The 110024-nt window shown below is 65.4% G+C and carries 116 protein-coding genes and 5 tRNA genes (2 of these 121 running past the window's edge); 56 read left to right on the top strand and 65 right to left on the bottom strand.

From position 1 onward, the window contains the following. The 5 genes from ACZ5BT_RS08615 to ACZ5BT_RS08595 form a co-directional block, all read right to left on the bottom strand. A protein-coding gene (locus tag ACZ5BT_RS08615; RefSeq protein WP_464884186.1) for an SHOCT-like domain-containing protein crosses the window boundary here: on the bottom strand, positions 1 to 113 show its 5' portion. It extends 241 nt beyond the left edge of the window; only the first 113 of its 354 coding nucleotides appear in the window; it begins with the start codon at positions 111 to 113; its stop codon lies beyond the left edge, outside the window. After that, positions 106 to 795, bottom strand: coding sequence for an SHOCT-like domain-containing protein (locus tag ACZ5BT_RS08610; protein WP_464884185.1), 690 nt, complete (start codon positions 793 to 795; stop codon positions 106 to 108). The genes ACZ5BT_RS08615 and ACZ5BT_RS08610 overlap by 8 nt, the downstream gene beginning before the upstream one ends. A 97-nt stretch (positions 796 to 892) precedes the next feature. After that, the gene (gene ccsA, locus ACZ5BT_RS08605) at positions 893 to 1633 is read right to left on the bottom strand and encodes a cytochrome c biogenesis protein CcsA (protein ID WP_464884184.1); all 741 of its coding nucleotides are present in this window, start codon (positions 1631 to 1633) and stop codon (positions 893 to 895) included. Then, positions 1630 to 2826, bottom strand: a complete 1197-nt coding sequence (gene hemA / locus ACZ5BT_RS08600; protein ID WP_464885807.1) for a glutamyl-tRNA reductase — start codon at positions 2824 to 2826, stop codon at positions 1630 to 1632. Before hemA ends, ccsA begins: the two co-directional genes overlap by 4 nt. 30 nt (positions 2827 to 2856) lie before the next feature. Continuing rightward, entirely contained in the window at positions 2857 to 3561 is a 705-nt protein-coding gene (locus ACZ5BT_RS08595; RefSeq protein ID WP_464884183.1) for a uroporphyrinogen-III synthase, read from the bottom strand. A gap of 18 nt (positions 3562 to 3579) precedes the next feature. Between ACZ5BT_RS08595 and hemW the strand changes: the two genes are divergently transcribed. Next, positions 3580 to 4692, top strand: a complete 1113-nt coding sequence (gene hemW, locus ACZ5BT_RS08590; protein WP_464884182.1) for a radical SAM family heme chaperone HemW — start codon at positions 3580 to 3582, stop codon at positions 4690 to 4692. 56 nt (positions 4693 to 4748) lie between these two features. On the opposite strand, the gene ACZ5BT_RS08585 is transcribed toward hemW, so the two are convergent. The 3 genes from ACZ5BT_RS08585 to ACZ5BT_RS08575 all read right to left on the bottom strand — a co-directional run bounded on the left by ACZ5BT_RS08585 (position 4749) and on the right by ACZ5BT_RS08575 (position 7483). Beyond that, complete coding sequence (locus tag ACZ5BT_RS08585) at positions 4749 to 5648, bottom strand: 5-(carboxyamino)imidazole ribonucleotide synthase (protein ID WP_464884181.1); 900 nt, start codon at positions 5646 to 5648, stop codon at positions 4749 to 4751. After that, on the bottom strand, positions 5645 to 6199 hold the full coding sequence (locus ACZ5BT_RS08580) for a class I SAM-dependent methyltransferase (protein WP_464884180.1): 555 nt from the start codon (positions 6197 to 6199) through the stop codon (positions 5645 to 5647). The genes ACZ5BT_RS08585 and ACZ5BT_RS08580 overlap by 4 nt, the downstream gene beginning before the upstream one ends. A gap of 102 nt (positions 6200 to 6301) precedes the next feature. Continuing rightward, entirely contained in the window at positions 6302 to 7483 is a 1182-nt protein-coding gene (locus tag ACZ5BT_RS08575; RefSeq protein WP_464884179.1) for a S1C family serine protease, read from the bottom strand. A 71-nt stretch (positions 7484 to 7554) separates the two neighbouring features. Here ACZ5BT_RS08575 and ACZ5BT_RS08570 point away from each other — a divergent pair, with 71 nt between their 5' ends. The 5 genes from ACZ5BT_RS08570 (at position 7555) to ACZ5BT_RS08550 (ending at position 12558) form a co-directional block, all read left to right on the top strand. Further along, positions 7555 to 8595 carry a butyrate kinase gene (locus ACZ5BT_RS08570; RefSeq protein ID WP_464884178.1) on the top strand — a complete coding sequence of 347 codons (1041 nt, stop codon included), beginning with the start codon at positions 7555 to 7557 and terminating at the stop codon, positions 8593 to 8595. Continuing rightward, on the top strand, positions 8579 to 9535 hold the full coding sequence (locus ACZ5BT_RS08565) for a bifunctional enoyl-CoA hydratase/phosphate acetyltransferase (protein ID WP_464884177.1): 957 nt from the start codon (positions 8579 to 8581) through the stop codon (positions 9533 to 9535). Before ACZ5BT_RS08570 ends, ACZ5BT_RS08565 begins: the two co-directional genes overlap by 17 nt. Before the next feature lie 164 nt (positions 9536 to 9699). Continuing rightward, positions 9700 to 10956 carry a sulfite oxidase gene (locus tag ACZ5BT_RS08560; protein WP_464884176.1) on the top strand — a complete coding sequence of 419 codons (1257 nt, stop codon included), beginning with the start codon at positions 9700 to 9702 and terminating at the stop codon, positions 10954 to 10956. Between the two features lie 66 nt (positions 10957 to 11022). Further along, entirely contained in the window at positions 11023 to 11733 is a 711-nt protein-coding gene (locus tag ACZ5BT_RS08555) for a c-type cytochrome (protein ID WP_464884175.1), read from the top strand. Positions 11734 to 11799: 66 nt separating this feature from the next. Then, positions 11800 to 12558 (top strand): LamB/YcsF family protein, encoded by a 759-nt coding sequence (locus ACZ5BT_RS08550; RefSeq protein WP_464884174.1) that lies wholly within the window; start codon positions 11800 to 11802, stop codon positions 12556 to 12558. A 53-nt stretch (positions 12559 to 12611) separates the two neighbouring features. Here ACZ5BT_RS08550 and ACZ5BT_RS08545 read toward each other — a convergent pair whose 3' ends face one another. Genes ACZ5BT_RS08545 through ACZ5BT_RS08520 form a run of 6 tightly spaced genes read right to left on the bottom strand, consistent with a single transcriptional unit; the run spans position 12612 to position 18929 of the window. Further along, entirely contained in the window at positions 12612 to 14399 is a 1788-nt protein-coding gene (locus ACZ5BT_RS08545; protein ID WP_464884173.1) for an ABC transporter ATP-binding protein, read from the bottom strand. Next, a complete protein-coding gene (locus ACZ5BT_RS08540) occupies positions 14396 to 16135 on the bottom strand; it encodes an ABC transporter ATP-binding protein (protein ID WP_464884172.1) in 1740 nt (579 codons plus the stop codon). The genes ACZ5BT_RS08545 and ACZ5BT_RS08540 overlap by 4 nt, the downstream gene beginning before the upstream one ends. A gap of 2 nt (positions 16136 to 16137) precedes the next feature. Then, positions 16138 to 16995, bottom strand: a complete 858-nt coding sequence (locus ACZ5BT_RS08535) for a hypothetical protein (RefSeq protein WP_464884171.1) — start codon at positions 16993 to 16995, stop codon at positions 16138 to 16140. Next, positions 16992 to 17279 (bottom strand): hypothetical protein, encoded by a 288-nt coding sequence (locus tag ACZ5BT_RS08530; RefSeq protein ID WP_464884170.1) that lies wholly within the window; start codon positions 17277 to 17279, stop codon positions 16992 to 16994. The genes ACZ5BT_RS08535 and ACZ5BT_RS08530 overlap by 4 nt, the downstream gene beginning before the upstream one ends. A gap of 4 nt (positions 17280 to 17283) precedes the next feature. Continuing rightward, a complete protein-coding gene (locus ACZ5BT_RS08525) occupies positions 17284 to 18279 on the bottom strand; it encodes a M20/M25/M40 family metallo-hydrolase (protein ID WP_464884169.1) in 996 nt (331 codons plus the stop codon). Further along, complete coding sequence (locus ACZ5BT_RS08520) at positions 18279 to 18929, bottom strand: response regulator transcription factor (RefSeq protein ID WP_464884168.1); 651 nt, start codon at positions 18927 to 18929, stop codon at positions 18279 to 18281. The genes ACZ5BT_RS08525 and ACZ5BT_RS08520 overlap by 1 nt, the downstream gene beginning before the upstream one ends. Before the next feature lie 91 nt (positions 18930 to 19020). Between ACZ5BT_RS08520 and ACZ5BT_RS08515 the strand changes: the two genes are divergently transcribed. The 4 genes from ACZ5BT_RS08515 to ACZ5BT_RS08500 are packed head-to-tail and all read left to right on the top strand — an operon-like array spanning position 19021 to position 22075. Further along, entirely contained in the window at positions 19021 to 19494 is a 474-nt protein-coding gene (locus tag ACZ5BT_RS08515) for a putative dsRNA-binding protein (protein ID WP_464884167.1), read from the top strand. Then, positions 19491 to 20819: a tRNA (N6-isopentenyl adenosine(37)-C2)-methylthiotransferase MiaB gene (miaB, locus tag ACZ5BT_RS08510; RefSeq protein WP_464884166.1), complete on the top strand. Its 1329-nt coding sequence runs from the start codon at positions 19491 to 19493 to the stop codon at positions 20817 to 20819. Before ACZ5BT_RS08515 ends, miaB begins: the two co-directional genes overlap by 4 nt. 28 nt (positions 20820 to 20847) lie before the next feature. Further along, entirely contained in the window at positions 20848 to 21219 is a 372-nt protein-coding gene (locus ACZ5BT_RS08505; protein WP_464884165.1) for a hypothetical protein, read from the top strand. Continuing rightward, a complete protein-coding gene (locus tag ACZ5BT_RS08500) occupies positions 21161 to 22075 on the top strand; it encodes an FAD-dependent oxidoreductase (RefSeq protein ID WP_464884164.1) in 915 nt (304 codons plus the stop codon). Before ACZ5BT_RS08505 ends, ACZ5BT_RS08500 begins: the two co-directional genes overlap by 59 nt. Here ACZ5BT_RS08500 and lon read toward each other — a convergent pair whose 3' ends face one another. The 6 genes from lon to ACZ5BT_RS08470 all read right to left on the bottom strand — a co-directional run bounded on the left by lon (position 22076) and on the right by ACZ5BT_RS08470 (position 27778). Further along, the gene (gene lon / locus ACZ5BT_RS08495) at positions 22076 to 24454 is read right to left on the bottom strand and encodes an endopeptidase La (protein ID WP_464884163.1); all 2379 of its coding nucleotides are present in this window, start codon (positions 24452 to 24454) and stop codon (positions 22076 to 22078) included. It lies immediately after the preceding gene. A 7-nt stretch (positions 24455 to 24461) separates the two neighbouring features. Beyond that, positions 24462 to 25670, bottom strand: a complete 1209-nt coding sequence (gene clpX / locus ACZ5BT_RS08490; RefSeq protein ID WP_464884162.1) for an ATP-dependent Clp protease ATP-binding subunit ClpX — start codon at positions 25668 to 25670, stop codon at positions 24462 to 24464. Continuing rightward, a complete protein-coding gene (locus tag ACZ5BT_RS08485; protein WP_464884161.1) occupies positions 25654 to 26241 on the bottom strand; it encodes an ATP-dependent Clp protease proteolytic subunit in 588 nt (195 codons plus the stop codon). The genes clpX and ACZ5BT_RS08485 overlap by 17 nt, the downstream gene beginning before the upstream one ends. Before the next feature lie 56 nt (positions 26242 to 26297). Next, positions 26298 to 27518, bottom strand: coding sequence for a trigger factor (gene tig / locus ACZ5BT_RS08480; RefSeq protein WP_464884160.1), 1221 nt, complete (start codon positions 27516 to 27518; stop codon positions 26298 to 26300). A 37-nt stretch (positions 27519 to 27555) separates the two neighbouring features. After that, positions 27556 to 27642 (bottom strand) — tRNA-Leu (locus ACZ5BT_RS08475). A gap of 59 nt (positions 27643 to 27701) precedes the next feature. Continuing rightward, a tRNA-His gene (locus ACZ5BT_RS08470) sits at positions 27702 to 27778 on the bottom strand. Between the two features lie 98 nt (positions 27779 to 27876). Here ACZ5BT_RS08470 and ACZ5BT_RS08465 point away from each other — a divergent pair. The 4 genes from ACZ5BT_RS08465 to ACZ5BT_RS08450 all read left to right on the top strand — a co-directional run bounded on the left by ACZ5BT_RS08465 (position 27877) and on the right by ACZ5BT_RS08450 (position 32641). Beyond that, on the top strand, positions 27877 to 28755 hold the full coding sequence (locus tag ACZ5BT_RS08465) for a metalloenzyme (RefSeq protein ID WP_464884159.1): 879 nt from the start codon (positions 27877 to 27879) through the stop codon (positions 28753 to 28755). Positions 28756 to 28866: 111 nt separating this feature from the next. After that, a complete protein-coding gene (locus tag ACZ5BT_RS08460; RefSeq protein WP_464884158.1) occupies positions 28867 to 29922 on the top strand; it encodes an iron ABC transporter substrate-binding protein in 1056 nt (351 codons plus the stop codon). Between the two features lie 89 nt (positions 29923 to 30011). After that, a complete protein-coding gene (locus ACZ5BT_RS08455) occupies positions 30012 to 31553 on the top strand; it encodes an ABC transporter permease (RefSeq protein WP_464885806.1) in 1542 nt (513 codons plus the stop codon). Next, on the top strand, positions 31550 to 32641 hold the full coding sequence (locus ACZ5BT_RS08450) for an ABC transporter ATP-binding protein (protein ID WP_464884157.1): 1092 nt from the start codon (positions 31550 to 31552) through the stop codon (positions 32639 to 32641). The genes ACZ5BT_RS08455 and ACZ5BT_RS08450 overlap by 4 nt, the downstream gene beginning before the upstream one ends. On the opposite strand, the gene truA is transcribed toward ACZ5BT_RS08450, so the two are convergent. Further along, positions 32626 to 33375 carry a tRNA pseudouridine(38-40) synthase TruA gene (gene truA / locus ACZ5BT_RS08445; RefSeq protein ID WP_464884156.1) on the bottom strand — a complete coding sequence of 250 codons (750 nt, stop codon included), beginning with the start codon at positions 33373 to 33375 and terminating at the stop codon, positions 32626 to 32628. The two genes, ACZ5BT_RS08450 and truA, sit on opposite strands and share 16 nt — an antisense overlap. Before the next feature lie 100 nt (positions 33376 to 33475). Between truA and ACZ5BT_RS08440 the strand changes: the two genes are divergently transcribed. The 10 genes from ACZ5BT_RS08440 (at position 33476) to ACZ5BT_RS08395 (ending at position 44121) form a co-directional block, all read left to right on the top strand. Continuing rightward, positions 33476 to 33563 (top strand) — tRNA-Leu (locus ACZ5BT_RS08440). Positions 33564 to 33637: 74 nt separating this feature from the next. Beyond that, complete coding sequence (locus ACZ5BT_RS08435) at positions 33638 to 35806, top strand: RelA/SpoT family protein (protein WP_464884155.1); 2169 nt, start codon at positions 33638 to 33640, stop codon at positions 35804 to 35806. A gap of 17 nt (positions 35807 to 35823) precedes the next feature. Beyond that, the gene (locus ACZ5BT_RS08430) at positions 35824 to 36594 is read left to right on the top strand and encodes an enoyl-CoA hydratase/isomerase family protein (RefSeq protein WP_464884154.1); all 771 of its coding nucleotides are present in this window, start codon (positions 35824 to 35826) and stop codon (positions 36592 to 36594) included. Positions 36595 to 36607: 13 nt separating this feature from the next. After that, positions 36608 to 37351, top strand: a complete 744-nt coding sequence (gene pgeF / locus ACZ5BT_RS08425; RefSeq protein ID WP_464884153.1) for a peptidoglycan editing factor PgeF — start codon at positions 36608 to 36610, stop codon at positions 37349 to 37351. Then, on the top strand, positions 37348 to 37860 hold the full coding sequence (locus ACZ5BT_RS08420) for a YqeG family HAD IIIA-type phosphatase (RefSeq protein ID WP_464884152.1): 513 nt from the start codon (positions 37348 to 37350) through the stop codon (positions 37858 to 37860). The genes pgeF and ACZ5BT_RS08420 overlap by 4 nt, the downstream gene beginning before the upstream one ends. 48 nt (positions 37861 to 37908) lie before the next feature. Beyond that, on the top strand, positions 37909 to 40563 hold the full coding sequence (locus ACZ5BT_RS08415; protein ID WP_464885805.1) for a GspE/PulE family protein: 2655 nt from the start codon (positions 37909 to 37911) through the stop codon (positions 40561 to 40563). 9 nt (positions 40564 to 40572) lie between these two features. Continuing rightward, positions 40573 to 41670 carry a type IV pilus twitching motility protein PilT gene (locus ACZ5BT_RS08410; protein WP_464884151.1) on the top strand — a complete coding sequence of 366 codons (1098 nt, stop codon included), beginning with the start codon at positions 40573 to 40575 and terminating at the stop codon, positions 41668 to 41670. Between the two features lie 45 nt (positions 41671 to 41715). Next, positions 41716 to 42918 carry an adenylosuccinate synthase gene (locus tag ACZ5BT_RS08405; RefSeq protein WP_464884150.1) on the top strand — a complete coding sequence of 401 codons (1203 nt, stop codon included), beginning with the start codon at positions 41716 to 41718 and terminating at the stop codon, positions 42916 to 42918. A gap of 45 nt (positions 42919 to 42963) precedes the next feature. Further along, positions 42964 to 43260 (top strand): metal-sensitive transcriptional regulator, encoded by a 297-nt coding sequence (locus ACZ5BT_RS08400; protein ID WP_464884149.1) that lies wholly within the window; start codon positions 42964 to 42966, stop codon positions 43258 to 43260. Between the two features lie 9 nt (positions 43261 to 43269). Then, complete coding sequence (locus ACZ5BT_RS08395; protein WP_464884148.1) at positions 43270 to 44121, top strand: metal ABC transporter substrate-binding protein; 852 nt, start codon at positions 43270 to 43272, stop codon at positions 44119 to 44121. Here the strand turns inward: ACZ5BT_RS08395 and ACZ5BT_RS08390 are convergent. Next, entirely contained in the window at positions 44090 to 44638 is a 549-nt protein-coding gene (locus ACZ5BT_RS08390) for a GNAT family N-acetyltransferase (RefSeq protein ID WP_464884147.1), read from the bottom strand. The two genes, ACZ5BT_RS08395 and ACZ5BT_RS08390, sit on opposite strands and share 32 nt — an antisense overlap. Positions 44639 to 44678: 40 nt before the next feature. Here ACZ5BT_RS08390 and ACZ5BT_RS08385 point away from each other — a divergent pair, with 40 nt between their 5' ends. The 3 genes from ACZ5BT_RS08385 to ACZ5BT_RS08375 are packed head-to-tail and all read left to right on the top strand — an operon-like array spanning position 44679 to position 47428. Next, on the top strand, positions 44679 to 46037 hold the full coding sequence (locus tag ACZ5BT_RS08385; protein ID WP_464884146.1) for a sigma 54-interacting transcriptional regulator: 1359 nt from the start codon (positions 44679 to 44681) through the stop codon (positions 46035 to 46037). Next, positions 46013 to 47173: a vWA domain-containing protein gene (locus tag ACZ5BT_RS08380; protein ID WP_464884145.1), complete on the top strand. Its 1161-nt coding sequence runs from the start codon at positions 46013 to 46015 to the stop codon at positions 47171 to 47173. The genes ACZ5BT_RS08385 and ACZ5BT_RS08380 overlap by 25 nt, the downstream gene beginning before the upstream one ends. Before the next feature lie 18 nt (positions 47174 to 47191). Continuing rightward, positions 47192 to 47428, top strand: coding sequence for a hypothetical protein (locus ACZ5BT_RS08375; RefSeq protein ID WP_464884144.1), 237 nt, complete (start codon positions 47192 to 47194; stop codon positions 47426 to 47428). 75 nt (positions 47429 to 47503) lie between these two features. Here the strand turns inward: ACZ5BT_RS08375 and ispF are convergent, their stop codons facing one another. Beyond that, positions 47504 to 47959, bottom strand: a complete 456-nt coding sequence (gene ispF, locus ACZ5BT_RS08370) for a 2-C-methyl-D-erythritol 2,4-cyclodiphosphate synthase (RefSeq protein ID WP_464884143.1) — start codon at positions 47957 to 47959, stop codon at positions 47504 to 47506. A gap of 57 nt (positions 47960 to 48016) precedes the next feature. Between ispF and ACZ5BT_RS08365 the strand changes: the two genes are divergently transcribed. Beyond that, positions 48017 to 48589, top strand: a complete 573-nt coding sequence (locus tag ACZ5BT_RS08365; protein WP_464884142.1) for an HD domain-containing protein — start codon at positions 48017 to 48019, stop codon at positions 48587 to 48589. A gap of 69 nt (positions 48590 to 48658) precedes the next feature. Here the strand turns inward: ACZ5BT_RS08365 and ACZ5BT_RS08360 are convergent, their stop codons facing one another. Then, a complete protein-coding gene (locus ACZ5BT_RS08360) occupies positions 48659 to 49756 on the bottom strand; it encodes a tetratricopeptide repeat protein (protein WP_464884141.1) in 1098 nt (365 codons plus the stop codon). 158 nt (positions 49757 to 49914) lie between these two features. Here ACZ5BT_RS08360 and pheS point away from each other — a divergent pair, with 158 nt between their 5' ends. The 3 genes from pheS to ACZ5BT_RS08345 are packed head-to-tail and all read left to right on the top strand — an operon-like array spanning position 49915 to position 53844. Then, complete coding sequence (gene pheS, locus ACZ5BT_RS08355) at positions 49915 to 50961, top strand: phenylalanine--tRNA ligase subunit alpha (protein WP_464884140.1); 1047 nt, start codon at positions 49915 to 49917, stop codon at positions 50959 to 50961. A gap of 1 nt (position 50962) precedes the next feature. After that, positions 50963 to 53299: a phenylalanine--tRNA ligase subunit beta gene (gene pheT, locus ACZ5BT_RS08350; RefSeq protein ID WP_464884139.1), complete on the top strand. Its 2337-nt coding sequence runs from the start codon at positions 50963 to 50965 to the stop codon at positions 53297 to 53299. 44 nt (positions 53300 to 53343) lie between these two features. Further along, complete coding sequence (locus tag ACZ5BT_RS08345) at positions 53344 to 53844, top strand: hypothetical protein (protein WP_464884138.1); 501 nt, start codon at positions 53344 to 53346, stop codon at positions 53842 to 53844. On the opposite strand, the gene pfkA is transcribed toward ACZ5BT_RS08345, so the two are convergent. From pfkA to ACZ5BT_RS08325, 4 genes are read right to left on the bottom strand one after another with little or no spacing between them, the layout of a single operon-like run. Then, positions 53814 to 54782 (bottom strand): 6-phosphofructokinase, encoded by a 969-nt coding sequence (pfkA, locus tag ACZ5BT_RS08340; protein ID WP_464884137.1) that lies wholly within the window; start codon positions 54780 to 54782, stop codon positions 53814 to 53816. The genes ACZ5BT_RS08345 and pfkA overlap by 31 nt on opposite strands. Positions 54783 to 54793: 11 nt before the next feature. Then, a complete protein-coding gene (gene rsmI, locus ACZ5BT_RS08335; RefSeq protein ID WP_464884136.1) occupies positions 54794 to 55594 on the bottom strand; it encodes a 16S rRNA (cytidine(1402)-2'-O)-methyltransferase in 801 nt (266 codons plus the stop codon). 10 nt (positions 55595 to 55604) lie between these two features. Continuing rightward, complete coding sequence (locus ACZ5BT_RS08330) at positions 55605 to 56444, bottom strand: DMT family transporter (RefSeq protein ID WP_464884135.1); 840 nt, start codon at positions 56442 to 56444, stop codon at positions 55605 to 55607. Between the two features lie 28 nt (positions 56445 to 56472). Beyond that, a complete protein-coding gene (locus tag ACZ5BT_RS08325; RefSeq protein ID WP_464884134.1) occupies positions 56473 to 56712 on the bottom strand; it encodes a DUF2905 domain-containing protein in 240 nt (79 codons plus the stop codon). 54 nt (positions 56713 to 56766) lie between these two features. Here ACZ5BT_RS08325 and ACZ5BT_RS08320 point away from each other — a divergent pair, with 54 nt between their 5' ends. Further along, positions 56767 to 57573 (top strand): GNAT family N-acetyltransferase, encoded by an 807-nt coding sequence (locus tag ACZ5BT_RS08320; protein WP_464884133.1) that lies wholly within the window; start codon positions 56767 to 56769, stop codon positions 57571 to 57573. A 174-nt stretch (positions 57574 to 57747) separates the two neighbouring features. Here ACZ5BT_RS08320 and sufD read toward each other — a convergent pair whose 3' ends face one another. The 4 genes from sufD to ACZ5BT_RS08300 form a co-directional block, all read right to left on the bottom strand. After that, positions 57748 to 59076, bottom strand: coding sequence for a Fe-S cluster assembly protein SufD (gene sufD / locus ACZ5BT_RS08315; protein ID WP_464884132.1), 1329 nt, complete (start codon positions 59074 to 59076; stop codon positions 57748 to 57750). Continuing rightward, positions 59073 to 60479 (bottom strand): Fe-S cluster assembly protein SufB, encoded by a 1407-nt coding sequence (gene sufB, locus ACZ5BT_RS08310; protein ID WP_464884131.1) that lies wholly within the window; start codon positions 60477 to 60479, stop codon positions 59073 to 59075. Before sufB ends, sufD begins: the two co-directional genes overlap by 4 nt. Further along, complete coding sequence (gene sufC, locus ACZ5BT_RS08305) at positions 60463 to 61224, bottom strand: Fe-S cluster assembly ATPase SufC (protein ID WP_464884130.1); 762 nt, start codon at positions 61222 to 61224, stop codon at positions 60463 to 60465. Before sufC ends, sufB begins: the two co-directional genes overlap by 17 nt. 81 nt (positions 61225 to 61305) lie before the next feature. After that, entirely contained in the window at positions 61306 to 62436 is a 1131-nt protein-coding gene (locus ACZ5BT_RS08300; protein WP_464884129.1) for a trans-sulfuration enzyme family protein, read from the bottom strand. A 71-nt stretch (positions 62437 to 62507) separates the two neighbouring features. Here ACZ5BT_RS08300 and crcB point away from each other — a divergent pair, with 71 nt between their 5' ends. The 3 genes from crcB to ACZ5BT_RS08285 all read left to right on the top strand — a co-directional run bounded on the left by crcB (position 62508) and on the right by ACZ5BT_RS08285 (position 64159). Next, complete coding sequence (gene crcB / locus ACZ5BT_RS08295) at positions 62508 to 62876, top strand: fluoride efflux transporter CrcB (RefSeq protein WP_464884128.1); 369 nt, start codon at positions 62508 to 62510, stop codon at positions 62874 to 62876. 11 nt (positions 62877 to 62887) lie between these two features. Next, positions 62888 to 63223, top strand: coding sequence for a DUF190 domain-containing protein (locus ACZ5BT_RS08290; protein WP_464884127.1), 336 nt, complete (start codon positions 62888 to 62890; stop codon positions 63221 to 63223). 69 nt (positions 63224 to 63292) lie between these two features. Beyond that, positions 63293 to 64159 carry a complex I NDUFA9 subunit family protein gene (locus ACZ5BT_RS08285; protein ID WP_464884126.1) on the top strand — a complete coding sequence of 289 codons (867 nt, stop codon included), beginning with the start codon at positions 63293 to 63295 and terminating at the stop codon, positions 64157 to 64159. Here ACZ5BT_RS08285 and ACZ5BT_RS08280 read toward each other — a convergent pair. Both ACZ5BT_RS08280 and alr read right to left on the bottom strand, forming a co-directional pair. Continuing rightward, complete coding sequence (locus ACZ5BT_RS08280) at positions 64156 to 64632, bottom strand: hypothetical protein (protein ID WP_464884125.1); 477 nt, start codon at positions 64630 to 64632, stop codon at positions 64156 to 64158. The genes ACZ5BT_RS08285 and ACZ5BT_RS08280 overlap by 4 nt on opposite strands. A 267-nt stretch (positions 64633 to 64899) precedes the next feature. Next, on the bottom strand, positions 64900 to 65970 hold the full coding sequence (gene alr / locus ACZ5BT_RS08275; protein ID WP_464884124.1) for an alanine racemase: 1071 nt from the start codon (positions 65968 to 65970) through the stop codon (positions 64900 to 64902). Positions 65971 to 66136: 166 nt separating this feature from the next. Here alr and ACZ5BT_RS08270 point away from each other — a divergent pair, with 166 nt between their 5' ends. From ACZ5BT_RS08270 to plsY, 6 genes are all read left to right on the top strand, one after another. After that, a complete protein-coding gene (locus ACZ5BT_RS08270) occupies positions 66137 to 66700 on the top strand; it encodes a cob(I)yrinic acid a,c-diamide adenosyltransferase (RefSeq protein ID WP_464884123.1) in 564 nt (187 codons plus the stop codon). Next, complete coding sequence (locus ACZ5BT_RS08265; protein WP_464884122.1) at positions 66697 to 67002, top strand: hypothetical protein; 306 nt, start codon at positions 66697 to 66699, stop codon at positions 67000 to 67002. The genes ACZ5BT_RS08270 and ACZ5BT_RS08265 overlap by 4 nt, the downstream gene beginning before the upstream one ends. A 72-nt stretch (positions 67003 to 67074) precedes the next feature. Beyond that, on the top strand, positions 67075 to 68058 hold the full coding sequence (locus tag ACZ5BT_RS08260; protein ID WP_464884121.1) for an ABC transporter ATP-binding protein: 984 nt from the start codon (positions 67075 to 67077) through the stop codon (positions 68056 to 68058). Beyond that, positions 68055 to 68843 carry an ABC transporter permease gene (locus ACZ5BT_RS08255; RefSeq protein WP_464884120.1) on the top strand — a complete coding sequence of 263 codons (789 nt, stop codon included), beginning with the start codon at positions 68055 to 68057 and terminating at the stop codon, positions 68841 to 68843. Before ACZ5BT_RS08260 ends, ACZ5BT_RS08255 begins: the two co-directional genes overlap by 4 nt. 1 nt (position 68844) lies before the next feature. Beyond that, on the top strand, positions 68845 to 69624 hold the full coding sequence (locus tag ACZ5BT_RS08250; RefSeq protein WP_464884119.1) for an ABC transporter permease: 780 nt from the start codon (positions 68845 to 68847) through the stop codon (positions 69622 to 69624). Between the two features lie 20 nt (positions 69625 to 69644). Further along, positions 69645 to 70277 carry a glycerol-3-phosphate 1-O-acyltransferase PlsY gene (gene plsY, locus ACZ5BT_RS08245; RefSeq protein ID WP_464884118.1) on the top strand — a complete coding sequence of 211 codons (633 nt, stop codon included), beginning with the start codon at positions 69645 to 69647 and terminating at the stop codon, positions 70275 to 70277. A gap of 24 nt (positions 70278 to 70301) precedes the next feature. Here plsY and ACZ5BT_RS08240 read toward each other — a convergent pair whose 3' ends face one another. The 5 genes from ACZ5BT_RS08240 to ACZ5BT_RS08220 are packed head-to-tail and all read right to left on the bottom strand — an operon-like array spanning position 70302 to position 75215. After that, a complete protein-coding gene (locus tag ACZ5BT_RS08240; RefSeq protein WP_464884117.1) occupies positions 70302 to 71270 on the bottom strand; it encodes an NAD(P)H-dependent glycerol-3-phosphate dehydrogenase in 969 nt (322 codons plus the stop codon). After that, complete coding sequence (locus ACZ5BT_RS08235; RefSeq protein WP_464884116.1) at positions 71267 to 72280, bottom strand: hypothetical protein; 1014 nt, start codon at positions 72278 to 72280, stop codon at positions 71267 to 71269. The genes ACZ5BT_RS08240 and ACZ5BT_RS08235 overlap by 4 nt, the downstream gene beginning before the upstream one ends. Positions 72281 to 72303: 23 nt before the next feature. Further along, positions 72304 to 73797 carry a tripartite tricarboxylate transporter permease gene (locus tag ACZ5BT_RS08230; RefSeq protein ID WP_464884115.1) on the bottom strand — a complete coding sequence of 498 codons (1494 nt, stop codon included), beginning with the start codon at positions 73795 to 73797 and terminating at the stop codon, positions 72304 to 72306. 9 nt (positions 73798 to 73806) lie between these two features. Then, the gene (locus tag ACZ5BT_RS08225) at positions 73807 to 74241 is read right to left on the bottom strand and encodes a tripartite tricarboxylate transporter TctB family protein (protein ID WP_464884114.1); all 435 of its coding nucleotides are present in this window, start codon (positions 74239 to 74241) and stop codon (positions 73807 to 73809) included. Positions 74242 to 74243: 2 nt separating this feature from the next. Beyond that, complete coding sequence (locus tag ACZ5BT_RS08220) at positions 74244 to 75215, bottom strand: Bug family tripartite tricarboxylate transporter substrate binding protein (protein WP_464884113.1); 972 nt, start codon at positions 75213 to 75215, stop codon at positions 74244 to 74246. Positions 75216 to 75346: 131 nt separating this feature from the next. Between ACZ5BT_RS08220 and ACZ5BT_RS08215 the strand changes: the two genes are divergently transcribed. After that, a tRNA-Val gene (locus tag ACZ5BT_RS08215) sits at positions 75347 to 75423 on the top strand. A gap of 141 nt (positions 75424 to 75564) precedes the next feature. Next, complete coding sequence (locus ACZ5BT_RS08210) at positions 75565 to 75879, top strand: FUN14 domain-containing protein (RefSeq protein ID WP_464884112.1); 315 nt, start codon at positions 75565 to 75567, stop codon at positions 75877 to 75879. A gap of 76 nt (positions 75880 to 75955) precedes the next feature. Here ACZ5BT_RS08210 and leuS read toward each other — a convergent pair whose 3' ends face one another. Continuing rightward, positions 75956 to 78586, bottom strand: a complete 2631-nt coding sequence (gene leuS / locus ACZ5BT_RS08205; protein ID WP_464884111.1) for a leucine--tRNA ligase — start codon at positions 78584 to 78586, stop codon at positions 75956 to 75958. Between the two features lie 152 nt (positions 78587 to 78738). Between leuS and ACZ5BT_RS08200 the strand changes: the two genes are divergently transcribed. From ACZ5BT_RS08200 to ACZ5BT_RS08175, 6 genes are read left to right on the top strand one after another with little or no spacing between them, the layout of a single operon-like run. Then, positions 78739 to 79152 carry a heavy metal-responsive transcriptional regulator gene (locus ACZ5BT_RS08200; protein ID WP_464884110.1) on the top strand — a complete coding sequence of 138 codons (414 nt, stop codon included), beginning with the start codon at positions 78739 to 78741 and terminating at the stop codon, positions 79150 to 79152. A gap of 41 nt (positions 79153 to 79193) precedes the next feature. Then, on the top strand, positions 79194 to 80198 hold the full coding sequence (locus tag ACZ5BT_RS08195) for a hypothetical protein (protein WP_464884109.1): 1005 nt from the start codon (positions 79194 to 79196) through the stop codon (positions 80196 to 80198). Positions 80199 to 80219: 21 nt separating this feature from the next. Then, complete coding sequence (locus ACZ5BT_RS08190; RefSeq protein ID WP_464884108.1) at positions 80220 to 80423, top strand: heavy-metal-associated domain-containing protein; 204 nt, start codon at positions 80220 to 80222, stop codon at positions 80421 to 80423. Beyond that, entirely contained in the window at positions 80420 to 81796 is a 1377-nt protein-coding gene (gene merA, locus ACZ5BT_RS08185) for a mercury(II) reductase (protein WP_464884107.1), read from the top strand. The genes ACZ5BT_RS08190 and merA overlap by 4 nt, the downstream gene beginning before the upstream one ends. 28 nt (positions 81797 to 81824) lie before the next feature. Continuing rightward, positions 81825 to 82352 carry a TlpA family protein disulfide reductase gene (locus ACZ5BT_RS08180; protein ID WP_464884106.1) on the top strand — a complete coding sequence of 176 codons (528 nt, stop codon included), beginning with the start codon at positions 81825 to 81827 and terminating at the stop codon, positions 82350 to 82352. After that, complete coding sequence (locus ACZ5BT_RS08175; RefSeq protein WP_464884105.1) at positions 82349 to 83089, top strand: cytochrome c biogenesis CcdA family protein; 741 nt, start codon at positions 82349 to 82351, stop codon at positions 83087 to 83089. Before ACZ5BT_RS08180 ends, ACZ5BT_RS08175 begins: the two co-directional genes overlap by 4 nt. 52 nt (positions 83090 to 83141) lie before the next feature. Here the strand turns inward: ACZ5BT_RS08175 and ACZ5BT_RS08170 are convergent, their stop codons facing one another. From ACZ5BT_RS08170 to ACZ5BT_RS08120, 11 genes are all read right to left on the bottom strand, one after another. Beyond that, complete coding sequence (locus ACZ5BT_RS08170; RefSeq protein WP_464884104.1) at positions 83142 to 83360, bottom strand: hypothetical protein; 219 nt, start codon at positions 83358 to 83360, stop codon at positions 83142 to 83144. Positions 83361 to 83410: 50 nt separating this feature from the next. Continuing rightward, positions 83411 to 84760: an FAD-binding oxidoreductase gene (locus ACZ5BT_RS08165; RefSeq protein WP_464884103.1), complete on the bottom strand. Its 1350-nt coding sequence runs from the start codon at positions 84758 to 84760 to the stop codon at positions 83411 to 83413. 66 nt (positions 84761 to 84826) lie between these two features. Then, positions 84827 to 87652 (bottom strand): efflux RND transporter permease subunit, encoded by a 2826-nt coding sequence (locus tag ACZ5BT_RS08160; RefSeq protein ID WP_464884102.1) that lies wholly within the window; start codon positions 87650 to 87652, stop codon positions 84827 to 84829. 137 nt (positions 87653 to 87789) lie between these two features. Next, positions 87790 to 88647 (bottom strand): cytochrome c biogenesis CcdA family protein, encoded by an 858-nt coding sequence (locus ACZ5BT_RS08155; RefSeq protein ID WP_464884101.1) that lies wholly within the window; start codon positions 88645 to 88647, stop codon positions 87790 to 87792. Between the two features lie 37 nt (positions 88648 to 88684). Continuing rightward, positions 88685 to 89131 (bottom strand): cupredoxin domain-containing protein, encoded by a 447-nt coding sequence (locus tag ACZ5BT_RS08150; protein WP_464884100.1) that lies wholly within the window; start codon positions 89129 to 89131, stop codon positions 88685 to 88687. A gap of 112 nt (positions 89132 to 89243) precedes the next feature. Further along, positions 89244 to 90395 carry an NAD(P)/FAD-dependent oxidoreductase gene (locus ACZ5BT_RS08145; protein ID WP_464884099.1) on the bottom strand — a complete coding sequence of 384 codons (1152 nt, stop codon included), beginning with the start codon at positions 90393 to 90395 and terminating at the stop codon, positions 89244 to 89246. Beyond that, entirely contained in the window at positions 90392 to 91426 is a 1035-nt protein-coding gene (locus ACZ5BT_RS08140; protein WP_464884098.1) for an NAD(P)/FAD-dependent oxidoreductase, read from the bottom strand. Before ACZ5BT_RS08140 ends, ACZ5BT_RS08145 begins: the two co-directional genes overlap by 4 nt. Before the next feature lie 27 nt (positions 91427 to 91453). Continuing rightward, complete coding sequence (locus ACZ5BT_RS08135; protein WP_464884097.1) at positions 91454 to 91666, bottom strand: hypothetical protein; 213 nt, start codon at positions 91664 to 91666, stop codon at positions 91454 to 91456. 2 nt (positions 91667 to 91668) lie between these two features. Continuing rightward, positions 91669 to 92733 carry a cytochrome b gene (locus ACZ5BT_RS08130; RefSeq protein ID WP_464884096.1) on the bottom strand — a complete coding sequence of 355 codons (1065 nt, stop codon included), beginning with the start codon at positions 92731 to 92733 and terminating at the stop codon, positions 91669 to 91671. A gap of 3 nt (positions 92734 to 92736) precedes the next feature. Further along, positions 92737 to 93162: a hypothetical protein gene (locus ACZ5BT_RS08125; protein WP_464884095.1), complete on the bottom strand. Its 426-nt coding sequence runs from the start codon at positions 93160 to 93162 to the stop codon at positions 92737 to 92739. Between the two features lie 88 nt (positions 93163 to 93250). After that, on the bottom strand, positions 93251 to 93607 hold the full coding sequence (locus ACZ5BT_RS08120; RefSeq protein WP_464884094.1) for a heavy-metal-associated domain-containing protein: 357 nt from the start codon (positions 93605 to 93607) through the stop codon (positions 93251 to 93253). A gap of 305 nt (positions 93608 to 93912) precedes the next feature. On the opposite strand from ACZ5BT_RS08120, the gene ACZ5BT_RS08115 reads away from it, so the two are divergent. The 3 genes from ACZ5BT_RS08115 (at position 93913) to ACZ5BT_RS08105 (ending at position 95780) form a co-directional block, all read left to right on the top strand. After that, entirely contained in the window at positions 93913 to 94254 is a 342-nt protein-coding gene (locus tag ACZ5BT_RS08115; protein ID WP_464884093.1) for a LexA family protein, read from the top strand. A 64-nt stretch (positions 94255 to 94318) separates the two neighbouring features. Beyond that, the gene (locus ACZ5BT_RS08110; RefSeq protein ID WP_464884092.1) at positions 94319 to 95086 is read left to right on the top strand and encodes a type I restriction enzyme HsdR N-terminal domain-containing protein; all 768 of its coding nucleotides are present in this window, start codon (positions 94319 to 94321) and stop codon (positions 95084 to 95086) included. 43 nt (positions 95087 to 95129) lie between these two features. Beyond that, a complete protein-coding gene (locus ACZ5BT_RS08105) occupies positions 95130 to 95780 on the top strand; it encodes a hypothetical protein (RefSeq protein ID WP_464884091.1) in 651 nt (216 codons plus the stop codon). Between the two features lie 543 nt (positions 95781 to 96323). On the opposite strand, the gene ACZ5BT_RS08100 is transcribed toward ACZ5BT_RS08105, so the two are convergent. The 7 genes from ACZ5BT_RS08100 to argF form a co-directional block, all read right to left on the bottom strand. Beyond that, positions 96324 to 96400, bottom strand: a tRNA-Ile gene (locus ACZ5BT_RS08100). 39 nt (positions 96401 to 96439) lie between these two features. Beyond that, the gene (locus ACZ5BT_RS08095; protein ID WP_464884090.1) at positions 96440 to 97027 is read right to left on the bottom strand and encodes a hypothetical protein; all 588 of its coding nucleotides are present in this window, start codon (positions 97025 to 97027) and stop codon (positions 96440 to 96442) included. Positions 97028 to 97077: 50 nt separating this feature from the next. Continuing rightward, a complete protein-coding gene (locus tag ACZ5BT_RS08090) occupies positions 97078 to 97584 on the bottom strand; it encodes a hypothetical protein (protein ID WP_464884089.1) in 507 nt (168 codons plus the stop codon). 109 nt (positions 97585 to 97693) lie between these two features. Continuing rightward, positions 97694 to 98155, bottom strand: coding sequence for a hypothetical protein (locus ACZ5BT_RS08085; RefSeq protein ID WP_464884088.1), 462 nt, complete (start codon positions 98153 to 98155; stop codon positions 97694 to 97696). Positions 98156 to 98210: 55 nt separating this feature from the next. Then, positions 98211 to 99353 carry a bifunctional glutamate N-acetyltransferase/amino-acid acetyltransferase ArgJ gene (gene argJ / locus ACZ5BT_RS08080; RefSeq protein WP_464884087.1) on the bottom strand — a complete coding sequence of 381 codons (1143 nt, stop codon included), beginning with the start codon at positions 99351 to 99353 and terminating at the stop codon, positions 98211 to 98213. Between the two features lie 20 nt (positions 99354 to 99373). Continuing rightward, positions 99374 to 100417, bottom strand: coding sequence for an N-acetyl-gamma-glutamyl-phosphate reductase (argC, locus tag ACZ5BT_RS08075; RefSeq protein WP_464884086.1), 1044 nt, complete (start codon positions 100415 to 100417; stop codon positions 99374 to 99376). Continuing rightward, on the bottom strand, positions 100414 to 101289 hold the full coding sequence (gene argF / locus ACZ5BT_RS08070; RefSeq protein ID WP_464884085.1) for an ornithine carbamoyltransferase: 876 nt from the start codon (positions 101287 to 101289) through the stop codon (positions 100414 to 100416). Before argF ends, argC begins: the two co-directional genes overlap by 4 nt. Positions 101290 to 101375: 86 nt before the next feature. Here argF and ACZ5BT_RS08065 point away from each other — a divergent pair, with 86 nt between their 5' ends. After that, the gene (locus tag ACZ5BT_RS08065; RefSeq protein WP_464884084.1) at positions 101376 to 101786 is read left to right on the top strand and encodes a MarR family winged helix-turn-helix transcriptional regulator; all 411 of its coding nucleotides are present in this window, start codon (positions 101376 to 101378) and stop codon (positions 101784 to 101786) included. After that, positions 101783 to 103480, top strand: coding sequence for an MDR family MFS transporter (locus ACZ5BT_RS08060; protein ID WP_464884083.1), 1698 nt, complete (start codon positions 101783 to 101785; stop codon positions 103478 to 103480). The genes ACZ5BT_RS08065 and ACZ5BT_RS08060 overlap by 4 nt, the downstream gene beginning before the upstream one ends. A 19-nt stretch (positions 103481 to 103499) precedes the next feature. Here ACZ5BT_RS08060 and ACZ5BT_RS08055 read toward each other — a convergent pair whose 3' ends face one another. The 5 genes from ACZ5BT_RS08055 to ACZ5BT_RS08035 are packed head-to-tail and all read right to left on the bottom strand — an operon-like array spanning position 103500 to position 106385. Then, a complete protein-coding gene (locus ACZ5BT_RS08055) occupies positions 103500 to 103757 on the bottom strand; it encodes a hypothetical protein (protein ID WP_464884082.1) in 258 nt (85 codons plus the stop codon). Further along, positions 103750 to 104493 carry an alpha/beta fold hydrolase gene (locus ACZ5BT_RS08050; protein WP_464884081.1) on the bottom strand — a complete coding sequence of 248 codons (744 nt, stop codon included), beginning with the start codon at positions 104491 to 104493 and terminating at the stop codon, positions 103750 to 103752. Before ACZ5BT_RS08050 ends, ACZ5BT_RS08055 begins: the two co-directional genes overlap by 8 nt. Further along, positions 104493 to 104696 (bottom strand): hypothetical protein, encoded by a 204-nt coding sequence (locus ACZ5BT_RS08045; protein WP_464884080.1) that lies wholly within the window; start codon positions 104694 to 104696, stop codon positions 104493 to 104495. Before ACZ5BT_RS08045 ends, ACZ5BT_RS08050 begins: the two co-directional genes overlap by 1 nt. Continuing rightward, entirely contained in the window at positions 104693 to 105118 is a 426-nt protein-coding gene (gene sufU, locus ACZ5BT_RS08040; protein WP_464884079.1) for a Fe-S cluster assembly sulfur transfer protein SufU, read from the bottom strand. The genes ACZ5BT_RS08045 and sufU overlap by 4 nt, the downstream gene beginning before the upstream one ends. A 49-nt stretch (positions 105119 to 105167) precedes the next feature. Then, positions 105168 to 106385, bottom strand: a complete 1218-nt coding sequence (locus ACZ5BT_RS08035) for a cysteine desulfurase (protein ID WP_464884078.1) — start codon at positions 106383 to 106385, stop codon at positions 105168 to 105170. A 56-nt stretch (positions 106386 to 106441) separates the two neighbouring features. Between ACZ5BT_RS08035 and lexA the strand changes: the two genes are divergently transcribed. Beyond that, positions 106442 to 107074 (top strand): transcriptional repressor LexA, encoded by a 633-nt coding sequence (gene lexA, locus ACZ5BT_RS08030; protein ID WP_464884077.1) that lies wholly within the window; start codon positions 106442 to 106444, stop codon positions 107072 to 107074. On the opposite strand, the gene ACZ5BT_RS08025 is transcribed toward lexA, so the two are convergent. After that, complete coding sequence (locus ACZ5BT_RS08025) at positions 107064 to 108260, bottom strand: DNA polymerase Y family protein (RefSeq protein WP_464884076.1); 1197 nt, start codon at positions 108258 to 108260, stop codon at positions 107064 to 107066. The genes lexA and ACZ5BT_RS08025 overlap by 11 nt on opposite strands. A gap of 149 nt (positions 108261 to 108409) precedes the next feature. On the opposite strand from ACZ5BT_RS08025, the gene ACZ5BT_RS08020 reads away from it, so the two are divergent. Continuing rightward, complete coding sequence (locus ACZ5BT_RS08020) at positions 108410 to 109570, top strand: MFS transporter (RefSeq protein ID WP_464884075.1); 1161 nt, start codon at positions 108410 to 108412, stop codon at positions 109568 to 109570. 19 nt (positions 109571 to 109589) lie between these two features. On the opposite strand, the gene ACZ5BT_RS08015 is transcribed toward ACZ5BT_RS08020, so the two are convergent. Beyond that, a protein-coding gene (locus ACZ5BT_RS08015) for an ATP-binding protein (RefSeq protein ID WP_464884074.1) crosses the window boundary here: on the bottom strand, positions 109590 to 110024 show its 3' end. The gene runs 2400 nt beyond the window's last position; 435 of the gene's 2835 nt are visible here — the last part of the coding sequence; its start codon lies beyond the right edge, outside the window; the stop codon is at positions 109590 to 109592.

Below are 110024 nucleotides of genomic sequence, written 5' to 3'. Positions count from 1 at the left end.
CCCCGCCGTGGCTTTTGACGCTCGCCCTCGAGGGCGCTCACGAGCTCGAGCGCCTCATCCACGCTGATCTGCCCCGCCGCCAGCATCTCCAAAATGCGCCGCAGTTCATCCATGGCTGACCTCCACGCTCCCCATACCCACCTCGACCTTGAGTTCGGCATCGCCTGCCCCAAAAACCATCGTTTCGCCCAAACCCATCGCCGGCTTGCTGTTTGCTTGCCCGAGGCCGATGCGCCGAATCAGGCGCAGGTTCGCGCCCGGCAAAACCCTCAGTCTGGCGCGGCCCATGCCGATCTCAAGCCGATGGCGGCCACCCCTCACCAGCAAATCGGCTTTGAAATCTCCCTGCCCCAGGTGGAAATCGAGCCCAGAAAGCCGCCCCAGCCGCACGCTGCCCATGCCCAGGCTCCCTTGAAGAGCGACCAGCGCCGGGGCCTCGAGCTGCCCCATCCCCAGATCGAGGGCAACCCCGGCACCGGCGGGAACCCGCACCTCAAGCCGCATCCGGGGCGTCTTGAGGCCCCAAAGGCCACGGCGCGGCTGCTCGGCGATCACCCGGTTTCCATCGAGAAAAACCTGGCCCGGACCGAAGGCCACCGCGTTCAATTCGGCCCCCTCGGTAATCCGGACATCGGCGTGCCGGGCCTTGATCTCGATCCAGGTTTCGACGCTTTCTGGCGCGGCCTCGGCCGCTGGCTGGCCTTTACCCTCGCTGAGGGCCTCGAGCAAAAGCTCGGCTTCTTCCCGGGTGATCTTGCCCTCCTCCAGCAGTTTGAGAATACGGGCCTCCTCCACGGTTCCCCTCCTCACCCGATGCGCGCGGTTCACCTCGGGCCTTCACCATAGATTGTAAATATTGCTTTTCCAATTTGTCAAGTTAAGGCTAACATTCTCACACCGGGTGGCGGCCCCCGAAAAGCGGCACCACCAGGAAGACCAAAACGATCACCACGAAGGCCAGCGTCCAGACCGCGATCTTGATTCCAGGGAGTGTCTTAGCCGGCAGCAGCACCCGCAGGGTGAGCAGCGACCAGGCAAAAAGCGTGGTCACCTCCTTGGGATCCCAGGAAAGCGGCTGTCCCCACAGCCGAAAAGCCCAGGCCATGCCGGTAAAAAGGCCAAAGGTGTAGGCCAGGTAGCCAAAGCGCAGATACGGCCCTTCAAGCCCCATCAACACCAAAAGCGGCGGCCAGCTGAGGGCCCGCCAGGGCCGCCGTTTTAAGGCCAGGTGCTGAACGTAACCGAGCAGTGCCGCGATGTAGGCGATTGTCAAGGCCACGTAGGCCAGCAGGAAGCTCCCGGCGTGCACCGCGAGCAGCCCCGGCGAGAGGCCCTCGGCGAAGCGGTTCAAGTAGTGCAGGCTAAAAAGCGCGGTGAAGGCCGCGGCCGCCTGGGCGGCGCGAACGAGGGGCACGAGTCGCGGTCGCCAGGCATAACGGTGCCCCACGCCGAGCAGCCCCAGGGAAATCAACATGCCGGTCTGGAAGGGGCTGGCCAGGGGCTCACCGGAGCGCAGGATGTGCAGAATCAGGGCAAGGACGAATGCCCCCGCCGCGGGGAGAGGCCAGTAACGGCCAAAGACCAGACCCAAAACGAGAACGAAGACGCCAAGACCTACGAAGAAGACGATCATCGCCGGGGAAGCGCGTACTCGATCTTTTCTCCTACCCTGCCATCCTTGGCCAGCAGGATCAGGGGGTGGCTGGCCTTGGCGAGGATCCGCCGCACCAACCGCTCAACCTCCCCGGCCTCTTCCGGCGATAGCCCTTTCAGCTTGCCCCGGAGTGCCGCCTCGAGTTCGGCCTCGGCCAGCCCGAAGATGCGGGCCTTCAAGCGTCCAATGCGATCGCGGGCCAGGTGCCCGGCGTACCACTCGAGGAAGTCGGCGACACCCTCGGCGACGATGGCCTCGACTTTGGGGAGTTCGCCCCGGCGGGCCTCGAGGTTTTTCGCCACCACCGACTCTAGGGCGTCGAGGTCATAGAGGTAGGCCCCGGCCAGGCGGGCGATCTCGGGGTCGATGTTCCTGGGCACCCCGATATCGATCAGGAAAAGGGGCTTTTCACGCTTAGCGAGCACCTCTTTGACCCGCTGAACGCGGACCACGTGATGGGGCGCCGCCGCGGAGGCGATGACGATGTCGGCGGCCTCGAGCCCTCGAGGCAAATCCTCCATACCGCAGGCCTCGCCGCCAAAACGCTCGGCCAGGGCCTGGGCCCGAGCCCGGGTCCGGTTCAAAACGAAGATCTTGCGGACCCCGAGCTCCTTGAGGTGGGTGAGCACCAGCTCGGCCATCTCGCCGGCCCCGAGCACCAAGACCACCTGATCCGCCAGATCGCCAAAGACCGAACGCGCCAGATCCACGGCCGCATACGCGACGCTCACCGCGCCGGCCCCGATCGCGGTCTCGGAGCGGGCCCGCTTACCGACCCAGAGAGCCCGCTGCACCGCCTGCTCGAGCACGGGCCCGACACTCCGGGCCTCGCGGGCGGCAAAAAGCGCCTGCCGCACCTGGCCGAGGATCTGAGCCTCACCCACCACCAGGCTCTCAAGCCCGGCGGCGACGCGGAAAAGGTGTCTGAGGGCCGCTTCCCCCTCCAGGTGCACGAGATACTCGCGGAAAGCCCCCAGGTGGGCCTCGTAAATTGCAATCGGCGAACGCTTCGGGGCTACCAGGTAGAGTTCGGAACGGTTACAGGTCGAAACCAGGACCGCTTCCTCAGCCTCTTGGCTGAGCGCGGCCAGGAGCTCATTCATCCGCGCCTTGGGGACGGCGACACACTCCCTAACCCCCAGTGGGGCGCTCTTGTGGGATAACCCCACCATGTGCACAGGCAGCCCCATCGTCATCGCCTTTCAGTCTATCACCCGTCCCGCAAGGCGGGCCAGGACAAACATCCACCCTTCAAGGCCCGGTGCCTCCGGATACCTGACCTCGGGAAAACCCGCTTCCCGGGCCACCCGGGCCGTCACCGCACCGACGCAGCCCGCGGGGAGCCGGGGCAGTCCAGCCGCCAGCCAGGCGCGGACCGCCGAAGGTGAGCCGAACGCCACCGCGACTGCGCCCCTTAATGCCGCGCGTTCCCGCGCATCGGGAACGCGCGGCCGGAGGGTGTAGATGTTCACCCGGCGGACCGAAAACCCCCTCCGGCGAAGCCCATCGCTGAGATCGTTCCCGGCCCGGGCCGAAGCCGGCCAGAGCACGCGGCCGGAACCGGGCATCGTCTCGGCCAGATCCTTGGCCGTGGCCCGCTGCGGAAGAAACCGCGCCGAAATCCCCAGGCGTAAGAGCGCCTGCCGCGTGCTCTCCCCGACCGCGGCCACGGGGAGAGGCGGGCGTCCGCGCCTTTCCCACACCCGTCCAAAGTGCTCGGCGGCCTCCGGGCTCGTCACCACCACCCAGTCCCAGGGTTCGGTCAACAACGCCTCGAGCGAGGCGACCCCTTCAGGCAGCGCCTCGTAGGCCACCACCGGGAGCGAACGCGCCTCGACACCGAGCCGCTCGAGGCCAGCCTTGAGCTCGGCGTCCTTCTCCGGAGGCCGGGTCAGCACCACGTGCACACCAGTAGTCTAAAGGCGGTGCGCTCGCTTTACGTCCACGTCCCTTTTTGCCCCACCATCTGCCCCTACTGTGATTTCCACGTGGTCCGGCGGCACGGCGACGTCGTCGATCGTTACCTCGACCGGCTGGCCCAGGAAGCCGAGAGGCTCCACCAGCGATTTCCCGAACCGCTGGAAACCCTCTATTTCGGCGGCGGCACCCCGAGCTTTTTACGCGAGGCGGAGCTGATCCGGCTGTTCACCCTGCCCTGGCAAGTCGCCCCTGGAGGCGAAGTCACGCTCGAGGCCAACCCCGGAACCCTCAACCCCGAGCGGTTGCGGCTCCTCAAAACACTCGGCGTGACGCGGCTTTCGATCGGGGTTCAGAGCTTTGACGACCGGGTCCTGAAAGCCCTGGGGCGGGCCCACCGTGCCCGGGGCGCCTACCGCGCGATCGAGGAAGCGCAGCAGGCCGGTTTTCGGGTCTCCATCGACCTGATCCTCGGTCTTCCCGGCCAGGACGTCCGCCGCGACCTCCTCGAGGCAACGGCGCTCGGCGTCGGTCACGTCTCCGCCTACACCCTGATTGTGGAACCCGGGACCCGCTATGCCCTCGAGGGTCTCCACCCCGATCCGGAAGCGGAGGGACGCGCCCTTGAGCTCGCGGAAGAGATCCTGGGCGAAGCGGGACTCGTGCGCTACGAGGTGTCGAACTTCGCCCGGCCCGGCGAGGCAGCCAGGCACAACCTGGTCTACTGGCGCATGGGCTTTTGGGGCGGGCTGGGACCCGCCGCCACTGGACACCTCCCGCCAACGACCGAAGACCCCGGCCTCTACGCCCAGCGCTGGCGGAATCCGCCCCTCCCCCGCTGGCTGGCCGGTGAAAGCGCAGACCTGGAACCGGTCACCCCAAGCGAGCACGTGCGCGAGGCGATCATGATGGGTCTGCGGACCCGGGAAGGCGTGGACCTTCGGGCGCTTGGGGCGAGAACCGGCCACGCGCTCTGCGAGCAGCTCGCGGGCGCGATCGCGGCCCTCGAGCAACGGGGCCTCGTCATCTATGATCCGCCGAGGCTCCGCCCGACCTCGAGGGGACTGAATCTGGCGCACGCGGTCGTGCTCGAGCTCTGGGAGGCCCTGGAGGATGGTTAAATACCCCGCCGTGGCCTTAAAACGCGGACGACCGCCGACTCGCGCCGGGGCTCGCCCTAACGGGGCATGAGAAGTTGGAGACGCTGGCGCAGCGTGCTTTCGTCGTCGGCCCAAAACACGGCGTAAGGACGATCGAGGACGAAGGGTTTCAGCCAGGGGTGCGCCAGCGCCGTATTCAGGCTCTTGAGGGGCACCACCGCCGCCGGACCGGGGAACTCCGGCTCGACCACCGGCCAGCCGAGGGCGACGCGGAGGTGCGCCTCGGCGTGAGAGAGGCTCCGCAGGGTAAAGAGGCCGCGCGCGGTGGGGTAAGGGGTGAAGTCCAAAAACGCGACCCGGCCTTCATCCATGCGGGCGCGAACCTCGATCACCCCCTCGTGGTCGAGCGCCTGTACCAGGCGCCAAAGCCCCTCGGCGATCTCCAAAAGGAGCGATTCGCCCAGCCCCCAGGGGACGACCCAGCCCTCCCCCACCCGGCCGGCCGGGGGATAGAGCCAAAACCCATCGCCACTTCGAACCGCGATCAGGAGGAGCTCGGTACCACCCGGCAGGGCGCGTTCAAACACCCACTGCCCTTCGGGCACGGCAAACTCCCGGCTCGAAACCCAGAGCGCCCGCGAACCGTCCCTGGCCCGGAGCCAGCCTTCCAGACCGTGCACCATCTGCATGGCCTCGAGCTCGGCCGAACTCGTGACCCGGCCAAACCCGGGGGTAAGAAGCCCCAGCGCTCGGAAGAGTCGCTTTTGCACGAGCAGATCCTCCGCCGCCTCGAGCGCCCGCCGCCCCGGGAACGCTTCCCCGGCATCCTCGAACTCGCTGGCGGCGAAACGGATCAGGCGATCGTAGCCACGAGACGGGCTGTCCGGGGGCACGAGGTCAACCTCGACCCCCAAGGGCCACGCCGCCCAGGCCACGAGCCTGGCCCAGGGCTGGGTAAAGGACACGCCGATCTTCACGGGCCGAGTTTACGCCACACCGCGAAGGTCCGGTGGGCAAACCCCCATCGGCCTTGGCCGAACGCGTGGAGGGAAAGGCCTTCAGGCGGTTGCAAAAGCTCCCAGGGCTCCCAGTACCGGGGGCTTTCGCCCCGTCCCCGACGGATCGCCTCATACCGATCGAAGCCCTCGATAAGCGCCAGCCCTCCGGGAAGGAGCAGCCGGGAAAAACGAGCGAGCAACGGGCGGTGGACAAAATAGCTCATCACCACAGCGGCGAACGGCCCTGGAGGCAAAACCAGGTCCGGGTCCTCGAGGTCCGCACGGATGGGATGCACCGGCAGCCCCCGGCGAGCCACCTCGTCGCGCACCATGGCGAGGGCGACCTCGCTCTGCTCCAAAAGCAGCACCCGGTGACCGAGTGCGGCCAGGAAAAACGCGTTCCGCCCCGCGCCCCCCGCGAGGTCAAGCACCACCCCCTCGGGGAGCAGGCTGCCGTAGGTGCGCACCACGAAGGCGGGATCGCTCGGCGGCGCGCAGGTTTGATAGTGTTCATCCCAGTTCCGGGCCATGGCCAAGCCCAGTTATATCAGACCGCGCGCCGCATCGAGGGAACGGGCCAAAAGCATACGGCCCCTGCCGCGGCGAGTGCCGCGGCAGGGGCCACGAAGGCCCTACTTCACCACCGAAATGAAGACCTCGACCGTCCGCGTCTTCCCCTCACGGACCACTTTCAAGGTCACGGCGTCGCCGGCCTTCTTTTTGAAGAGAACCGCACGCAGGTCGTTGATCGAGGCGATGGGCTCTCCATCGGCCTCGACGATCACATCGCCGCCGACACCGAGATCCACCACGTCACCATTTGGCGCATAGAGGTAGATGTGATCCGTCGCCCCCTGCAGACCCGCCTTCTCGGCCGGGCTTCCCTTTTGCACCTCCTGGATCACCAGGCCCTGGTCCGGCAGCTTAAAGCGCTGGCGGATCTTTTCCGGATAGGCGCTCACCGGCAACACGGTCACGCCAAGACGGGGCCGCGACTTGATGATCTCATCCGCGCTCAGGATCCTGCCCGCTTTCATCTGGGGCAGGTAGTCCTTGGCCAGGTTGATGGGAATGGCAAACCCGATGCCGGCGAACTGCGGCGCTCCCATCTGGCCGCTCGGGGTCAGGATCGCGGCGTTGATGCCGATGACCTCGCCCCTCGAGTTGAGGAGCGGCCCGCCAGAGTTGCCGGGATTGATCGCGGCATCGGTCTGGATCAGGTAAGGCACCAAACTGGTTTCGACGCCGGGGTTCCGGCGGATGGCGGAGACGATCCCCTCGGTCACGGTGAACTCCAGTCCGAAGGGGTTACCGATGGCGATGGCCTTTTGCCCTACCTTTACCTGGTCAGAGTCACCGAGAACGAGGGGCGAGAGCTTGTCTTTGGGGGCCTTGACCTTGAGCAGGGCGATGTCCATGGGGGGAACGGCCCCAACCAGCTTCGCCGAGTAGGCCTTGGGATCCCCCTGGAAGCGAATCTCAATCTGGTCGGCGTCCTTGACCACGTGGTAGTTGGTGAGCACGTAGCCCTCGCGGTCGATGACGAAACCCGAGCCCGTGCCCTGGCGGGGCGGAACCACGTAGGGCTCAAAAAACGGTGCGAAGTCTTCAAAACCCGGCGGCAGCTGAGGGCGGACCACCCGCGCGGCGCTCCTCACCGCGACGTAGACCACCCCCGGGGCATCCCGCTGGACGATTTCTATGGTATTTTTTTCGTTTTCTAAAAGCGCCCGGGAAGCGTCGAAGCCCTGGGCCACGGCAACCGCGCCGACCAGGGCAAGCGCACCGAGGAACAGCCCTAACTTTGACCTCATAATCACCTCCGCACATAAGTTTAGCGTCGCATTCTAAACTCTTGGTGAGGGGCGGTGTGTATGCTGGAATCGTGCGCGTTTTCGTGATTAACCCTGGCTCGACCTCGACCAAACTGGCCCTCGCCGATGTCCGCGAAGGCCGGGTCGAGGTGCTGGAGCGCGTCGAGAAGCCATCGCGCCCAGGCGAAACGCCGCTTGAAGACTTCGAATCGCGCCGGCCCCTGGTGCTGGCCCAGGCCCGGACCTGGGCACCGTTTTCCGCCATCGCCGCCCGGGGCGGGCTGATCGGACCGGTTTCCGCCGGGGTCTACCTCGTGGACGAGGTCCTGGCCAAAACCTCGCTCAAAAGCCCCTACGGCTATCACCCGGCCAACCTCGGTGCGCCGCTGGCCCTCGAGGCCGCCAAGGCGCATCAGGTCCCGGCTTACGTGGTGGACCCCCCGACGGTGTCGGAAATGCTCCCCGAAGCCCGCGTCTCGGGGGTGCCGGGCCTTGAGCGTCAAAGCCGGGTCCACGCGCTCAACCTCCGCTACGTGGCCCGCAAGGTGGCCAAGGAGCTCGGGAAACCGCTGGAATCGAGCGTGCTCATCGGCGCCCACCTCGGCGGGGGCAGCAGCGTGGCGCTCTTTTTGCACGGACGCATGGCCGACGCCACCGATGCCCTGCTCGGTGAAGGTCCTTTTAGCGCCAATCGCGCCGGCACGGTACCGCTCCACGGGGTTCTCTCGCTGGTCCAGGCCCGCGGCATCGAGGCCGCCCGCCATCTCCTCGCCTACCGCTCGGGGTTCTTAGGGCTTTTAGGCACCGACAACCTCAAGACCGTCGAGGAGAACCTCACCGACCCAAAGACCCGGCGCGTGGTGGAGGCCTACGCCCTGCAGATCGCCAAGAACCTCGCCGCTTTCGCGGTGCATGCCCGGCCCGATGCCTTTTTCCTCACCGGCAGCGCCGCGCGCTTTGAGTACGTCGTGACCCGCGTTCGCGAGCGCATCGAATGGATGGCACCGCTGGTGGTCATGCCCGGAGAGTTTGAGGCCGAGGCCCTGGCCTCGGGCGCGGCGCGGGTCCTCACGGGCCTCGAGGAGGTGCGAAGGTATGCATCTGGAGTTTAAGGAAATCGAACCCATTCGCAGCATGAACGCCCTGCTCGACCTGGCACGGTTGATCGCCCAGATCAAGGGGCCAAAAAAGGTGGCGGTTGCCGCCGCCAGCGAGGCCCACGTCATCGAAGCCGTCAACGAAGCCCGGATCGAGGGCCTCATCCAACCCATACTCTTTGGCAACCCCGAGCGCATCCGCAAAATCGCCACCGAACTCGGCATACAAGCGGACAACCTCGAGGTCCATCCGGCACGCGACCCGGTCGAGGCCACGGTCCTGGCCACCAAAGCCGTGGCCTCCGGCGCGGCCGACATCCTCATGAAAGGGCTGGTCCACTCTTCCGACTTTTTGCGGGCAGCGCTCAATAAGGAATGGGGGCTGCGCACGGGGAAGTTGCTTTCGCACGTTCTGGTCTTTGAGAGCAAGGGGTACGACCGGCTCTTTTTGATGTCCGACGGGGCGATGAACATCAACCCCGATCTCAAGGCCAAGATTCAGATCGTCGAAAACGCGGTGACGCTCGCCCACGCCCTCGGCATCCCGAAGCCCAAAGTCGCCCTCCTCGCCGCGGTCGAAGTGGTCAACCCCGAGATGGAGACCGCGGTCGAGGACGCGATCATCGCCAAGATGGCCGACCGGGGTCAGATCAAAGGGGCAACCATCGACGGCCCCCTCGCGCTCGACAACGCGGTGAGCCTCGAGGCGGCGCGCATCAAAGGCATCCAAAGCCCGGTGGCCGGCAAGGCGGACATCCTGATCGTCGACAACATCGACGTGGGCAACGTCTTCTACAAAAGCCTCATCTACTTCGCGCGGGTCCGGGGTGCGGGCATCATCATGGGCGCGAAGGCGCCTTTGGTCCTCACCAGCCGCGCCGACCCCGAGGAGGTCAAGTTCCTCTCCCTCGCTCTCGCGGTCATCCTGGCCGAACGCCTCCCCCACGTCGCTTAAAGCGAGCGATACGGGCGTGCGCTGGTCCGATGACCAGCGCATTTTTACTTGGGCGGGATAAGTCGCAAGCGGTCCAACGGACACACTGTGATGTGGGACACTTGTCCCGGTACAACCTCGAAGGTATAAAAGGTGAATCAACACAGATTTCGGAGGTGTGCACTATGAAACAGGAAAATGAACGTCATGGTATAGACCGCCGGCAGTTCCTCATGCGGACAGGTGCCGCTGCCGCCATGCTCGGGTTTTTTCCCAGCGTCCTCAGGGCCCAAGCCCAGGCTGCTCCAAAAGCCAGCGAGGTGATCATCGGCAAGGATCCAAGGCTCCTGGTCCACAACACCCGCACAGGCGTCCTCGAAACGCCCCTCCCTCTGCTACGGGAACATAAAATCACCCCCAAAGAGCTCTTCTTCGTTCGAAACAACCAGGTTCTAGCTGGAGGGAAGACGCTCGAGGCGCTTCCCCTTGCCGGTTGGATCATCGAGATTGTCGGGCTCGTACGCCGACCCGCACGCTTTGAGGCTACGGAGCTCAGGAAACTTCCCCAGCAGGAAGTCACCATGGTCTTGCAGTGCTCCGGGAACGGGCGGAGCTTTTACGCCAAATACGCCAAGAAAACCTCGGGAACCCAGTGGAAACACGGGGGCATGGGGCAAACCGTCTGGAAAGGCCCCAAACTCAAGGATGTCCTCGAGTATTTCAAGGTCGAGGTGTACGAACAAGGCGCGAAGTACCTTACCGCAAACGGTCGTGACTTGCCGTCAGGCACCAAACCCGACTTCGAGCACAGCCTCCCCTGGACAGACCCCTACGTCCGAGACAACGCGATCTTGGCCATCGAGATGAACGGTGAGCCCATCCCAGCGGTCCACGGCGGCCCCGTCCGTCTGGTCGTGCCCGGATATTACGGCACGATGAATGTGAAGTGGATCGGCACGCTGCGCTTTGAGGCCCACGAAACCTATAACTACAACCACACGGTTCGCTATCGCGTGCCGCTCTATCCGGTCGAGCCAGGAAAATTCTCCAAATCGGATTACAACTTCGTGAACTCCCGGCCGAGCTGGCACCAGAAGATCAAAAGCGTTATCTTCTCTCCTCTAGACGGTGAAACCGTCAAGGCCGGGACCGTTAAGGTCAGCGGCGTCGCCTGGAACGACGGGGTCGTCCCCATTGACCAAGTCGAAGTCTCCATTGACCGGGGAAAGACGTGGCAAACGGCCAAGCCCCAGGCGCCAGACTCGCCATTCGGATGGACTCACTGGGAAACTTACGTCGCCCTCAGTGCAGGCGAACGGGAGATCTGGGTCCGCGCAATCGACAAACTGGGGCGCACCCAACCCCTCAACGGTGGAATCGACTGGAACCCCTCGGGTTATGAGTGGAACGGTGCCGACCGCATCACGGTCAAGGTTTCCTAAGCACGCCAGGTCCCGGGCAAGGCCCGGGACCTCCCTCCTCCGCCACAGCTGTGATGGGAGTGTCCCGTGAAACGCACTTTCTTGATGACTTTTTTGTTGTTAACCCTCGGCATTGGGTACGCCCAGCTGACAACCTTACCCGACGGCCCCGGGAAAGATCTGGTGTATGCCCGCTGTCAGGCCTGTCATGACCTCGGCTACGTGCTCGATTCTGCGGGCATCGATCGAAGTGCTTGGATCGATACCATTCGGTCGATGGAAGAGGCCGGCATGGAGATCACCCCAGAGGAGTTCGACATTCTCCTTAACTACTTCGTGACCTACATGGGCCCGAATCCGCCACCGCCGCCGGATCAAGAGCAACGGGCACAAACCCCAACGGCACCCACCAATCAGCTTGATGGCAGCAAGGTTTACGCGCAAAACTGCGCCGCCTGTCACCAGGCAGCCGGACAAGGCGTCCCCGGGGCTTTTCCCCCGCTGGCCAAGAACCCGAAGCTGCTCGCCGACCCAGATTACGCGACGCTCGTCGTCCTCTTCGGCCTGCAAGGCCCCATTCAGGTCGGCGGCCAGACCTACAACGGCGCCATGCCGCCCTTTGGCCACCTCTCCGACGCCCAGATCGCGGCGGTGATCAATTTCGTGCGCAGCAGCTGGGGCAACGACGCGCTGGCGCAAAAAGGGGCCAAGCCTCTTGCGCCCGAGGACGTCGCCCGGCTCCGGGAAAAGGGGCTCAGCCCCCAGCAGGTCTTGGAATACCGCAAACGCATGGAATGACCCCGACCTCACGCGGCCGATCGCCTCTCATCGAACCGGGCTTCGCGCCCGGTTTAACATGGTGGTATGGGAAAGTGGATTGACCTCAATGCCGATGCCGGGGAATCCTTCGGTCGCTGGAAGCTGGGGCAGGATGAACAGCTGTTTCCGCTCCTGACCTCGGTCAACCTGGCCACCGGTTTCCACGCCGGTGACCCCCTGACCATCCAGCAAGCGGTGAGGCTCGCCAAGTCGCACGGCGTGGCCGTCGGCGCCCATCCGGGCTTCCCGGACCTGGTGGGCTTCGGGCGCAGGGACATGGCCATTACCCCTGATCAGGCCTACGCCGACGTGCTCTACCAGATCGGGGCCCTCAGCGCCTTCCTCCGCCTTTCAGGTCTCCCCCTCCACCACGTCAAACCCCACGGGGCGCTGTACCTACGGATGCTCAAAGACAAACCGCTGGCCAAGGCCGTGGCCCAGGCCATCAAGGACTACGACCCCGAAGTCCCGCTCGTGCTCCTGGGCGGCACCCTGATGGAAGAAGCCGCGCGAGAAGTGGGAGTCCGCTACGTGAGGGAAGCCTTCCCCGACCGCGCCTACCTCTCGGATGGCCGCCTCGCGCCTCGCAGCATGGCCGGCGCCCTGATCCGCGACCCCAAAGCAGCGGCCGAGCGGGCGGTGGCCATGGTCTTGGACCAGGAAATCGATGCCCTCGATGGCGGGAAGGTGCGCATCGAGGCCGAGACGCTCTGCATTCACGGCGACAACCCCGAATCGGTCGAGATCGCCCGCGCGGTCCGCGAAGCCCTCACCGACGCCGGTGTGGAGCTGAAGACCTACTGAGCGAGCGCCGGCGAATCCGTAGCGTCCCGCGTTTTCCCTGAGCGCCCGACTGCTCATCCCAAACTGGCCCCGCCCGCCAGAGCATACAGCTTGGCGTAGTATCCCCCCTGGCGGAGCAGGTGGTCGTGATCGCCCTCTTCGATCAGCTCGCCGCGGCGGAAGACCAGGATCCGGTCGACGTCTTTCACCGTCGAGAGGCGGTGCGCAATAAGGATGACCGTTCGCCCCTCGCTGACCCGCTCGAGGGCGGCCTGCATTTTAGCCTCGGTTTCGCTGTCAACGTTGGCCGTGGCCTCGTCGAGGATCAGCAGAATATCGGGGTTGTGGAGCATGGCCCGGGCCAGGGCCAGAAGCTGCCGCTCGCCGGTTGAGAGCCCGGCGCCGCGCTCACCGAGCCGGGTGTGGTAGCCCTGGGGCCTTTTCATGATCATCTCATCGACCCCGACCATGCGGCAGACCTCGCGAATCCGCTCGAGCGAGATCCCCTCGTCGCCCAGGCGCAGGTTGTCCAAAATGGACGCCGCGAAGAGGAAGGGTTCCTGCATGACGATCCCCACCGCCCGGCGCAGGTCGGCCTGGCGGTAGTCACGCACGTCCACCCAATCGACCAAAACCCGGCCCCGCTGGACGTCGTAAAAACGAGAGATCAAACTGATGACGCTGGTCTTCCCGGCCCCGGTCGCCCCCACCAACGCCACCTTTTCCCCGGGGCGAACGACGAAGCTCACGCCCTTGAGGACCCACTCTTCGTTCTGGTAGGCAAACCACACGTCCTCGAACCGGATTTCCCCGCGGAGCCGGCTGACGGGTTTGGCCCCCGGGCGGTCGGTCACATACTCGGGCTCGTCGAGGAGGCCGAAGATCCGCTCGGCCGCGGCCATGGCCGACTGGAAGATGTTGAACTTATCGGAGAGGTCCCTGAGCGGTTCGAAGAAGTTGCGGGTGTAATCGATGAAGGCCACGAGCAACCCCAGCGTCACCGCGCCCCTGAGCACCTCTCCCCCGCCCTGGTAGAGCACGCTGGCCACCGCCAGCTCGCCCAAAAACCCCACCACCGGGAAAAAGGGTGCGAACCAGCGAATCACCTCGATGTAAGCCGCAAGGAGCTCGCGGTTTTTCTCCTGAAATTTTTCCTCCTGACGCCGCTCGCGAACGAAGAGCTGGATGGTGAGCACGCCCGCCAGGTTCTCGGCCAAGAAGGCGTTCATCCGGGAGAGCCGGGCCCGCATCTCGCGATAGGCTGCCCGCATGCGGATTCGCAACCAGGTGGTGACCAAAAGGAGCAAGGGCATGACCGCGAAGGCAACCAGCGCTAGCTTCCAGTCGAGCACCAACATGAAAGCCATGATTCCGACCAGCATGAAGAGGTCGGCGGCAAACCCCACCAGCCCCCCGGTGATGAACTGCTGGATGGCGTCGACGTCCGAGGTCAGGCGGGTGAGCAGCCGGCCGGCCGGCGTGCGGTCGAAAAATCCCACGTGAAGACGGAGGAGCTTGTCGAAGATGGCAGCCCGCAAGTCATAGAGCACGTGCTGGCCGATCCAGGCCAAGGTGTAGGTCTGGGCATAGCGGGTAACGAAGTCCAAAACCCTGAGCCCGACGAAAACCATCGCCGCAACCGCCAGGGTCTGGTAGCGCTCCGCCAGGGGGAGTGGCGTTTTCGGGGCCAGAGCCCCGTCGATCGCGAATTTAAAGACCAGGGGCAGGGCGTTCGCGGCGAGGGTCGTGATCAGGATGAAAAACAGGGCCAGGCCCACCTGTTTCCAGTAGGGCTTGACGAATGCCAGCACCCGCCTGGCGAGCTGGGGGTCGAACTGGGTCGCGCGCGGTTCCTGGTTCACAGCGCTTCCTCCAGACGCTGCAAGCGCTCAAGCTCGGCATAATGGCCACCGAGCCGCAACAACGACTCGTGGGTCCCTTCCTCCACAATCCGGCCGCCCTCGAGGACCACGATCCAATCGGCGTGCCGGAGCGCGCTCACCCGGTGGCTGATGATGAGGGTCGTCTGCTGCCCGAGCACCCCTTTCAGACCCTGGAGAATCTTGGCCTCGGTCTCGGTATCCACCGCCGAGAGCGCGTCGTCGAGGATTAAGATTTCCGGCTTCTTTGCCAGCGCCCTGGCCAGGGCCACCCGCTGGCGCTGCCCGCCGGAGAGGGTCACCCCCCGCTCACCGAGCTTGGTGTCGTACCCTTTGGGGAACCGGAGAATCTCCTCGTGGACACCGGCCAGCTTGGCCGCCCATTCCACCCGGTCAGGATCCGGACGCTCAAGGCCGAAGGCGATGTTGTCGAACACCGACTCCGAGAACAAAAACGGCTCTTGCGGCGCCATGCCCACGTTCCGGCGCAGGGTTTCGATGGGGATCTTTCGCACCGGATGACCGCCGACGTAGACCGTTCCCTCGCTGGCGTCGATGATCCGCGGAATGAGCCGGGCCAGCATGGTTTTGCCGCTTCCAGTCCGACCCGTCACCCCGAGCGTCATGCCTGGCTTCAAGCGGAGCATGATCTCGGCCAGGACCCGCCGTTCGTCGAGACGGAGGCCCACCCGTTCGAAGACGACCTCACCGGAAAGGACACGAATGCCGGGATCGGTCTCCGGACCGTCGCGCACCCGGGGAACTTCGTCGAAGAGTTCGAGCAAGCGGCGCCAGCTGGTCTGGCCGCGCTGGAAAATGCCCAGGACCCAGCCCAGACCCAAGACCGGCCAGGTGAGGAGGGTCAAATAGGCGTTGAACTGGACGAACTCGCCGAGCGTCATCCGGCCGGCGACCACCTCGCCCCCGCCCTTGAGCAAAACGATCAGCACCGCGATGCCAAGGAGCAAGCTCATGGCGGCTTGCAGCGGCCCTTCGACCCGGGCCAGGGCCAGGCTCTTTTCGATGTAGGCCCGGTTCAATGCCACAAAGGCTTCCCGTTCCTTGGCCTCGAGGGCAAACCCCTTGATGACCCGGATGCCGGCGATGTCCTCCTCGGCCTTGGCCGCGATGCGGTCGTAGACTTCCTGGGCCTCGCGCCAGCGCCGGTCGGCGAGGTGCATCAAATAGCGCGCGACCAGCACCGTCGGCACGGCCACGGCCAAAACCCCCGCCGCCAGACCCGGGTTCACCAAGAACATCGCCGCGAAGGCAAACACGATAAAGAGGGTGACGCGGAACCCCATGTTGATCCCCGGCCCCAGCATGTCGCGCACCGCCTGGAGGTCGGTATTGAGCCGGTTCATGAGGTCGCCCACCGGTTTCTCGGCGTAGTAGTAAAAGTCGAGCCGCACGAGGTGGCGAAAGAGGGATTCCCGGATATCGGCCTCGACCTCGCGACTCGCCCCGATCGCCACCCACCGCTGCAACCAGGAAAAGAGTCCGGCCAGGAGGCCGGCGGCAACGATGCCCAGGATGAAGGGGAGGTAGGCCTCCCCCGCCTGAATCCGGTCGATCGTCCGGCGAAGGAAGTAGGGCGCGAGCACCGAGAACACGAGCGACAGCGTCCCCGAAGCGATGCCCACGACGTACTTCCAGAGGTAGGGGCGGACGAAGGCCAAAAGCCGGTGCAGGGGTGGAACTGACCGGTCAGTTCTCACAGTCAAGAATTGTACCCCTCAAGCGCCGCAAGCGTTTCCTCCGGCGAACCGTCAAGCCGATGCACGATCATGGGCTTTGGAAGCTTCCCGGCGATCCACCCCGCGACGCGGGCCATGGCCTCGCACTCGGGCTCCACCAAAGACACCACGACCTTCACCGAGGCCCGCCGGGCCAGGTAGTGCGCCGACCCCGCCCACTCCAGATCGCTCGGCAACACCAGCCTGAGCCCCAGGCGCTCACCTTCGCGCCGAAGCTCTTCCGGCGCCCGATCGGCGAGCGCCACTCCGTAGGGGGCCAGGGCCTCGAGCAGTCCCTGATAGAGCCTGGGTTCTTCGATCAGGTAAGGCTCGCCAACGAGGCCAACGCTCACCACGCCCGCATCGGATCCAGGCAAACGGTAAGGGCCGCAGGGCTTGATCTGGGCCCGGCTCCGCTCGAGGGCGAGCCGGACCGCCTGGGGATTCCGCACCAGTTCCGAGCCGAGCCGGGCCGCAAGACCGAGCACGTGGGAATCGAGCGCCGCAGGGACCACGAAGAGCTTTGGCGAAGCGGGGCGCAGGGACTCGACGGTCGACTCGAGATCGCGGACCCAGGGGCATTGACCGCCGCCCCGCTCTCCCTCGACGCCGAGCTGGGCGTCGGGAAGAAGGATCACATCGGCGCCACGGGCTTTCAGCTCATCGATTCGCCCCAAAACGGCCCGGAGCGGCAGGCTCGCCCACTCGGGCGCCGGCGCTTTGAGGGCAACCTCGAAGGGCGCCTCCGGCAGGATCAGCGTCACCCCCAGGGCCCGCAAGTAGGCTTCCCAAAAGGACCGGTAGCGCCGCGAGAGCCAGGTATCGAGCAGGCCGACCTTCACAGTTCCTCCCGCCTCACCAGGTACGCCTCCTCGCTCTCGGGATCGAAGTCGACCACCAGCCCCCGGGCCTCGGGCGGCAAACCGTAGAACACCGCCTCGGGCTCGGGGTGATACCCCACTTCCGCATCCCACATCCGTGCCAGAACCTGGGCCTTGGCCTCGGTGGTGAAGGCGAAGAGGTACCGGCCGTCCTCGAGGTCCGCCAGCGCATACTCGGGCCCGTCCTCGCGTTCGCGGAAGAGAAAGTACACCCCTTCCTGTTTCAGGCGCGTGAGCATGTCCACGCCTCTATCGTAGCCGGGAAACGAAGCTCGCGAGCGCCTGGAGCCCCACGTCCAGCGAGTCGAGCTCGACCCACTCTTCCTCGGTATGGGCTCCGCCGCCCACGTAGACCCCGAACGCCAGCGCGGGTATGCCTGCTTCGACCGCCGCCGCGGCGTCGGTGGACGCGGCCTTGAGCGACACCGGAACCGAGAGCGAACGGAGCGACTCGATCGCAGCCGAAACCATGGCCTCGGTCGCGGTCTTCCCCGCCGGCCTCCGTCCGAGGTGCTCGATCTCGAGCCGTACCCCCACCTGCGAGGCGGCCTCCAAAAGCGTGGCCCGCACCCGTTCGACCAAACGATCGAGGGCGCCGGCCTCGGTGGCACGAAGGTCGAGCGTAAAGCCGGCCTCGGCGGGAATCGCGTTCACCGCGCTCCCGCCCCAGATGCGTCCGGCGTTGAGGCTCTCGTTTTCCCCAAGGGGAAGGGCATAGAGAGCGCTCAGGGCCACGCCGAGGGCGTGGGCGGCGCTGGCCCGACCCCGATCCCCCCAGGCATGCCCGCCCGGGCCCCTGAAGTGGGCCGCGAGCCGAACCGATCCGACGGCCTCGGCGATCACCGTACCCAGATATCCGTCAACCGCGATCATCATCCGGGGCGAAAGCGCCGCCACCAGCGCCCGCGCTCCCTTGAGGTTACCGAGGCCCTCCTCGCCCACGGTGAAGCCCAAGGTCGCGTGGCCTAACTCGGGCGCCAGGGCCAAGAGCACGGCCACCCCGGCGCTGTTATCCCCCACCCCCGGCGAGTAGAGGCGGCCCTCGGCTTCCCGGAGTGGCCGGGGGGACAAGACGGTGTCGTAGTGGGCGGCGAGCAGCAAATCGCCCTCGCCGACGATCACATTGCCCACGTCGTCGACCCGGGGGGAAAAGCCGAACGCCCGCAACGTGTCAACGATCCACGCCCGCCGTTCCACCTCCCCGGCAACGGGCGCGAACGCCTTAAGCAGCGCCTTGGGATCCACTAGTCCTCGAGGTCAGCCAGACCCTCGCGAATGGCGTAGAGCGCGGCCTGGGTCCGGTTATTGAGGTGAAGCTTGGCAAAGATCTCCGAAAGCCGGTTCCGGACCGTCTTCTCCGAAATTCCCAGCTCGTCCGCGATCTCCTGGTTGCTCGACCCCTGGGCCAAAAGGCGCAGGATCTGAACCTCCCGATCGGTCAGCTCGGCGCGTTTTGATTTCGGAATCTCCCCTTCCTTGGCGTGGAAATCCTGGATGATCCGCTCGGCGAGCTCGGCATCGAGCAGAACTTCACCAGAGCACACGCGGCGGATGGCGTCGATGAGCTCCTGCGCGCTCGCATCCTTCAGAAGGTAGCCGCGGGCACCCGCCTTCACCGCCTCGAAGACGTAAGCGTCCTGGCGGTACATGGTCAGCATGACCACCTTGGCCTCAGGATCCTCGCGCAAGATCTCCTTGGTGGCCTCCACCCCGTCGAGTCCCGGCATCTGGATATCCATGAGAATGACGTCGGGGCGCACTTCCAAAGCCGCGCGGAGCGCCTCCCGGCCATCGCTGGCTTCCCCTATGACCCGGAAATCGGGCTCGGACTCCAAGAGACTTTTCAGCCCTTCCCGAAACAGGGCGTGGTCGTCGGCCAACAGAATTCTAATCATTGCCCCTTATTTTAGGACATTCGAAACCGCCCGTGCTAAAATGGGGACCGCCCCGCGAGCGGGCGCTCCAGCCATAACCCACGAGGTGAACATGGTCCATCCCAAAAACGCCCTGACCGCTTACTGTCAGAAAAAAGGCCTCGGCAAACCGGAATACGACACAAAAAACGCGGGCCGCGACACCGACCCGCTCTACATCAGCGACGTGAGCGTCAACGGCGAGGTCGTGGCCACGGGCCAGGGCCCGACCAAGCGCGAAGCCGAGCGGATCGCCGCCGAGCTGGCCCTCGAGGTCCTCAAACAAAAGTATGGCGAGGCCAAAGGCAGCCGCCGGCGCCGCAACAAAAAATCCTCCACCCCCGCCGAAGCGCAGGTGGAGAAGGTGGCGAGCACCAACGGCCACTGGCCGGTCTTCCCCGAGCTCCTCGCCGAATCGCTCCGGGTCGCCCACCAACGGATTCCCCAAGGGGTGCGCGGCCCCGAAGCCGCCGATCAGGTGGTCCGGCTGGCCAGCGAGATCTACAAGGGAATGATCGAGGAGATCGGGATCGGGGGTGAGGGATGAAGGCCCACATCATCACCTACGGCTGCCAGATGAACGAGTACGACACCCACGTGGTGGCCTCGGAACTGGTCAGCCTCGGGGTTCAGCTGGTCGACGCGGTCGAAGACGCGGACTTCGTTCTGGTCAACACCTGCGCCGTACGCGGCAAACCGGTGGAGAAGGTGAAAAGCCTTCTCGGCAAGCTCCGCAAGGAGAAAGCACGGCGGGGCATTCTCATCGGCATGATGGGCTGCCTGGCCCAGCTCGAGGAGGGCCAGGCGATGGCCCGGAAGTTCGAGGTCGATATCCTCATCGGGCCCGGCGCCATCTCCGAGATCGGCAAGGCGCTCGATGCCCACGACAAGTTCTGGGACCTCTCGTTCCGCGACGACGTCAACCAGCTGGTCGCGCCGCCGCCTGAAGGCGCCCTCTCGGCCCACGTGGCCATCATCCGCGGCTGCAACCACCGCTGCACCTACTGCGTGGTCCCGACCACCCGCGGTGGGGTGGAGGTCAGCCGCCACCCCGATCTCATCCTCAAGGAAGTGGAAAACCTGAAAGCCGCCGGGGTGGTCGAGGTCACCCTGCTCGGTCAGAACGTCAACTCCTACGGCCGGGATAACCCGCGCTATCCTACGTTCGCCGAGCTCCTGCGCCTGGTGGGGAGCGTGGGCATCCCGCGGGTGCGCTTTTTGACCAGTCACCCGGTCAACTTTACCGAGGACATCGTCCGGGCCATTGCCGAAACCCCCACCATCACCCACTACATCCACCTGCCGGTGCAATCGGGATCGGACCGGGTGCTCCGGCGTATGGCCCGAGAGTACCGGCGCGAGGACTACCTCGAGCGCATCCGCATGATCCGTGACTACCTGCCCGAGGCGGTGCTCTCGACCGACATCATCGTGGGCTTCCCCGGCGAGACCGAGGAAGATTTCGCCCAAACCCTCTCCCTCTACGACGAGGTCGGCTTCGACCACGCCTTCATGTTCATCTACTCGGCCCGTCCCGGCACCCCCGCGGCCAAGCACTTCGAAGATCTGCCCCGCGAGGTCAAGGTGGCCCGCTTGCAACAGCTCATCGAAAAGCAAAAGGCGTGGAGCCATGAGAAAAACCGGCGCTGGGTCGGCCGCGAGGTCGAGGTCTTGATCCGGGGCGAGGCTAAGGAGAGTGGTTTCGCCGAGGGCCACGACCGGGGCAACCACCCCGTTTTGGTGCCCGGGGAGCAGGCCAAGCGACCGGGCCTCTACCGGGTTCGGATCACCGAGGCCAGCCCCCACCTCCTCTTCGGAGAGGTCACGGGCGAGATCTACGTTCCCGAGCCCGTCGAAGCCGCTTCGGCGTAAGCGTTTGAGCTGAAAGGAGCAGGGTCGGGTGGCAGAGAAAAAAAGCAACGAGCGACGACCGGCCATCGCCGCACTGCGCCTGGCGCTCGCGCTCACCGGCTTCGGTCTCGGCTTTTCGCTGATGTGGTTTTCCGTCCTCGCACTCCTGCCATCGGTCTTGGCCGGGGCCGCGAGCTTCGCCTTGGTGTGGGTCTGGGGCCAACGGATCGAGACCGCCGGGCCCTCGAGGGCCGCCCTCGAACGCCTGGCCATGCACCTCGCTTTCCGAAAGGGCTCGGTCAGCGCCGACGAGCTGGCATCGGTGAGCGGGAAGACGCTCGCCGAAGCCCGGGAGGTCCTCGATGAACTCGCTGAGCGGGGTCTTGCCCAAGAAGAAGACGGCCGCTACCGCTTCCCCTGACCACGACTTCGTGGTGGTCGGCGCCGGCATCGCCGGGGCGGCGGTGGCCCGAACCCTGGTCGACCTCGGCCTTCGGGTGCTGGTGGTGAGCGCGGGCAAAGGCGCGAGCCACGCCCCGGTAGCGATCCTCAACCCGGTCCGGGCCCAGCGGGGCAAGGCCATCCCCGACGCCGCCGAGACGCTGGCGGTGGCGAGGTCGCTCTACGGCCGATTCGCCAGGCTCCACTTCGGGCTCGAACACGTCGTGCCCCCGGAAGCGGTGCCCAAATGGCAGGCCAACCTCAAGGACGCGGGCATCGAAACCGTCTGGCGCGGCCACCGGCTCTTCCTGCCCCAGGCGTTCTGGATGCACCCCCGTACCCTGATCCCGGCGCTTCTACGGAATATTCCCCGCATTCACGACCGCGTGGTGGCCTGGTTCCAGGAGGGTCTTTGGCTCCAAAGCGGCCGCTTCCTCAAAGGGCCGGTCATCTGGGCGGCGGGCGCCGAAGGCACCGAGGTCACCGGCCTCGAGGGCCGGCTCGTCGCCGGCACGCTGCTGCTGACCAAGGAGCCCGGCCATGGGGTGATCCAGGGGGTTTTCTACGTTGGCGGCGCGCTCGGGGGAACCCACCGCCCGGTGCCCCGGTTCCTGGCCCACACCCCGACCCACGACGAGATCGAGGAGCTCAGAACCAGGGCCAGGGCCATCCTCGGCTATCCGCCCACCCCCATCGGGGCCTTCACCGGCGTGCGCTACCTGAAGGACCAGGTCCTCCGTGAGGTTCCCGGCGGCTTTCTCTTCACCGGCTTCGGCTCAACAGGCCACCTCCGCGCCCCAATTTGGGCGCGGAGGCTGGCCCGCACGATCCTTTGATCAGGCCCCGGCCCGCCAGGCGGGGCGCGCGTCCCTCACCTCGGGCGCGAGCGGCAGCAGCGCCGCGTCGAGGACCTCGGTCACGTCCTCGACCAGAACGATCTCCAAGCCCTCCCGCACCTCAGGCGGCAGCTCGGCCAGATCGGGGCCGTTCTCTTTCGGCAAAAGCACCCGGGAAACCCCCGACAAAAACGCGGCCAGGAGTTTTTCCTTAATCCCGCCGACCGGGAGGACCTTGCCCCGAAGCGTGATCTCTCCGCTCATCGCCAGGTCCATGCGTACCGGGCGCCCGCTGAGGGCGCTGGCGATGGCCACCGCCAGGGTGACCCCCGCCGAAGGCCCGTCCTTCGGCACCGCGCCTTCGGGGATGTGGACGTGGAGGTCCCACTTTTCGTGGAAATCCGGCGGGAGGTCGTAGCGGTCGGCCCTGGCCCGGAGATAGGTGAGGGCCGCCTCGGCAGACTCCTTCATGACCGAGCCCAGATTGCCGGTCAGCTTCAACCGGCCCTTGCCGGGCACCGCCAGCACCTCGATGGTCAGGAGCGCGCCCCCGTCGCCGGTCCAGGCCAGCCCCTGAGCCACACCCACCTGGGGGTCCTTTTCCACCCGGTCGGGGCGGTATTTCGGCGCACCGAGCAGGCTTTCGAGGTCGCCGGGCTTCACGTCGTAGACGCCCTCCCACGGGGCCTCGAGGTACTTGCGGGCGAATTTGCGCGCCACTTTGGCGAGCTGACGCTCCAGGCCGCGAACGCCGGCTTCGCGGGTGTATTCGTCGACCATTCGACGGAGCGCCGTCTCCTCAAGCTGCACCCTGCCCTCGACCCCCGCTCGCCGGGACACCTTGGGCCACAGGAAATGGCGGGCGATCTTCACCTTCTCCAGCGGCGTGTACCCGGGGATCTCGATGACCTCCATGCGGTCGAGCAACGGCCGGGGGATGGTCGAGAGGGTGTTGGCGGTGACGATGAAGAAGACCCGCGAGAGGTCGTAGGGGACCTCGAGGTAGTGGTCCTGGAAGGCCTTATTTTGCTCGGGGTCCAGGACCTCGAGCAAGGCAGAAGCCGGATCCCCGCGCCAGTCGGAGGCCAGCTTGTCGACCTCGTCGAGGAGGAAAACCGGGTTATTGGAGCCGGCGCGCTTCATCCCCTGGATGATCTTGCCGGGCAGCGCCCCGACATAGGTGCGCCGGTGGCCGCGGATCTCGGCCTCGTCCCGAACCCCGCCCAGGGAGATGCGTACGAAGTTCCGCTGCATGCTCCGGGCCACCGAGCGTCCGAGCGAGGTCTTCCCCACCCCGGGCGGCCCGACCAAACAGAGGATCGGCCCCTTGGCGCCCTCATCCCCCGCGAGCTTTCGAACCGCTAAAAACTCCAGGATCCGCTCCTTGACCTCGTCGAGACCGTAATGATCTTCGTCCAGGATCTTCCGGGTCCGGGGCAGATCGATGACGTCTTCCGTGGCTTCCCGCCAGGGCAGATCCAAGAGCCACTCCAGGTAGGTCCGGACCACGCTGGCTTCCGGGCTCCCCGGTTGCATGCGCTGGTAACGGTCGAGCTCGCGCTCGGCCTTTTCCCGAACCTCGTCGGGGAAGTCTTTCTTTTGAATGCGCTCGCGCAAGGCCTCGACCTCAGCCAGGTGGTCCTCGCCGCCACCGAGCTCCTTTTGGATCGCCTTCATCTGCTCGCGCAGGTAGTATTCGCGCTGGTTTTTGTCCATCTGCTCCTTGACGCGAGCGGCGATCTTGCGGTCGAGGTCGAAACGCTCGAGGTCGCGCGCGAGCAGCGTCAGCACCCGCTCGAGCCGGGCCTCGATCGCCACCTCGGACAAAATGGTGAGCTTTTCCTCGGTCGTCCAGGTGGCGTGGTGGGTCACCATGTCGGCCAGGCGTGCCGGGTCGGCGAGCCCCTGGATGGCCTCGAGCTGGTAGCGGTCCAGGCGCAGGCTCTTATGCGAGGCGACGTACTGGCCAAAGGCCCGCCGCACCTTTTCCAGCAACGCCCGAACGAGCTCGGGATCCTTGATCTCGGGTTCGGGCACGTCCTCATACTCGGCCCAAAGGAGGTCCTGACCGGTAAGGCCCAAAAGACGCGCCCTTCCCATCGCCTCGACCACGACCTGGAACGTGCCGTCGGGCAGCCGGTTCACACGGCGCACCTCGGCCAGGACCCCCATGGGGTAAAGGTCATCAAGCCCGGGGAAATCGACCTCGGGACGCTTTTGGGTGGCGAGGAAAATCTGCCCCTCGGCCGAGAGCGCCCGCTCGATGGCCAGTTTCGAACCGGCGCGTCCAACGTCGACCTCGGCCTGGGTGTGCGGCATCACCACCAGGCTGCGAAGCGGCAGGAGCGGTCGTTTGGGCTTGCGTTGAAACAGTCGCATCCTCCTCCTAGCTCGCCTGCCTGAGATCCGGCTTCAGCGCCGAGAGCGGATCGTCGAGGTGCTTGGCGTCGAAGACGACACGTTTCACCCCGGACCCCGGCAGGGCGTACATGATCTCGTACATGCTCTTTTCGATGACCGCCCGCAGGCCGCGGGCCCCGGTGCCCCGGGCCTTGGCTCGGCGGGCGATCTCGCGCAAGGCTGCGTCGGTCAGGACCAGTTCGACCCCCTCCATGGCAAAAAGCGCCTGGTACTGCTTGACCAAGGCGTTTTTGGGCTCGGTGAGAATGCGTACCAGAGCCGCCTCGTCGAGGTCCGTGAGCTCGACGATCACCGGCACCCGCCCCACGAACTCGGGGATGAGGCCGTACTTGACCAGGTCCTCGGGGATGATCTCGGGCAGGCTGGCCTGCTTTTTGGCGGCGAAGCCGATGGGGTTTTGATCCACCCGGGCCTTGAGGATCTCCGAAAGGCCATCGAAGGCCCCACCGAGGATGAAGAGGATGTTTTTGGTGTTGACCGGGATCAGCTCCTGGTGGGGGTGCTTGCGGCCACCCTGGGGCGGTACGTGGGCCACGGTACCCTCGATGATCTTGAGCAACGCCTGCTGGACGCCCTCACCGGAGACGTCGCGGGTGATCGAAGGTCCTTCCGACTTACGGGCGATCTTATCGATCTCGTCGATGTAGATGATCCCCTGCTCGGCGGCCTCGACGTCCATGTTGGCGGCCTGCAAAAGCCTGAGCACCACGTTCTCGACGTCTTCACCAACATAGCCCGCTTCTGTGAGCGTGGTCGCGTCGGCGATGGCAAAGGGCACCTCCAGCCGCCGGGCCAGCGTTTCCGCAAGCAGCGTCTTCCCCGTCCCGGTGGGGCCGACCAGAAGGATGTTGGATTTTTGTATCTCAACGTCGCCCTCGGTCTGGCGGTGGCGAATCCGCTTGTAGTGGTTGTAGACGGCGACCGAAAGCACCTTCTTCGCCGCTTCCTGGCCGATGACGTACTCGTCGAGGAAGGCCTTGATCTCCCTGGGCTTGGGGAGGTGCTTGGGCCCGCGCTGGACCACGCGAGGCCGGGTCTCCTCGAGCAGCTCGTGGGCACGCTCGACGCACTCGTCGCAGACATACGCCTCTCCGAGGGGCGACTCAAAAAGCCGGTCCACCTCGGGATAGCTCCGCCCGCAGAAACTGCACGAGGTCCTAGCTCTCTTCGCCACGTCGCACCACCTGATCCACCAGACCGTAGGCCTTGGCTTCTTCGGCCTCCATCCAGAAATTGCGGTCGGTGTCCCGGGTCACCCGTTCGAGCGGCTGCCCGGTGTGCTCGGAGAGGATGCGGTTGAGCTTTTCGCGCATCTTAATGATCTGCTCGGCCTCGATGGCGATGTCCGCGGCCTGCCCGCGCGCCCCACCCCAGGGCTGATGGATCATCACCCGGGAGTTGGGCAAGGCAAAGCGTCGGCCCGGCTCGCCGGCGGCCAAGATCACCGCGGCCATACTCGCCGCCAACCCCACCACGATGGTCGACACCGGGGCGCTGACGTATTGCATGGTGTCGTAGATGGCAAGCCCGGCGTCGATCTCGCCGCCTGGCGAGTTGATGTAGAGCTTGATCTCCTGCTTGGGGTTTTGCGCCTCGAGGAAAAGCATCTGGGCCACGACCGTGTTCGCGACCTGGGAATCGATTGGCGTGCCCAGGAAGATGATCCGGTCCTTGAGCAGCCGTGAATAGATATCGTAGACACGCTCGCCTCGAGCGGTTTGTTCAATGACGTAAGGCACAACCATGGTGTGACCATTCTACGCCGACCCGCGCCGGCGTCCGTGCCCTAAGACGGTATTGCTCAAGAGGCCGCCTCAAGGCTTTTTAGGGCTTCTTCGAGGGCCTTGTCGTGGAGACGGCGGACATAGAGCCGGCGCAGACCGTCCTCCCCAACCGCCTTCTCAAAATCCTCGACGCTGAGGCCGTAGCGCTGGGCCAGGTCCGCGAGGTGGGCTTTCCACTCCTCCTCGCCGAGCTCGGTCCCCAGCGCCTCGATCAAGCGCTCCACCGCCAAGCCGCGGCGAACCCGGCGCTCGGCGGTCTTCTCGATGTCGGCCTTAAACTCTTCGAACTTCCCCTCGCGCTCGAGCTGCTTCAGGTAGTCCTCGAAGGGCACGCCCTTTTTGGCCATATCCTCGGCGATTTCCTCCCAGATGGCCCGGATCTCGCGATCGATCATCGCCGGCGGGATCTCGACCACAAGGCCCTCGGCGAGTTTATCGAGGAATTCGGCCTTCCGGGCTTCCCGGGCATCGGCCTCGGCCCGCTGCTCAAGCTCCTCCCGCACCTTCGCCCGGGCCGCTTCCATGGTGTCAAAGCCCAGGGTCTTGGCGAACTCGTCGTCGAGCTCGGGGCGACGGACCGCCTTGATCGAGCGGATGGTGGCCTCGAGGTTCGAGGATACCTCGCCCGATTCATCGAAGACCGGAAGCGTCACCGTATCCCCCACCGCTTTGCCCTTGAGGGCATGTACCACTGCTTCCGGCGCCTTGGCCAGATCGACCGGAAGCTCGCCTTGCTCGGTGGCCACCACCACCACGTCCCCGGCCTCGGCCGGGCGCTCGACCTCCTCGATCTCGGCGTAGCGCTCGCGCAGCTCCTCGAGCGCCGAGTCAACCACATCCTCGGTGATCTCGGGGGCGCTGGCCGTGAGTTCGAAGGTCTTCCAGTCCGGGAGCTCGACCTCGGGGTAGTTCTGCACCTCGATCTCGTAAACGAAGGGCTCGCCCTCCTTCACCTCGCCCTCGACCAACCGGGCCGCAACCGGCGAAAGGCCGAGCTCGCGGACCGCCTCGCCAAAGCTCTCATCGACGAGAAGCTCGCGCACCTCCTCGAGCAGGGCCTCGCGGCCGATCCGGGCCTCGAGGACCTTTCGGGGCACGCGTCCGGGCCGAAATCCGGGTACCCGAACCCGCGCCTTGTACTTGGCGAGCACCCGTTCATAGCTCTCGCCGACCTTTTCGGCCGGAACCTCGACCTTGACGCGCACCCGGTAGCCCTCACGCTCGACGATCTCTGCCATTTGTCACCTCACACATGCGAAAGACGGCCCGACCCTTTGGTGCGAGGAGCGGGACTTGAACCCGCACGGGAATACCCCACCAGATCCTAAGTCTGGCGCGTCTACCAAATTCCGCCATCCTCGCTGGCCCGGTCGGGCCGCCCTGCCTCCTTAAGAATACCACCCCGTTTCGGGGTGGTTTGCTGGGGTGAGCGATGGGACTCGAACCCACGACCCCCGGTTCCACAGACCGGTGCTCTCACCAGCTGAGCTACGCTCACCGCGCCCAGCATAGGCCATTGTAGGCAAGCGCCTACCTTGCGTCAAGGAAAGCATCCCTCGGGCCCTGCAGCCGGGCCGGGGCGCGTAGACTGGTGGCGTGCTCCTTTTCCTCTTCGTCGACGGGCTCGGCGTCACCGAAAACCCCGAAAGCCCACTTTCGACCACACCGCTTCCCTTCCTTAAAGGGGAGCTCGCCGCGCTCGGCCCGCACCCCGTTCAGGGGCCTGACCACCTCTACCGTTTACTCGACGCCCGCCTCGACACCCCGGGCCTGCCCCAGTCGGCCACCGGGCAAACGACGCTGCTCACGGGGCAAAACGCCGCCCGACGCCTCGGATACCACCACGGGCCCTTCCCCGGCCCCGCGCTCAAGGCCCTGCTCCAAAGCGCCTCGTTGCCACAAAGGGCCAGGCGGCTCGGCCTTCCCTACCACCACGCCAACGGCTACACCGAGCGCTACCTGGCAAAAATCGCGACCTCGCGCCGACCACCGCTTTCCGCCTTTGCCTACGCTGCCAAAGCCTCAGATCTTCCGCTGTTGCCGCTGGGCGCACCGGGCGCGCTCGACGCCGTCCTCGAGGCCCCTCGCCGCGAGGCCCGCCGCGCCGCCGAGCTGGTTCGGAGCTACCCGTTCGTGGTCCTCGAGTTCTGGGCGCTTGACCTCGCCGGGCACCGCGACCCCCGGATGGTCCCCGAGCTGCTGCAAAGGCTCGACGCTTTTGCCGCCGAGTTCCTGGAAGCCGCCCCCGGTGCGACGCTGGTTCTCTCGTCCGATCACGGCAACGCCGAGGAACCCTGGCACAAGAGGCACACACCAAACCCCGTCCCTTTCCTGGCCGCGGGCCCCCTGGTAAAGCGGCTTTCGGCCCCGGAGGATCTGGTCGGGGCCGGGGTCTTTCTGGCAGGGGCCCTCGAGGCGCTCGCGGGACAGCCGGGAAGGAATCCTCGACAAAACGAAAACAGTTCTCGTTCCTAAATCAATAAATCCTGAGCGGTTTACTTGACATTAAAAACCCCAGCCTCTAGACTTCGTTCCGGAGGGACCTCGAGGCCCCCGAGGATGATGAAGGAGAGGTGTCGACGGTTGATGCGAATAGTGTATGGATTCCTGGCTCTACTCATGCTCTCGAACGCGCCAGGGCTGGCGCAAACGCTGGTGATCTATTCCGGTCGAGCCAAGGTGCTGGTCGAGCCTTTGGTGAAAAAGTTCGAGGCCCAAACCGGGATTAAGGTCAAGGTTCGCTACGGCAAGGACGCCCAGCTCCTCGCCGCCTTGCAAGAAGAGGGCTCGCGAAGCCCCGCGGATCTCCTTTGGGCCAACACCCCCGGCGCCCTGATCGAGGCCAGCCGCAACGGGCTGCTCTCGCCGTTGCCAAAAGACCTGCTCGCCCGTCCCGCCCGCTACGTACCGAAAGACGGCCTTTGGGTCCCGGTCACGGTTCGCTTCCGGGTGCTGGCCTACAACCCCAAGCGAGTTGATCCCGCCACGCTGCCCAAATCGGTGCTCGACCTACCGAAGCTCGAGGCCTTTAAGGGCCGGATCGGGTGGACGCCGGCCTATTCCAGCTTCCAGGACTTCATCACCGCCATGCGCAAGGTCCAGGGCGAAGAGGCCACCCGGGCCTGGCTCTCGGGAATGAAGGCCCTAAAGCCCAAGGCCTACGTTTCCAACACCCCGATGCTCCTGGCCCTCGCCTCGGGCGAAATCGACATCGCCCTGACCAACCACTACTACGTTTACCGACTCAAGTATGGCGGCGCTGAAGGCGAATTCGAAGGCAAGGAGGAAGAAGAAGGCGAGGAAGGCGAGGAGCCAAAAGCCAACCCCTCGCTCCCGGTGGCCATGTACCACTTCGCACCCGGCGACGTGGGCAACCTCGCCCTGATCACCGGCGCCGGCGTCTTGAAGCACAGCGAGGATCGGGCGCTGGCCGAGTCCTTCCTCCGCTTCTTGCTCTCGCAGGAAGCCCAAAGTTACGCCGCGAGCGCGGTCCACGAATACCCCGTGATTCCGGACGTGGCCACCCCGAGCTACATGCTTCCGGTCTCCGATGCCCTTAAGCTGAGCCCCGAGCTCGATTTCAGCGAACTCAAGGACCTGGATGGTACGCTAAAGCTCCTCAGGGCGCTCGATCTGCTCTAGCGCCCGAAGGCCACCCGGGCAGCCCGGGTGGCCAACCTCCTTGACCGGAAAGGCCGGGAACGGAACGAGATGCTGGACGCAAAGCGATGATGAAGCGACCACCGTTTTACCTGCTGCTTCCCGGGTTCATCACCCTCGCAGCCGTGGGGTTGCCCCTTTTCTACCTGGTGCTCAGGGCGCTGGAGATCGATGCCGAAACACTCGCCGACGTCGTGTTTCGACCCCGCAACCTCGAGCTGCTCGCGAGCACGCTCAAACTCACCGCGAGCGTCCTCGTTCTCTCGCTCCTACTGGCCTTTCCGCTCGCCTGGCTCACCACCCGCACCGACCTCCCGGCGAGCCGGCTCGCCTCGCTCATCGGCGTGCTGCCGCTTGCGGTTCCGAGCTACGTCACCGCCTACGCCCTGCTCTCGCTCGGCGGGCCCTACGGCCTGGCGGCGAAGGTCTTCGGCGTCGCCCTTCCCCACCTCAGCGGCTACGTGGGGGCGTTGCTCGCGCTCTCGCTCTACACCTACCCCTATTTCTACATGAACCTCCGCAGCGCGTTTTTGCGACTCGACCCGGCCCTCGAGGAAGCCGCCCGGGTTCTGGGCCACCCGCCAACGAGCGTTTTCATCCGGGTGGTCCTCCCCCAGCTCGTGCCGGCGGTTATGGCCGGCGGGCTCATCGTGGCCCTGCACGTTTTCGGGGACTTTGGCGTGGTGAGCCTGATGCGCTACCCCACCTTCAGCTACGCCATCTATCTGCAATACAGCACCGCCTACGACCGCGTGGGCGCGGCCTGGCTCGCGCTCTGGCTCCTCGCCCTCACCTCGGTGGTGCTCTTCCTCGAGGCCAGGGCCACCCGGCTCGCCGTCGCCCGCACGCAAAAGCGCCCGCCGGCAAAGCTCCGCCTTGGTCGGCTCCGGCCCCTCGCCCAGGGGTACGTCACCGGGCTCTTCTTGTTCAGCATTGGCCTTCCCTTGTCGGTGCTGCTCTACTGGGCGCGCGCGGGCTTTGCCAGAATCGATCGCGGCGACCTCCTCGAGGCCCTGGCCCGTTCTGCTTTTGCCAGCGCCCCGGCGGCCTTTTTCGCCCTGGCCCTGGCGCTGCCCCTCGCCTATCTGGGCGTTCGCTACGCCCGGGGGGCAGCCCGGACGCTTGAGCGCGCGGCCTACCTGGGCTATGCCATTCCACCCCTGGTGCTGGCCCTGGCGCTGATCTTCTTTACCCTCAAGGCCGTGCCCTGGCTCTATCAAACGATCTTTCTCCTCATTTACGCTTACACCTTTCACTTCCTCGCCGAGGCCCTGAGCCCGCTGCGGGGGACGCTGAGCCAAATCCCGGTGGCCATCGAGGAAGCGGCGCGAGCCCTCGGTACCCGGACCTACGCCGTGTTCACCCGGATCCTCCTCCCCCTGCTCTGGCCGGGGCTTGCCAGCGGGGGGATCCTGGTCTTCCTCTCGGCCATGAAGGAACTGCCACTCACACTGCTCCTGGCGCCGATCGGTTACGACACCCTGGCCATAAACGTATGGAGTTACACCCAGGAGGCCATGTTCGCCGAAGCCGCCCCCTATGCGCTGGTCCTCCTCGCCAGCGGGGCGATCTTCGCTGGAATGCTCTTGGCGTGGGAAGGGAGTGCGAAGTGAAGCTCTTGCGCGCTGTCGAGTTGAGCAAGCGCTTCGACGGCCAGCACGTGGTCCGAGGCATCAGTTTTGATCTCGAGGCCGGGGAGATCCTGGCCATCATCGGTCCCTCGGGGAGTGGCAAAACCACCACCCTGCGCCTCATCGCGGGGTTTGAGCGTCCGGATCAGGGAGAGGTGTGGTTCGAGGGGCGCCTGCTCAGCGGCCCGGGAAGACACGTACCGCCGGAGTCGCGGGGCATCGGTTTCGTTTTCCAGGACTACGCGCTCTTTCCCCACCTCACCGTTTTGGGCAACGTCACCTTTGGCCTCAAAGGGCTCTCGGCCAGGGAACGCCGGCGGCGTGCCGAAGAGGTGCTCGATCTCGTGGGCCTCACGCTCTTCGCCCGACGCTACCCGCACGAACTCTCGGGCGGGCAGCAGCAACGGGTGGCCCTGGCCCGGGCGCTGGCGCCGAAACCCAAGCTCATCCTCCTCGACGAACCCTTTTCGAGCCTCGATGCCGGTCTGCGCGAGAGCACGCGCGAGGAAGTGCGCTCGATCCTCAAACAAACCGGGACCGGCGCCATCATGGTGACCCACGACCAGGAGGAAGCGCTCTCCTTTGCCGACCGCATCGCGGTGATCCGGGAAGGACGGCTCGAGCAGGTGGGGCGGCCCGAGGAGGTCTACCACCACCCGGCGACACCGTTTGTCGCCCGCTTTCTCGGCAACACCAACCTGGTGCGCGGCCTGGCCCACGGCCGCTTCGCCGACACTCCCCTGGGTACGCTTCCCCTCGACAAGGAGGCCTGGGGCCACGTTCTCCTCTCACTGCGGCCCGAGCACCTCGAACTCCTCCCGCCTGACCGCCGCGGACTCAAGGGCCAGATCGTCAAGCGGAGCTTCAAAGGTCACGACCTGACGTTTAAGGTGCGCACCGAGCACGGAACCTACCGGGTTCAAACCGGTTACCGCGCACCCTGGCAGGTGGGCGAGTCGGTGGTGATCCGGGTCCGGGAGGTCGCGGTGGTCCTCGGAGAAAAACTCGACGAGTCCGGCTCGGCGGAAATTCCGGTGGAGGCGGGTCCGCCGACTCACCGAGAAGGGTAGGGGCGGTAGCCCGCCGCCACAAAGTAGAGCCCCTGGGGCGGAGCACTCGGTCCCGCTTGAGCGCGGCTACCCGATTCGAGCAACCGGGCCACATCCTCCGGAGCCCGCTTGTCGAGCCCCACCTCGATCAAGGTGCCGACCATGGTCCGCACCTGCCCCCGCAAAAAGCCGTCCCCCACGAACTCGAAGACCACCAGCGACCCCTCCCGCCAGACTTCAGCCCGGAAGAGGCGCTTTTTCGTTGGCCGCGTCTCCCTGGTCGCGAAGGCCTTGAAATCGTGCGCCCCTACCAGGGAGTCGAGCGCCACTCGAATCGGGGCCAATTCCAGCGGCCGCCTCAACCAGTGCGCCCGGTAGCGCCAGATGGCGCTCGGTGATTCCGAAACGCGCACGAGGTAGCGGTAGGCCCGCCACCTGGCACTCTTTCGGGCATGGAAACTCAGGGGGACATGCTCGGCCCGAAGCACCCGGACATCGGGCGGCAAGAGCGCGTTCAATGCCAACGGCACCCGTTCGATGGGAATTCGGTCTTCGGTGTCGTAGTGAAGGGGAAGGTCGAGGGCATGAACCCCGGCGTCGGTCCGCCCCGCGGCCACCACCTTCGGACGGGCGCCGGGCAGACGGCGAAGGGCGGCCTCGAGAACCCCTTGGACCGTGCGCTCGCCCTTTCCCTGCCTTTGGAACCCGGCAAACCCGGTTCCGTCGTACTCAATATGCAACTTGATCCGCCGCATCGAACCTCCAAGCGAATATACCGTCAGTGCCGGGCCCGAGGCCTCCACGGCGCTTGACAGCACCCCGGGCAGTACCTAAGATATGTGTTGCGCGTCGGACGCCGGGATGGCGGAATTGGTAGACGCGCTAGCTTGAGGGGCTAGTGGGCGATTAGCCCGTAGGGGTTCAAGTCCCCTTCCCGGCACCAAAGCACCCCCCGTCACGGGGGGTTTGCTAAACTCTTTTTCGGAAAGTGGTCGTTTTCACCACCGGTGTAAGCTCATGCTCGAGATCACCACACAGTCGCTCTGGGAAAGCCTGGCCCCGAGTCTCGAATACCTGGAGGCACCAAAACGTCAGCACATCCGGGAGGCGCTCGAATTTGCCTACCGGGCCCACGAGGGGCAAAAACGCCGGAGCGGCGAGCCCTACATCACCCATCCCGTCGAGGTGGCCCGCATCCTCGCTCAGCTGCGCATGGACGTCGAGACCATCCAGGCCGGGCTCCTCCACGACACCGTCGAAGATACCGACGTGACCTTCGAGGAGATCGAACGGGTCTTCGGAGCGGTGGTCAGACGCATCGTCGAGGGGGAAACCAAGGTCTCGAAACTCCCCAAGCTCGCCGAGCGCCTCGAGGACGAGCAGGCGGAAAACCTCCGTCAGATGTTCATCGCCATGACCGAGGACGTGCGCATCGTCATCGTCAAGCTGGCCGACCGTCTCCACAACATGCGCACACTTCGGTACATGCCTCCGGAAAAGCAAAAGCGGATCAGCAAGGAAACGCTCGAGATCTTTGCCCCCCTTGCCCACCGCCTCGGGATTGGCCAGGTCAAAAACGAACTCGAGGATCTGGCCTTCAAGTACCTCTACCCCGCCGAGTACACCGCCCTGACCCGCCGCCTCCAGCAGCACTGGACCATTCGCCAGGAGGTCATCGAAAAAGCAAGGGCCCGCTTGGAAAAAGCCATACGCTCTGATGTGATCCTTTCCGGCTCCATCCAGGACTTTGCCATCACCGGCCGGACCAAACACGCCTACTCCATCTGGCGCAAGATGAAGCGCGAGAAGAAAAACCTCGAGCAAATCTACGACCTCCTGGCGCTTCGCGTCATCCTCACCCCCAAGGACGAAGCACGGCTCGGCAAGCAGGTCTGCTACCACACCCTCGGCCTGGTCCACCAGCTCTGGCAACCGATCCCCGGCCGGATTAAGGACTACCTGGCCATGCCAAAGCCCAACGGCTACCAGAGCCTCCACACCACCGTCATCACCGACGAGGGCACGCCGCTGGAGGTGCAGATCCGAACCGAAGCCATGCACCGGCTCGCCGAGTACGGTATCGCCGCCCACTGGCTCTACAAAGAAGGCATCACCGATCCCAGGGAAGTCAAACGCCGGGTGGTGTGGCTGCAGGCGATCCAGGAATGGCAGAGCGAGTTCTCGAGCTCCCGCGACTTCGTCGAGACCATCACCCGGGAGCTGCTCGGGGGGCGGGTCTTCGTGTTCACGCCCAAAGGCCAGGTCATCAACCTCCCTAAAGGCGCCACGCCCATCGATTTCGCCTATCACATCCACACCGAGGTGGGTCATCACATGACCGGGGCCAAGGTCAACGGGCGCATCGTACCCTTCTCCTACGAGCTGCAAAACGCGGACATGGTGCAGATCATCACCAGTCCCGCGGGAAAGCCCTCGAAAGACTGGCTCTCGTACGCCAAGACCCGAAGCGCGCGCCAAAAGATCCGCCACTACTTCCGCCAGCTCGAGCAGCACGAAGAGCTTGAGAAAGGACGCCGCAAACTCGAACGCCACCTTAAACGACGCGGGCTCCCGTTCCCGAAAGAGAGCGATCTCGAACGGGTGGCCAGGGCGCTGACCGGACACCCCTCGCCCGAGGAGCTCTTCCTCGCCCTCGCCCACGGCCGGGCAACGCCCCAGCAAGTGGTGCGCATTCTCCACCCCCGGCCTCCCGCGCCCCCCCGCGAGCGCCCGCAACCCAAAACCCAGACCCTCCCCATTCGCCTCGCCGACGACCTCAGCGCCCCGCTCAAACTCGCCGCCTGCTGCCGTCCCGTCCGGGGTGATCCCATCCTCGGCTACGTGACCCGGGGCCGCGGGGTGACCATCCACCGCGTCGACTGCCCCAACATGCGCCGTTTCCTGAAAAACGAGCCCCAGCGCGTCGTCGCCGCCGAGTGGGAAGAAGGACCGGGGAACTACCCGGTGGTCCTTCGCCTCGAGGCCAGCGACCGGGCGGGCCTCCTCCGCGACGTCATGGACGTGTTCGCCGGCATGGGCAAATCGGTCTCCGGCGCCGACACCCAGGTCACCGGCACCACCGCCCGCATGCAAATTCGGTTTTCGGTTCGCGATGAGGAGGAGCTGGCCCGGATCAAGGAACGGCTGCTCGCCATGCCCGAAGTCCGCAAAGTCATGCGTGCCTGATCCGATAACGTATGGGTATGGCGCAGGTTCTCAAGGAAGACCGCGGAAAGGTCAGGGTGCTGACCCTGAGCGACCCCGAACGGCGAAACCCCCTCTCCGAGACCATGAGCCGGGCGCTCCTTTTGGCCCTCGAAGAGGCGGAGACCGACCCCGGCGTCCGGGCGGTGGTGCTGACCGGCGCCCCACCCGCCTTTTCGGCGGGGGCCGACCTCAAGTTCCTCCGCGAGGTGACCAAGCTCGGGGCCAAAGCCAACCTGGATCACTCCCACGAGCTCAAGGAAGTCTTTAGGCGTATTTACACGTTCCCCAAACCGGTCGTAGCCGCCGTCAACGGGCCGGCGGTCGCCGGCGGCGCGGGGCTCGTGCTGGCCTCGGATCTCGCGGTTATGGATGAAGGCGCAAAGATCGGCTTCACCGAGGTCAGAATCGGCTTCGTCGCCGCGCTGGTGGCGGTCATGCTGGTCCGCCACGTGGGGGAAAAGCACGCTCGCCAACTGCTCCTCCAGGGCAGGTTGATCGGCGCGGCCGAGGCCTACCGGCTGGGCCTGGTCAACGAGGTCGCCCCCAAAGGTCAAGCCCTCGAGCGCGCCCTTGCCCTGGCAAACCAAATCGCCGAGGGGGCCCCCACCTCGCTGGCGCTCACCAAGGCCCTTCTGTCCCAGCTCCCCAGCATGGGCCTTTTCGAGGGCTTTAGCCTTGCCGCTCTCGCCAACGCCTGGATCCGGGAAACGGACGATCTGATCGAGGGTATCCAGGCCTTTTTCGAAAAGCGAAAGCCGGAGTTTTGAGGTGGTCCCACTTTTGCGTACGCCTCTCATTGGCAGCCCCCACGGCTTTACCGGCCGGGCGGGCGGCGTCTCCGAAGGACCCTGGGGCAGCCTCAACCTCTCGACGTCGGTCGGCGACGATCCGACACGGGTCGAGGAAAACCGCCGCCGCGTCCTCGCCGCCTTCGGCCACCCCCCGCTGGCCCGGCTGGCCCAGGTCCACGGCGCCCGGGCCGTTCGCGCCGATGGGCCCGGAACCTGGGAAGGCGATGCCCTGGTCAGCCGATCGCCGGGCCTTTTGCTCGCCGTCTCCACCGCCGATTGCTACCCCCTTTTGTTCGAGGATCCAAGCACAAACACCGTCGCCGCGGCGCACGCCGGCTGGCGGGGCGTCGTCGCCGGCATCGTCGAGGCCACGCTCGACCTCATGGAGTCGGAATTTCACGGCCAGCCCGGGCAGATCCGCGTCGCCATCGGCCCCGGGATCTGCGGGCGCTGTTACCAGGTGGGACCGGAAGTCGCCGAAGCCTTTGACCGGCGCGGTCTCGGCGACGCGCTGGCCGACGACCCGACCCAATCGGGCCGCTTCCGGCTCGACCTTGAAAAAGCGATCGTAGTCCTCCTGCGCAGGCGCGGCATTCCCGGCAATCACATCTGGCGGACCAAGCAGTGCACCTACGAGAACACGGCCCTTTTTTCCTACCGGCGTCAGGGGCCAAAAAGCGGGCGCATGTGGGGGCTGATTCAGGTCGCACCCTCGGTTAGCCTAGAGCCGTGAGGCTCCTCTTCCCGGCGGCCCGCTTCGAGCGCCCCTGGCAGATCGCTCCATCCTGGCTCCATGCCCGGGGGCTCAAAGGGCTCCTCCTCGATCTCGACAACACCCTGATCCCCTACGGCTACGAGGGGCCGGCCCCTGAGCCGCTCCGAGCCTGGCTGGACGAGCTCAAGCGATCCGGCATCGCTGCCTGCCTGGTGACCAACGCCAAACCCGGCCGCACCCGGCGGTGGGCCCGGAAACTGGGGCTGCCGGGGATCGCGTTGGTTGGGAAGCCGCTGCCTTTTGGCTTCGTGTGGGGAATGAAGCAGCTGGGGCTTAAGCGAAGCGAATTGGCGGTGGTTGGCGACCAGATCTTCACCGACGTCCTCGGGGGAAACCTCCTGGGGCTCACCACCATCCTGGTGGCGCCCCTCTCCGATCGAGGCCTGCCCCACACCCGCTGGGTCCGCACCCTGGAGCGCCGGGTGCTCAAGGCCGCTTCGCCCCCGGAAAAAGGAGAGAGCGAGTAGCATTAAGATGATGTGGGAATCGCTGATCCCGGGAAGGACGAAGCGCGCATGGGCTCGCTGACCCTGGCTGACAAACGACTCGGCGCGGCGCTGGTCGAGGGTGGCTACATTAGCGACGAGGACCTGCAAAAAGCGCTCGAGCACCAACGCACCACCGGCTCGCGCCTGGCCGAGGCCCTGATCGAACTCGGTTTGCTCCCTGAAGCAAAGATTGCCCAGGCCATCGAGGAATACTTCGGCATCCCCCTCGTCGACCTCCACGAAGTCGAAATCCCGCCCGAGGTCCGGGCGTTGCTCCCGGCGGAGCGGGCCCAGGAGCTCAAGGCCATTCCCTTCGCCATGGAGGACGGGAAGCTCCGGGTGGCCTTCGTCGACCCCCTCGACAGCGCCAAGATCGAGGAGGTCGAGGCCATCACCGGCAAGCAGGTCGAACCCTACCAGACGCTCCGCTCGTCCTTCGAATACGCGCTGGCCAAGAACTACCCCGAGCTGGGTCTTGAGCTCCCTTCCAAACCACCGCCCGCCTCGCCCGAGGAAGAAACCCTGGGAAACGCCCTGGTCGAGCGCGGCCTCATCCGCGAAGAGCAGCTCCAGGAGGCGCTCAAGGCGCACCACAAGACCGGCGAGCCCTTATGGCGCATCCTCCTTAAAAAGGGCTGGATCGATGAAGAGGCACTCTACCGCACCATCGCCGAGCTCGAGGGCCTTGAGTTCCTGCCAAGCACCGAAACCCTCGAGGTCGACCCGGCGGCCGCCTCCTACTTCCTCCGCACCGACGCGCTTCGCTACCGCGCGATCCCCATCCGCGAACGGCGGGGAACGCTTGAAGTCGTCATCAGCGAACCAAAGAACATCGAGAAAGTTCGCGAGATTCTCGGCGACCGGGTCAAGTTCATCCTGACCACCCCCAAGGCCTGGGAGACGCTTTTCCAGCAGGTTTACCCGGAAAAGCCCCGGCTTGGGGAAACGCTGGTGGCCAACGGCAAACTGGGGCGGGAGGAGCTCGCCGAAGCCCTGATGGTGCAGCGGCGACTCGGCAAGCGGCGCCCGCTCGGGGAAATCCTGGTGGAGCTCGGGTTCGTATCCCCCGAGGACGTCGAGGAAGCCCTCCGCCGACAGCGCAGCGGGGGCGGCCGGATCGAGGAGACCCTCATCAAGAGCGGGAAGCTGAGCCCGGAGATGCTGGCGAAATCGCTGGCGGTGCAGCTCGGTTATCCCTACATCGACCCCGATGAGAACCCGCCCGATCCCCTCGCCGCCGAGCTCCTCCCCGAATCGACCGCGCGCCGGTACATGGTGTTTCCCCACCACCTCGAGGACGGCGCCCTGGTGGTGCTCATGAAGGACCCCAGGAACATCTTCGCCATCGACGACCTGCGCCTCATCACCGGCAAGGAAATCCGCCCCGCGGTCGCGACCGAAGACAAGATCCTCAAACTCATCGAACGCTATTACGGCGCCACCGGGCCGCTGGATGAACTGGCCCGCGAACTCGCCCAGGAACGCCCCGAGAGCGTCGAGGTCGAAACCCCCGAACTCGACGACAACGCCGTGGTCCGGCTCGTCAACTCGCTGATCCGCGACGCCTACTTCCAGGACGCCTCGGACATCCACATCGAGCCCCGGGAGGACCACGTCCTGGTGCGGTTCCGCATCGACGGCGCCCTGCGCGAGCACACTCGCCTGCCCCGGGCCGCCGGACCCGCGATCATCGCCCGCATCAAGATCATGGGGCGGTTGAACATCGCGGAAAAACGGCTTCCCCAGGACGGCCGCGTCCGCTTCCGCGACCGCAGCATCGACGTTGACCTCCGCCTTTCCACCCTCCCCACCGTCTACGGGGAAAAGGTGGTGATGCGCCTTTTGAAAAAGGCGGCCGAGATCCCCGAGATCGAACACCTCGGATTCTCTCCCGACGTCCTCGAGCGTTTCAAGGACGTGATCAGCAAACCCTACGGGATCTTTCTCATCACCGGCCCCACCGGTTCGGGCAAGTCCTTCACCACCTTCTCGATCCTGAAGCGGATCTCCACCCCGGACAAGAACACCATGACGGTCGAGGACCCGGTCGAATACGAAATCCCTGGCATCAACCAGGTACAGGTGAACCCGCAGGCGGGACTCACCTTCGCCAAGGCCCTGCGGGCCTTTTTGCGGCAGGACCCCGACATCATCATGGTGGGCGAGATCCGGGACCGGGAAACCGCCCAGATCGCGGTCGAAGCCGCCCTCACCGGCCATCTGGTCATCGCCACCCTGCACACCAACGACGCCGCCGGAGCCATCACCCGGCTCGACGAGATGGGGGTCGAGCTCTTTAACATCTCGGCCTCGCTCATCGGCGTCCTGGCCCAGCGGCTGGTTCGCCGGGTCTGCGACCACTGCAAGGAACCGCTCGCGCCCGACCCCAAAGTCCTGGTGAAGCTGGGGCTTCGGGAAGAAGACCTCGAGGGCGCGACCCTCTACCACGGCAAGGGCTGCGCGCGCTGCAACGGCACCGGCTACCGCGGGCGTTACGCGCTGCACGAGCTCATGGTGGTCGACGACGACCTCCGAAGGGCGATCATCGAGGGCAAATCGGCCGCCGAGATCAAAGCCATGGCCCGGAAAAAGGGCATGAAGACCCTGCGCGAAGACGGCATCAAAAAGGCGCTCTCGGGCATCACGACCCTGGAAGAGGTGATGGCCCGCACCGTCGAGTAGGGAGGGAACATGACCAAAGCACCGATCGACATCGTCGAACTCTTTCGCCTGGCCAAGGCCAAAGAAGCCTCGGACCTGATCCTGACCGTTGGCCTGCCCCCCATGCTCAAGATCAACGGGGAGTTTTTCCCCACCAACCACCCAAAGCTCACCCCGCAGGACACCCGGCGAATGATGTACGCCCTGATGGACGAGAAGCAGCAACGCCGCTTCGAGGAAGAACGCGAGCTCGACTTCTCATTCAGCCTCCCCGGCGAGGGGCGCTTCCGGGTCAATGTCTTCCTCCAACGCGGCTCGGTGGGCGGCGTCATGCGCGTGGTTGCGGACCTCGACAAGAGCTTTGAGGACCTCGGCCTCCCCAAGATCATCAGCGACCTGGCCATGCGGCCTCGAGGCCTCTTCCTGGTGACCGGCCCCACCGGTTCGGGCAAATCGACGACGCTCGCGGCGATGCTCGATTTCATCAACGAAAACCGCCGCTGCCACATCGTCACCATCGAGGACCCGATCGAGTTCTTCCACCGGCACAAGAAAGCCATCGTCAACCAGCGCGAGGTCGGCGGCGACACGCTCAGTTTCCAGCGCGCGCTTCGCAGCGTCCTCCGGCAGGCGCCGGACGTGATCATGGTCGGGGAGATGCGCGATCTCGAGACGATCCAGATGGCGCTCACCGCCGCTGAGACCGGTCACCTGGTACTCGCCACCCTCCACACCAACTCCGCCCCCGAGACCATCGACCGCATCGTCGACGCCTTCCCCCACGGTCAGCAGGGCCAGGTCAGAATCCAGCTCTCCAACAACCTGGTCGGGGTTTTAAGCCAGCAGCTCCTGCCCCGCGCCGACGGGCGGGGGCGGGTCCTGGCCTACGAGCTCATGGTGGCCACCATCGCCATCCGGTCCTTGATCCGAGAGGGAAAGACCCACCAGATTACGAGCGCGATCCAGACCGGAGGCCAGTACGGCATGGTGACCATGGATGCTTACCTGGCAGATCTCTATAAAAAGCGCATCATCACCTACGAGACCGGACTCAACCGGGCCATCGACCCCAAAGAGTTCGCGCGCCTCGCCGGCGGCCCACCGCCTGGAAGCGGAAAGCCCTACTAGCGCCCGCCGCGACGCACGGGTAGGCTAGGCCGGAGAGGGGGAACGATGCCGGGAGTCGCAATCATCGGTGCTCAGTGGGGGGACGAGGGGAAGGGGAAGGTCACCGACGCCCTCGTCGCCGACGCGGACTACGTCGTCCGTTATCAGGGCGGCGCCAACGCCGGGCACACGGTCGTGGTGGGCGAGGAAGTTTTCAAACTCCACCTGCTGCCCACGGGCGTGATCCACCCTCACGCCACGAGCGTGCTGGCAGACGGAATGGTGATCGACGCCACCACCTTCAAGCGCGAGCTCGAGGCCCTCAAAGCCCGCGGTTTCGAGCCAAAGATCATGGTTTCGGAACGGGCGCACCTGGTGCTCCCGCACCACAAATACGTGGAGTCGAAGAAAAACTTCGTCGGCACGACCGGCCGGGGTATTGGCCCCGCCTACGCCGACCGCGCCCGTCGCATCGGGGTGCGGGTGGGGGATTTGCTGGATGAGGCCCTGCTGAAAGAGCGGCTCGGGATCTTGCTCGAGGCCAAACCCAACTCCACGGCGGCGGTGGGCTGGACCAGCGTCGAGCGGGCCATGGAAGCCCTTCTTCCCCTCCGGGAGGTCCTCGCGCCCTACGTGGCCGACACCGGGGCCATCCTGCGCCAGGCCTGGCGGCAGGGCAAGCGCATCCTCTTCGAGGGCGCCCAGGGCACCATGCTCGATCTCAACTACGGCACCTATCCCTACGTCACCAGCTCGCACCCCACCGTGGGTGGCATCGCCATCGGCACCGGGCTCCCGCCCAAGGCCCTCACCAAGGTCTACGGCGTGGCCAAGGCCTACACCACCCGGGTGGGCCACGGCCCCTTCCCCACCGAGATCCTCGGCCCCTTTGCCAAAACCCTGAGAGACCGGGGCGGCGAGTACGGGGTCACGACGGGAAGGCCCCGGCGGGTTGGCTGGCTCGACGCCGTCGCGCTTCGCTATGCGGTCGAGGTAAACGGCATGGACGGGCTGGTCCTCACCAAGCTCGACGTCCTCTCCGGCCTTGAGGAGGTCAAGATCGGGGTCGAATACCGCCCCGACGGTTCGGTTCGCTATGAGGTCCTCGAGGGCTGGGGCGAACTCGCGGGCCTCAAAAGCCGCGAAGACCTCCCCAAACCCCTCATCCGATTCATCGAGCGGATCGAGGAGCTGGTCGGGATCCCGGTGGTCATGTTCTCGACCAGCCCCAAACGCGAAGACACCTTCGGGAGCGTGAGCTGGGTATAGACTGGCCCCGGGCCGAAGGCCCGCCAGCCCAGATGGAGGAAGACCATGCCCAACACCAAAGAAGCCCACCATCTCCACCTCGACGAAAAGACTCGCGAAGCCGCGATCCAGCGTCTGCGGTCGATCCGCGGCCACGTCGAGGGCATCCTCCGGATGCTCGAGGCCGAAGAACTCTACTGCGTTGATCTCCTCAAGCAGATCAAGGCGGTCGAGGGTGCTTTGGATAAGGTCGGAGAGCTCGTCCTCCGCAGCCACCTCAAGGACCACGTGGTCACGGCCAAAGAGCGCGGCGACGTCGATGCCATCGTCGAAGAGCTCATGGAAGTGCTCAAGTATCGCTAGGCGGTCAGGGTGCGAAGGGGACACTGGCTCATCCTGCTCCTGCTCCTTGTCGCGCCCGGCTACGCGGCAAGGCCGGTCGCGGTGGCCACCATCCAGCCCTATGCCTCGCTCCTCGCCGAGGTGCTCGGAAAGGGCTGGGAGGTGCGGACCCTCATTCCTCCCGGCGCCGTCCAGGAGCTCTATACCCCAAAGCCATCGGACGTGCAAAAACTCCTCGGCGCCCGTCTGGTCGTGGCCAACGGCCTGAGCCTGGACGACTGGTTGATCGAGCGACTCGTCAAGCCAAACGCCCCCAGGGCCAGGATCCTCTACGCGGGAAAGGTCCTGAAAAGCACCATCCTCCCCATGCCCAACGGGGAGGGCGACCCCCACCTCTGGACCGATCCAAAGCGCATGGCGACTCTGGTCCTGGCCTTCGGCCGCGTCGCAGCCGAACTCGACCCGCAAAACGCCCCCGCCTACCAGGCGCGGGCCGAGCGCACGAAAACCCGCCTGATCGAGCTCGCCGAGCGTACCCAGGCGCTGATCGAAAAAGCCCCCAGTCGTGACTTGATCGCCTACAAAAATCCCTTCACCTATCTGGCCGAGCGTTACGGGCTCACAATCCGCTTCCTCATCGGAAAAACGCCCACTTCAGAGCCCACGCCCAGAGAGATTGCGAGCGCTGGCGCGCTCAAAAAACGCTACGGTTCCCTTCCGCTCGTCGCCCCGCTTCAGTTCGCCCCCGAAGCCAGGAAGTTCGCGAATGTCCTGAACATCCGGCTCGTCGCGCTCGACCTGGTGGGCAGCGAATCCCCCGACTACTTTGCGACCTGGGAAGGCAACGCCCTCAAACTGGCCGAGGCTCTGAGGGCGCCATAGGGTCCAGCCTCTTGCCCAGGATGAGGTAGGCGCTCGCTGGCAGCTGCCCCAGCCGCTGCCAGCCGCGTCGCTGGTAAAAGCCAAGCGCGGGCGCCTGGCGGTGCACCGTGAGGACCGCCCGCGGGGCATCGGTCGCCGCCAGCAGTACGTCGTGCAAGCGCGAGCCGAGGCCAAGGTTTTGCTGCTGGGGGTCCACCGCGAACTCCACCAGACCGAACGCGCCCTGCAGCCACCACTCAAGCCCCAAAGGTCGCAGGGCCCGGGCCACGGCGTCGGTCCAAGGCTCCCCGGCCCGCCGCAAGAACCCGTAACCGAAACCCAGGACCGCCTGCGCTTCCATGACCACCGCCAGGCGAAAACCACGCTCACTCAGGTGACGCGAGAACATCTGGCGAACGCGGGGGAGCTCTTCCCGCCGCACGTAATACGGGGGCCGGGCAAAGGCTCGAAGCCAGATGGAAAGGAGCTCTTCGGTGAGGTCCTTGGCTTCGCGGGGCCCGAGCACCTCGATTCGCATAGGTCCATTTTGCGGCACGAAAGCGCGATACATTGGAGCTGTGCTGGCGAAAACCCTGGGCGAACTCAAGCGTACCTACCCCTACGCCAAACTCAAGCGTACGGTCAAGGAAGAGGTCCGGACCAACCTCATCCAGCGCCTCAAGGCCGGCGACCCGCTCTTCCCGGGCATCCACGGCTACGAGGACAGCGTCGTCCCCGCCATCGTGAACGCGGTCCTGGCCGGCCACGACTTCATCCTCCTCGGTACCCGGGGCCAGGCGAAAAGCCGGCTGGTCAGGGCCATGGCCGAGCTGCTCGACCCGCTGATCCCCGCGCTGCCAACGCCGCTCCGGGACAACCCCCTGGCCCCGGCGAGCCCGGAAGGGCGGCGCCTGCTGACCGAGGCCGGCGACGATGCCCCGATCGTGTGGGTCGAACGCGAGGCGCGCCTGGTCGAAAAACTCGCCACCCCCGACACCAACGTCGCCGATCTGATCGGCGACCTCGATCCCATCAAAGCCGCCCGACGCGGACACGGCCTCTCCGACCTCGAGGCCCTCCACTACGGCCTGATCCCAAGGGCCAACCGCGGGATCTTCGCCATCCACGAACTCCCCGACCTCGCCCCCAAGGTCCAGGTCGCGCTCTTCGACGTGCTCCAGGAACGCCAGGTCCAGATCCGGGGCTTTCCGGTCAGGCTTTCGCTCGACGTGTGGCTGGTCTTTACCGCCAACCCCGAGGACTACACCACCCGCGGACGCATCATCACCCCCCTCAAAGACCGGATCGAAGCCGAAATCCACACCCACGACCCGAAAAGCCTCGAGGTGGCCCGGGCCATCACCGCCCAGGAAACCCGCTGGCCCGGCGAGGTCCAGCTGCCCGAGTTCCTGGCCCGCGCCGTGGAGCGGGTCGCCTTTCTCGCCCGCACCGATCCCCGGGTGGAATCGAGTTCCGGCGTCAGCCAGCGCCTTTCCATCGCACTTTTGGAAACCGTCGGCGCGAACGCCCTGCGGCGGAGCCTCATCTACGGGGATCCGGCGGTGGCTCGCCCGGTCGACCTTTTTCGTGCCCTCCCCGCGATCACCGGCAAACTCGAACCCAGCTTCGAAGGTGAACAGGTCGGGGTGGCACGAATCGCCGAGGACCTCATCGCCAAGGCGCTCTGGCACGAAGCCCGGGAACGGGGGAGCGACCTCGAGGCCATCAAACCCTTCTTCGCCAAAGGCGGGGACCTTGAGCTTCCGGAGGGCCCTTGGTCCGAGGTCAAGGAACGCCTCGGTCAGGTGCCGGGGCTCGCCGAGGTGGGCCGCCACCTCGACCCAGAGCATCCCTGGGTGGGGGCCGAGGCCGTCCTCGAGGCCCTGGTCGGGGAAGGCTTTCTCGTGCGCGAATGGGGGCGATTCAAACGGCCATGACCGTACGCTACCGACGCCGCGCGGACCCCGAGCCCCTGGCGGCCCTCGAGGCCCTTTTGCGCCTCGAACCGAGGCTCATGGAAGCCAAGTCCGGGTCCGGGGGCTGGCTGCCGCCAAAGCCCGAACCTCCCACGACAAAAACCGTCAGGCGGTGGCTGGAAGAAGCGCTTTTGGCCGAAGGACACCCGCCCCAACAGGCAAAAGCGCTCTGGCAGGCGATGATCGAGACCGGCCTAATCGTAACCAGCGAGAGCGGCACAAGCGGCCAGCGTCGCGCGACGATCCGCCTCGGCGATCGAGCCATCCAGGCGCTGGGATTCAAAGCGCTCTCCAGCCTGCTCTCGCGGCAGCCACGCCGGGGCCCGGGCCCCGCGCCCGGCGGCGATCCGAGGGCGGGGGCCAGCGAGGACGCCGAAACCGCACCTTACCGGCCCGGAGAAGCGCTCGTGCTCGACCCGGTGGAAACCCTCAAACGCCTCCTTCCCCGTCCCATCGAAGCGCTGCGCGAGGACGACCTCATTCAGCGAACCCAAAGCTCTGGCAGCGCGATGGCCACCGCCCTCCTCCTCGACTGCTCGCACTCGATGGTCCTTTCCGGAAAAGACCGCTTCACACCGGCCAAACGAACGGTCCTGGCCCTCGCCCACCTCATACGCGCGCGCTATCCCCGAGACCGACTCAAAATCTTTTGCTTCCACGACAGCGCCGAAGCGGTCCCCCTGGGGCAGGTCCCGCTCCTCGCGGTCGGCCCCTGGCACACCAACACCGCCCAGGGCCTCCGGCTCGCCCGCGCCTTCCTGAAAAGGGCCCCGGAGCCGAACCGACAGGTTCTGCTCGTCACCGACGGCAAACCCTCGGCGTTGACGCTGGAAAACGGCGAAATCTACAGGAACGCCTGGGGTCTCGATCCCAAGATCGTCCGGGCGACGCTGAACGAAGCCCTGGCCCTGCGCCGGCTCGGTGCCCGGGTTCACATTTTCCTGTTCGCGCCCGGGGATGCCAGCTCAGATGATGACCGTCTCGTCGGGTTCGCCCGCGATCTGGCCCGTGCCGGCGGCGGCCAGGTCCACCGCGTCGACCCCGAGACCCTGGGTCCGACGCTGATCGCCAGCTTCCTCCGCCACCACGCTGGATAGCGGTACAATGACCTCGCAGTGGCGAGCAAAACGGTCCCCCTCATCCTGGCCTTCCTCGGCGAGCACTTCAACCGGGCGAGGCCCCGGGCGCATACCCCGAAAGAAGCCTTCCGCCACTACGACGACGTTCGGCCGGTATTGAGCCTTAACATGACCTACTACCCGGCAAGGGGCGAAGGCGGCTACGTCCTGATTCCAAAGGACGAGTTCCTCGAGGCGGCCGAAGCCCTTCTCCAGCGCGTGACCGAAGCCTAAGCGGGCAGTTTTGAGGTTTCAGGACGCCGCTGGAAAACGGCGGTCGCGCCCCTACCAAAACGCCCCGGGCTTCGCTCAATCGAGCCATACCATGGCCCGCGCCTGCACGTGGTCGGGGGCCAGGCCCTCGCTGGTTTTGAACGTGAGGCCGATCATGTCCGGCGAAAGCCCGAGCAAATCGGAAAGCCGAGCAAGCATTGCTTCGCGCGCCGGCCCCAGTTTGGGCCGGTCCAAAATCACCACCGCCGAGACCTGTCGCACGACCAGATCCCGCTGCTGGGCCAGTTCCAAAGCATGCGAGAGGAACTCGGCCGAGGCACGGCCGCGGTTGACCGCGGCGTCGTTCGGAAAATGCATCCCGATATCGCCGAGCCCCAAGGCGCTGAGCACGGCGTCGGTCAGGGCGTGGAGCAGGGCGTCGCCATCGGAATGGGCCTCGGCCCCCCGATCCGAGGGAATGGCGACGCCGCCGATCCAAAGGGGCCGCCCTTCGACCAGACGATGGGCGTCCTCGCCGTATCCAATCCGCATGCTCCCAGCCTAAAGTAAACCCCGCCCTCACGCGAGGCCGCGCGATAGACTTGGGACATGCCGAGTTACGAAGACGCGCTGACGCTCATGCACGAATGGACCAGCTCGGAATCGCTCCGGCGACACATGTACGCGGTGGAGGCCGCCATGCGAGCTTATGCCCGGAAGTTCGGCGAAGACGAAACGCTTTGGGCCATGGCCGGCCTGTTGCACGACTTCGACTACGAACGACACCCCGACGAACACCCCAAGGTTGGCGTCCAGACCCTCCGCACGCTTGGCTACCCCGAGGCGCTGGTGAAGGCGATCCTCGCCCATGCCCCGGAGCGGACCGGCATCGAACCCGAAACCCTCTTCGAGCGGGCGCTCTTTGCCTCCGACGAAATCACCGGGTTGATTACCGCCGCCGTCTACGTTCGCCCCGACCGCAGCATCCTCACGCTCACCGTCAAGAGCCTCAAAAAGAAATTCAAGGACAAATCGTTCGCCCGCGGCGTCGACCGGGAAGGCCTGAAAATGGGCGCCGAGCTCCTCGGCATCGACCTTTGGGAACACATCGGCTTTGTGCTCCAGGCCATGCAGGACGACGCCGAGCGACTGGGGCTCAAAGGCGAGGCGGAGTCGGCCTAACGACGCTTTTTGAACTCACTGCCATCGGTTTTCGCACTCACCCCGCGGCGCCATCAGGACCCAAAAGTCCTAGGGTGCTTCTTTTTCCGCCGCCCGCTTCGAGAGCCGGTAGAAGTAGCGCGCCTGACCGTCGTCGGGGTTAAGATCCAGGGCCCGCTTGTACGCCGCGGCGGCATCGGCAAAACGCCCGAGCTCGTAGTAAGCGCGTCCGAGCCATTTCCAGGCCTTGGCGTACTCCGGGTTCTTCTCCGCTGCTTCGCTGAAGGCGAGGGCGGCGGCCTCGAGGTCCCCCCGCTCATAAGCGGCGATCCCCCGGTAATAGGCCCGGGCGGCCTCGAGCCCGACCCGAACCGCTTCCCGAGACACCTTGAGGAAATACACGTTCTCCGCCGTGCGCCCGCCTAACCGGATCGCGCGCTCCCAATACGCCACCGCCTGATCCGGCTCGCTAAGGTCGAGATAGATCCGGCCCAACCAACGCGCGGGCTCGGCCCAGTCGGGGGCCAAATCCAGCGCCCGCTTGAAAAAGATCGCCGCGCCCATGCGGTCGCCTTTCTCGTAAGCGGCGTAGCCCTTGTAGAACGAGCTCACCGCCTCGGAGCCGTAGCGGGCCATCTTCCTCGTTTGCCGCAGGAAATAGAGATTCTTGGGGCTGGGGTTGATCTTTGCCGCTCGCTCCCAGTGGGGCAGCGCTGCCTTGGGATCGCCGAGCTCGAGGTCAATCCGACCCAGCCACGACTCGGCCTCGGCGTCGTCGGGCTTGGCCTCGATCGCTTTCCGGTACCACCCGATCGCCTCGTCGAAGGCCTCCCGAGCGTAGGCAAGGTAGCCCAGGTTGCGATAGACCTCCGCGAGCTCCTCGGGGGTCGCCGCTCCGCCCAGATCCAGGTAACGGCGCCAGGCCTCGGCCGCGCGGATCCACCACCCGGTCTCGGTATAGACCTCGGCCAGGAAACGCCACACCTCCGGGGCCTTGGGGTCGGCCGCGGCCGCCTGCTCGCCGAGGGCAATGGTCTTGCGCCAAAGCGGGAGATCGGGGTAGTGGTGCGCGTAGGCCGAACGGGCCTGCTCGCGGACGACCCTTGCCTGATCGAGCAGGGCGCCCGCCTTAGGAGAAATCGCAAGCGCGGCCCCGAGAAGCAAGATCGCGGTCAGTATCCACCGCACGCTGCCTCCTTACCCCTCTACGATACCGCTTGCGCGCGGCAAAGGTGAGGGGCTATAGTGTCGAACAGCTTATGAGGCCCTTCTTTTTTCGTTAGGGCGCGGGGAGCCACGGCTTCCCGCGGGGCGGCGTTGGCCGCCCTCTCTTCTTGGAGGGCACGATGCTGGAGGATTGGCTGCGACAAGTCGAAGAAGCCTCAACCCTCGAGGCGCTCGAGGCCGTGCGGGTTCGCCTCTTGGGAAAAAAGGGCGAACTCACCCAAAAACTCAAGCAGCTGGGGAAACTTCCACCCGAAGCCCGACGCGAGGAAGGGCGGCGGCTCAACGAGGCCAAGCGTGCGCTCGAAGCCGCGATCGAAGCCCGGCGCGCGGCCTTAAAGCGCGAGGCCCTCGAGGCCCGTCTGGCCCGGGAAGCGCTCGACGTCACCCTCCCCGGCCTGGCCTTCCCCCCGGGAAACACCCACGTCCTGACGCAGGTGCTGGCCGAGCTGGTGGGCATCTTCCAGCGCATGGGGTATCAGGCGGTCCTCGGTCCCGAAGCCGAGGAAGCCTTTTACAACTTCGACGCCCTCAACATCCCCGAATACCACCCGGCCCGCGACATGCACGACACCTTCTGGCTGGCCACCACCACCGAGGCCAGCCAGATCGAGGGGGCCAAGCTCCTGCGAACCCACACCAGCCCCATCCAGGTCCGCTACATGAGCCAGCACACGCCCCCATTCAAGATCGTCGCCCCCGGCAAGGTCTTTCGCCACGAGGCCACCGACGCCACCCACGAAGCCATGTTCCACCAGCTCGAAGGGCTGGTGGTGGGGGACAACATCACCATGGCCGACCTCAAAGGCGCGCTCCTGGCCATGGCCCGGGCGCTCTATGGCCCCGAGGCCAGGGTGAACTTCAGACCGAGCTACTTCCCCTTCGTCGAACCCGGGGTCGAATTCGAGGTCTGGTGGACGAACCCCAAGACCGGCAAGGGGGTCTGGCTCGAGCTCGGCGGGGCCGGCATGGTCCACCCCGAAGTTTTCCGGGCGGTGGACGAGCTGAGGCGCGCAAAGGGACTCGCCCCAATCTATACCGGCAAGAGTGGGTTCGCGTTCGGGCTCGGCGTCGAGCGAATCGCCATGCTCCGCTACCCCATCCCCGACATCCGCGCCTTCTTCCAAAACCGGATCCCCTTCCTGACCCAGTTCCGGGGAGGTGCCTGAGATGCGCGTTCCATACAGCTGGCTCAAGGAATTCCTCGTCGAAACGCCACGGCCCGAGGCCCTCGAGGCCGCCTTGGCCCGGCTCGGCCTGCCCGTCGAGGAGGTGGTGCGTATCAGGCGCCCGCCAGCGGGCGTGGTCTTCGCCGTGGTCGAATCCGCCGAGCCCATTCCCGGAACCGAACTCAAGAAGCTGGTCCTCAACGCCGGGCGCGAGGTCGTCGTCGTCTCCGGCGCCCCCAACGCCGTCGCTGGCGTGGGCGTGGCTTGGGCCCAGCCCGGGACCGAGCTTCCGGGGGGCGTGGTGATCGACCGCCGGGTGATCCAAGGCCACACCTCGGAAGGCATGGCGCTGAGTCCGGCCGAAATGGGCGTGGGTGAGTACGCGGGCGGCTTGCTGATTCTCCCCAAGGACACGCTCCCCCCCGGCACCCCCTTGGCCGAGGTCTGGGAAGAAGAGGTCGTCTTTGACGTTGAGATTACCCCGAACCGCGCCGACGCCCTCTCCATCCTGGGCGTGGCCCGCGACCTCGCCGCCGCCCTCGGAATCGGTCTGATCCACAAAAACCCAAGCCCCGACCTCCGCGACCTCCCCTTCCCTATTTCGGTCGAGGTGTGGGATGAATCCGGAGCCGACCGCTATCTCGTCGCCTACGCCCGCCAGGTCAGGGTCGGTCCGGCGCCCCTCGAGGCGCAAAAACGGCTGCTCGCGGCCGGACAAAGGCCGATCAACAATGTGGTCGACGCGACCAACTACGTGCTGCTCGAGCTCGGAAACCCGCTCCACGCTTTCGACCGCGCGACCCTCTTCGACGGACTGGTGGTGCGGCGAGCACGAGAAGGCGAAAAACTCGTGACCCTCGACGGCGTCGAGCGAACGCTCACCTCCGAAGACCTTCTGATCACCGCCAGGAAGGGCGAGTCCACGATCCCGGTCGCCGTCGCCGGGGTCATGGGCGGTGCCAACAGCGAGGTTGGCGAGTCGACCCGCGAAGTGATCCTCGAGGCCGCCCACTTCGACCCAGTCTCGATCCGCAAGACCGCCCGCCGCCTCGCTCTTTCCACCGAGGCCAGCTACCGTTTCGAGCGCGGGGTCGACCCCAACCTCCCACCGCTGGCCGCCAGGCGCTTCCTCGAACTCATCCAGAAATGGAGCGGGGCCGAAGTGAGCGCGAGTTGGATCGACCTCGGGGGCGAAAAGCCCCCCCACCGGGTCCAGTTCCGCCCCAGCTACGCCAACCGCTTGCTCGGAACCTCGTTCGGGAAAAACGAACAACTCGAAGCCCTGCGCAAGCTCGGCATCGAAATCCGGGGTGAGGCCGAGCCCTACACCGCCCTCATCCCCAGCTGGCGGGTCGACCTGCGGATCGAGGAGGATCTGGTCGAGGAAGTGGCCCGCATCGTGGGCTACGACAGGATTCCCGAAACCCTGCCCGAGTTCTTCCCCGCCCCGGACAACCAGGGCGCCGAGGCCGAGTACCAGGCCGAAGCCCGGATCAAGCGCGTCCTCAGCGGCCTCGGTTTTCAGGAAGTCATCAATTATCCCTGGATCTCCGAGCGCTTCCTGGAAACGGTTAAGGCCCCGCCGCCAACCCTCTGGCTCGCCAACCCCACCAACGCCGAGGAATCGGCGCTCCGCAGCGCCCTCTACCCCGGTCTGCTCCGGAACCTGGCCACCAACCGCGACCAGCCGGGCCTCCTGATCTTCGAGCTGGGCCACGTGTTCCTCGGCGACGAGGCGGTCCACCTCGCGGCGCTTCAAAGCGGTCCCTACCACCGCGCCACCTGGCAAGCCGGCCTTGGCGAGGGCTATTACGCCCTCAAAGGGCTCCTCGAGGCCTTCGCCGCACGCCTGGGTGCGCGGGTTGAGGTCCGCCCCGAACGCCACCTCCACCTCCACCCCGGGATCTCGGGCACCGTCGTGTGGGAGGGCGAAGCCCGGGGGTGGATCGGGGTGCTCCACCCGGAGATCGCCGAACCGCTCGAGCTCGGAGCCCCGGTGATCTTCGAACTCACGCTCCCGCTGCCCCAGGGCTCGGCCGACATCACCGACGTTCCCCGCTTTCCCCCCGCCACCCGCGACCTGGCGGTGGTGGTCCCACGCACGGTGACCCACCTCGAGGTGGCCGAAATCATCCGCGCCTCGTCAGGCCCCCACCTGCGTGCACTGGAGGTCTTCGACGTCTACCAGGGCCAGCCGCTGGCCGAGGATGAAAAGAGCCTCGCCTACCACCTCACTTTCCAAGCCCCAGACCGAACCCTGACCGACGAGGCGGTCGACGGCTACATGAGCCGGATCATCGAGGCCCTCACCCAGCGCGGCTGGCGGATTCGCGCCTAAGGGGGTCCCCCGCGGCTTTCGCCGCGGGGGCCTATACTGAGGGCGTGCTCACCTGGCTCGACGTGCTGGCCATCCTCGCGCTTTCGGCGGCCACGGCCGTGGGTGCGCGGAAAGGCTCGCTCTTCCTCGCCGCCCTTCTTCCGGCGCTGGCGCTCCTCGCCTGGCTGCCACCGCTCTCCACGCCGATCCTCCGGGCCCTGATCGCCCTCGCCGCGGGGCTCTTTTTTGGCCGCCTGGCCACCCTCATCCCCCGGCGCTTTTCCAACCGCACTGAAACCATCCTCGGCGCCAGCGGTGGGTTCGTCTGGGGCGCGCTCCTCGCCCTCAGTCTTTGGACGGGTCTGCCGTCGGCGTATAGCGTCTCCACCGGGACGATTCGCTATCCCGCGCCGGGGGTTCCCCTGGTGGTTCAGGAAGCGGTGGCCAAAAGCCCATTTGCCCTCCAGCTCTACGACGCCGTCCAGAGGGCGCCGCTCCTCAAGCGTCTTCTGGGGACGCCCGAACCGACATCGCCTCAACCCGAGAGGACCCGGGCCAGCTCGTAGAGGTCGATGTCGATCTCCTTCTTCTTGGTCACCGCTTCGTAGAGGGGCGTGAGCGTCACCTCGCCTTCGACCTCGCCCACCATGACCCCGCTGGTCCCACCGACCAGCGTTCGCGTGGCCACCGCTCCGAGGCGGCTTGCCAGCACCCGGTCCTTGGCCGTGGGTGAGCCCCCGCGCTGGATGTGACCGAGCACGGTGACCCGGGCTTCAAAGCCGGAGAGTTCCCGAACCGCCCGGAAAAGCGCCTCGGCGCCACCGGGATAGGCGCCTTCGGCAACGACGATGATCGAAGAGCGCTTCCCCTTTTCCAGCGAAGCGCTGATCGTTCTGGCGATCTCCTCGGGACTGATCGAGACCTCGGGCAAAGCCACCACCTCGGCTCCGCCCGCGATCCCGACCTCAAGCGCGATAAACCCGGCGTAACGCCCCATCACCTCGATGAAGAAGACGCGTTCGTGGCTGGCTGCGGTGTCGCGAATGCGGTCGATGGCATCCAGGGCGGTGTTGACCGCGGTATCGAAGCCGATGGTGTAATCCGTGCCGTAGAGGTCGTTGTCGATCGTCCCGGGGACCCCCACCACCGGAATACGGTGCTCTTCAATCAGCCGTTCGGCGCCCCGGAAGGTACCGTCACCGCCGATGGCCACCAGGCCCTCGATGCCGGCCTCCTTCAGATTCCGGGCCGCGGTCGCCCGACCCGCCTCGGTCATGAAGTCCTTCGACCTCGCGGTAAGCAAAATGGTGCCCCCGCGCTGGATGATGTTGGCCACGTCCCTCGGCCCCAGGGGGACGAACTCGCCATCGATCATGCCCGCATAGCCCCGCCGAATCCCCACCACCTCGACCCCCATACCGCTCGCGGTACGGACCACCGCCCGCAGGGCCGCGTTCATGCCGGGGGCGTCTCCCCCGCTGGTAAAAACCCCGATCCGCTTCATAGGCCCTATTCTTACTGCGAGCGGCGCTCGACTTCTACCGCCAGCTGATAAGCCCGATTCCGGGCCAGGCCGGCCTCGACCAGCGCCTCGACCAGCGCTTTTCCCGAAAGCCCCTGCCCGACGAACGATTCGAGCAGCGCTGTCTCATCGGGGGAGGGTGCCTCGGCCGGCGCCAGGACCAAAACGACCTCCCCCTTCGGCCGCGTAAACCGGGCCATGGCTTCACCGATCGTTCCCCGAAAAACCTCCTCGTGGACCTTGGTGAGCTCCCGGGCCACGGCCACGGGGTGATCCTCGCCGTAGACCTCGGCCAGCTCGCGCAGGGTTTTCGAAAGCCGGTGCGGCGATTCGTAGAGCACCGCGGTCCGGCCCTCGAGGACCAGCTGCTCCAGTCGCTGCCGGCGCAGCCCCCCTTTTTTGGGCAAAAACCCTTCAAAGCTAAAGCGGGCGGTGGGGAAACCGGAAGCCACCAGGGCCGGGATCAGGGCCGTCGGTCCGGGCAGGACCTCGACCGCCGCGCCGAGACGCAGGGCCTCGCCCACTAGCTCGGCGCCGGGGTCGCTGACCCCCGGCGTCCCGGCATCGGTCACATAGGCCACCGTCTCCCAGGTCTCGAAAAGGCCCGCCAACCGGGAAACCGTGTGCTGGTCGAGCCGAACCAGGGGGGTCTCGATCCCGTAGTGCTCCAAAAGCCGCCGGGTGCGGCGGGTGTCCTCCGCCGCCACCACCCCCGCCTCGCGCAGGACCCGCAACGCGCGGAGGGTGATGTCCTCGAGGTTTCCGATGGGGGTCGGGACCAGGACCAGCCTCACAAACCCCAGCCTAACCCGCCCCGCGACCGAGCTGGCTGTAGACGGTGGCCGCCAGCACCAAAGTCGCCCCGGAAAGCCCCATGACCCCCAGCGTCTCCCCCAGAGCGAGATAGGCGGCGAGCGCGGCCCAGACCGGCTCCAAGGCGTAGATGATGGCCGCGTCCTCGGCGCTCACCTTGGCCTGCCCCACGGTCATGAGCCAGGTCGCGAGCGCCGTCGCCACCACCCCCAGGTAGAGCACCGCCGCCCAGGGCACGGCCACCGGAGGGGGGCGATCGAGCCCAACCCAGAGCCCGGACCACAGGAGCACCCCCAGCAGCTGGGCCCCGGCCAGGGCGCCGGGGGGCATCCGGCGGGCGTAGTACTCAAGGCGGAGGATGAAGGCGGTGTAGGCCAGGGCAGTCATAAGCGTCCAGAGGTCGCCGACGTTGGGCGGGGCGCCGTCGTAGGTCAAAAGGCCAACGCCAACGAGCGCCATCCCGGCCCCAACCCAAACCCGCCTCGCCACCTTGCGCCCCAAAGCCCCGGCCACCAGTGGCACCATCACCACGCTGAGCGCGGTGATAAAGGCGCTCCGCCCCACGGTGGTGTAGACCAGGCCCACCGCCTGGGTCCCATACCCCACCACCAGCCACAGCCCAAGCTCCAGCCCCGCAAGGGCCAGGCCCCGCTCGCGGCGGAACCAGGGGAGGAAAAAGACGGTGGCGATCAGGAATCTCAGGAACACCAGCAGGCTGGGGGGAAAGCTCGCCACCGCGTCGCGGATCACCACGAACGTCGTGCCCCATACCAGGGTGAGCAGGCCGAGGAGAAAAACGCCGAAGGTCCGGCTCTGAACCCGTCGCTTCAAAACGCCCACTCCTCGCTGACACTCAGGCTCATCGCGGGCTGAACCCCCGGGAGAGGATCCAGGCGACCAGGTTCCAAAGCAGCGAGAGCCCCGCGCTCAGCACCAAGGCCGAGGTGATGGGGATAAAGATGTAGACACCGTCGCGCTCGATGCGGATGTCGCCTGGAAGGTGGCCAAACCAGGAAAAAAGCCGCGGCGCCCAGAGCAAAACCGCTCCCAGGGCGACGAGTAAAAGGCCTCCGAAAATCAGCCAGCGTCCGACCTCCACGCCGAATATTCTATCGGCCGGAGCGGCCACCGATTTGGGTCCTATACTCTAGGCATGGCGTTTACCATTCGCGAAGCCCGCAGCCTCGAAGACTTCCTGGCCATCGAGGAACTGCAGATCGCCGCCTGGAACTTCTCCGAACGCGAAACCGTCCCCCACGCCTCGTTCGTCGTCGCCCAGCACACCGGCGGCCTGGTGGCCCTGGCGCTGGTCGGGGAACGGCCGGTGGGGTTCGTCTACGGCCTCGCCGCCTGCGAGGGGGAAAAGCGCTGGCAGCACTCCCACATGCTCGCGGTACACCCGGAGTTTCGGGGCAGCGGCATCGCCCCGGCGCTCAAGTGGTTCCAGCACGACTGGGCCAAGGATCGTGGCATTCCCCGCATCACCTGGACCTTTGACCCTCTCCTTACCCGGAACGCCCGGCTGAACTTCGGCAAGCTCGGGGCCTGGTCACAGACCTATTACCCCAACTTCTACGGCATCCGCACCGGGCTTTATGCGGGCCTGCCGGCCGACCGCCTCTACGTCGAGTGGGAGGTGGGCAGCCCCCGGGTGCTCGCCCGCCGGCACGCGCCGCCACCGCCGCCGGCGCCCAAAGGGCAGCCCCTCAACCGCACCAGGGGCGAAGGCGAGCGGTTACGACCGGAGGCCCTCGACCCGCCTCAGGATGAAGCCGTCTACCTCGAGGTCCCCCGCGATATCGAGGCCATGAAGCGCGAGGATATGGAACTCGCCAAGGCCTGGCGCCTGCACACCCGGGAGGCGTTCCAAATGGCCTTCGCCCGGGGATACCGGGCGGTCGATCTCGCCCGGCGTGGCGAACGGGTTTTTTACCAGCTGGTCCTTGCAAACGCCGGGTAAACCCCGAAACGTGGGCGGCGCGCTGGATAGCCAGCGCGCCGCGTACTGACCGGATCGGCCGGAGTGAGGCTCGGTTCGGTGATCGACCGCGATCTTTCCGACATACCGATGTAAGATTGGCGGCCGATTGCGTTTTCCTGGGCCCCAGCCGTGGCTTTGGCCACGGCTGGGTATTTAGACCTCGAGCCCGACCTTTTGCTCGATCGCGCTCGCCAGGTAACGCGCCAGGTTCTCAAGGCGAATGCGGCCGAGAACGTCCTCGAGGAAGGCCGCCACCAGCAAATTCTCCGCCGCCAAACGCGAGATTCCCCGGCTTTGCAGGTAAAAGCGCTGCGCCGAGTCGATCGGCGCGATCGACGACCCGTGGCTGCAGCGGACGTCGTTGGCCGCGATCTCAAGCTGGGGCACGCTTTCGGCCCGGGCGTCGCCGGAGAGCAGCAAGTTGCGGTTCGTCTGGTAGGCGTCGGTCTTCTGCGCCGCGGGTTCGAGCTGGATGAGGCCCTGGTAGATGATATTGCCCCGGTCCTTGGCCACGCCCTTGTAGTAGACGTCGCTGCGGGCGTGGGGCGCCACGTGGTGCTGCAGGGTGTAGTGATCGAGGTGCTGATCGCCGCCCGCGAAATAGATGCCGAGCATCTCCGAGTCGGCCCCGGGTCCGGCGAGCTCCGAACCCACTTCAGAGCGGGCAAAGGAAGCCCCCAGGTTGACGGTGAGGTCCTTGAGGCTGGCATCGCGCGCAAGCAGCGCCCGCTGGCGGTAGAGGTGGTGAACGTTCTCGCCCCAAGACTGCACGCTGGCGTGCACCAGCGAAGCTCCGGCGCCCAGGATGAGCTCGGTCATCGCCAAATTCACGCTCGGCCGCTCAAGATCTTGCGAGGAATGCTCCTCGACGTACGAAAGGCGGGCGTTCTCCCCGAGCACCACCAGCGTTCGCCCCACCGACAGCACGCCCTCTTCGACCTCCCGGAAGACCCCGATGGGGGCCTCGAGGGCCAGTCCATCGGGAACATAGACGAAGACGCCGTGGTTCCAAATGGCGGCATTCAGGGCCGGGAGCTTATCGTTGGCATCGCCCTTTTGCCGCGCGGGGATCGCCTTATACAGATGCGCTTCGACCAGCTCGGGATGCGCCTGGAGCGCCTGGTGCAGGCTGAGGAAACGCAGGCCTTTTTCAATCAGCTCCTCGGGCACCTCGGCGTAAACGAGGTCCGCGCCCCTAAAGACCAAGAACGCAGAGAAATCGGCCGCAGCAATCCGCGACCGCACCCACTCAGGCAGCGCCTCACGCCCGTACGCCCGCCCACGCGGCGCTTCCTGCGGAAGCTCGAAGGGCACCGCTTTGAGGCGGCCGGCCGAGTAGCGCCAGGCCTCGGTCTTCTTGCTGGGCCAGGGCACGGCGCGAAAGACCTCGTAGGCCCCTTTTCGGGCTTCTTCCAACCAAAGGGGTTCGGAGTGCGCCTTTGAAATCTGGGCCGGGTTAAAAAGGAGCGCCTTCTCCGTCATCCGACCGAACCCTCCATCTCCAGTTCGATGAGTCGGTTGAGCTCCACCGCGAACTCCAAGGGCAGTGCCTTGGCCACCGGCTCGATAAACCCGCGCACGATCAGCGCCGCGGCTTCATCCTCGGGCAGCCCCCGCGTCTGCAGGTAAAAGATCTGATCGTCGGCCAGACGGCTCACCGTCGCCTCGTGACCAATCTGGGCGGTCTCGTTTTCGATCTCCATGTAGGGGTAGGTATCGGTTTTCGACTCGGTATCGATGAGCAGGGCATCGCACTCGACGTTGGCCTTGGCGCGCTCGGCGTTCCGATTGACCTTGACCAACCCCCGGTAGCTGGCCCGCCCGTCGCCCTTGCTGATCGATTTGCTCACGATGGAGCCCGAGGTGTCCTCGGCGAGGTGGATCAACTTGGCTCCGGTATCCAGGTGCTGACCGCTTTTGGCGAAGGCAATCGAGAGCACCTCGGCCCGCGCCCCGCGCCCCTTAAGGATCGAGGAGGGGTATTTCATCGTCACCTTGGAGCCGAGGTTGCCATCGAGCCACATGTGGTAGGCGTTCTCTTCCACCACCGCTCGCTGGGTGACGAGGTTATACATGTTGGTGGGCCAGTTCTGGATCGTGGTGTAACGCGAGTTGGCGTTCTTATGAACGTAGATCTCGATCACGCCGGTGTGCAAGGCCTCGGTGGTGTAAAGGGGTGCCGTACAACCCTCGATGTAGTGCACCTTGGCCCCCTCGTCGACGATGATCAGTGTGCGTTCGAACTGACCGAAGCCGGCGGTATTGACCCGGAAGTACGCCTGCAACGGCACGTCCACCTCAACGCCCGGGGGAACGTAGACGAACGAGCCCCCAGACCACACCGCCGAGTTCAGCGCCGCGAACTTGTTGTCCGAAGGGGGTACGATCTTGGCGAAGTACTTGCGGAAGATCTCCTCGTACTCCCGGAGTCCTTCCTCGATCGAGACGTAGATAACGCCCTTTTTCTCCAGCTCCTCCTTGATCTTGTGGTAGACCATCTCCGAGTCGTACTGGGCCCCCACCCCGGCCAAAACCTTTCGCTCGGCCTCGGGGATGCCCAGCCGCTCGTAGGTCCGTTTGATCTCCTCGGGGACGTCCTCCCATCGATCGGCAACCCCCTGGGAAGGCGGCTTGACGTAATAGAAAAAGTCATCGAGTTGCCGCTCGAGGGCCGTAAGATCCGGCCCCCACTTGGGCATGGGGAGTTTGTAGAAGATCTCCAGGGCCTTGAGGCGGAACTCGGTCATCCAGGCCGGCTCGCCCTTGGCCTCGGAAATCCGCTTGACCGTCTCGGGGGTGAGCCCTTTCAGCGCCAGCTCGGGTTCGACGTCGTCCTTAAAGCCCCACTGGTAATCGTCGGCGACGTGCTTAAGATCCTCCGGCATGGGCCACCTCCTCCTTGAGCCAGTCATACCCCCGCGCTTCCAGCTCCAAGGCGAGCTCGGGCCCTCCGGTCTTCACCACGCGCCCGTCCATCATCACGTGGACAACGTCGGGAACGATGTAGTTCAAAAGCCGCTGGTAGTGGGTGATGACCAGCGCCGAGAACTCCGGCCCGCGCATCGAGTTCACGCCCCGGGCCACGACCTTGAGAGCGTCGATGTCGAGCCCCGAGTCGGTCTCGTCGAGGATGGCCACCTGGGGCCTCAGCACCAAAAGCTGGAGGATCTCGTTGCGCTTCTTTTCGCCGCCGGAAAAGCCCTCGTTCAGGTAACGCCCGAGTACTTCTTCATCCCACTCAAGCGTCTTGAGCCCTTCCTGCAAGCGGGCGTAGAACTCGGTCACCGGCACGTCGCGACCGAGCCGCTCCTTGAGCGCCAGCCGTAAGAAGTTGGCGATCGAAACCCCCGGCACTTCCAGGGGATACTGGAAGGCGAGAAAAAGGCCTTTTCGCGCCCGCTCATCGGGTTCGAGCCCGGTGATATCCTCACCGTTCAAAAGCACCCGCCCGCGCTCGACGGTGTACGTCTGGTCCCCGGCCACCACCTTGCCAAGCGTGCTCTTGCCGGCGCCGTTGGGACCCATAAGGGCGTGAACCTCGCCCAGGGGCAGGCTCAGGTTCACCCCTTTCAAGATCATCTTTCCTTCGTGCGACACCCAAAGGTCTTGAATTTCCAGGCTTTTCGCCATCGCTTCAACCTCCCACGCGCCCTCGGCGCTATGTGTTAGTCTAGCTTGCGCCCCGGCGAATGTCTAGTAGTTCGGTCAGGATTAACGAGATAGGGCCTGTTCGAGGTCCTCGAGGACCTGGCCGACCTCATCGAGCCCCAGGTGGAGACGCACGAGGCCGCCCGGGAAACGATAGGCGCGGGCCACCCGCGGCTGCAGCGCCAGCGGCATGGCCAGCGACTCGTGCCCACCCCAGGAAACCCCGATCTTGAAGGTTCGCAAGCGGTTAACGAAACGCCGGGCGGCGGCCTCGTCCCGAAGTTCCACCCCGACCAAACTCGCGCCCCGCTTCAGGTACTTTTGGGCCAGCGGGTAGCTCGGGTCGGCGGGCAGGGTGGGGTAGTAAACCCGCTTGACCTCGGAGTGTTCGGCAAGGAAAGCGGCGGCGGCCTCGGCATTCTTCGCGTGCTGCTCGAGGCGGAGCGGCAGGGTGCGAAGGCCGCGCACGATCAGCCAGGCTTCATAGGGTGCGAGCTTGGCCCCGAGCAGCATGTAGGTTTCCCGTATAGCCTTGAGATGGGCACGGCTCCCGGCCACCACCCCGGCGATGGTGTCGGAATGGCCGGAAAAGTACTTGCTGGCCGAGTGGACCACCAGGTCCACGCCCCACTCGTGGGGCCGGGAGAGGAGGCCGGCGGTATAAGTGGCGTCGATCACGCTCACGATGCCGAGCGCCCTGGCCGTCCGCGTGAGGGGCTCCAGATCGACCACCTCGAAGGTGTAGGAGGCCGGGGACTCGAGGTACAAAAGCTTGGCCCCGGGCAGGGCCTTGAGAATCGCCTCGGTGTCGGTTGCGGGCACGAACTCGGTGCTCACCCCAAAGCGCCTCAACAGACCGGTCAAAAGCGCGTGCGTCCCGGCGTAGACCGGGGTGGTGGCCACCACCCGATCGCCCGGCTTTAAGAAAGCGAACAACGTGGCAGCGATCGCCCCCATCCCGCTGGAGAAGGCACGGGCATCTTCCGTTTTCTCAAGCGCCGCGATCTTTTTTTCCAAAAGGCGCACCGTCGGATTCGTCCCCCGGGTGTAAAAGGGGCGATCGGTATCCCGGGCCGCCGCCTCAAACGCCTCCGCGGTGTCAAAAGCGAAGAGCGAGGTCTGGTAGATGGCCGGGGCCGCCTCGCCGAAAACCGCCGATTCATCATCGTGTAAGAGGGCCTCGAGTGGATCCATACCCCAAAGGCTACACCTGGCGGAAACCCAATCGGGCAAGATCCGCGGCACGACTTCGTTAAGCTTGGAGCATGCGCGCTTACCTCCTGATCGCCTTGGGTGGATCGATGGGCGCCGTTCTCCGCTACCTCCTCAGCGGCTGGGCGCAAAACGCCCTCGGGGGCCTTTTTCCCTGGGGCACCCTCTTTGTCAACGTGGTCGGGAGTTTTTTGCTGGGGGTATTCCTCGAGGCCAGCACCCAAAGCGCCGTCGCCGTCGAGCTGCGTTGGTTTTTCGCCATCGGCGTTCTCGGCGCGTTCACCACCTTCTCGACCTTCAGCAACGAAACCCTCGGTATGCTTCGTGAAGGAGACTGGATGATGGCCCTGACCTACGCCCTGGGCTCGCTCGTGGCCGGGGTGGCCGCGGCTTTGGTCGGGGTGTGGGTGGCGAGCAGGTGAAGGGGGAAGCCATGGGGCTCAAAGGAGAAGCCAAGCTGCTGCGCATCTTCATCGGGGAATCGGACCGTTTCCACGGGCGTCCGCTCTTTGAGGCCATCGTCCTCAAGGCCAAGGAGCACGGCCTCGCCGGGGCCTCGGTGTTCAAGGGCGTCATGGGCTTTGGGGGTCGCTCGCGAATTCATACCGCCCGCATCCTCAGACTCTCCGAGGACCTGCCGGTGATGATCGAGATCGTCGATACCGCCGAAAAGATCGACGCCTTTTTACCGGTACTCGACGGCATGATCCAGGAAGGACTGGTCACCCTGGAGCGGGTCGAGGTGGTCTGGTACCGGGGTCACGAGTAACCCGTTGTGTCACTGCGCCCGCTGCCCGGCGTTTTGCCACCGCGAGCCAGGCCAGGAAAGGGGAAGAAGATGGCTTTAAAGATCGTCCTGGTGGGGGGAAGCGGATTCCTCGGCGCCCACCTGGCCCGGGCGCTGATCGCCGCCGGGCACGAGGTCTTGATCCTCTCGCGCCGGGGAAGGGGCCCACTCGAGGGTGCGCGCTACCTCGAGGCCAACGCCGCGACCGGGAAGGGCCTGGGGGCGATCGCCGAAGCCGACGCGGTGGGGTATCTGGCCGGGATCATCCGCGAGCGCGAGCAAACCTTTGAGGAAGTCCACGTCGAGGGGGTGCAAAACGTCCTGGGCGCGATGCAAGCCGCAGGCGTCCGCCGCCTGCTCCACGTCTCGGCCCTCGGCGCCCGGCCAGGCACGCAGAGCCGGTACTTTGAAACCAAGGCCCAGGGGGAAATGCTGGTCGAGGAAAGCGGGCTTGAGTGGACGATCCTCCGCCCCAGCCTGGTCTTCGGCCAGGGGGATGAGTTCTTTGCCAAAGTTTTAAAGGGTCTGGTGCGCATGCCCTTGCCGTTCATCCCTCTCATCGGCGATGGGCGCTACCCGTTCCGCCCCATCTGGGCCGGCGACGTGGCCCAGGTCTTTTGCCAGGCTCTCGAAAAGCATGAGACCATCGGCCAGCGCTACGACCTGGTCGGGCCCGAGGAATATACCTACAAGGAACTGGTGCGCCTGGTGCGGGATGCGCTCGGCGCCTCGAAGCCACTGTTCTCCCTGCCGGTGGCCTTTTTCCGGCTCGTCGCCGCGCTCCCCGGCGCCCCGCTAACCCGCGACCAGCTGGCCATGCTTCTCCTTGGCAACACCGGGAACCCGGCCAAGATGCTTGAGGTCTTCGAACTTTCATGGCGGCGCCTAGAAGACGAGCTGAAACTTTTACTGAATTAAATAGTTGACACTATCGCTTCCCGCACGACCCTCAAATCTCGTATCCGCCCTTTCAGGTCATCAAGGGTAGGCGTCGAATTTTGCACATCGGCGATTCGCCGTGGATGGATTAAATTGCCCTGTTTACGAATGCGGTGCATAGCGTTAATCACATCTTCGTCAAGCTTCAATTTTTCATGCTTTTTAAGTTCATCGATCATGAAAAAAAGGGAAACGTCGGTCTCGTCATAGGTGTCCAGTACCACGGATCCGCTGCTCATTACCCTTCTTGAAATACCCAATTCCTCGAGTTCACCTGCAGTGAACTCGTAAGCTGGCTCGAACAAAATCCGAGCAAGGAGCAAGGCTTCCAAGGCAGCGCGAACCATGGATAAGCCTGCCAACACGAGCCCATGCCTATAACATTGCAACGCCTCACCCAAGTATGTATTAGAAGCGTTGATGATTTCTTCGAATTCAATGCCCTTACTCACGGCTACTATCTTTATTTTATACAACCCAGAAATGGGTACTTTCGTTGGTTCCCGCAGCCAGTGTTGACCCTCGGGGCAAAAGGCCCGGTAGCGTAAGTTTCCCGCTTTACCGACTAGCCCTTCGAAACGGTCTGCGCGCCACAGCTCGAGCCCACCCAAGCTCGGCGCTGGCCGGTGAATTCTTGCACTTCTTTCACAAGCGCTTCGTCGAGCGCAATGCTTATGCGTTTATTCACGGCGCTTCCGTTTTACACCAAGCCCCAGTGCCTACCCGCGATACAACCGAGGCAACCGCTCGGAAAGGGCGGTGGCCAGCTCGTAGTTGATCGTCCCCAGCGATTTTGCCCGGCCGGTGAGGCTGGTCCGGGGGTCGAAGTCGGCGGTCACCACTTCGAAAGTGGCCTCGAGGCCCGTCCCCTCCGGCACCCGCACCACCGTCTGGTCCATGCTCACCCGGCCCACCACCGGCACGTCCTCGCCATTCAGCTTGATCCAGCCCCGGCCGGAGAGAGCGCGGGGAAAGCCGTCGGCATAACCAAAGGGCAACGTCGCCACCCACTCTTCCGTCGTCGCCCGGTAAGTGAGACCGTATCCCACCCCGTCGCCGGGTCTGAGTTTCTTGACCAGGGTAGGCTTTGCCTTCCAGGCCAGAACCGGCTTGAGGTCGTCCCTGGCAGACTGGTCGGGCGAAAGGCCGTAGAGGGCAATGCCCGGGCGGACGAAGTCGAGATCGGTCCCGATCCCAGCAAGAATGGCCGCCGAGTTGGCCGCGTGGAGCCGGTAATGCCCTTTGAGGCCACGCACCGCCTCCAGAAAGCAAGCGAGCTGGCGGCGGGTCTCGTAGGGGTCTTCGTCGGCCACGGCAAAGTGCGTGAAAAGCCCTTCCACCGCCAAACCCAAGGCCTCGACGCCGGCCAGGAAACGGGGCAAATTCCCCGGCAAAACCCCGACCCGCCCCATGCCGGTGTCGACCTTGACGTGAACGGTGGCGCCGGGTCGCAGCCTGGCCAGGGCCCGCGCGGCCTCGAGGGTCGCCACGGTGGGGATGAGGTCCGCCTCGAGGGCATCTTCAGCCTCGGCCGGGTGCAGGCTTCCCAGCAGGTGGATCGGTGCCCGGATGCCCGCTTCTCGCAGCTCGGCGCCTTCGGCGGCCGTGGCCACGGCCAGGCGGGCCGCGCCGGCCTCGAGGAGCGTCCTCGCCACCATCGCCGCCCCGTGGCCATACGCGTTCGCCTTGACCACGGCGATGATCTGGGTTTTCGGGGAAATCCGCTTCGCCAGAACGCGGTAGTTCGCCGCAAGCCTCCCCAGGTCGATCTCAAGCCAGGTGGGGCGCATGGAAGCAGTCTACAGCTGCGGGACACCTGTCCTCTCGGGACTCGTCTACCCTGGAATCAGCCGCGCCCGGATGATCCATGAATCCCTCCCTCCTAGGCGCCCGCCCAAAAAGGCGGGCGCCTCCGCGTCTTGGGGGCGCTCGGCACTGGTGTAGATTGATAGCAAGATGCCGATCTACACGCGAACCGGAGACCAGGGAACGACCTCACTCGTCGGCGGCGAACGGGTTTCCAAAGACGATCCCCGCGTCGCCGCCTACGGGAGCGTCGACGAGGCCAACAGCTTCCTTGGTCTGGCGCGAAGCCTCCTGCCCGAAACACTCGAGGAGCTCGATGCCCTTTTGAGCGCGATTCAGCACACGCTTTTCGAGCTCGGCGCCGATCTGGCCACGCTGCCCGGCAGCCAGGCCGAGCGCTACGTCCGTCGGATCGAGCCCGACGATGTCACCGAGCTGGAGGCGGCGATCGATCGCCTGGAGGCCGAGCTCCCGGCCCTCAGGTACTTCGTGCTCCCGAGCGGCACGAGCGCCGCCGCCGCCATCCACGTGGCCCGGGCCGTCGTCCGCCGCGCGGAACGGGAGGCCGTCGCCGCCAGCAAAAGCGCCGAAGTCAACCCGGAGGCCATCCGTTATCTCAACCGCCTTTCCGATCTCCTCTTCGTGCTCGCCAGAACGGTCAACCGAGCGATGGGGGTGGAGGAGACGCGTTGGAACGCGAGGGGAAAAGGATGAACCGGCTCGTGGTGCGGACGTTTTGGATCCGCCCCCACTCTTCGGGGCGGCCGTTACCCCCGGCCGGGCCGCGTATGCGGGCGGTGTTCGAAGTGTTCCTCGAGGCCTTCCCGGAGTATATGAGCTGCCTGGCCTACACCCAGTCCCCAAGGCCGCCCCACGAACTCTTCGTCTACGTCAGCGGATGCGGGGGCCTCTTTCCCTGCGCTGCCGAGCACCTGGCCCGGCTCCTTAAGGCGGCCTTTCCGAAATCGCGGGTACTCCCCTACGGCCGGCCCTTCCGGGAACCCTCGGGCCGCTAAGGGTCCACCGGCGCCCATTCGCTAACCGGGGCTCTGAGCTACGCCAGCGATCGCGACCGACAAGGAGAACCGATGGAGGTCATCAGCGCCAAGGGGCTTGGTAAAACCTACCTCGTCGCCGTCAAGGACCCCGGGCTTTCGGGCACGCTCAGGCACTTCTTCCGCCGACGCTACACCCGGATCGAGGCCGTCAAAAACGTCAGCTTCGACATCGCCGAAGGGGAAGTGGTCGGCTTTTTGGGACCGAACGGCGCCGGCAAAACCACCACCCTCAAGATGCTCACCGGCCTGATTTACCCAAGCGCGGGCCAGGTAAAGGTGCTGGGGCACGTGCCCTTCGAGCGGCGTCCCGAGTTCCTCAAAAAGATCACCCTGGTCATGGGCAACAAGCAGCAACTCATCTGGGACCTGCCCGTCCTCGATTCGCTAAAGATTAACGCCGCGGTGTACGAAATTCCGGATGCCGAAGCCAGGCGACGGATCGGCGCCTTCGCCGAGATGCTCAATTTGGAAGAGGTCCTGAAGCAGCCGGTGCGCAAGCTCTCGCTGGGGCAGCGGATGAAGGCCGAGCTGATGGCCGCGCTCCTTCACCACCCGAAGCTCCTCTTCCTCGACGAGCCCACCCTCGGCCTCGACGTCAACGCCCAGGTCTCGGTGCGCGCGTTTTTAAAGGCCTACCGCAGCCAGCACCGGGCCACGATTTTGCTCACCAGCCACTACATGGCCGACATCGCCGCCCTCGCCGAACGGGTGCTCGTCATCCACCACGGCGAGCTCATCTTCGACGGTCCCCTCCGCCTTCTGGTCGCCCGTTTTGCCCCTTACCGCGAAGTGAGCCTGGAGTTCGAGGCGCAGATTTCGCGAGACGTCCTCGCCGCCTACGGCGAGGTTGAGATCCTCGAGGGCCGAAAGGCCCGCCTGCTCGTTCGCCGGGAAAAGCTGACCGAAACCGTCCGCAGCCTGCTGGCAGAATTTCCGGTTCGCGACCTGACCGTGAGCGAACCACCGGTCGAGGACGTGATCGCCAAGGTGTTCACCGCCGGGAGGGTGGCGTGAGGTGGATCCTTAAAAAAGCCGCGGTGCTCCTTGCCACCTACCACGCCTATATGCTCGAATATCGCGGCGAGATCTTTTTCTGGCTCCTTTCCGGCATCACGCCTTTCTTCTTCATGGCGGTCTGGATGGAGGCTGCCGGCCAGGGCTACACCGAGATCTCGACCGACCAGTACGCCCGGTATTTTTTCTTCGTCTTCCTCACCCGACAGCTCTCGCTGGTCTGGGTCAGCTGGAACCTGAGTGAATCGATCCGCACCGGCACCCTCTCCTTCCGCCTGTTGCAACCGCTCGACCCCCTTTGGCACCACCTGGCCGACCACGTGGCCGAACGCGGCGTCCGGCTCCCGCTGATGGTGCCGATCTTCATCGTTTTCACCCTCCTCTACCCCGGCACCCTGGTCTGGCCGGGGTGGGAACGGGCGCTGCTCGGGCTGGTGGCGGTGGCGCTCGCGTTTTTGACCAACTTCTTCGCCAGCTACACCCTCGGCCTGCTGGCGCTTTGGTTTGAAGACGCGGCCGAGCTCTCCGAGGTGTGGAACGTGCTCATCACCTTCTTCTCCGGCATGCTCGCCCCGCTCTCCCTCTACCCGCAGACGGTGCAAAACATTCTGACCTGGACGCCCTTTCCCTACCTGGTCTACCTGCCGAGCGCCCTCTGGTCGGGCATGCCGGTCGCCGCCGGCTGGCCGCTGGTGATCCTTTTGGGCTGGACCCTCCTCTTCTACCTCGTCTCGCGTGGCCTATGGCGACTCGGGCTCAAACACTACAGCGCCATGGGGGCCTAAGATGCGTCCGCTGAAGCTGATCCTCACCTTCTGGTCAGCCGCACTGGCCAGCCAAATGGAGTACCGGGCCAACTTCGTCATGGCAACCATCGAGGCGGTGCTCGAGGCCGTCGGCAAGCTCTTCGGCGTCTACCTCTTCTACACCACCGGCTTCAGCTTCGGCGGTTGGCGCTGGCAGGAAGCCCTTTTGGTCCTGGGCATGGCCACGCTGGTCGATGCCTTCTTCATCGGCGTCTTAAACCCCAACCTGCGACGGATCTCCGAACACGTACAAAAGGGCACCCTGGACTTCGTGCTGCTCAAACCGGTCGACAGCCAGCTCTGGATCACCACCCAGCACTTCTCCGTCGTCGGCGTCCCCTTCTTCGCATCCGGCCTCATCATCGTGATCTACGCCGGCCTCAGCGTGCATCTGCCCGCCCTCGGCTGGCTCTTGCTCGCCGCCGCCGCCGCAGCCAGCCTGGCCCTGGCCTACGCCATCGGCTTCCTCTTTGCCTCCACGGCGATCTGGTTCGTGAAGGTCTTTAACGTCGTATTCTTCCTCAACGCCCTGGTCTGGACCGGACAGTACCCGGTGAGTGCCTACCAACGACCGTTCCGCATCTTCATGACCTACGTGCTGCCCATCTACTTCATGACCACGGTCCCCGCCGAGGTCGCGCTCGGGAAAAAAAGCGCCGTCACCCTCCTCGCCGCCTTTGGCGTCGCCGCCATCGCGCTTTTGGCCAGCCGCGCCTTTTGGCGGTTCGCGCTTCGCTATTACACCTCGGCCTCGAGCTGAGCCGTCGTAAAATCGCAGAGATGGAGTTGAACCTGATCACGCTCATCGTTCTCCTTCTCGCCTATCTCTTTGGCTCGGTGCCGGCGGGCGCCATCATCGGAAGGCTCTACGGTGTCGACATCCAAAAAGTGGGTTCGGGGAATATCGGCGCCACCAACGTCCAGCGGACCCTCGGCTGGTTCCCCGCGATCATCGTGGCCCTCTTCGACGTCTTCAAGGGCGGCATCGCGGTGTGGATCGCGCGGTCGGTCGGCATCGAGGGACCCCTGCTCGGCGGCGTCGCGGTGGCCGCCGTCCTCGGGCATAACTTTCCCGTTACCCTGCGTTTTTCCGGCGGCAAGGGCGTGGCGACCAGCCTGGGAACGGTCTTCTTCCTCGACCCCGAGGTCGCCCTCTACGCCGCGCTTTTAGGCATCACCGTCATTCTCCTCACCCGTTACGTTTCAGCCGGCAGCCTCACCGGGTCGATCGGGGCCGTAGCCCTCGCCCTGGCCCTTTCGCGCCCCTCGTGGGAGGTGGCCACGCTGGTGATCCTCGCTGCCCTGATCTTCTTCACCCACCGGGAAAACCTGAGGCGGCTTTGGCGGGGCAACGAACGCCGGATCGGTGAGAAGACCCCGAACGGCCCGGCCTCGGCGGATTCCCAGACCTGAGCCGCACGATCTCAAGGCCAGCGCTTAAATCGCCTCCGGCTTCGGCTCCCGCTGCATCAGTTCCATAAGGATCGAGGCCGGGTCGGCGCCCTCCACCGCCACCCGGTAGACCGCGCGCACGATGGGCAGATCGGTGCCGGTGGCCTCAGCCCAGGCATAAACCGCGCGCACCGTGCCCAAACCCTCGACGGTCTTCCCCTCGATATCCTGGCCTAAGACGATGCGCTCGCCGGCCCAGCGGTTCCTCGAGTGGCGACTGGTGGCGGTGGCCACCAAATCACCGAGCCCCGAAAGGCCAAAAAAGGTCTCGCTCCGGGCCCCGAAGGCCGCCCCGAAGCGAATGATCTCGGCCAGGCCCCGGGTCAAAAGCGCGGCCTTGGCATTATCGCCAAAGGCCAGACCGTCCACCATGCCCGCCGCGATGGCGATCACGTTTTTGAGCGCGCCCCCGAGCTCGACGCCGACCAGATCGCGGCTCGTGTACACCCGGAAGATCGGCCCCGAGAAAACCGCCTGCACCGCCTTCGCCAAAGCGGGGTCTTCGCTCGCCACCACCGCCGCGGCGGGGAGGAGGCGGCCCACCTCCTCGGCGTGATTGGGCCCGGAGAGGGCGGCGACCCTGGCAACCCCGGTGATCTTGGCGATCACCTCGCTGGGTCGGGCCAGGTGCGTCCCCTCGAACCACAAACCCTTGGTGGCGCTGACGTACGCCGGCGCCTTCGGCAGCTGCTCCAGGGCTTCGGGGAGGGCCCTCGAGGGCAACGCCACCACGGCGAACGCCGCCCCCTTGAGGGCTTCTTCGGGATCGGCCGTGGGTTGAACGTAGGGCGGAAGCACGACCCCGGGGAGGCGGTCTCGATTCTCCCGGAGTCGCCTCAGCGCCTGGGCCTGGCTTTCCCGCCGCGCCCAAAGACCCACCGGCACCCCCTTGGCACCGAGCACCACGGCCAGCGCCGTCCCCCATGCACCCGCGCCGAAGATCGCAACCTTCAAGGCATCACCTCGAACGCTTCATACCAGGCGGCAAAGAGGAGCAACACCGCCCCCAGTACGAAGCTCCGGAGCAATACCCAAAGCCCCTGGCGGTACCCCTTCCCCGAGAGGACGTCGCCGAGGAGGCCGAGCCCGCCGAAGACCACCGCGTTATACCCGCCGAGCTCGAGGAGGATCACCGGCAGGTGGAGCAAAAACCGCTCCCAGGGAATGACCGCGGGCGAGAGGGCAATCCCCAGGACGTAGTACCTGGCCAGGTTCAGCAGGAGCGCCGGAATACCAAGGAGCAGGGCCGGGCTCAGGGTGGTCAGGATCAAGCCCCGGGTGAAGTTCCAGTAAAAGATCACTGCCGCCAGCGTCAGCGGCCCGTACTCGACCGCGCGATCGAGACCGATCTGGTTCAGCGCCCCGCCCACCAGACGCTGCACGAGCAAGGCCACCTTAGGATCGCCGTAGGCTCCGATTGCGCCCAGAATGAAGGCGCCAAAGAGGATGGCGTTGGTAAAGAAAAAGAGCCGCCGCCGGTTCGCGAGCTCCAAAACCAACGCCCGCCACCATCCTCGCAACCGGCCGCGCGAAAGGGAAAGCACGAACACCAGGCTCAAAAGCAAAAAGAGCGGACCCATCCAGGGCGTGACGAGCCACTTCGGCAACAGGCCGCCATCGGGACGCCAAAAAATGCTCCGAGCCTCGCCGCCCCGCACCTCAACGACCACCGAGCCACCGTGGTCGTCCCAGGCGGCGGGGAACTTGACCACCTCGCCATCGCCTCTGGGCTCGACCTCGGGGGCCTCGAAGTTGACCTCGAGGCCCGGCGGTGGCGGAGGGAACGCCATCGCTTTCTCGAGAATCTCCAGCGCCCGTTCAGGGGACTGGCCCAGGGCCTCGTAGGGATTCACGCTCAACTTCCCCGCAAGCCACTCGGCGGCCGCCTGACGGGCGACCTCCGCCGGCGACTGGGCCAGGGAAAGCAAGAGCAACGGGAAAATGAGCCACGAAAGCGCTCGCATGCGCTCATCATAAAAGCGCGGGCCTATGCCCGCCCGCGCCCCAAGCGAGCGACCAGGAAAGGCAGAAAGAGGCTCAAGACGGAAAGCAGCCAGAGGGCGATGGCGATGGGGCTTTGGAAAAGGAACCCCACATCACCGCCACTGATGGCCAGGGCCCGACGCAGATTGACCTCCATCAGGTGGCCAAGGACCAGCCCCAGGATCATGGGCGCCAGGGGAAAGCCGAACTTTCGCATCAGATAGCCCCACACCCCGATCCCGGTCATGAAGAGGAGGTCGAAGGCGCTGTTGTTGACCGCGTACACCCCGACGAAACTTAGGGTCACGATGGCCGGAATCAAAAACCAGCGCGGCACGGTGAGGATCCGCGCAAACACCCCGACCAGGGGCAGGTTCAAGACCAGGAGCATGAGGTTCCCGATGTACATCGAAGCGATCAGCCCCCAGACCACCTCCGGTCGCTGCTGAAAGATCATCGGACCGGGGGTGACGTTGAACATCATCAAGGCCCCAAGGAGCACCGCCGTGGTTCCGCTTCCCGGCACCCCGAGGGTGAGCATCGGGACCATGGCGCCGCCGGCGGCGGCGTTGTTGGCCGCCTCCGGAGCGGCGACGCCGCGGGGATCCCCCTGCCCGAATGTTCCTTCCCGGTCAATCAGCCTTTTCTCCGTGGTGTAGGCCACGGCGCTCGCAATCGAAGCCCCGGCTCCGGGAAGCACACCGATGAAAAACCCGATCACCGAACCGCGCAAAATGGTCCAGATCGTACCGAGAAAAACCTTGAGCGACACCCGTGTCGAGGTCACACGCATTTGCCTCGCTGAACCAAGGAAGCTTTGCTCCATCAAGACCAGAACTTCGCTGATGGCGAAAAGACCGATGGCGACCACGAGAAAGTCGATGCCGTCGTAGAGCTTGAGCTCGCCAAACGTGAAGCGGGGAAGCCCGCTCCCGGGATCAAGGCCCACGGTGGCGAGCATCAACCCGAAGACGCTGGAGATCAGCGCCTTGACCGGGTCTTTTCCGGCCAGGCTGGCAAGGGTGGTAAAGGCAAAGACCATGAGGGCGAAGTACTCGGCGGGGCCGAAGCGGATCGCCCACCCAGCCAGCGCCGGTGCGAAAAGCGTCAGGCCGATGACCGAAAGGGTGCCGCCGATAAACGAGGAAAGGGCCGAGAGCGCCAGCGCCTCACCCGCGCGCCCCTTTTGCGCCATCGGATAACCGTCGAGGGTGGTGATCACCGCGCCGGCGTCCCCGGGGACGTTGAGGAGAATGCTCGAGATACGCCCACCGTACTCGGCACCGTAATACACGCCGGCCAGCAAAATCAGCGCCGATTCCGGCGGCAGTTTGAGGGCGTAGGCGATGGGGATCAATATCGCCACCCCGTTGACCGGACCGATGCCGGGCAGTGCTCCGATGAGGGTTCCCAGAAACGCACCGGCGAAAGCCAGGGCCAGGTTCAGCGGCAAAAGGGCAACCGCGAAGCCACCCGCGAGCTGATGCCAAACGTCCACCGACGCCTCCTATGCGGGCCACCACTGGCCCAAGGGAAGGGGAATCCCGAGCCCAAAAACGAAGATGAGGTAGAGCGCGAGCGAAAACCCAAAGCCTGCCGCCGCGCCCTTGCCCCACGAAGCCCCGAGCCATCGGGCCACAAAAGCCACTTCCAGCGTTGTGGCGAGGACAAAGCCAAGCGGCAGGAGGAGCTCGCTGTAAACCACGAAGCTCGCGATCACCGCGAGCTGCCCTTTCCAGGCGGGAAAGCCAACCCCTCCCCCGGCAGCAGGCCGGAAGACCATGAAGAGCGAAAGACCTAAGAGCACCGCCGAAAGCAAGAGCGGAAAGGCCCGGGGGCCGAGGGGATCGGCGAGGTAGCCGGCCTCGAGGCCAAAGGCCTCGAGGCCGTACCAAAGCGCGAGCGCCAGCAGGAAGAGTCCGACAAAACGATCAGCGCGCACGTCTATTTGATGAGTCCCAGCGAACGCGAAAGCTCCCGGAAATCCTCCACCTGTTTCTTGACAAAGGCCTCGAACGCTGCCCCGCCCTTAAAGAAGGGGGCAAGACCGCGTCCGGCGCGGATCCTGGCCCACTCCGGGGATGCCTCGACCTTTTTCATCGCCTCGACCCAGAACGCGTAAGCGTCGTCTGGAACACCCGGGGGCATGTAAAAGCCCCGCCACACCGCCCACACCGCGTCGTAGCCGAGTTCCTTGGCGGTCGGCACCTCGGGCAGGGCCGGAAGACGCGCTTCGCTGAGCACGGCCAGGATCCTCACCTTGCCCGCCTTGTACTGCTCAATGGTCTCCGACGCATCGCCAGGGAAAGCCTGAACGAAGCCACCGAGCAAGGAAGTGAGCGCCTCGCCCCCACCGCTAAAGGGCACGTATTTGATCTTCCGGGGATCAAGACCCGCCGCCTTGGCCAGGAGCAAAACCTTCATGTGATCCTGGCCGCCGACCGCGCTCCCGCCACCAAACGCGATGGCAGTGGGATCCTTTCTCAGGTCGGCGATGAGGGCCTCGAGCGTTTTCCAGGGCGCATCCGGCCGCACGGCGATAACGCCAAAATCGGCGCCGAGCGCGGCGAGCCAGCGGACGTCGTCCCCGGAAAAGCCGCCGTATTTGCCCTGGGCCAACCGGAGCGTCGTCGCCGGCGAGGCCGCGACCAAGAGATTGGCATCGCCCCTGCGCTTGGTCACCACATGGGCGAAGGCCACCCCCCCGCCACCACCGGGCATGTTGGTCACCTTGACCGGGCGGGGAACGATGCCAAGGTCATAGAGGAGCTTTCCCACAGTCCGGCAGGTGAAGTCCCACCCACCACCGGGATTGGCCGGGGCCACGCACTCCACCCCGGCGGGCTGGAAAGCCAGGGCCCAGCCCAAAAGGCCGAACACCACCGCCACCTGCGCACGTCTCCACAGTCCGCGCATGGCTACCAACCTCCTTTGCTTTTCCCCTCAGTTTACCACCCGCCCATTGCCCCATTTCCGGCGTAAGAAAACCCCAAGCGCATCGCCAAACTTGACATCAAAGGGGCCGAATGCTAAATTCAAGCTTGCTTGGGCGGTTAGCTCAGCTGGCCAGAGCGCCCGCCTCACACGCGGGAGGTCACTGGTTCAAGTCCAGTACCGCCCACCACGATCGAAGCGGCAGGAGCGCGCGCTCCTGCCGCTTTTTGAACGCGAGCCGATTCGCTGAATTGGGGACCACCCCTGGCAACGCCGCAGCGGCGGCAAAACCCAACGGGGTTTTCATGCCCCGGCGATAAGATGGGAGAGCATGGATGCCTACGGCCCCGTCATCAGCCAAATCACCTTCGGCGGCCTGGCCGGTCTGGTGAGCGGCTACACCCTCAAAAAGCTCGGGAAACTCCTGGCCCTGGTGTTAGGGGCGCTCTTCATCGCCGTACAGCTCCTGGCCTACGCCGGCTACATCGAAGTCAATTGGACCCGGATCCAAAAGGACGTGGAGCCGCTCCTCGACGAGGCGACGCTCAAGAGCTTTTGGCAAAAGCTCCTGGACGTGCTCACCTACAACGCCCCCTTCGCCGGAGGGTTCACCGCCGGGCTCATTTGGGGGCTGAAAAAGGGCTAAAAAGGCCCCCCGCGCTCGGGGGGCACAGCCAATCCAACCTACCGGCGCGCCAAAGGCGGCCGCAGACGAGATCCGTTTAACGGACCACCAGGTTGAGGATCTTGCCCGGAACGTAGACCTCCTTGACGACCTCTTTGCCCTCGAGGAAGCGCCGCACGTTCTTGTGGGCTCGGGCCGCCGCCTTGACTTCGTCGGCGCTGGCCTCGGCCGGCACCTGGATTCGCCCGCGAACCCGGCCGTTGACCTGCACCACGATCTCGAGGGTATCCACCTTGAGCGCCGATTCGTCGTATTCGGGCCAGCCAGAAAAGAACACCGAGGCGTCGTCGAAAATCCGCCACAGCTCCTCGGCGATATGGGGAGCAAAGGGCGCGAGGAGACGCAGGTAGTCCATGAGCGCCCGTTTGTAGACCGGGGTCACGGGACGAGTCTTGCGGTAGTCGTAAAGCGCGTTCAAAAGCTCCATGAGGGCGGCGATGGCGGTGTTGAAGTGGAAGTCACGGGTGTCCTCGGTCACCTTCTTGATTGCCGCGTTGAGCGCCCGCCAAAGCTCACGCTCCTCGGCCTCAAGACCGCCGGCATCGAACGCCGAAGACACCTCGGCGAGCTGGTCCCGGTCTTCCTGGAAAAGGCGCCACACCCGGTTCAAAAACCGCCAGGCTCCGGAAACCCCCTCCTCGGTCCAGACCATGTCGCTCTCAGGGGGAGCGGCAAAAAGGATGGTGACGCGGGCGATGTCGGCGCCCTGCTCCTTGACGAAGGGCCCGACCATCACCCCGTTGCCCAGCGACTTGCTCATCACCGCGGGCTTCCAAAAATGCATCTTGCCGTCTTCGCCGGGCCTCAGCTCGGCGCCCATCTTCTTGAGGGTGTCCAAGGAGAGCTCGCGGGCCTCGAGTTCAAGCCGGAGACGAGCCTCTTCCGAAAGCACCACCCGCTCGCCCTCGACCTCCACCGGGCCGTAGTCGGTCCAGCCAAGGACCATGCCCTGGGTGAAAAGTCCCTCGAAGGGCTCGTCTACCCCCAAAAGACCCATATCGTAGAGCACCTTGGTGAAAAAGCGTGAATAGAGGAGGTGGAGCACCGCGTGCTCGATGCCGCCGATGTATTGGTCGACCGGCATCCAAAAGTCCGCCCGCTCACGAGAGAAGGGCAGCCCGGCGTTCTTCGGATCGGCATAGCGGAGGTAGTACCAGGAAGAATCGACGAAGGTGTCCATGGTGTCCGGGTCACGCCGAGCGGGGCCTCCGCATTTGGGGCAGGTGGTGTTGATGAACTCGGGGTGGGCCTCGAGGGGGCTCTTCCCTTTCGGCCTGATCTGTTCGACGTCCTTGATCTCCGGCAGTTTGACCGGGAGTTCTTCCTCAGGCACCGGGACCACCCCGCAACGGTCGCAGTGGACCATGGGGATGGGGGTCCCCCAGTAACGCTGGCGGGAGATGAGCCAGTCACGCAGGCGGTAGTTCACCGTGCCCTTCCCGATTCCCTCGGCTTCGAGCCAAGCGATGACCTTTTTCTTGCCCTCTTCCGAAGGCAGGCCGTCGAACTGACCCGAATTGACCATGATCCCAGCCCCCTCGAAGGCCTCGGTGAGGGGCTCGGCGAGCTCGCCGGATTCCGGCCGGATCACGAGGCGAATCGGCAGGTCGTATTTCCTGGCGAACTCGAAGTCGCGCTGATCGTGCGCCGGAACGGCCATGATCGCGCCGGTGCCGTAGCCCATGAGCACGTAGTCGGCGATGTAGATGGGAATGGCCTCGCCGGTGGCGGGGTTGATCGCGTAGGCGCCGGTAAAGACCCCGGTTTTCTCGCGGTCCTCGACCTGGCGCTCGATCTCACTCTTTTTGCGGGTGGCCTCGACGTACGCCCGCACCGCCTCCACCCGATCGGGCGCGGTGATCTCGGCCACCAAGGGGTGTTCGGGGGCCAAAACCATGAAGGTGGCGCCGAAGAGGGTGTCGGGGCGGGTGGTGAAGACGCGAATCGCCTTGCCCGGGTGGTCCTTAACGGAAAAGACGATCTCGGCGCCCTCACTCTTCCCGATCCAGGCCCGCTGCATGGCCTTGACCCGTTCGGGCCAGCGCTCGAGCTTATCGAGGTCCCGGAGCAGGCGCTCGGCGTAGGCGGTGATCCTCAGATACCACTGCTCGAGTTCTTTTTTCTCGACCAGGGTGTCCTCGTGACGCCAGCAACGGCCGTCGATGACCTGCTCATTCGCGAGCACCGTCTGGCACTTGGGGCACCAGTTCACCTCGGCCTTGGCCCGGTAGACCAGGCCTCGCTCGTACATCTTGATAAAAAACCACTGGTTCCAGCGGTAGTAGTCGGGCTCACACGTGGTGACCTCGCGGTCCCAGTCGTAGAGGATCCCCATGAGGTTGAGCGAGGCCTTGGCCCGCTCGATATTCTTGTAGGTCCATTCCCGGGGATGAAGGCCAAACTTCAAAGCCGCGTTCTCGGCCGGAAGCCCAAAGGCATCCCACCCCATGGGGTGGAGCACCGAATACCCCTGCATCCGCAAAAACCTCGCCAGGGCGTCCCCCATGGTGTAGTTCTTGAGATGCCCCATGTGAAGGTCCCCGGAAGGATAGGGGAACATCTCCAAAACGTAGTACTTTTTCCCTTCCTCCCTGGCCTGCATCAGGCCGGTTTCCTGCCAGTAACGCTGCCACTTGGGCTCGATCGCATGCGGGTTGTACTTTTCCATCTCGCCTCCCAATACCAAAGCCCTCTCCCCAACCCTCGGGCTCATCACGATGCATGGCCAACCGGCACCATCGGCATAGAGTATACGTCCTTGGACGAAAGGCCCAGTTGCCCCATTGTCATCCGACTCGAGGCGACGTAGGGTGAAGCTTGATGCTCACCATCGGCGAAGTGGCCAGGCAGTCGGGCGTTTCCAAAGACGCCCTCCGCTTTTACGAACGCATCGGGCTCTTGAGGCCCGAGGCGCGAAGCGAAGCCGGCTACCGGCTCTACGATGAAAGCGCCGTCGAACGCGTGCGCTTTATCAAGCTGGCCCAGGGCCTCGGCTTTCAACTCGAGGAGATCGCCAGCATGCTGGAGGTCATGGCCGAGGGCAAACCGCCCTGCGCCCACGTGCGAGCCATGCTCGAGGAAAAGGTCGCCGAGATCGAGGCCAAGATCGCCGCCCTCACCGAACTCCGTAACGAACTCAAAACGCGTCTGGAGTGGGCCAGGCAGCACCCCGACCCCGCCTGCGACGGGAAGAATACCTGCGTCTACCTGGAACCGCCGGCACCGCTCACCTGAAGGTGCGACCGAAAAGGTAGACTGGACTTTGAGGAGGTCGCATGCCACCCGAAGTCTGGGTGCTCGGTCTGGAACGGGCCCTGGTCGATCGTCAGGTCACCGACGGGCGCATGACCGATACCCTGATCACCCGAATCCAGCAACTCATCGAGGAAAATCCCGAGGCCCGCCTGCTCTTTACCAGCACCCGCCCGCTTGGCGAGGTCTACGGCACGCTGCTCCAGGCCCTCGGTCATGGCTTTCTCACCTCGGGAAAGGTCGCCATCGCCTACGATCGCGGCGCCGGGGTCTTCATCCCGGGACCGGTGACCCGGAAGATCCAGCGCTTCGCCGCGCTCGATGCCCGCTTGCTGACGGTGTTTGAGCAAGCCCGCCGGGGTCTTTTCGAATGCTGCGATATGGAGCTGGGCTGGAGCTGCATCACCTACCACCTCGCGGGCTACGAATTCAGCCTCGGTGTCCGCCCCAACGCCCCCGAGCACACCGAGGAAGCCCGCGATGTTACGGAAAAGGCCATCCCCTTCCTGATCCGGCTCGTCGCCCAATCCGCCCTCGACCAACTCCCCGGCCCCAACGCCACCGCGTCCCCGGCCGACGAAGCGGCAAAACTCCAGCGTCGCGCCACCCAAGAGCTCCTCTTCGAGGGGCTGGTGGAAAGCCTGTTGCGGGAAAACCCCGAGCTTGCGGCCGTGCTCGAAGAACCGGAAGAGGTCTACCTTCACCCACCCGAATGGCTCCAGATCGACCTCAGCTTCACCCCGGGACAGGAGACCACCCTCCGGGCCAAACAGCTCGATCTCGCCGGCGCCTTCACCGACGCCTGCGGCCACTGGGGCCTCGAACGCCCCAGGGCCCGCGTCGTGGGCGCCGCCCGGCACGACCTGGTCCTCATAGAGGCTTTGCACGCATCCGGCGAGGTCCACGCCGCCTGCCCCGAAAACGCCGACCCCGACCTCCTCGCCTGGGTCAAGGCCCACGGCGGCACCGTCTATCCCCGAGGTTTTCCCGAGAAAGCCCTTGACCTTGGACCTATGTCCACCCCCTAGGCTGAGGCCAGGAGGTGGACGATGAAGTTCAAAGTTGAAGGCATGACCTGCAGTGGTTGCGCGAAAACGGTGGAGAATGCGCTGGCCCAAGTGCCTGGGGTCGCAAAGGTCAAGGTGAATTACATCAAAAAGGAAGCCGTGGTCGAGGGCGAGGCCAACGTTTCCGATCTCTTCCGGGCCGTCGAGGCCGCCGGCTACCGGCTGACCCCGAAGGAGGCTGCATGAAATACGATCTGGCCATCGTCGGCAGCGGATCGGCAGGCGTGGCCGCCGCCCTCGAGGCCCGCGCCAAGGGCGCCCGGGTGGCGGTGATCGAAAACCACACCCTGGGCGGCACCTGTGTCAACGTGGGGTGCGTGCCCAGCAAGGTCATGCTGCGCGCCGCCGAGGCCAAGCACCTCGCCGAGCACCCCCGGTTTCCCGGCGTCAGCTCGCAGGGCGCGGCGCTGGACTTCGCCGAGGTCATGCGCCAGAAGGATGGTCTGGTGGCGGACCTCCGCCAGGCCAAGTACCAGGCGGTGCTCGAGGCCGCCGGGGTCGAGATCATCCGTGGCAAGGCACAATTCTCCGACGCCGAAACCCTCTTGATCGACGGCGACCCCATCCAGGCCGGGGCCTACCTCGTCGCCACCGGCGCCGAGCCGGTTCTCCCGCCCATCCCCGGCCTTGAAGAGAGCGAGCCCTGGACCTACCTCGAGGCCGTGGCCGCTCCGGCGCTTCCTGAAAGCCTGCTGGTGATTGGGGGCGGCCCGATCGGCCTCGAACTGGCCCAGGCCTTTGCCCGCATGGGCAGCAAGGTGACGGTCCTCGAGGCCATGCCCCAGATCCTCCCCGCCGAAGAGGCCTCGCTCAGCGAGCAACTCACGGCTTACCTGGCGGCCGAAGGCATCGCGATCCACACCGGTGTCCGGGCCGAGCGGGTGGAGAAGGACGGTGGGGTCTACCGGGTCCATACCCAAAGTGGAGTCTTCGAAGCCGAGCGGCTGCTGGTGGCCACCGGACGCAAACCCCGCACCGCCCAGCTGGGCCTTGAGGCCGCGGGGGTGACCCTGGAGGCAGGGGGCGCCATCCGGGTCGACGAGCGGCTGGCCACCACCAACCCCCGCATCTTCGCCGCCGGCGACGTGGCCGGGCTACCCCAGTTCGTCTACGTCGCCGCCCAGTCGGGCCGAATCGCGGCCAAGAATGCGCTGGGGGAAGGGGAAACCCTCGATCTCACCGCCGTCCCCCGGGTCACCTTCACCGACCCAGCGCTGGCCGCGGTGGGCCTGACCGAAAAGGAAGCCAAAAAGCGCCACGGTGAAGGCGTGCGGACCGCAGTGCTCGAGCTGAAGGATCTACCGCGGGCGCTGGCCGCCTTCGATACCCGCGGCCTGTTCAAGATCGTGGTGGACAGCGAGGGTACGGTCCTCGGCTTGCACATTCTGGCCCCGGAAGCGGGCGATGCGCTGCAAGAGGGCATCGTGGCGGTGAAATACGAACTCAACTACCGCGACCTCATCGAGACCTTCCACCCCTACCTCACCCTGGCCGAAGGGGTGCGGCTCGTAGCCCAAGCGCTCGACACCGACGTGCATCAGCTCTCCTGCTGCGCCTAAACGGCGCCTCGCAGCAAAGGGAGGCAGTATGAAAACGCGCCTTCTCCTGGGCCTCGCGGCGATCATCGCCGCGGCGGCTGTTTGGGCCTTTTACAGCAGCCGGGCCGGGGGCACGGTGGGCCTCGAGGTGGGCGACCATCCACCGCCTTTCCAGCTCACCGACGCCTGGGACCGCCCCATCGACCTCCCCACGCTCACCGACGGCAAACCGGGGCTCATCTTCTTTACCGCCACCTGGTGCACCCCTTGTGTCCAGGGGCTGCGCGAACTCCAGCGCTTCGAGGCCGACGCGGGCCCGCGCTTTAACGTCCTCGTCGTCTTCGTCGATCCAAATGAAACCGAGGACGATGTACGAGCCTATCGCGACCGCTACGGATTTCCCAGCCGCTGGTATTTCGCCAAGGATCCCGGCCAGATGACCCTCGACTACCGGGTGCAGGCCCTCGACACCAAATACCTGATCGATGCCTCGGGCGTGATCCGCTATAAAAGCCTCTCTCCAGCCGATTACCGGACCTGGGTGCGGGTGTTCGCACAGGTGGGGGTCGGGCCGTGAACCTCCTGGCCTACGCCCTCACCGCCGGGGCCCTCGCCACCCTCAACCCTTGCGGCTTCGCGCTCTTGCCCGCCACCCTGGGACGCTTCCTGGCCAAAGGGAAGAGTGGCGCCTGGGGAGGCTTCTGGCTGGGGCTACTCCTCGGCCTCGGCGCCTTCAGCACCTTCGCCGTCATCGGGTTCGTGCTCTCGCTGGTGGGCACCGCGCTCGGGAGTTACATCCCCTACATCAACCTCGGCCTCGCCCTCATCCTGATCGGGCTCGGTCTGGCTACGGTGTTGGGGCGCGGTTTGGGCTTCAACCTGGGCACCCGCGCCCCGCGAGGCGCTGGCCTTTTTGAGTTCTACCTCTTTGGTATCGCCTACGGGCTGGCAAGCCTGGGGTGCACCTTGCCGGTATTCCTGGCCATCGTCGGCCTTTCGTTTGCCAAGGGGGCCGCGGCCGGCCTCGTCGCCCTGCTCGGATACGGGGCCGGAATGGCAGCGGTCCTCGTGGCGGTCGGCGTGCTCGCGGGCTTGGGCAAGGAAGAGCTCCTCAAAACGCTGCGCCGGGCGGGGGCCTACCTGGAACCCATCGGCGGTGTCCTCCTCTTGCTGGCCGGCGGATACCTGCTGGGCTACCAGCTCGACTTCCTCACCCAGCGCCAGGGACTCAGCTGGCAGCTTGCCCTCGCGGGTTCGCTCCTCGGTGGCTTGATCGCACTCTTTCGCGCTCGAAGTACCGGCCTTCGCGCCTAGCGTAAAAACCCCGGCCCCGCGTTCCTTGCGCGGGGCCTTTTCAGGGAGGTTGCTAACGAAAGGGCGGGAGGCGGCGTTTTCGCATCCTGAAACGCATCCAAAGGGCATAGGCGCTCGCAAACGCCAGCGCTGCCCCGGCGAGGATCATCACCGTGGCCAAGAGCCAAAGCGCGATCACCAGCCCCAGCAACGAGGCGGCGGCGATGACGAGCCAGGCCCAAAGGCCGCGGGGTCGGAAGAAGCGGTATTGGAATCCAAACGAGCGTCTCATGCGCAACCCTATTCAACCACCCCCGGGTGAAGCCCGGATGAAACGATCGCTTACGGAAGAATCTTGCCCGGGTTCAAAAGCCCCAGAGGATCGAAGGCTGCCTTGAGCTTTCGCATCCACTCCAGGGCCTCGGCGTGCTCGATGGTCATGAACTTTTTCTTGCGAATCCCCACCCCGTGCTCCCCGGTGGCGGTGCCCCCGAGCTCCAGCGCCCGCTGGACCAAGCGGGTGCTATAGGTCTCGGCCAGGTGGTAATCCTCCTCGGTGACCGCGACGATGGTGTGGAAGTTGCCATCCCCCACGTGCCCCAGAATCGACCCCACGAGACCCAGCTCGTCCATGAGCGTCTGGGCGTAGACGACGAGCGAGGGCAATCGTGAAAGTGGCACCGCAGTGTCGGTGATGACGTAGGCCCGCTCGGGGAACAGGCGCACCAGCGCCCAGTAGGCCTGGTGCCGTGCCTCCCACTGGGCCTTGCGATCGGCTTCGCTGGCCGCGGCGTCGATCGAATCGGCCCCAGCCTCCAGCAGGAGTTCCCGAGCGAAGCTCGCCTCGGAAGCGATGGCTGCTTCGGTCGAGGAGTGGAACTCCAAAAAGAGGGCGGAACGCTCGGGATAGTCGCTGCCCAGATAACGGTTCACGGCCTTGAGCGCGTTTTCGTCCAAGAGTTCAAGCCGGGCCACCGGCAACCCCGAGCCCATCACCGCGTAGGCGCCCTCGGCGGCGGCGGCGATCGAGGGAAAGAAGACCCGGAGGGTGTGGACGTGGGCCGGGAGGGGATGGAGCTTCAGGTAGAGCTTGGTGATCACGCCCAGGGTACCTTCGGAACCGATGAAGAGATCTTTCAGGTCATAGCCCGAGCTGCTCTTGCGCACCGGGCGGCCGAAACGCACCCGCTCGCCACCGACCATGACCGCCTCGAGGGCCAGCACGTTCTGGTGCATGCCCCCGTACTTCACCGTGGTGGTTCCCGAAGCGTTGGTGGCGGCCATGCCACCGAGGGTGGCATTGGCCCCGGGATCGACGGGAAAAAAGAGGCCGTGGGGCCGGAGCCTGGCATTGAGCGCCTCGCGGGTCACCCCCGGCTCCACCACCGCCAGGAAGTCCTCGGGGGAAACCTCCAGAATTCGGTCCATGCGCGAAAGGTCGAGACTCACCGTGGGCCGCTTGAGCGGCAGGAGGTGGCCCTCGAGGCTGGTCCCGCCTCCGAAGGGGATCACGTAAAACCCGTTGCGCGCCGCGAGGCCGAGCAGAAGGGCAACGTCATCAACCGACTCCGCAAAAACCACCGCGTCCACCGGCCGGGTCTCGGGGTACCCCTCGTCCCGGCCGTGCTCGGCGAGCGTCGCGGGGGCAAAGCTCACCTTCTCGCCGAAATGCGCCGTTAAGAGTTCCCGCATACCCCCACTCTAAGCAAAAGCGAGGCCCCCGGGGTGATCACCCGGGGGCGCTGGAAAAAGGGCCCCTCAGCGCCTGTTCTTCTTCTCAACGCCGTAGAGCGCCCGGGGCCGCAGCACCAGGAGCAACGCCGGTAGCACCAACAGGGTGAAGATCGCGCTGGTCACCAGAGCCAGGGCTAAAAGGCCGCCGAAACGCTGCAGGTGCTGCCCCACCGCGAAGACCAGCACCACGAAGCCACCGGCCACCGAAAGGGCGTTGATCATGATCGAGATGCCGGTGGTGGACATCGTCTCTTTGAGCGCGGTGAGGTTGTCGAGGCCCCGGCCGAGCTCCTTGCGGTAGCGCGCGACGAAGTGAATCGCGTAGTCCACACCGAGACCAATGGCCACGCTGGCGATCATCGCCGTGTAGGAGTCAAGCCCGATACCGAGATAGCCAAGCGCGGCGAAGTTGACCAGGATGGTGAGGACCGTCGGCACCACGCCCACCAGCCCGATGATGAGCGAACGGAAGACCAGGGCAAAAAGCAGGAAGATCACACCCAGGGCGATGACCACGCTCAGCACCTGGGTTGGCACCAGCTCGTCCTCCATCTTCTTCAGGACCGGAACCAGCCCCGTCTGGCGGAACTCCACGTCCACCACCCGCAGCGGCTGGATTCCAGATAACGCCCCCTCGGGCAGCGGGACCACCGTCCAGGTGGCGGCAAAGAGGTCCTCCTCGACACGCTGGCGCAGGTCCGAATCGTCCTGCAAACCAGGCAGCTGGGCAGCGAGGCGGTCGAGGGCCCAGCGAACCCGGCCCTCGAAGCGAACATCGCGGAGGACCTGGTTCACGAAGGCCACCATCGGGTCGAGCATGTCATCAAGCCCCGGCATGGGCATGGCCGAAGCCAGGATGGACGCCAGGCGATCGCGCTGGACCCGGCCCGTTTCGTCGATCGAGGCCAGGACCGCCTGGACCAGACCGTCCACGGCCGCGGGTGGCAGGTTCACCCCATCGCCGAGCTTGGCCAGCGCCTCGCGGATCACCCGCGCCCGCGCCCCGGCCTCGAGTGGCGGCGGGGTATCGGTCAACACGGCCCTGACCACCGGTTCAACCACCGCCACGTCGGCCTTCAGCCCCCTGGCCTCGAGGTCCCACACGATGCGATTGGCCAGCTCGCGGGCGCGGATCGAGATCGCCCGGTCCCTCGCTTCAGGGGGCAGGGTCTCGAGGTCAACCACGACGTAACGCCCGGAGACATTCTTCAGATGCTCGTTGATCTGGGTCACGCTCTCGGCCATGTCCGCCGTCGCCATGGTCGCCATCTTGCCCTGGATCAGGGCTTCCTTCCCGTCAGCGGTCACCATGTGGCGCAAGCCGGGGAAGTCCTCGAGCACCTTCCAGGCCATATCCACCAGTTTGGGGTCCTGGGGCAGGCCGTAACGGCCGGTGAGCGAGGCCGAGAACTCCTCGACCAAGGAGGCCACCGACACCGAACCGCTCACCAGCGGCAGTGCGTTCATCATCTTCTCGACGCCGCGGACGATCGAGAGCACCGCCGGATCCTTCAGGTTCCCCTGGACCACCACCTGAACCGGGAGCGAACCGCCAAAGGCCTCCCGCAAGAGCACGTTGGCCTGGTAGGCCTTGCTGTTTCGATCCAGGCACAGCGTCCAGTCCACGTTGCGCTGGATCTTGGGAATCCCCGCCACCGCCACCACCGTCAGCAGCAAGGTGGCGCCCAAAATCCAGCCCGGCCGGCGAAAGACCACCGTGGCTACGGATGCCGGCCAGCCGCGCTTGGTGCGGTCGCGTCGCACCGCCGGGCTGGTGCTGGTGATCCAGGACATGAGGATCGGGAGCAACAAAATGGTGACCACCAGCGCCAGGAAGATCGCGGCGGCGGTGACCAGGCCGAAGGTGCGGATCACCGCGAAGTTGGTGGTGGCGAGCGATGCGAACCCCACCATCGTGGTCAGGGTGGTGAGGGCGATCGGCCCTGCCATCTCGCTCACCCCGGCGCGGGCCGCCTCAACCGGCGATTTCCCCTCCGCCCGCAGCTCGAAGAAGCGGCGCATGAGGTGGATGCCGTCGGCGCTCCCCATGGCGAGCAGGATGATCGGGGTGATCCCGGTCAGGAGGTCCATGGGAATGCCGAGGAGCGCCATGAACCCCACGATCCAGATGGTGGCTACGCCCACCACCAGCAAGGGCATGATCACCCCGTGGACATTGCGGAAGCCGATGTAGAGAATTCCCACCAAAAGCAGAACCACGATCGGGATCAGGTAGGCGAGGTTCCCGATGATCGTGGACTGGAAGGCGTACATCAAAAACGGCATGCCCCCGAAGTAGACGAGGTCGGGGTTTGGCACCACCGAGTTGGTGATGTCCTCGAGGGCCTTCGCCACCTGGCTGTGATCGGCGTTCGGGTCAAAGTTCACCAAGATCAACGCCGCGCTGCCCGAATCGGAGACCACGAGCCCCTTGAGGAAGGCCTGACGCATCACGGCTTCCTTGAAAGGTTCGATCTGGGAAGGAGCCTCGGGGTAGGGGGGCAGGAGTCGCCGCCCGTCGAGGGCCATCTGGGAGAGGCTGTAAAGACTGGTGACCCCGACCACGCCGTCGACCTTTTCGTAGCGCTGGGTGAGGGTCTTGATCGAGTCAAGCCACTCCGGGGTAAAAACGTCGGTGTTGATCAGGACCATACCCACGTAGTTGGTCCCAAAGACCTCGCCCACGCGGTTGAAGTCCTCGACCAGGGGATCGTCGGCCGCGAGGTACGTCGAGAAATCGGTATTGAGCTGGATGCGGGTCGCCTCGTAGCCCAAAAACCCGGTAACCAAAACGATGGCCGCCAGGATGATCACCCGAAAACGGATGAGTCCGTCCAAAAACCCCTTCACCGTTCACACCTCCTTCGGCCTTTCAAAACCGTCATCACGTCTCACCTCGTCTTCAGGATAGCACACCCCACCCCGGGTGGGGTGGGGATTAGTGCGGGCAATCGACCCTTCCTGTAAAAAACCCGGCCGGCCCGGCCTCACATCAAGGCGAACAGGCCGACCAGCACCACAAAGAGACCAAGCCCGAGCTTGACCTTCCCGCGCTGAGTAATGTGCAGCCGCGAGAGTTCCCTGAGCACCGTGCGGCTGCCGCTCACCGCGACGAGCAACACCAGGGGAAGGATGAACGAGAGGTTATAGGTGAGCAGGAGGCTGTAGGCGTAGGTCTTCGAAGGCAGACTCCCGATCAGCGAGGCCACGGCCAGGTACATCGCCCCGCCACAGGGGATGGTGCAGGTCCCGATCAGCACCCCGCCCACGAAGGCGGCGGCGACGGTGGTCTTGCGCCCCCACTTCTTAGCGAGCCCGTGCAGCGAGGCCGGCATCGAAAGCCGGATGGGTGAATTGGGCTGGAAGTACTCCCAGATCATGACCAGACCCAGGAGCACCGCCAGCAAGGCCGCGATCCGGGTGAAGATGTGGGTGTTGCCGAAGACCCGCAGGCTGGTTACCTCGATGAAGCCGGCGCCCAAAATGAAGTAGAGCAGGAAAATGCCCAGGATGTAGGCGCCGGCGACGGACCACACGTAAAGGCGGGCCCGCCAGGCATCGCCCACCCGCGTCGCGCGCTCCACCACCGCCATCAGCGCCCCGAGGAAGAGCAAAAGCGTGGTAATGGCGCAGGGGTTGAGACCGTCGGCGAAGCCCGCGACCCCGGAGAGCCCGAAGGCGAGCAAGGGGTGGGCCTCGAGCCAGGCGACGCTCGGCATGCCGAAAGGCTTGGTGAGCGCCAGGTAGATCCCGCCGGCGAAAAGCAAAAACAGCCCCGAGGCCCAGAGCCAGAGCCACCTTCGCCGGCCGGCGCCGTTTTCACCCGCGTTCGTCCGCGCGTCCATAACTACGCCTCACGATGGCGCCAAAAGCCTCTTTGGCTCACAGAACCACCAGCTTGCCCTGCATGAAGGGGTTGTCCTTGCCGCCGCAGCAGATGTCGCAGTAAAAGAGGTACTCTCCTGGTTTATCGGGTACGAAGGTAAAGGTCAGCGTCCCTTTGGGGGGAACCCGTTTTTCGATACCAAAGGCTTCAACGACGAAGTTGTGCCAGCCGCCGCCGTCGGTGTGGAACTGGTTGTCGAGGTTAATGATCTCGATGGTCACCGGTTTTCCGCGCTCAGCCCGGATCACCGCCGGCTCCCACCCGGACATGCTGATACGCAAGACCACGTCCGGCTTTTGCCCCGAGGCGCTGGCGCTCGAAGTGCGCAAATAGGGCGAGGCGAAAAGGTAGATCGCGACGGCGAGAACAGCCACGACCACCGCCGCACCGAGCCAGCCTCTCTTGCGTTTTTGAGGTTTCCGAGTCGATTTTTTCTTACCCATGATATACCCCCTATCACGATCAGCCTTTTAGAGGCTACCCCAGGTATGTTAAGAAAGCGAAAAGGTGACGTCCGTCCCCCGGACGCCCGGCAAAACGCCCTCACCCTGCACCTTAGCCGGCACAGGCCTCCGCCGAACGCCCGCAGACGCACCACACGCAGCCGCAGCCGGGGTGGTGGCAACGGGCATCGCGGTAGTGGGAACGAAATCGCATGCCGAGCCGGGTCACCGGCCAAAGGATCCGCTTCCACAGGAGGGGCGCGTGGTGCTTGCGCAAATACGCCATGGGGTCGGGCCGGGAGGTCACCCGGTCCAGGAGCCATCCATAGACCCGCTCGCCAAACAGGGCGTGGGAAAGCTCGAGCAAGGCCCGGTTCTCCATGCCCACCCGCAAGCGACCGAGCAGGAACTTCCGCACCAGGGCCTCGTAATCCGCCCCCGCGATCAGGCTCTTGGCCGCCAGGTACCCCGAGGCGAGCGCGTAGCGCAGTCCAAACCCCCAAAGCGCATCCTGCAATCCCGCCGCCTCGCCCACGTAAAGCCGCTCGCCGTGCACGAGCCGCGGGGGCACGAACACGTTGCCATAACCAGAGAAAAAGCGGGCGCCCTCGAGGTCGAGCGCCGGGACCAGCCGCCGGAACGCCTCGACGGTGTGCTCGAGGTGGCGTTTCCACTGCTTTAAGCGGGCGAACTGACAGCTGACCAGCGTCCCGTGCCCCTTGCGGATGAGCAGGTAGCTGTAACCAAGCGGCGCCAGCCGGTCGGACAGGATACAGTGCGCCTGGTCCGGGAGGTCGGTCGGGAAGGTGTAGCCCACGCAGATCCCGTCGCCGTAACGCGGGCCGGTGGCGATGATCGCCGGTCCCCTCACCTGCTTAACTGCGGTTCCGAAGCGGATCTCGACCCCGGCCTCGAGCGCCTGGGCCAAGAGCCCCCGGTCGAGGCTCCCCGGCACGTCGCCGCGCCGCACCAGATAGAACATGGGCCTGGAGGAGCGAAACCGCCTCGCCCGGCCGTCGGGGCCATAAAAGTTCACTTCGGAGAAGGGCCCGGCGTCGAAGTTCACGACCAGCCCCAGATTGGCCAGCCAGGCCATGACGTCCTCGCGCGTACTCCAGTTCTCAAGCCCCTGGAAATCCCCGGCAAAACGCCCGCCCACCTGCGGGTTTTTCTCGTACACCACCGGGCGCCAGCCGGCCCTGGCCAGGGTCATCGCCGCGACGAGCCCCGCCGGGCCCGCGCCGACTATCGTCACCTCCCTCATGAGCTGCCTCCCATGGCCCTGACGTAGCGCTGGAACATCCTGTCCCCGAACCCAAGCCGTCGGCCGCCGGCGAGGAGGGCGGCATCCAGCGAAGCCGGAACGACAGATACGAATCGCTGGAGCACCTCCAGACCCCGCCAGGCCAGTCGCCGCCGCCAGACCTCCGCCTGGTAGTGCCGTTTTGCCTCTTCGAGATCGGCGCGGCCCTCGACCACCTCTCGCAAACGCTGGCCCAGAAAGTAGCCGAAGTAAAGGGCGGGACGGATCCCCTCGGCGGTGGTGGGCATCACCTGGCCGGCGGCATCCCCCACCACGAAGACACTGCCGATCACCGGGGGCCGCAGTCGCCAGGGGATGAGCCCGCCGTGCCGTGCCCCCCCGGCAACGCCAAAGCGGGTGAGAAACCCCTCGAGCACCTCGCGGACCCGCCAGTTTCGCCTTTGATAGAGGTAGACACCGATCCGGGCCCGATCCCCCGCGCCGAACGCCCAGCCGTAACCGGGGGGAAGGGCGTCTTCGACGTAGAAGTGAAGCCCGGGGGAAAGCCCGGCCGGCCGCGGGACCTCGACCTCAAGGCCCACCCCGGCGTGGCCTCGCTCGGCGTATCCGGGGTGAAGGGAGGCGGCCAGCGCCGCCATCGGCCCGGTGGCATCGACGACGATCCCGGCCTCGATCTCGCCCCTCGTGGTCGAGACCCCCTCGGGCCGCGCGGCGAGGGCGTGGGCCTGAATGACCTCAACGCCGGCCGCCTCGAGCATGTGGGTGCAAAAACGGCGGTAGTCGACGGTCACGTAGGGGGGATCCATGGGCTGCCGGAACACCCGACCCCCCACGTGCAGGACGAGCTCGGGATGAACCTCCAGGATCGACGCCCGCCCGCCGAAGCGGACGGCAACCGGAAAGGGCATGGCGTTGGCCGATTTGGTGTGCTCGCCAATGGGATGGGGCTCGACCAGCACTGCGTTCCGCCCGCCGAGCCCCATGGCTACGGCGAGTCCAGCAAAACTCCCGCCCGCGATCACCACCTTCATGCCACACGCCCCTGCCCTGCCCGCAGGTTACCCCTGGCCTTTTGGCCCACTCGCGGTCAGCACGATGCGAACCAGGATCGTGGTGCTGAGAGTCAGCGTCGCAAGGAGCAGCACCGCGATCACCCACGACGCGGCATCGCCACCACCGCGAGCCAAGAGGCCGACATAGCGGCCGAGCAACCCCCCCGCCGCGAGTGCGGCGAAGAGGTTGCCCCAGAAAAACCAGATGGCTCGGCTCACGATCACATCCCCAGGTGTACAGCCGCCGGCGCGACCTTGGCGTAGATCCCAAGCCCGATCAAGAGGAGCGCCAAAAGGCCGTAGGCCCAGATCACGCCCCGCCGCCGGGTGGGATTGAGGTAAGGGCTTCGGTCCACGATTGGCACGATGGCGAGCGCGGCGAAGATCGCTCCCGAAGCCCAAAAGAGCCCCGAGATCCCGAACCAGTTCTCCACGGCGAACATGGGCATGAACATCCACCAGGGCTTGGTGACCTCGACCCCGGAGACCGGCGCCGGCCCGAGCTGCGCCGGAACCGCGATGGCCAGGAAGACGAGAACCCCAAAGCCGATGAGGCCGTAAAGCCCCACCACCACCAGGTGTTCAAGGAAGGTGGCCTTGCTGGGTTCGCCCGCGGTTCGCCGGGTGGTGGCGTCTTGGGACGCGAAGGCGCTCGGCGCCAGACCGTGCAGCTTGATCAAAATGGCGTGCACGGCGAACAGAAGCACGAAAAGCGCCGGCAGGATCGAGACGTGGGCCACGTAGAGGCGCGTCAGGATGGGCACATTCCTGGTGAACTCGCTGGAAAACCACACCCCCAGCCCGCCCAGGAGACCGGCGATTTCCTCGTTGTGCTCAAGCGCCTCCATCGCCTCCTGGTCCCACTTCAAGACCGTCCCGGTAAAGACGAAGCCGAGCACGGTGGCGAGCAGGCCGAGCCCGATGAGCCAGTTGAACTCCCGCGGGCGCTTGAAGGCGCCGGTATAGAGCACCCGGAGCATGTGCAAGAGCACCGTGAGCACCATGGCGTTGGCCGCCCAGTAGTGCAGGTTCCGGGCGAAAAAGCCCCCGCGGACGTCCCGCAAAATGCCGATCACCGAATCCCTGGCCCCTTCCGGCATGGGGCTGTAGAACTGCGCCAGGTAAAGACCGGTGAGCACCAGAATGATGAAGCTCACCAGGGAAAGCCCGCCGAGCGAGTAGGGGATCCCCTGGGCGTGTTCGGGGACATCATACTTCAGCGCCGAGATCCCCACCCGCTCGTCGAAGGCCTCCCAGAAACCGCGCCGCGCCTGCTTCGAGGTCACCCTTTACCTCCCGTGGGCCGCCGTTTTGCGCCCCAGGCCGTAAGCTCCGAACCCGACGAGCAACACCGCCACCACGAAGGCTTCGTAGACCGCCGGCCCGAGATCGACCCGCACCACCGGACCGGAGGCCGACGGGGTCTCGCCCAAAGCCCGTTCGGCGAGCGACGCCGCCTCTTCAACGGCGCCCGCGTCGAGGGCCGAGACCGCGAGCTCGACGAAACGCCGGTTGACCTCGCCCTCGCCGGTCAGGGCCTCCTCGAGGGCATCCTTGGCCAGTTCAATGCGGGGTGGTTCGGCCTTCAGGTAGCCGACGGCCCGGGAAACCAGGGTCGGCGCGTCCGCGCCACCCTCATCGCCACCGTGCGCGAGCGCCACAGGAATACCCAAGAACACCAGAGCAACGAACACCGCCATCAAAGAACGCAACACGACTCCCCCTCTCTCGCGCGGCCAATGCCCGCGCGCATCGAACCCTTTCGGGTTGATTCCGATCCTCAGTCAGTGCATCCAGCCGAGCCTAGCGCCAGACCCTGCGTCCTCCCTCGATTGAGAGCGCCTCGGCCACGGGTTTTCTGGCCAGCAGGCTGGCCTCGTAGTGGTGGCGCGAGTCGTTGCCGGCCCTGGCCACCGCCGCCTGGAGGTCCTCGACGCTCACCGCCTCGGGGTCAAAGGCCACCGCGGCCACGCCGTGCTCGAGGAAAACGTCCGCCAGCTTGACACCGTCTTGCGACAAAAGCCCGTTGCGCACCCGCGTCGCGCACCGCGGACACCCCATCCCCAAAACCCTGAGGTAGGCGACTTCCGCGCCCTCGAGGTCTTCCTCGCGAAACGGCTTTTCGATCGGTTCTACGTGACAGCCGTCATGCCCTTCCATGCCATACCTCCTCCACGGACTCCACCTTAGCCCACCCCCCTTGGGGTGGGCTATAGACAATTGTCCCTTGCCTTTTCGCAACTTGCAATACCCACCCCCTTCTTTGCGCCAGACAAAACCGAAGAATTAGTACTCAATTTACTACATCTCGATCCTTCCAGTCATGCTTTCGAAGCCCTCCGCTCGACGTTGGCGCTCAACCCAACCGTAGGATCGCCACCCGTGCAAATGACCACGGCTTCACTTCTCAATGTGGTATTCGTAGGAACAAGCATGGATTACGCTGAGTCGATGGCGAGATCGAGGTGCCCTCTGACGTTGCCGAGCGCTACGGGAGCTATGGCCTGTATGCCCTGGAAGTCGACGGCGACTCCATGTACTGCGACGACCTCCCCTATTCCATCCCACCGGGGTCCTTCGTGGTGGTCGCCCGCGAACTGGAGCCGCGCCCAGGCGACCTCGTGATCGCCTGGCTCAAAGGCAAGGGGGTGGGTTATTTGAAGGAACTCGAGGCCAAGCGCGGGCATCAAATCCTCAAGAGCTGGAACCCCGAGGTGCCGCCCATCGTCGTCGGGCCCGACGAAGAAGTCGAGATCCAGGGCGTGGTCGTCCACGTGGGATTCGACCCCCGCAGGGTGAAGCGGTAGGCGCAAGCTCTGATTCAAGAGCACGCAGGAAGCGCGGCCACAGGCCACAGGTAAGGAGCACTCAATGAACCTGCCAAAGAAAGTCGAGAAAAGGCTCACCGACGGGCTTAAGCGCTTCCAACCCCTGTTAAAACGAGCGAAGGATAAAGACGTCAACGAGTCCGATACTGTCTTGCTCGTCACCGACATCCTGGCCGAGCTCTTCGGTTTCGACAAATACCGGCAGCTGACCTCCGAGTATGCCATCCGTGGGCGCTATGTTGATCTGGCTATCACCGACGGTGAAAAGCCGCTCGTTCTCGTCGAGGTCAAGTCTGCGGGGACTGAGCTGAACGACAAGCACGTTCGGCAAGCCGTGGATTATGCAGCCAACGAAGGCATCGAATGGGTGCTCCTTACCAACGGCCACACCTGGCGGATCTATAAGATCATCTTCGCTCAGCCCGTCGAACACGAGCTGGTGGACGAGCTCGATTTGTTCCACCTGAGCCCCCGCAGTAAGAAGGACCTTGCCAGGCTTTACCCTCTGACCCCCGAAGGTCTGAAAAGAAACGCCCTCGAGGGCCACTATCGCCAGCGGCGGGTTGTCAACCGTTTCTTCATCGGTGCAATCATCCGCAGCAAGCCCATCGTAGACGCCATTCGTCGGGAGCTGCGAAGGATTGAGTCCGAAGCCAAGGTGGCCAGCGAAGAAGTGCTGGACCTCATTGAAAGGGAAGTCCTAAAGCGTGAGTTGATCGAGGACGATCGGGCTAAAGAAGCCGCACGCGTCGTCAAGCGGGCACAGAACCGAAAGAAAAGGGCGACCAAGGCGAAAGAAAAAACGGAATGAAACGACCCTTGGTTCTCTCGCGGTCCGGGAGTGAGGCGCTGAAATGGATTGGACAGACTTTGCTTTTGCTTTCCTCCTTGGAGCCTGGCTGATCTACTCGGGCTCAAAATCGAAAGGTTGGATCGCCCGGGGTTGGCGATACGGCCTTGGGATAATCCTTCTGTTGATGTCGCTCGTATTCATCCCAAATGGCGCATCCGAGTCTGATGCCAGCAAGACTGAGGTAGAAGCCAAAGCAACCGCTACCTACGCTCAAACAACCCCCAGCACTAAGCCGTATCGGGCAGCCATTCCCGGTCTGGAGTGGACCGATATCGTCTTGAATCTGGAAAGACAGCCCTTCGGTTTCAAGTTCAAAAGGGTCAAACTCGAGGGCGCTTGGGCCAAGACGGCTAACAAAGTTGACCCAGACACCGGTGCAAGGATGACTGTTGAAGTGGTCTACGATTACGGCGTCTATCGCGTTCAAGCTGATGTATCTGGGGCGAACGCATATCCAACGGCCTCGTGGCTTCTGCCTTACGTTGCCACTCTCCCCTACGATGGGTCTAGCCCACGAGAGGCCAAAACCTGGGTTGCTGAAGCGTTGAAATACGGCAAGAAAGTTCAAACCCGGCATTTTGGGCCAGCGACCTTCGAGGTCTATGTGACTTCGCCAACGTATTACGGCCTCAAGATCTATCCGGCACGCTAACTGCATAAAAAAAATAAAAATGCCCCGCCGCAAAGGAGAAGGCCTGATCCGCCAGCACCCAGCAGCCGTGGAAGATCCGCGTCGAGGCGCCCAGGGGGCCAGATGGCAAGCGGCGGCGCCTGGTTGCCTACGCCCGCACCTGGGAAGACACCATCGGGAAGCGGGTCGAGCTCCTGATCAAGGCCGGCCGCGAAACCCCAGAGGAGGCGGGGAAGTCTATCACCCTTGGCGAGTGAATCGAGGGCTTCTTGAGGCGCTGCGATGGCAAGGTCAGGCCGAACACCCTAGCCCGCTACCGCACCTACGCCAAGCACCTCGAGCCTCTGGCCCACTACCCCCTCTCAGAGCTCAAGGTGGCCCAGCTCGAGGTCCTCTACAAGGACCTCTCCACCAAGCTCGGTCGCAGCCACCTGGTCCGCATCAGCACCTTTCTCCAGCGGTTCAAAACATTTTGGGTCTTTCTCATCGGGCAAAACCCGAGTAGGGTGGTCAAACAAGAGGAACCCCCGGTCTTCGGACCGGGGGTTTTCCTCGTTCTGCTCTTGGTGGGCGATGGTGGACTTGAACCACCGACCTCACGCTTATCAGGCGTGCGCTCTAACCAGCTGAGCTAATCGCCCGCCCAGCACCCAACAACTTAGCAGTTTCCCCCCACCCGGTCAAGGGCTGACCTGGGCCTCGGTGCGCTGGTTGACGGCGTCCACGGCGATGATCGTTGCCCCCTTGGCCGGCACCTCGGCGTAGAACCTGACCCGTTTTCCCTTGGGCAGGTTCAAGCGGCTGAAGGTCTCGCCGTAGCGCACCACCACACGGTCAACTTCGACATCGTCGCTGGCCACGCCGACGATTCGCAGCCGTCCATCGACCTCTTCCACCCGTTCGATGGTGACCCGGGGCGGCGCCTCGTCGAGGACCAGGTCGAGGTCACGGCTCGTGGTGTGGCCCTCGAGGTCCTTCGCCACGACCTTGACCCTGATCCGGCCGGCCTGCGGTGCCTTGAGCTGGAAGCGGAAACGCACCAACCGTTTCCCCTTCATCTCGGGGAGCAAAACCTCGGTCCCCGCCACCTCAACGCTCGCCACGCCGGTATCATCGAAGGCGTAGCCCTCGACAGTCACCGCCCGCCCCTTGGCGACCGCTCCTCCGGTCGGGTGGGTAATTCCGAGGAATGGCGCGGTCTGATCGGGGCGAGCGGCGCAGGCGCTGAGCACCACCACCAGGACGGAGAGGAGCAAGGCCCTTCGCATCCCCCCGATCCTACCCCTCCCCTCGGCCAAGCGGGGACCCATCGCCGGCCTTAGGGCGACTGGGGAACCTGCCCGGGCAGCTGGAAGTAAAGCCTGGGGCCGACGCGCACCGACACACCCGGCCCCGAGTTCAGCCAGTAGCCGAAGACGACCTCGCTCAAGATCGAGACGCCCTTCTGCGCCCCCGAGGGCCAGTCAAACCCCAGCGTCCCCAGGGCCGCCACGTCGGCGCCGCTCCCGCTGCTGTAGCGCACACCCATCCCACCGCCAACGTAGAGGGTGAACACGTCCGTGGGCACGGGATAGAGCGCCTCCGCCTGAACGCTTGCATAAACACCGCCGCTGGTGGTGCTGAAAATGACCGCGCCCCGGGCGCTCATGGGCCCGAGCGCATCCGTCTGGCCACCGGCCAGCTGGACGTTAATCGAAAACGGCGCAAGCCCGATCTCGCCCAACAGCAACTCGCCAAAGTAACGCGACTGGGCATAGCCCGGCGCAGCCAAAGCCAGCGCCAGGGTGACGACGGCAACCACGGAAAAGCCTTTCACCCCTCGCATCACTGCACCTCCTGCCTGAAATGCTAGCACGCACCGCTCGGGATCCCCGGTGTCATTGCACAAATCGGCGGCGCCCGGATTCTCGGGCGCCGCGCTCACTGCACCCGGTTCACCGGAAGTTCACGCCAACCTTCCCGCCGTAGCCAACGGCAAACCCTCCAAAGAGCGAGCCGAATGAGAACATGGGGCCAACATTGACCTCGCTGAAGACCGACATGTTCGATCCAGGGAGATCGAACTCGAGGCCAGCCAACATATGCGGGTAAACGCTCATGACCGAGACCCCTACAACGCTGTAGAAGGAGCCGCCCACGCCACCGCCGTAATAGTAGGAGAAGGGATTCTCCATCGACATATCCATCATCCCGCGACCCATGATCATGTCGAGCGAGGCATCAACCCCAAAACCGTAGAAGAAGGGGATGCCAACGCTTACCCGCATGTCGCCCATGAAGTAGTGCCCGCCTATGCCGCCGGGGTACCCGGTGTAAACGCCAAACTTTTGCGCAGCACCGAAACTTAAGAAACCTAAAGCCAAGCCGACCACGAACATGCCAAGCGCCTTCTTCATAACAAAACACCTCCTGCGACTTTGATTACAATTATGAGGATATCATAAAAACAATTTACGTGGTGTACTCGGCATTGATCTTGACGTATCCCTCGGTCAGATCGCAGCCCCAGGCCTCTCCCCTGCCCTCCCCGAGCATAAGGTCGATCTCGACGATGACCTCGCCCTGCCGCATGGCTTTCGAACACGCCGCCGCGTCGTACGCAAGGGGCGCGCCATCATAGAGCAAGAAGCCCTGGAGTGCGATCCGGAGCCGCTCGGGGTGAAACCTGGCCCCGGAGTAACCGAGGGCGGCCAGCACCCTGCCCCAGTTGGGATCGTTGCCATAGACGGCAGCTTTCCACAAAGGACTGCCGGCCACCGCCCGGGCGGCGACCCGCGCCTCTTCATCGCTGGCCGCGCCCCGGACCCGTACCGTGATCAGCTTGGTGGCCCCTTCACCATCGGCGGCGATCTGACGCGCCAGCGAGCGGGCCACGGCCTCGACGGCGTCCCAAAAGCCATCTGCGTCGGGGGCCTTTTTGAGGCCGCTGGAAAGGAGCACCGCCATGTCGTTGGTCGAGGTATCGCCGTCCACCGTCACCTGGTTGAAGGTACGGGCAACCGCCTCGGGCCAGCGCCGGCGAAGCGCCGGCTCGGAAATGTCAGCGTCGGTCAGGAGAAAGGCGAACATCGTGGCCATGTTGGGGTGGATCATGCCGCTGCCCTTGGCCACGCCGACCACGCGCGCGCCGCCAGGGAGCGAGGCCTCGGCGAGTTTCGGCCGGGTGTCGGTGGTCATGATGGCCTCGGCAAAACCCTTGAGATCCGAGCCTAGCTCAAGATTGGGAAGGGCCGAGGCAATCTTCTCCACCGGCAAGGGCACCCCGATCACGCCGGTGCTGGCGGTGAGCACCGTTTCCACCGAAACCCCAAGCCGCTCGGCCGCGCTCGCGGCCATGCGCAGGTTGTCAGCCGGGCCGCGTTCCCCGGTGGCGGCGTTGGCATTCCCGGCGTTCACCACCAGGGCACGCAGCGGTACCCCTTGCGCATAGAGGGCGCGATCGCGAAGCACGCACGGCGCCGCGGCCCGGTTGGTGGTGGCGACGTAGGCCCAGCGGAGGGGGAGTTCCCCGAAAAGGAGCGCCAGGTCCAGCTTACCCGAGGGCTTGATGCCGGCCCGGGTGGCTCCGGCTTGAAATCCTTCCGGCAGCTGCATGTTTTTTAGTCTAGCCGCTGCTAGGGCCAAAGGCCCTCTGCGCTCAGGCCGAGGGTTTCCTCGAGGCCAAAGACGACGTTCATGTTCTGGACCGCCTGGCCGGCCGCGCCCTTCACCAGGTTGTCGATCGCGGCAAAAACCACCACCCAGCCGGTGCGGGCATCCTTGCGCAGGGAAATCCAGGTGGTGTTGGCGGCAAAAACCCCTTTGGTGCGGGGAAGCGCCTCGGACACCCGTACGAAGGGTTCCCCGGCAAAGAACTGGCGGTAGCGTTCAAAGAGGGCGCTCTCCCCGAGCTCCTCGCGCAGGCGCACGTAGGCGGTCACCAGAATGCCCCGGGTCATCGGAACCAAGTGGGGGACGAAGGTCAGGCGCAGCGGGCGGGCCGGCCCGTTCGTCTTCACCCAGCGACCCTGGGCGGCGACGCGCCCCAGGTTTTGCTCGATCTCCGGGGTGTGGCGGTGCACGCCGGCGGGCTTGTAGGGCCGGTAGTCCTCGTTGACCTCGGCGAATGCCGTTCCCTCGGCCCCGCGGCCGGCCCCGGAAACCCCGCTCGCCGCGTTCACCAGGAGCGCCTCGATCAACCCCTCCGCCGCCAGCGGGCTGAGGGCCAAAGTGGCCGCGGTCACGTAGCAGCCGGGGTTCGCGACCAAGCGAGCCCCCGGGAGTTCGGGGCGGTGCAGCTCCACCAGCCCGTAGCGGGCCTCCGGCAAAAGGGCCTCGGCCCTGTGGGGCATGCGGTACCAGGCTTCGAAGACTTCCCTTGGCAAGCGGAAATCAGCCGAGAGATCGATGACCCGTTTCCCGGCCTCGAGGATGCGCGGGGCAAGCTCCATGGCCACTCCGTTCGGGGTGGCGAGAAAGACCACGTCGGCTTCCGCGATGGCCCGCTCAAGGTCATGAAACGCGCCCTCCGAAAGCTGCGGCCAGGCCTCGGCCAGAGGCCGCCCCTCGAAGGTGCGGCTGAAAAAGGCGACGGGCTCCACCTCAGGGTGCGCGCGCAGGAGACGGATGAGCTCGGCCCCGCCGTACCCCGAAGCCCCGACGACGCTGGCCTTGATCATCCTTCCTCCAGCAAAAACCGAAGCACGGCCTTGGCCGCGTGCAGGCGGTTTTCGGCCTGGTCGAAGACCCGAGAACGGGGGTGGTTCACCACCGCCTCGTCAACCTCTTCGCCATAATGCGCGGGCAGGCAGTGCAAAAAAGCGGCCGTGGGCTTGGCCAGGGCAAAAAGTTCGGGTGTGACCCGGAACCCGGCGAAGTCAGCCCGGCGGCGCTCGGCCTCGTCCTCCTGGCCCATCGAAATCCAGACGTCGGTGTAGACCGCATCGGCACCGGCCACCGCTGCCCTGGGATCGCGGACCATCTCGATGGGCAAGGTCTCGGGCGGATCGTAACCGGGCGGGATCGCGGCCACCACCTCCACCCCCACCATGGCCGCGGCCTTGGCGAAGGAGGCGAGGACGTTGTTACCATCCCCCACCCAGGCCACGCGAAGCCCCTCAAGACGGCCGAAGGCCTCTTCCAGGGTCATGAGGTCAGCGAGCGCCTGCAAAGGGTGCGCCCGATCCGAAAGCGCGTTGATCACCGGGATGCGGGCGTTTTCGCGGAGCTCGATCAGGGTCTCGTGCCGGTAGACCCGGGCCGCGATCGCCGCCACCCAGCGCTCGAGGTTTTTTGCCACGTCGCGCGCGGGCTCGCGGGAACCCAGGCCGATGTTGTGATCGAGGTAGAGCCCGTAACCGCCGAGCTCGTAGGCCGCGATCGAGAGCGTCGATCGGGTCCGCAACGAGGGCTTTTCGAAGATGAGGGCCACGGTCTTGCCCTCGAGCACGCTCTCCCGGACCCGAGTGCGCTTCATCGCCTGCGCGCGATCAAGAATGCCCCGCAGTTCCTGTACACTGAGGTCGTCGACATCGAGGAAGTCCCGCTTCATAGGCCTTAAAGATACCGCATAAAAATAAGCGGCGCGAGCCGTGTTTTCTATTGACAATTATTTTATTATCAAACTATATTTGAAACGTGGACGCGTGGCTGTTTCTCACCCGGATCTGGCGGCTCCAGCGGCGCCTCTTCGAAGAGGCCCGCCCCTGCATGGAAGCCGCGGGCATCAAGCCCAAAGGACTCTTTCTCCTGGCCCACATCCAAAAAGGCGCCTACCCCAAAGAGTTGGCCGAATCCTTCCACATGCCCCCGCCGACGGTGAGCCATCTGATCGGGGCGCTCGAAGACGCGGGCTACCTGGTCCGCGAGTCCGACCCCAAGGACCGCCGCCGCTACCTTTTGAAGATCACCGAGGAAGGCGAGGCTGCACTGGAGACGGCTCGCAAGTGCCTCGAGGGCGTGGTTCGCGGGTGGCTCGAATCCCTGAGGCCCGAGGAAGCGCAGACGCTTTTGGGGCTGCTCGAACGGCTGGACGGTGATCGGTCATGAGCCGGGAAGTACGACTCACCCTGGTCGGCATCATGATCAGCATCTTCCTGGCCGCGCTGGACCAGACCATCGTGGCCACGGCCTTGCCCCGGATCGTCGAGGAGCTCGGCGGCACCAACCTCTACGCCTGGGTGGCGACCAGCTACCTGCTGGCTTCCACCGTGGGGGTGCCGATCTTCGGCCGGCTCGCCGACCTGGTGCGCACAAAAGTTCTGCTCTCGTGGGCCATCGTCATCTTCCTTATTGGTTCGGCCCTCTCCGGACTCTCGCCGACCATCCAGGCCCTGGTGGCCTTCCGGGGACTGCAGGGCATCGGCGGCGGGGCACTCTTTGCCGTGGCGGTGACGACGATCGGGCTGCTCATCCCGCCCCGCGAGCGGGGGAAGATCCAGGGGCTTTTCGGCGCGGTCTTCGGTATCGCCAGCGTGGTCGGCCCCTGGCTCGGCGGTCTCCTCACCGACAACCTCAGCTGGCGCTGGGTCTTTTACATCAACATGCCGGTGGGCGCGGTGGCGATCTACTTCCTTTGGAAGCACATGCCGAGCACCGCCCCGCCCTCGAGGCACCGCTTCGACCTCTGGGGGGCAGCCACGCTCATCGCCTGGACGGTGCCCCTCTTGCTCGCGCTCTCGTGGGGCGGACACACCTACGCCTGGAACAGCCCGGTGGAGATCGGTCTCTTCATCACCGCGGCCCTCGGCCTTTTCCTCTTTATCTGGGTCGAAACCCATATGCGCGAACCGCTTTTCGACCTCACGCTCTTGCAAAACGCGGTCTTTCGCTGGGCCAGCGTGGCGCTCTTCTTCTTCGGCGCCGCGTTCCTTTCGGCGATGTTCTTCCTTCCCCTCTACCTGATCCAGGTCAAGGGGATCAGCGCCACCAGCTCCGGCCTCACCCTGACGCCCCTCACGCTCGGGGTGGTGGTTGGCAGCTTCTTTTCCGGTCGTGTAGCGAGTCGCGTGGGGCGCTACAAGATCCTCATGATTTCGGGGAATGTCTGGCTGGTCCTCAACCTCCTGGCCATGCACTATCTCATCGACCTCAATACCCCGCTCTGGGTGGTCCTGGTGCTCATGGTCAGCACCGGCCTCGGCCTCGGGCCCTCGATGCCGCTTTACACCCTGGCGGTGCAGAACTCGGTCGAACCCGCCCGCATGGGCACCGCGAGCTCGGCCACCCAGTTTTTCCGCCAAATCGGCTCCACCCTCGGAACCGCTCTGCTGGGCGCGGTGCTCGCGGCCAGCCTGCAAAGCGCGATCCAGGCGAACCTTCCGGCGGGACTCCAGATCGACGTCAACGCACCCCGCGATCCCAGCGCTCTCACCAAGGGCTTCGACCAGCAGGTCAACGGCTTCCTGGAGCAACTCCAAAAGGCGCTCTCGGGGGACCAGGCGGCGCGGGAGACCCTGCTCGCTTCTCCCTTGCTCCCCAAAGAGCTCAAAGGTCTTTTGCAAGGCCCACCTCCGCCCCCGGCCATGCGCACCGAGATCGTAGAAAAAGTCAAGACCGGCCTCAAGGCCCAGCTCGAAAGGCTCCGCGAGGACATGAAAAAGGCCCTCGATGAAGCCATCGTCACCGCCATCAGGAAGGTCTATCTCTATGGCGCTCTTTTCGCCATGCTCGGCTTTCTCGCCACCCTCCTCATCCCCGACGCCGAGCTGAAAAGCCAGTGGGGGGCAAGCCCGGCCACCTAGCCGGGCCCGCCCCACCCCGTCACGGCTCTTTTTCGGGGTCCGGAGGGAAGTCGCCGCGCGCGTGCTCGACGTAGAGCACCGCGCCGATGTATTCGTTTTTAAGCTCCTCGGCCAGATCCTGGGTCACGTGGGGCCGAACCTCCTCGATCAGCGCCTTGGCCTGATCGAGGATCAGCTCGGCCTCTTCAAAGTTGCGATCTTTCTGGGCCTTTTCCCGGGCATGCAGGAGCATGGAGCGGATCAGGGTGAGCTTTTCAAAGGGATCGCTGTCAGCCATCGTAGACCTCCTCGAGGAACCCCCGGAGTGCGGTGTTGAACGCCACCGGCCGTTCGAGATTGGCCAGGTGCCCGGCCTCGGGAATCACCAGCATACGTCCGTTTGGCAGGTGCTTTTGCATTCGCAGACCTTCGTCGGGCGGGGTCAGGGCATCCTGCTCGCCAAAAAGCAAAAGGACCGGGAAGGTCATCCTGGCGAGGAGGTCGGTGGAATCCGGCCGCCCGGCCATGGCCACAAGGGCGTTGGCGACACCCTGGGAACTGGCCTTTAAAATCATGGCCTCGACTTCCTTCACCAGGGCGGGATTTTCGGCCCGGGTTACCGGCGAAAGGGCCGCGTTCAAAAAGCCGGGGAGCAGCGCCGAGGGACCCTGGGCACGGACTTCGGCGGCTTGCGAGTGCCGACGCGCCCGGGCCGCGTCGTCATCGGCACCGGCCCGGGTATCGGCGAGGACCAAACCGGCGACGCGCTCGGGAAAGCGGTCGAAGATCCGGAAAGCCACGTAGCCGCCCATGCTGAGCCCGACGAAGACGGCCTTTTTCGCCCCCAGCCCGTCGAGAAAACCAATGGCGTGATCGGCGAAGTCCGAAAGGCGCTCGGGCCCGGCCGGCGTCTTGCCAAAACCGGGGAAGTCCAGGGCGTGCACGGGATAGCGTCCCTCGAACGCCACGAGCTGCGGCCGCCACATGGCCGAAGAGAGCGGGAAGGCGTGCAAGAAGATCACCGGCCAGCGCATCAGGCCTCCCCCCACTCCACCGCGGAAAGCCCTCGTGCCGCCAGGGTCTCAACCAACGCCTCGTCCAAAACGATCACCCAGTTCTTCCCGTCCTTGCTCCGTGCGATCAGCTTCTCCTCGGCCGCGGCCTTCTTCCAGCGTTCCATGAGGTCGCGGTCCGTGGCCAAAAGCGGCGTGACCCGACTGGCCTCGAACGCCTTCACTTCGACTCCTTCAAAGCTTCCTCGAGGGCGTTCCAGGCGAGCGTGGCGCACTTGACCCTCGAGGGCAGCTGGGCCACGCCGGAGAGCGCCGCCAGATCACCGAGTTCGGGATCCGGGGCCTTGCCCTCAACCACCATGGCCCGGAATTTCTTCGCCAAGGCCAGGGCTTCCTCGACCGTCTTGCCCTTGACAGCCTCGGTCAAAAGGCTGGCCGAGGCCTGGCTGATGGCGCACCCGTCGCCGTCGAAACTGGCCTCGACGACCCGGTCACCGTCCAGTTTCAAAAAAAGCTCGACCTGGTCGCCGCAGGAAGGGTTGTGGCCACCCGAGCTCACCGTGGCGTCGGCGAGCACACCTCGGTTTTTCGGGCTCTTATAGTGGGTCAGGATGATTTCCTTGTAAAGCTCTTCGAGGAAGGCCATTGCTCACCCATTGTATGCCCGGCCCCCCGGGCGAAATGTGGGCCGGAGGTCACAGCCAGTCTTTAAAGAATTCGCGGGCCTTCAAAAGCGCCTCCACCAACCGGTCGACGTCTTCGCGGGTGTTGTAGATGTAAAAGCTCGCGCGGGCGGTCGAGCTCACCCCGAGCCGGCGGTGGAGCGGCTGAGCGCAGTGGTGCCCCGAGCGCACCGCGACCCCGGCCTGCCCCAAAAAGGTCGCCAGGTCGTGGGCGTGGAGGCCGGGGAACACAAAGCTCACCACGCCGCCCCGGTCTTCGCCCCTCGGTCCGAAGATTTTGAGATCGGGCACCTGGGCAAGGCGCTCCAGGGCATATTCCACCAGCATCCGATCGTGGGCCCAGACCGCCTCCATGCCCAGGGCCTCGAGGTAGTCGATCGCCGCGGCAAGGCCCACCGCCTCGGCAAAGGGCGGCGTTCCGGCCTCGAAGCGCGCCGGAGGAGCGTCGTAGGTTGAGCGGTCGATACGAACGCGCTGGATCATGCCCCCGCCGGTGAGGAAAGGCGGCAGCTCGGCGAGGAGCTCGTAGCGCCCCCACAGCACCCCCGCCCCGGTGGGGCCGAGCATCTTGTGGCCGGAGAAAGCGTAGAAATCGGCGCCCAGATCGCCCACCTTGGTGGGGATATGGGGTGCACCCTGGGCCCCGTCGACGACCAGCAGCGCCCCTTTGGCCCTGGCCCACTCGGCAAGGGTTCGCACCGGGTTCACCGTGCCCAAGACATTCGACATCTGGGTGATGGCGAGCACCTTTGGACCCTGGTCGATGAGGTTCTGGGCGGCCTCGAGGTCGAGCCGGCCCTCGTCGGTGATGGGAATGGCCTCGATTCGGGCCCCGCGCCAAGCCGCCGCCCGCTGCCAGGGCACGAGGTTGGCGTGGTGCTCCATCTCGCTCACCACAATGAGGTCGCCCTCGCCGAGGAAAGCCTCGGCCACCGAGTGTGCCACCAGGTTCAGAGCCTCGGTGGTATTGCGAACAAAGATAACCTCTTCCGGTCGCGCGGCCCCGATGAAGGCCGCCGCCTTCTCCCTCGCCTTCTCGTAGGCGTCGGTGGCGGCGTCGGAGAGAGGGTAGCTGCCCCGGTGCACGTTGGCGTAGCTGGTCTCGTAGAAGCGGGTCATGGCCTCGAGGACCGACCGGGGTTTTTGGCTGCTCGCGGCCGAGTCCAAAAACACCAGGTCGGGATGGGCATCAAAAATGGGGAAGTCGTTTTTTACCGCGCGTGCATCCATGTCCCGATGGTACGCCAGCCCTTGCCCCCCGGGCCAGGGTTTGCAATACTTGTCATGTGACAAGGGACCTGCCCCCAGGTCAGCGACGGGTGCTCCAGGCCATCGGCCGGTCAAAGGGACCGGTATGGGCGGCGGAGCTCGCGGCACGGCTCGGCATGAGCCGCCAGGGCATCCGCGGCCACCTGCGTGCCCTGGCGAGCAAGGGGTTCGTTCGGCTGACCAGCCGGCCCCGGCACGGAACGCTGGTCGAGCTCACCCTCGAGGGCCGCGCTGCCTTGCGGCTCGGCGTTTTGCCGGTGGTCGGCGAAATCGCCGCCGGTACCCCCACCCTGGCTGAGGAGCAGATCGAAGCCTACGCCGAGCGCCTCACCGACCTCCTGCCGGTCGAGCCCGGCGATTTCCTCCTCCGGGTCACCGGCGACTCGATGGTCGGGGTCGGCATTTTCCCCGGCGACTACGTGGTGGTCCGCCCTTTTTCCGGCACCCCGGAGGCCGGGACCATCGTCGTCGCCCTCCTGCCCGAAGAAAACACCGCCACCTTAAAGCGCTTTTTCCGCGAGGGGAAAACCGTGGTGTTGCGCTCGGAAAACCCGGCCTACCCTCCGATTCGCCTTCCCCTCGAGGCCATCCGCATCCAGGGCTACGTCGTCGGCCACCTCGGCGACCCCAGGCGCCGCCTCAAACGCTGAAATCGGGGATCTTGTCGAAGGCAATGCGGTACTCCCCGGCATCCCGAACGCCGGCCATACCGCCGTAGTACACCGTATCCGGCCCGAAGCGGGCGTTGACGCGGTCCATGGCCAGGGCCAGCAAGTGATTCTTGCGGTCTTCGGGGAAGAGGGGAAGGCCGGGATGCTCGACCAGGTGACCGAGCACCACCGCCACCTTGAGCACCTCGCGGCACCGCCCACTCGGCCACAGCCGGTTCAGGGCCTTAAGCAGCGTGCGCGTGGCCTGGGTCGGCGTCAGGAGCAAGAAGCCGTGATGGTCGTCGCCGCTTGTAAACCGCAGTGCAAGCGTCATCGAACCGGCCGCATACCCCGCCTTTCGCATCCGCGCCGCCGCCTTGACGACCAGCCTCACCGCCACCGCCCTGGCTTTTTCAGGCTTGCGGAGCTCAGGGGGTAAAACGTGGGACTGCGAAAACGACCGGCGTTTGGTCGGGAGCTCAGGCAGGTCGACGCCGCGCAAATTGGCGTACATCCGCTCCCCCAAAACGCCGCCCCAGGCCCGGCGTAAAAGCCCCAGGGACGCCTCGGTCAGCTGGCGCACGGTGTAAATGCCCAGCCGATGGAGCCGGGCCTCCATACGCCTGCCGATGCCCGGCAGGTCCCTGAGGCCGAGTCGCCAAAGGGCCCGGGGAAGATTGCCCTCATCCAGGACCACCAGCCCGTCGGGTTTTTCCAGCTCGGTCGCCACCTTGGCCAAAAAGCGGTTCGGCCCGATCCCGACCGAGGCCTTAAGGGCCTCGCCCACGTTTTGGCGGATGCTTTCCTTGAGCGCCTTCGCGATCTCCACGGCCCGGGGTGCCTCATTTTTCATGAGCACGAAACGCATCTCGTCGATCGAACGCACCGCCTCGACGGGCAGCACCCGCTCCACCGCCGCCAAGATCTGCCGGTGCACCTCGACGTACACCCGCGGCCTGGCCCGGACCACGACCAGCCCGGGCGCGCGCCGCCGCGCCTCGTAGACCGGCGTTCCCGTCTTCACGCCGTAGCGGCGCGCCTCGTAGCTGGCGGCGATGCACACCGTCGTCTCGGCCTCAACCGGAACCACGCACACCGGCCGGCCCCGGAGCTCAGGGCGAAGCTGCTGCTCGACCGAGGCGAAGTAGGCGTTCATATCGAGGTAGAGGTAGCGGAGCGGCATCATCCTCCAATCGTCTGGCCCCTCAGGGACACCGACGCCCGCCGGTACTACCTCGGCATGTTGGAAGCTCGTGGGCATGTTCTTAGTTTACACGTGACAACTCTTCGCTGCACCGATGCCGGGGTCGGCGTGCCTTAGGCTGGTCCATGGCCGTGTTGCGACTTCTCGCCATCGCCTGGACGTACGAGCTGGGTTCGTGGTTCGCCTTCATCTCGGTCATCACCTGGCTCGAACGATCGGGAGGGGGTCAGTGGGTCTCGGCCTACTTCGTGCTCTATAACGGGGTGCAGCTCCTCGCGGCACCGATCCTGGCCCCCATCCTCGACCGCTACGACCGTGGCCGCCTCCTGGGGGTCATCCCCTTGCTGCCGCTTTCGGCCATTTTGCTCAGCACCCTTGACCAAACCCTGCCCGTGGGGGTGATCGCGGGGGCCATGTTCGCCCTGGCGGACGTCTTTGTGTTCAACCTGGTACCGGCCATCATCCCCCTTTTGCTCGCACAGGGGCGGATCTCGAGGGCCAACGCCGCCTGGAGCGTAGGCTCGAGCGTCATCTTCGCCCTGGCCCCTGCCGGCGCCGGCGTACTCATCGGCCAAAAAGGCATCCTCGCCGGCCTCGTCACCGCCGGCATCCTGGCGGCGATCAGCCTCGCGGTGGGGCTGGGTTTTCACTCAGGCCGGCAGCCGATGCCGGGCGGCGAACGCCTCAGGTGGTGGACACTCCTTCTCCGCCCCCGGCTCATCCACATCGCCACGGCGACGCTCCTCCTCAGCCTCGGCGGCGGGATCGTCAACGCCGCCCTGCCGCGCCTCGCCAGCAACGGGCAAAGCTACGGTTTTATCCTCTCTGCCCTGGGCTGGGGCAGTCTGGCCGCGGGCATCCTGCTCACCACCCGGGAGCTCAAGCGGCCGCTTGGGTGGGCCCGCCTGGCTTACCTGGCCCATGCCCTCGGCAACGCCGTGCTGGCTGCATTCACCGCCCTCCCGGCCTTCCTCGGCGCCGGCTTCGCCAAGGGCGCGGCCAACACGCTGGGGTCGGTGGCCATCGACAGCCACCTGCAGAAAACCCTCGAGGCCGCGGTCCTGGGCCGCGCCTTCGCCGGGCTTTGGTCGCTGGCCAACCTGGGTCAGCTCGTTGGCGCCGGCGCCTTCGGGCTCGCCGAAGGTGCGCTCGGCGCCCGCACGCTGCTTTGGCTCTCGGCTGGGCTCGCGCTTTTGGGCTCGGCCGTCCTTTCCCGAACCAACCGCACCGGGGCCGCCTCAGGCCCATCACCGGTAAAACGCCAACCAACGCTCGGGGACGACGATGCCTGAAACATCCGCCGACGCACCCTCAACCCGGCTCCAGGGCATGGCCGAGGGTGGTGCGAATCACGCCCAGTTCGGTCAGGACCGCCTCGAGTGAAGGCGGGGCGGTCTGACCGGGCCCGCGCAGGCGTATGCGCCGCCAGAGGGCCTCGGCCCGCTCCCGGTTATGCGCGCGCGTCGCCGGGTGCCCCCGAATCGCAGAGAGCACCCGGGCCGCAGTTTCCTGGCGACCTTTGGCCAGCATCAGCTCGGCAAAGACCAAAAGCCCCCGCAAGACCTCGGGAATATCCTGGACCGTCCAAACCACGTGCAACCCGGAGCGGACGTGCCGCTCGGCGACCTCAAGGAAGCCAAGACGCAAGAGCGCCGCGCCGAGGTTGAGCAGAGCGCTGCCCTCGAGGACCCGCTCGCCGGTTTGCCGAACCAGGTGCAACGCCGCCTCGAAGCGGGCGCGGGCCTC

Source organism: Vulcanithermus mediatlanticus (assembly GCF_055385885.1).
The sequence above is the reverse complement of the archived record's forward strand: the minus strand, read 5'-3'. Positions and strand labels throughout refer to the sequence as shown.

What these genes read in the sequence shown, in the direction of transcription:
- ACZ5BT_RS08165 (WP_464884103.1), bottom strand. Translation starts at nt 84,760, where the DNA reads ATGCGGGAACTCTTAACGGCGCATTTCGGCGAGAAGGTGAGCTTTGCC.
- ACZ5BT_RS08260 (WP_464884121.1), top strand. Translation starts at nt 67,075, where the DNA reads ATGGAGGTCATCAGCGCCAAGGGGCTTGGTAAAACCTACCTCGTCGCC.
- ACZ5BT_RS08200 (WP_464884110.1), top strand. Translation starts at nt 78,739, where the DNA reads ATGCTCACCATCGGCGAAGTGGCCAGGCAGTCGGGCGTTTCCAAAGAC.
- ACZ5BT_RS08485 (WP_464884161.1), bottom strand. Translation starts at nt 26,241, where the DNA reads ATGGTTGTGCCTTACGTCATTGAACAAACCGCTCGAGGCGAGCGTGTC.
- ACZ5BT_RS08560 (WP_464884176.1), top strand. Translation starts at nt 9,700, where the DNA reads ATGAAACAGGAAAATGAACGTCATGGTATAGACCGCCGGCAGTTCCTC.
- ACZ5BT_RS08405 (WP_464884150.1), top strand. Translation starts at nt 41,716, where the DNA reads ATGCCGGGAGTCGCAATCATCGGTGCTCAGTGGGGGGACGAGGGGAAG.
- ACZ5BT_RS08550 (WP_464884174.1), top strand. Translation starts at nt 11,800, where the DNA reads ATGGGAAAGTGGATTGACCTCAATGCCGATGCCGGGGAATCCTTCGGT.
- ACZ5BT_RS08435 (WP_464884155.1), top strand. Translation starts at nt 33,638, where the DNA reads ATGCTCGAGATCACCACACAGTCGCTCTGGGAAAGCCTGGCCCCGAGT.
- ACZ5BT_RS08145 (WP_464884099.1), bottom strand. Translation starts at nt 90,395, where the DNA reads ATGAGGGAGGTGACGATAGTCGGCGCGGGCCCGGCGGGGCTCGTCGCG.
- ACZ5BT_RS08210 (WP_464884112.1), top strand. Translation starts at nt 75,565, where the DNA reads ATGGATGCCTACGGCCCCGTCATCAGCCAAATCACCTTCGGCGGCCTG.
- sufB (WP_464884131.1), bottom strand. Translation starts at nt 60,479, where the DNA reads ATGCCGGAGGATCTTAAGCACGTCGCCGACGATTACCAGTGGGGCTTT.
- ACZ5BT_RS08250 (WP_464884119.1), top strand. Translation starts at nt 68,845, where the DNA reads ATGCGTCCGCTGAAGCTGATCCTCACCTTCTGGTCAGCCGCACTGGCC.
- ACZ5BT_RS08520 (WP_464884168.1), bottom strand. Translation starts at nt 18,929, where the DNA reads ATGATTAGAATTCTGTTGGCCGACGACCACGCCCTGTTTCGGGAAGGG.
- ACZ5BT_RS08195 (WP_464884109.1), top strand. Translation starts at nt 79,194, where the DNA reads ATGCCACCCGAAGTCTGGGTGCTCGGTCTGGAACGGGCCCTGGTCGAT.
- ACZ5BT_RS08180 (WP_464884106.1), top strand. Translation starts at nt 81,825, where the DNA reads ATGAAAACGCGCCTTCTCCTGGGCCTCGCGGCGATCATCGCCGCGGCG.
- ACZ5BT_RS08095 (WP_464884090.1), bottom strand. Translation starts at nt 97,027, where the DNA reads ATGCGAAGGGCCTTGCTCCTCTCCGTCCTGGTGGTGGTGCTCAGCGCC.
- ACZ5BT_RS08515 (WP_464884167.1), top strand. Translation starts at nt 19,021, where the DNA reads ATGGTCCATCCCAAAAACGCCCTGACCGCTTACTGTCAGAAAAAAGGC.
- sufU (WP_464884079.1), bottom strand. Translation starts at nt 105,118, where the DNA reads ATGGCCTTCCTCGAAGAGCTTTACAAGGAAATCATCCTGACCCACTAT.
- ACZ5BT_RS08265 (WP_464884122.1), top strand. Translation starts at nt 66,697, where the DNA reads ATGAACCGGCTCGTGGTGCGGACGTTTTGGATCCGCCCCCACTCTTCG.
- ACZ5BT_RS08035 (WP_464884078.1), bottom strand. Translation starts at nt 106,385, where the DNA reads ATGGATGCACGCGCGGTAAAAAACGACTTCCCCATTTTTGATGCCCAT.
- ACZ5BT_RS08110 (WP_464884092.1), top strand. Translation starts at nt 94,319, where the DNA reads ATGAACCTGCCAAAGAAAGTCGAGAAAAGGCTCACCGACGGGCTTAAG.
- pfkA (WP_464884137.1), bottom strand. Translation starts at nt 54,782, where the DNA reads ATGAAGCGGATCGGGGTTTTTACCAGCGGGGGAGACGCCCCCGGCATG.
- ACZ5BT_RS08575 (WP_464884179.1), bottom strand. Translation starts at nt 7,483, where the DNA reads ATGAGGTCAAAGTTAGGGCTGTTCCTCGGTGCGCTTGCCCTGGTCGGC.
- ACZ5BT_RS08025 (WP_464884076.1), bottom strand. Translation starts at nt 108,260, where the DNA reads ATGATGCCGCTCCGCTACCTCTACCTCGATATGAACGCCTACTTCGCC.
- ACZ5BT_RS08120 (WP_464884094.1), bottom strand. Translation starts at nt 93,607, where the DNA reads ATGGAAGGGCATGACGGCTGTCACGTAGAACCGATCGAAAAGCCGTTT.
- argJ (WP_464884087.1), bottom strand. Translation starts at nt 99,353, where the DNA reads ATGCAGCTGCCGGAAGGATTTCAAGCCGGAGCCACCCGGGCCGGCATC.
- ACZ5BT_RS08150 (WP_464884100.1), bottom strand. Translation starts at nt 89,131, where the DNA reads ATGGGTAAGAAAAAATCGACTCGGAAACCTCAAAAACGCAAGAGAGGC.
- ACZ5BT_RS08415 (WP_464885805.1), top strand. Translation starts at nt 37,909, where the DNA reads ATGGGCTCGCTGACCCTGGCTGACAAACGACTCGGCGCGGCGCTGGTC.
- ACZ5BT_RS08085 (WP_464884088.1), bottom strand. Translation starts at nt 98,155, where the DNA reads ATGAAGAAGGCGCTTGGCATGTTCGTGGTCGGCTTGGCTTTAGGTTTC.
- ispF (WP_464884143.1), bottom strand. Translation starts at nt 47,959, where the DNA reads ATGCGGATTGGATACGGCGAGGACGCCCATCGTCTGGTCGAAGGGCGG.
- ACZ5BT_RS08410 (WP_464884151.1), top strand. Translation starts at nt 40,573, where the DNA reads ATGACCAAAGCACCGATCGACATCGTCGAACTCTTTCGCCTGGCCAAG.
- pheS (WP_464884140.1), top strand. Translation starts at nt 49,915, where the DNA reads ATGCTGGAGGATTGGCTGCGACAAGTCGAAGAAGCCTCAACCCTCGAG.
- ACZ5BT_RS08050 (WP_464884081.1), bottom strand. Translation starts at nt 104,493, where the DNA reads ATGCGCTGGCCGGTGATCTTCTTGCACGCCTTCCCGCTCTCTTCGGCC.
- ACZ5BT_RS08290 (WP_464884127.1), top strand. Translation starts at nt 62,888, where the DNA reads ATGGGGCTCAAAGGAGAAGCCAAGCTGCTGCGCATCTTCATCGGGGAA.
- ACZ5BT_RS08105 (WP_464884091.1), top strand. Translation starts at nt 95,130, where the DNA reads ATGGATTGGACAGACTTTGCTTTTGCTTTCCTCCTTGGAGCCTGGCTG.
- ACZ5BT_RS08300 (WP_464884129.1), bottom strand. Translation starts at nt 62,436, where the DNA reads ATGGATCCACTCGAGGCCCTCTTACACGATGATGAATCGGCGGTTTTC.
- ACZ5BT_RS08455 (WP_464885806.1), top strand. Translation starts at nt 30,012, where the DNA reads ATGAAGCGACCACCGTTTTACCTGCTGCTTCCCGGGTTCATCACCCTC.
- ACZ5BT_RS08090 (WP_464884089.1), bottom strand. Translation starts at nt 97,584, where the DNA reads ATGCGAGGGGTGAAAGGCTTTTCCGTGGTTGCCGTCGTCACCCTGGCG.
- miaB (WP_464884166.1), top strand. Translation starts at nt 19,491, where the DNA reads ATGAAGGCCCACATCATCACCTACGGCTGCCAGATGAACGAGTACGAC.
- ACZ5BT_RS08285 (WP_464884126.1), top strand. Translation starts at nt 63,293, where the DNA reads ATGGCTTTAAAGATCGTCCTGGTGGGGGGAAGCGGATTCCTCGGCGCC.
- ACZ5BT_RS08500 (WP_464884164.1), top strand. Translation starts at nt 21,161, where the DNA reads ATGAACTCGCTGAGCGGGGTCTTGCCCAAGAAGAAGACGGCCGCTACC.
- argC (WP_464884086.1), bottom strand. Translation starts at nt 100,417, where the DNA reads ATGATCAAGGCCAGCGTCGTCGGGGCTTCGGGGTACGGCGGGGCCGAG.
- ACZ5BT_RS08320 (WP_464884133.1), top strand. Translation starts at nt 56,767, where the DNA reads ATGGCGTTTACCATTCGCGAAGCCCGCAGCCTCGAAGACTTCCTGGCC.
- ACZ5BT_RS08170 (WP_464884104.1), bottom strand. Translation starts at nt 83,360, where the DNA reads ATGAGACGCTCGTTTGGATTCCAATACCGCTTCTTCCGACCCCGCGGC.
- leuS (WP_464884111.1), bottom strand. Translation starts at nt 78,586, where the DNA reads ATGGAAAAGTACAACCCGCATGCGATCGAGCCCAAGTGGCAGCGTTAC.
- ACZ5BT_RS08235 (WP_464884116.1), bottom strand. Translation starts at nt 72,280, where the DNA reads ATGCGAGCGCTTTCGTGGCTCATTTTCCCGTTGCTCTTGCTTTCCCTG.
- alr (WP_464884124.1), bottom strand. Translation starts at nt 65,970, where the DNA reads ATGCGCCCCACCTGGCTTGAGATCGACCTGGGGAGGCTTGCGGCGAAC.
- plsY (WP_464884118.1), top strand. Translation starts at nt 69,645, where the DNA reads ATGGAGTTGAACCTGATCACGCTCATCGTTCTCCTTCTCGCCTATCTC.
- ACZ5BT_RS08565 (WP_464884177.1), top strand. Translation starts at nt 8,579, where the DNA reads ATGCATCTGGAGTTTAAGGAAATCGAACCCATTCGCAGCATGAACGCC.
- pheT (WP_464884139.1), top strand. Translation starts at nt 50,963, where the DNA reads ATGCGCGTTCCATACAGCTGGCTCAAGGAATTCCTCGTCGAAACGCCA.
- ACZ5BT_RS08460 (WP_464884158.1), top strand. Translation starts at nt 28,867, where the DNA reads ATGCGAATAGTGTATGGATTCCTGGCTCTACTCATGCTCTCGAACGCG.
- ACZ5BT_RS08055 (WP_464884082.1), bottom strand. Translation starts at nt 103,757, where the DNA reads ATGGCTGACAGCGATCCCTTTGAAAAGCTCACCCTGATCCGCTCCATG.
- argF (WP_464884085.1), bottom strand. Translation starts at nt 101,289, where the DNA reads ATGAAGCGGGACTTCCTCGATGTCGACGACCTCAGTGTACAGGAACTG.
- ACZ5BT_RS08430 (WP_464884154.1), top strand. Translation starts at nt 35,824, where the DNA reads ATGGCGCAGGTTCTCAAGGAAGACCGCGGAAAGGTCAGGGTGCTGACC.
- lon (WP_464884163.1), bottom strand. Translation starts at nt 24,454, where the DNA reads ATGCGACTGTTTCAACGCAAGCCCAAACGACCGCTCCTGCCGCTTCGC.
- ACZ5BT_RS08190 (WP_464884108.1), top strand. Translation starts at nt 80,220, where the DNA reads ATGAAGTTCAAAGTTGAAGGCATGACCTGCAGTGGTTGCGCGAAAACG.
- merA (WP_464884107.1), top strand. Translation starts at nt 80,420, where the DNA reads ATGAAATACGATCTGGCCATCGTCGGCAGCGGATCGGCAGGCGTGGCC.
- ACZ5BT_RS08060 (WP_464884083.1), top strand. Translation starts at nt 101,783, where the DNA reads ATGAGCCGGGAAGTACGACTCACCCTGGTCGGCATCATGATCAGCATC.
- hemA (WP_464885807.1), bottom strand. Translation starts at nt 2,826, where the DNA reads ATGGTGGGGTTATCCCACAAGAGCGCCCCACTGGGGGTTAGGGAGTGT.
- sufC (WP_464884130.1), bottom strand. Translation starts at nt 61,224, where the DNA reads ATGGCGAAAAGCCTGGAAATTCAAGACCTTTGGGTGTCGCACGAAGGA.
- ACZ5BT_RS08400 (WP_464884149.1), top strand. Translation starts at nt 42,964, where the DNA reads ATGCCCAACACCAAAGAAGCCCACCATCTCCACCTCGACGAAAAGACT.
- truA (WP_464884156.1), bottom strand. Translation starts at nt 33,375, where the DNA reads ATGCGGCGGATCAAGTTGCATATTGAGTACGACGGAACCGGGTTTGCC.
- sufD (WP_464884132.1), bottom strand. Translation starts at nt 59,076, where the DNA reads ATGACGGAGAAGGCGCTCCTTTTTAACCCGGCCCAGATTTCAAAGGCG.
- ACZ5BT_RS08140 (WP_464884098.1), bottom strand. Translation starts at nt 91,426, where the DNA reads ATGAAGGTGGTGATCGCGGGCGGGAGTTTTGCTGGACTCGCCGTAGCC.
- ccsA (WP_464884184.1), bottom strand. Translation starts at nt 1,633, where the DNA reads ATGATCGTCTTCTTCGTAGGTCTTGGCGTCTTCGTTCTCGTTTTGGGT.
- ACZ5BT_RS08580 (WP_464884180.1), bottom strand. Translation starts at nt 6,199, where the DNA reads ATGGCCCGGAACTGGGATGAACACTATCAAACCTGCGCGCCGCCGAGC.
- ACZ5BT_RS08390 (WP_464884147.1), bottom strand. Translation starts at nt 44,638, where the DNA reads ATGCGAATCGAGGTGCTCGGGCCCCGCGAAGCCAAGGACCTCACCGAA.
- tig (WP_464884160.1), bottom strand. Translation starts at nt 27,518, where the DNA reads ATGGCAGAGATCGTCGAGCGTGAGGGCTACCGGGTGCGCGTCAAGGTC.
- crcB (WP_464884128.1), top strand. Translation starts at nt 62,508, where the DNA reads ATGCGCGCTTACCTCCTGATCGCCTTGGGTGGATCGATGGGCGCCGTT.
- ACZ5BT_RS08270 (WP_464884123.1), top strand. Translation starts at nt 66,137, where the DNA reads ATGCCGATCTACACGCGAACCGGAGACCAGGGAACGACCTCACTCGTC.
- ACZ5BT_RS08220 (WP_464884113.1), bottom strand. Translation starts at nt 75,215, where the DNA reads ATGCGCGGACTGTGGAGACGTGCGCAGGTGGCGGTGGTGTTCGGCCTT.
- ACZ5BT_RS08380 (WP_464884145.1), top strand. Translation starts at nt 46,013, where the DNA reads ATGGGGGCGATTCAAACGGCCATGACCGTACGCTACCGACGCCGCGCG.
- ACZ5BT_RS08155 (WP_464884101.1), bottom strand. Translation starts at nt 88,647, where the DNA reads ATGGACGCGCGGACGAACGCGGGTGAAAACGGCGCCGGCCGGCGAAGG.
- ACZ5BT_RS08365 (WP_464884142.1), top strand. Translation starts at nt 48,017, where the DNA reads ATGCCGAGTTACGAAGACGCGCTGACGCTCATGCACGAATGGACCAGC.